At 60.1% G+C, this 114617-nt stretch carries 101 protein-coding genes and 1 pseudogene (1 of these 102 running past the window's edge); 45 read left to right on the top strand and 57 right to left on the bottom strand.

Annotated features, from left to right (window positions below):
- A protein-coding gene (ccoG, locus tag ACM6J5_RS14470; RefSeq protein WP_414928790.1) for a cytochrome c oxidase accessory protein CcoG crosses the window boundary here: on the bottom strand, window positions 1–142 show its 5' portion. The gene continues 1271 nt to the left of window position 1, outside the view; only the first 142 of its 1413 coding nucleotides appear in the window; it begins with the start codon at window positions 140–142; the stop codon falls past the left edge of the window.
- Window positions 143–337: 195 nt separating this feature from the next.
- On the bottom strand, window positions 338–571 hold the full coding sequence (locus tag ACM6J5_RS14465) for a DUF3203 family protein (RefSeq protein ID WP_414928789.1): 234 nt from the start codon (window positions 569–571) through the stop codon (window positions 338–340).
- A 121-nt stretch (window positions 572–692) separates the two neighbouring features.
- Between ACM6J5_RS14465 and ACM6J5_RS14460 the strand changes: the two genes are divergently transcribed.
- A complete protein-coding gene (locus tag ACM6J5_RS14460; RefSeq protein ID WP_095943595.1) occupies window positions 693–1190 on the top strand; it encodes an MgtC/SapB family protein in 498 nt (165 codons plus the stop codon).
- A 40-nt stretch (window positions 1191–1230) separates the two neighbouring features.
- On the opposite strand, the gene ACM6J5_RS14455 is transcribed toward ACM6J5_RS14460, so the two are convergent.
- A complete protein-coding gene (locus ACM6J5_RS14455; RefSeq protein ID WP_172435337.1) occupies window positions 1231–1398 on the bottom strand; it encodes a hypothetical protein in 168 nt (55 codons plus the stop codon).
- A gap of 213 nt (window positions 1399–1611) precedes the next feature.
- Between ACM6J5_RS14455 and ACM6J5_RS14450 the strand changes: the two genes are divergently transcribed.
- From ACM6J5_RS14450 to glgB, 3 genes are all read left to right on the top strand, one after another.
- Window positions 1612–3606: an alpha-1,4-glucan--maltose-1-phosphate maltosyltransferase gene (locus ACM6J5_RS14450; protein WP_414928788.1), complete on the top strand. Its 1995-nt coding sequence runs from the start codon at window positions 1612–1614 to the stop codon at window positions 3604–3606.
- 167 nt (window positions 3607–3773) lie between these two features.
- On the top strand, window positions 3774–7115 hold the full coding sequence (gene treS, locus ACM6J5_RS14445) for a maltose alpha-D-glucosyltransferase (RefSeq protein WP_414928787.1): 3342 nt from the start codon (window positions 3774–3776) through the stop codon (window positions 7113–7115).
- 2 nt (window positions 7116–7117) lie between these two features.
- Window positions 7118–9349, top strand: coding sequence for a 1,4-alpha-glucan branching protein GlgB (gene glgB, locus ACM6J5_RS14440; RefSeq protein WP_414928786.1), 2232 nt, complete (start codon window positions 7118–7120; stop codon window positions 9347–9349).
- Window positions 9350–9496: 147 nt separating this feature from the next.
- Here glgB and ACM6J5_RS14435 read toward each other — a convergent pair whose 3' ends face one another.
- The 8 genes from ACM6J5_RS14435 to glgA all read right to left on the bottom strand — a co-directional run bounded on the left by ACM6J5_RS14435 (window position 9497) and on the right by glgA (window position 22342).
- Window positions 9497–10297: an endonuclease/exonuclease/phosphatase family protein gene (locus ACM6J5_RS14435; protein ID WP_150672902.1), complete on the bottom strand. Its 801-nt coding sequence runs from the start codon at window positions 10295–10297 to the stop codon at window positions 9497–9499.
- A gap of 96 nt (window positions 10298–10393) precedes the next feature.
- Window positions 10394–11152, bottom strand: a complete 759-nt coding sequence (locus ACM6J5_RS14430) for a PIG-L deacetylase family protein (protein WP_095943606.1) — start codon at window positions 11150–11152, stop codon at window positions 10394–10396.
- 213 nt (window positions 11153–11365) lie between these two features.
- Window positions 11366–13525, bottom strand: a complete 2160-nt coding sequence (gene glgX / locus ACM6J5_RS14425; protein ID WP_414928785.1) for a glycogen debranching protein GlgX — start codon at window positions 13523–13525, stop codon at window positions 11366–11368.
- Window positions 13526–13725: 200 nt separating this feature from the next.
- On the bottom strand, window positions 13726–14061 hold the full coding sequence (locus ACM6J5_RS14420) for a DUF2934 domain-containing protein (RefSeq protein WP_095943589.1): 336 nt from the start codon (window positions 14059–14061) through the stop codon (window positions 13726–13728).
- A gap of 21 nt (window positions 14062–14082) precedes the next feature.
- Entirely contained in the window at window positions 14083–16878 is a 2796-nt protein-coding gene (locus ACM6J5_RS14415) for a malto-oligosyltrehalose synthase (RefSeq protein ID WP_414928784.1), read from the bottom strand.
- Window positions 16875–18953 carry a 4-alpha-glucanotransferase gene (gene malQ / locus ACM6J5_RS14410; protein ID WP_414928783.1) on the bottom strand — a complete coding sequence of 693 codons (2079 nt, stop codon included), beginning with the start codon at window positions 18951–18953 and terminating at the stop codon, window positions 16875–16877. Before malQ ends, ACM6J5_RS14415 begins: the two co-directional genes overlap by 4 nt.
- Window positions 18950–20746 (bottom strand): malto-oligosyltrehalose trehalohydrolase, encoded by a 1797-nt coding sequence (gene treZ / locus ACM6J5_RS14405; protein WP_414928782.1) that lies wholly within the window; start codon window positions 20744–20746, stop codon window positions 18950–18952. The genes malQ and treZ overlap by 4 nt, the downstream gene beginning before the upstream one ends.
- Before the next feature lie 12 nt (window positions 20747–20758).
- Window positions 20759–22342, bottom strand: a complete 1584-nt coding sequence (gene glgA / locus ACM6J5_RS14400; RefSeq protein ID WP_414928781.1) for a glycogen synthase GlgA — start codon at window positions 22340–22342, stop codon at window positions 20759–20761.
- Between the two features lie 559 nt (window positions 22343–22901).
- Here glgA and ACM6J5_RS14395 point away from each other — a divergent pair.
- Entirely contained in the window at window positions 22902–23714 is an 813-nt protein-coding gene (locus ACM6J5_RS14395) for a crotonase/enoyl-CoA hydratase family protein (protein ID WP_414928780.1), read from the top strand.
- 6 nt (window positions 23715–23720) lie between these two features.
- Entirely contained in the window at window positions 23721–24551 is an 831-nt protein-coding gene (gene nudC, locus ACM6J5_RS14390; protein WP_150672895.1) for an NAD(+) diphosphatase, read from the top strand.
- On the opposite strand, the gene ACM6J5_RS14385 is transcribed toward nudC, so the two are convergent.
- From ACM6J5_RS14385 to ACM6J5_RS14375, 3 genes are all read right to left on the bottom strand, one after another.
- Complete coding sequence (locus ACM6J5_RS14385; RefSeq protein WP_150672894.1) at window positions 24519–25298, bottom strand: TSUP family transporter; 780 nt, start codon at window positions 25296–25298, stop codon at window positions 24519–24521. The two genes, nudC and ACM6J5_RS14385, sit on opposite strands and share 33 nt — an antisense overlap.
- 190 nt (window positions 25299–25488) lie before the next feature.
- Window positions 25489–25965 carry a DUF1348 family protein gene (locus ACM6J5_RS14380; RefSeq protein ID WP_095943581.1) on the bottom strand — a complete coding sequence of 159 codons (477 nt, stop codon included), beginning with the start codon at window positions 25963–25965 and terminating at the stop codon, window positions 25489–25491.
- Window positions 25966–26021: 56 nt separating this feature from the next.
- A complete protein-coding gene (locus ACM6J5_RS14375) occupies window positions 26022–26585 on the bottom strand; it encodes a TetR/AcrR family transcriptional regulator (protein WP_095943580.1) in 564 nt (187 codons plus the stop codon).
- A gap of 232 nt (window positions 26586–26817) precedes the next feature.
- Between ACM6J5_RS14375 and pssA the strand changes: the two genes are divergently transcribed.
- Complete coding sequence (pssA, locus tag ACM6J5_RS14370) at window positions 26818–28161, top strand: CDP-diacylglycerol--serine O-phosphatidyltransferase (protein ID WP_414928779.1); 1344 nt, start codon at window positions 26818–26820, stop codon at window positions 28159–28161.
- 513 nt (window positions 28162–28674) lie between these two features.
- Entirely contained in the window at window positions 28675–29691 is a 1017-nt protein-coding gene (locus ACM6J5_RS14365) for an AraC family transcriptional regulator (RefSeq protein WP_414928944.1), read from the top strand.
- Window positions 29692–29708: 17 nt separating this feature from the next.
- On the opposite strand, the gene ACM6J5_RS14360 is transcribed toward ACM6J5_RS14365, so the two are convergent.
- The 13 genes from ACM6J5_RS14360 to arnB form a co-directional block, all read right to left on the bottom strand.
- Complete coding sequence (locus tag ACM6J5_RS14360) at window positions 29709–30197, bottom strand: LEA type 2 family protein (protein WP_150672892.1); 489 nt, start codon at window positions 30195–30197, stop codon at window positions 29709–29711.
- 57 nt (window positions 30198–30254) lie between these two features.
- The gene (locus tag ACM6J5_RS14355; RefSeq protein WP_095943576.1) at window positions 30255–31727 is read right to left on the bottom strand and encodes a nucleobase:cation symporter-2 family protein; all 1473 of its coding nucleotides are present in this window, start codon (window positions 31725–31727) and stop codon (window positions 30255–30257) included.
- Between the two features lie 97 nt (window positions 31728–31824).
- Window positions 31825–32532 (bottom strand): HPP family protein, encoded by a 708-nt coding sequence (locus ACM6J5_RS14350; RefSeq protein WP_150672891.1) that lies wholly within the window; start codon window positions 32530–32532, stop codon window positions 31825–31827.
- Window positions 32533–32691: 159 nt separating this feature from the next.
- Window positions 32692–33903 (bottom strand): MFS transporter, encoded by a 1212-nt coding sequence (locus ACM6J5_RS14345; protein ID WP_414928778.1) that lies wholly within the window; start codon window positions 33901–33903, stop codon window positions 32692–32694.
- Between the two features lie 56 nt (window positions 33904–33959).
- Window positions 33960–35543, bottom strand: coding sequence for an ArnT family glycosyltransferase (locus tag ACM6J5_RS14340; protein WP_414928777.1), 1584 nt, complete (start codon window positions 35541–35543; stop codon window positions 33960–33962).
- 5 nt (window positions 35544–35548) lie between these two features.
- Complete coding sequence (locus ACM6J5_RS14335) at window positions 35549–36928, bottom strand: UDP-glucose dehydrogenase family protein (protein WP_150672889.1); 1380 nt, start codon at window positions 36926–36928, stop codon at window positions 35549–35551.
- Window positions 36925–37326: a 4-amino-4-deoxy-L-arabinose-phosphoundecaprenol flippase subunit ArnF gene (gene arnF, locus ACM6J5_RS14330; protein WP_414928776.1), complete on the bottom strand. Its 402-nt coding sequence runs from the start codon at window positions 37324–37326 to the stop codon at window positions 36925–36927. Before arnF ends, ACM6J5_RS14335 begins: the two co-directional genes overlap by 4 nt.
- On the bottom strand, window positions 37323–37667 hold the full coding sequence (gene arnE / locus ACM6J5_RS14325; protein ID WP_150672888.1) for a 4-amino-4-deoxy-L-arabinose-phosphoundecaprenol flippase subunit ArnE: 345 nt from the start codon (window positions 37665–37667) through the stop codon (window positions 37323–37325). Before arnE ends, arnF begins: the two co-directional genes overlap by 4 nt.
- Window positions 37664–39313 (bottom strand): lipid IV(A) 4-amino-4-deoxy-L-arabinosyltransferase, encoded by a 1650-nt coding sequence (gene arnT, locus ACM6J5_RS14320; RefSeq protein ID WP_414928775.1) that lies wholly within the window; start codon window positions 39311–39313, stop codon window positions 37664–37666. Before arnT (ACM6J5_RS14320) ends, arnE begins: the two co-directional genes overlap by 4 nt.
- Complete coding sequence (gene arnD, locus ACM6J5_RS14315) at window positions 39310–40194, bottom strand: 4-deoxy-4-formamido-L-arabinose-phosphoundecaprenol deformylase (RefSeq protein ID WP_414928774.1); 885 nt, start codon at window positions 40192–40194, stop codon at window positions 39310–39312. Before arnD ends, arnT (ACM6J5_RS14320) begins: the two co-directional genes overlap by 4 nt.
- The gene (arnA, locus tag ACM6J5_RS14310; protein ID WP_150672887.1) at window positions 40194–42185 is read right to left on the bottom strand and encodes a bifunctional UDP-4-amino-4-deoxy-L-arabinose formyltransferase/UDP-glucuronic acid oxidase ArnA; all 1992 of its coding nucleotides are present in this window, start codon (window positions 42183–42185) and stop codon (window positions 40194–40196) included. The genes arnD and arnA overlap by 1 nt, the downstream gene beginning before the upstream one ends.
- A complete protein-coding gene (gene arnC / locus ACM6J5_RS14305; RefSeq protein ID WP_150672886.1) occupies window positions 42182–43201 on the bottom strand; it encodes an undecaprenyl-phosphate 4-deoxy-4-formamido-L-arabinose transferase in 1020 nt (339 codons plus the stop codon). The genes arnA and arnC overlap by 4 nt, the downstream gene beginning before the upstream one ends.
- On the bottom strand, window positions 43198–44346 hold the full coding sequence (gene arnB / locus ACM6J5_RS14300) for a UDP-4-amino-4-deoxy-L-arabinose aminotransferase (protein ID WP_150672885.1): 1149 nt from the start codon (window positions 44344–44346) through the stop codon (window positions 43198–43200). Before arnB ends, arnC begins: the two co-directional genes overlap by 4 nt.
- A 390-nt stretch (window positions 44347–44736) precedes the next feature.
- Between arnB and xerC the strand changes: the two genes are divergently transcribed.
- Entirely contained in the window at window positions 44737–45675 is a 939-nt protein-coding gene (gene xerC, locus ACM6J5_RS14295; protein WP_150672884.1) for a tyrosine recombinase XerC, read from the top strand.
- 4 nt (window positions 45676–45679) lie between these two features.
- On the opposite strand, the gene ACM6J5_RS14290 is transcribed toward xerC, so the two are convergent.
- The 8 genes from ACM6J5_RS14290 to ACM6J5_RS14255 form a co-directional block, all read right to left on the bottom strand.
- Window positions 45680–46750, bottom strand: coding sequence for an ABC transporter ATP-binding protein (locus ACM6J5_RS14290; protein WP_150672883.1), 1071 nt, complete (start codon window positions 46748–46750; stop codon window positions 45680–45682).
- Window positions 46747–48345 carry an ABC transporter permease gene (locus ACM6J5_RS14285; protein ID WP_150672882.1) on the bottom strand — a complete coding sequence of 533 codons (1599 nt, stop codon included), beginning with the start codon at window positions 48343–48345 and terminating at the stop codon, window positions 46747–46749. Before ACM6J5_RS14285 ends, ACM6J5_RS14290 begins: the two co-directional genes overlap by 4 nt.
- A gap of 4 nt (window positions 48346–48349) precedes the next feature.
- Entirely contained in the window at window positions 48350–49363 is a 1014-nt protein-coding gene (locus tag ACM6J5_RS14280; RefSeq protein ID WP_150672881.1) for an iron ABC transporter substrate-binding protein, read from the bottom strand.
- Between the two features lie 271 nt (window positions 49364–49634).
- Window positions 49635–51356 carry a lipid IV(A) 4-amino-4-deoxy-L-arabinosyltransferase gene (gene arnT / locus ACM6J5_RS14275; protein ID WP_414928773.1) on the bottom strand — a complete coding sequence of 574 codons (1722 nt, stop codon included), beginning with the start codon at window positions 51354–51356 and terminating at the stop codon, window positions 49635–49637.
- 638 nt (window positions 51357–51994) lie between these two features.
- Window positions 51995–52552, bottom strand: coding sequence for a membrane integrity-associated transporter subunit PqiC (locus tag ACM6J5_RS14270; protein WP_095943560.1), 558 nt, complete (start codon window positions 52550–52552; stop codon window positions 51995–51997).
- 17 nt (window positions 52553–52569) lie between these two features.
- The gene (locus ACM6J5_RS14265; protein WP_414928772.1) at window positions 52570–54246 is read right to left on the bottom strand and encodes an intermembrane transport protein PqiB; all 1677 of its coding nucleotides are present in this window, start codon (window positions 54244–54246) and stop codon (window positions 52570–52572) included.
- Window positions 54227–54883: a paraquat-inducible protein A gene (locus ACM6J5_RS14260; protein ID WP_150672878.1), complete on the bottom strand. Its 657-nt coding sequence runs from the start codon at window positions 54881–54883 to the stop codon at window positions 54227–54229. The genes ACM6J5_RS14265 and ACM6J5_RS14260 overlap by 20 nt, the downstream gene beginning before the upstream one ends.
- Window positions 54880–55476: a paraquat-inducible protein A gene (locus tag ACM6J5_RS14255; RefSeq protein ID WP_414928771.1), complete on the bottom strand. Its 597-nt coding sequence runs from the start codon at window positions 55474–55476 to the stop codon at window positions 54880–54882. The genes ACM6J5_RS14260 and ACM6J5_RS14255 overlap by 4 nt, the downstream gene beginning before the upstream one ends.
- A gap of 373 nt (window positions 55477–55849) precedes the next feature.
- Here ACM6J5_RS14255 and ACM6J5_RS14250 point away from each other — a divergent pair, with 373 nt between their 5' ends.
- Window positions 55850–57502 (top strand): arylsulfatase, encoded by a 1653-nt coding sequence (locus tag ACM6J5_RS14250; protein ID WP_150672877.1) that lies wholly within the window; start codon window positions 55850–55852, stop codon window positions 57500–57502.
- Window positions 57503–57596: 94 nt separating this feature from the next.
- Here the strand turns inward: ACM6J5_RS14250 and ACM6J5_RS14245 are convergent, their stop codons facing one another.
- From ACM6J5_RS14245 to ACM6J5_RS14235, 3 genes are all read right to left on the bottom strand, one after another.
- Window positions 57597–58898, bottom strand: coding sequence for an NAD(P)/FAD-dependent oxidoreductase (locus ACM6J5_RS14245; RefSeq protein WP_414928770.1), 1302 nt, complete (start codon window positions 58896–58898; stop codon window positions 57597–57599).
- Window positions 58895–59983: a polyamine ABC transporter substrate-binding protein gene (locus ACM6J5_RS14240; RefSeq protein WP_150672875.1), complete on the bottom strand. Its 1089-nt coding sequence runs from the start codon at window positions 59981–59983 to the stop codon at window positions 58895–58897. The genes ACM6J5_RS14245 and ACM6J5_RS14240 overlap by 4 nt, the downstream gene beginning before the upstream one ends.
- A 148-nt stretch (window positions 59984–60131) precedes the next feature.
- Window positions 60132–61490 (bottom strand): glutamine synthetase family protein, encoded by a 1359-nt coding sequence (locus ACM6J5_RS14235; protein WP_150672874.1) that lies wholly within the window; start codon window positions 61488–61490, stop codon window positions 60132–60134.
- A 162-nt stretch (window positions 61491–61652) separates the two neighbouring features.
- On the opposite strand from ACM6J5_RS14235, the gene ACM6J5_RS14230 reads away from it, so the two are divergent.
- Complete coding sequence (locus ACM6J5_RS14230) at window positions 61653–62585, top strand: helix-turn-helix domain-containing protein (protein WP_414928769.1); 933 nt, start codon at window positions 61653–61655, stop codon at window positions 62583–62585.
- Here the strand turns inward: ACM6J5_RS14230 and ACM6J5_RS14225 are convergent.
- Both ACM6J5_RS14225 and ACM6J5_RS14220 read right to left on the bottom strand, forming a co-directional pair.
- Complete coding sequence (locus tag ACM6J5_RS14225; RefSeq protein WP_150672872.1) at window positions 62582–63178, bottom strand: cupin domain-containing protein; 597 nt, start codon at window positions 63176–63178, stop codon at window positions 62582–62584. The two genes, ACM6J5_RS14230 and ACM6J5_RS14225, sit on opposite strands and share 4 nt — an antisense overlap.
- A 176-nt stretch (window positions 63179–63354) precedes the next feature.
- Window positions 63355–65310 carry an FAD-dependent oxidoreductase gene (locus ACM6J5_RS14220; RefSeq protein ID WP_095943550.1) on the bottom strand — a complete coding sequence of 652 codons (1956 nt, stop codon included), beginning with the start codon at window positions 65308–65310 and terminating at the stop codon, window positions 63355–63357.
- 314 nt (window positions 65311–65624) lie between these two features.
- Here ACM6J5_RS14220 and ACM6J5_RS14215 point away from each other — a divergent pair, with 314 nt between their 5' ends.
- The 16 genes from ACM6J5_RS14215 to ACM6J5_RS14140 all read left to right on the top strand — a co-directional run bounded on the left by ACM6J5_RS14215 (window position 65625) and on the right by ACM6J5_RS14140 (window position 85015).
- Window positions 65625–66674, top strand: a complete 1050-nt coding sequence (locus ACM6J5_RS14215) for an ABC transporter substrate-binding protein (protein ID WP_095943549.1) — start codon at window positions 65625–65627, stop codon at window positions 66672–66674.
- Between the two features lie 75 nt (window positions 66675–66749).
- Window positions 66750–67538 carry a class II aldolase/adducin family protein gene (locus ACM6J5_RS14210; protein WP_095943548.1) on the top strand — a complete coding sequence of 263 codons (789 nt, stop codon included), beginning with the start codon at window positions 66750–66752 and terminating at the stop codon, window positions 67536–67538.
- A 246-nt stretch (window positions 67539–67784) separates the two neighbouring features.
- The gene (locus ACM6J5_RS14205; protein ID WP_095943547.1) at window positions 67785–68432 is read left to right on the top strand and encodes a TetR family transcriptional regulator C-terminal domain-containing protein; all 648 of its coding nucleotides are present in this window, start codon (window positions 67785–67787) and stop codon (window positions 68430–68432) included.
- Window positions 68433–68525: 93 nt separating this feature from the next.
- Window positions 68526–69242: a response regulator gene (locus ACM6J5_RS14200; RefSeq protein ID WP_095943546.1), complete on the top strand. Its 717-nt coding sequence runs from the start codon at window positions 68526–68528 to the stop codon at window positions 69240–69242.
- Window positions 69243–69247: 5 nt separating this feature from the next.
- A complete protein-coding gene (locus ACM6J5_RS14195; RefSeq protein WP_414928768.1) occupies window positions 69248–70021 on the top strand; it encodes a substrate-binding periplasmic protein in 774 nt (257 codons plus the stop codon).
- Window positions 70018–72273 carry an ATP-binding protein gene (locus ACM6J5_RS14190; protein ID WP_414928767.1) on the top strand — a complete coding sequence of 752 codons (2256 nt, stop codon included), beginning with the start codon at window positions 70018–70020 and terminating at the stop codon, window positions 72271–72273. Before ACM6J5_RS14195 ends, ACM6J5_RS14190 begins: the two co-directional genes overlap by 4 nt.
- A 208-nt stretch (window positions 72274–72481) precedes the next feature.
- Window positions 72482–73894, top strand: coding sequence for an amino acid permease (locus ACM6J5_RS14185; RefSeq protein WP_414928766.1), 1413 nt, complete (start codon window positions 72482–72484; stop codon window positions 73892–73894).
- Between the two features lie 487 nt (window positions 73895–74381).
- Complete coding sequence (locus ACM6J5_RS14180; protein WP_414928765.1) at window positions 74382–75173, top strand: enoyl-CoA hydratase/isomerase family protein; 792 nt, start codon at window positions 74382–74384, stop codon at window positions 75171–75173.
- A gap of 40 nt (window positions 75174–75213) precedes the next feature.
- Complete coding sequence (locus ACM6J5_RS14175) at window positions 75214–76374, top strand: acyl-CoA dehydrogenase family protein (RefSeq protein WP_056725048.1); 1161 nt, start codon at window positions 75214–75216, stop codon at window positions 76372–76374.
- 18 nt (window positions 76375–76392) lie between these two features.
- Window positions 76393–78492: an acetate--CoA ligase family protein gene (locus tag ACM6J5_RS14170; RefSeq protein ID WP_150672867.1), complete on the top strand. Its 2100-nt coding sequence runs from the start codon at window positions 76393–76395 to the stop codon at window positions 78490–78492.
- Window positions 78493–78502: 10 nt separating this feature from the next.
- A complete protein-coding gene (locus tag ACM6J5_RS14165) occupies window positions 78503–80110 on the top strand; it encodes a 5-guanidino-2-oxopentanoate decarboxylase (RefSeq protein WP_414928943.1) in 1608 nt (535 codons plus the stop codon).
- Between the two features lie 24 nt (window positions 80111–80134).
- Window positions 80135–81325, top strand: coding sequence for a pyridoxal phosphate-dependent aminotransferase (locus ACM6J5_RS14160; RefSeq protein ID WP_414928764.1), 1191 nt, complete (start codon window positions 80135–80137; stop codon window positions 81323–81325).
- Window positions 81318–82733, top strand: coding sequence for an aldehyde dehydrogenase family protein (locus tag ACM6J5_RS14155; RefSeq protein ID WP_414928763.1), 1416 nt, complete (start codon window positions 81318–81320; stop codon window positions 82731–82733). The genes ACM6J5_RS14160 and ACM6J5_RS14155 overlap by 8 nt, the downstream gene beginning before the upstream one ends.
- Window positions 82734–82810: 77 nt before the next feature.
- Window positions 82811–83521: an NAD(P)H-dependent oxidoreductase gene (locus ACM6J5_RS14150; RefSeq protein ID WP_414928762.1), complete on the top strand. Its 711-nt coding sequence runs from the start codon at window positions 82811–82813 to the stop codon at window positions 83519–83521.
- A gap of 483 nt (window positions 83522–84004) precedes the next feature.
- Window positions 84005–84367 (top strand): DUF6124 family protein, encoded by a 363-nt coding sequence (locus ACM6J5_RS14145; RefSeq protein ID WP_095943537.1) that lies wholly within the window; start codon window positions 84005–84007, stop codon window positions 84365–84367.
- Window positions 84368–84559: 192 nt separating this feature from the next.
- Window positions 84560–85015 (top strand): hypothetical protein, encoded by a 456-nt coding sequence (locus ACM6J5_RS14140; RefSeq protein ID WP_414928942.1) that lies wholly within the window; start codon window positions 84560–84562, stop codon window positions 85013–85015.
- Between the two features lie 6 nt (window positions 85016–85021).
- On the opposite strand, the pseudogene ACM6J5_RS14135 reads toward ACM6J5_RS14140, so the two are convergent.
- Window positions 85022–85111, bottom strand: a pseudogene (locus ACM6J5_RS14135) (outer membrane lipoprotein carrier protein LolA); the annotation flags it as partial.
- Window positions 85112–85272: 161 nt separating this feature from the next.
- Between ACM6J5_RS14135 and ACM6J5_RS14130 the strand changes: the two are divergent.
- Window positions 85273–86883 (top strand): mechanosensitive ion channel family protein, encoded by a 1611-nt coding sequence (locus tag ACM6J5_RS14130; protein ID WP_414928761.1) that lies wholly within the window; start codon window positions 85273–85275, stop codon window positions 86881–86883.
- Between the two features lie 72 nt (window positions 86884–86955).
- Here ACM6J5_RS14130 and ACM6J5_RS14125 read toward each other — a convergent pair whose 3' ends face one another.
- The 7 genes from ACM6J5_RS14125 to ACM6J5_RS14095 form a co-directional block, all read right to left on the bottom strand.
- Window positions 86956–87456, bottom strand: coding sequence for an outer membrane beta-barrel protein (locus ACM6J5_RS14125; RefSeq protein WP_046037049.1), 501 nt, complete (start codon window positions 87454–87456; stop codon window positions 86956–86958).
- 70 nt (window positions 87457–87526) lie between these two features.
- Window positions 87527–88999 (bottom strand): EAL domain-containing protein, encoded by a 1473-nt coding sequence (locus tag ACM6J5_RS14120; RefSeq protein WP_414928760.1) that lies wholly within the window; start codon window positions 88997–88999, stop codon window positions 87527–87529.
- A 386-nt stretch (window positions 89000–89385) separates the two neighbouring features.
- The gene (locus ACM6J5_RS14115; RefSeq protein ID WP_150672861.1) at window positions 89386–90399 is read right to left on the bottom strand and encodes an AraC family transcriptional regulator; all 1014 of its coding nucleotides are present in this window, start codon (window positions 90397–90399) and stop codon (window positions 89386–89388) included.
- A 115-nt stretch (window positions 90400–90514) separates the two neighbouring features.
- On the bottom strand, window positions 90515–90847 hold the full coding sequence (locus tag ACM6J5_RS14110; protein ID WP_095943530.1) for a hypothetical protein: 333 nt from the start codon (window positions 90845–90847) through the stop codon (window positions 90515–90517).
- Window positions 90848–91024: 177 nt separating this feature from the next.
- On the bottom strand, window positions 91025–91315 hold the full coding sequence (locus tag ACM6J5_RS14105) for a hypothetical protein (RefSeq protein WP_095943599.1): 291 nt from the start codon (window positions 91313–91315) through the stop codon (window positions 91025–91027).
- A gap of 192 nt (window positions 91316–91507) precedes the next feature.
- Entirely contained in the window at window positions 91508–91990 is a 483-nt protein-coding gene (locus ACM6J5_RS14100; RefSeq protein WP_095943529.1) for a hypothetical protein, read from the bottom strand.
- Window positions 91987–92808 carry a transcriptional regulator gene (locus ACM6J5_RS14095; protein ID WP_095943528.1) on the bottom strand — a complete coding sequence of 274 codons (822 nt, stop codon included), beginning with the start codon at window positions 92806–92808 and terminating at the stop codon, window positions 91987–91989. Before ACM6J5_RS14095 ends, ACM6J5_RS14100 begins: the two co-directional genes overlap by 4 nt.
- Before the next feature lie 228 nt (window positions 92809–93036).
- On the opposite strand from ACM6J5_RS14095, the gene ACM6J5_RS14090 reads away from it, so the two are divergent.
- Window positions 93037–93207, top strand: coding sequence for a hypothetical protein (locus ACM6J5_RS14090; RefSeq protein WP_414928759.1), 171 nt, complete (start codon window positions 93037–93039; stop codon window positions 93205–93207).
- 284 nt (window positions 93208–93491) lie between these two features.
- Here the strand turns inward: ACM6J5_RS14090 and ACM6J5_RS14085 are convergent, their stop codons facing one another.
- Together ACM6J5_RS14085 and ACM6J5_RS14080 are read right to left on the bottom strand one after the other, a co-directional pair.
- Complete coding sequence (locus ACM6J5_RS14085; protein WP_095942072.1) at window positions 93492–93953, bottom strand: YMGG-like glycine zipper-containing protein; 462 nt, start codon at window positions 93951–93953, stop codon at window positions 93492–93494.
- Window positions 93954–94068: 115 nt separating this feature from the next.
- Window positions 94069–94749: a DUF3313 domain-containing protein gene (locus tag ACM6J5_RS14080; protein ID WP_095942073.1), complete on the bottom strand. Its 681-nt coding sequence runs from the start codon at window positions 94747–94749 to the stop codon at window positions 94069–94071.
- 306 nt (window positions 94750–95055) lie between these two features.
- Here ACM6J5_RS14080 and ACM6J5_RS14075 point away from each other — a divergent pair, with 306 nt between their 5' ends.
- Together ACM6J5_RS14075 and ACM6J5_RS14070 are read left to right on the top strand one after the other, a co-directional pair.
- Window positions 95056–95856, top strand: a complete 801-nt coding sequence (locus tag ACM6J5_RS14075) for a transporter (protein ID WP_371918210.1) — start codon at window positions 95056–95058, stop codon at window positions 95854–95856.
- 34 nt (window positions 95857–95890) lie between these two features.
- Window positions 95891–96283 carry a GFA family protein gene (locus ACM6J5_RS14070; RefSeq protein ID WP_150672555.1) on the top strand — a complete coding sequence of 131 codons (393 nt, stop codon included), beginning with the start codon at window positions 95891–95893 and terminating at the stop codon, window positions 96281–96283.
- Between the two features lie 30 nt (window positions 96284–96313).
- Here ACM6J5_RS14070 and ACM6J5_RS14065 read toward each other — a convergent pair whose 3' ends face one another.
- The gene (locus tag ACM6J5_RS14065) at window positions 96314–96985 is read right to left on the bottom strand and encodes a DUF4157 domain-containing protein (RefSeq protein ID WP_414928941.1); all 672 of its coding nucleotides are present in this window, start codon (window positions 96983–96985) and stop codon (window positions 96314–96316) included.
- A gap of 293 nt (window positions 96986–97278) precedes the next feature.
- On the opposite strand from ACM6J5_RS14065, the gene ACM6J5_RS14060 reads away from it, so the two are divergent.
- A complete protein-coding gene (locus ACM6J5_RS14060; RefSeq protein WP_414928758.1) occupies window positions 97279–97704 on the top strand; it encodes a DUF2628 domain-containing protein in 426 nt (141 codons plus the stop codon).
- Between the two features lie 122 nt (window positions 97705–97826).
- Window positions 97827–98162 (top strand): hypothetical protein, encoded by a 336-nt coding sequence (locus tag ACM6J5_RS14055; RefSeq protein WP_141249985.1) that lies wholly within the window; start codon window positions 97827–97829, stop codon window positions 98160–98162.
- 43 nt (window positions 98163–98205) lie between these two features.
- Here the strand turns inward: ACM6J5_RS14055 and ACM6J5_RS14050 are convergent, their stop codons facing one another.
- The gene (locus tag ACM6J5_RS14050) at window positions 98206–99027 is read right to left on the bottom strand and encodes a helix-turn-helix transcriptional regulator (RefSeq protein ID WP_414928940.1); all 822 of its coding nucleotides are present in this window, start codon (window positions 99025–99027) and stop codon (window positions 98206–98208) included.
- A 95-nt stretch (window positions 99028–99122) separates the two neighbouring features.
- Here ACM6J5_RS14050 and ACM6J5_RS14045 point away from each other — a divergent pair, with 95 nt between their 5' ends.
- Entirely contained in the window at window positions 99123–100079 is a 957-nt protein-coding gene (locus ACM6J5_RS14045; protein WP_095942078.1) for a threonine dehydratase, read from the top strand.
- A 109-nt stretch (window positions 100080–100188) separates the two neighbouring features.
- Window positions 100189–100884 carry a tRNA (adenine(22)-N(1))-methyltransferase gene (locus ACM6J5_RS14040; protein ID WP_414928757.1) on the top strand — a complete coding sequence of 232 codons (696 nt, stop codon included), beginning with the start codon at window positions 100189–100191 and terminating at the stop codon, window positions 100882–100884.
- Window positions 100885–100914: 30 nt separating this feature from the next.
- Here the strand turns inward: ACM6J5_RS14040 and ACM6J5_RS14035 are convergent, their stop codons facing one another.
- Window positions 100915–101904, bottom strand: coding sequence for a GlxA family transcriptional regulator (locus tag ACM6J5_RS14035; RefSeq protein WP_414928756.1), 990 nt, complete (start codon window positions 101902–101904; stop codon window positions 100915–100917).
- 161 nt (window positions 101905–102065) lie between these two features.
- Here ACM6J5_RS14035 and ACM6J5_RS14030 point away from each other — a divergent pair, with 161 nt between their 5' ends.
- A complete protein-coding gene (locus ACM6J5_RS14030; RefSeq protein ID WP_414928755.1) occupies window positions 102066–102857 on the top strand; it encodes a cysteine hydrolase in 792 nt (263 codons plus the stop codon).
- On the opposite strand, the gene ACM6J5_RS14025 is transcribed toward ACM6J5_RS14030, so the two are convergent.
- On the bottom strand, window positions 102797–103339 hold the full coding sequence (locus tag ACM6J5_RS14025; protein WP_150672552.1) for a hypothetical protein: 543 nt from the start codon (window positions 103337–103339) through the stop codon (window positions 102797–102799). The genes ACM6J5_RS14030 and ACM6J5_RS14025 overlap by 61 nt on opposite strands.
- 167 nt (window positions 103340–103506) lie before the next feature.
- On the opposite strand from ACM6J5_RS14025, the gene ACM6J5_RS14020 reads away from it, so the two are divergent.
- The 7 genes from ACM6J5_RS14020 to ACM6J5_RS13990 all read left to right on the top strand — a co-directional run bounded on the left by ACM6J5_RS14020 (window position 103507) and on the right by ACM6J5_RS13990 (window position 110156).
- Window positions 103507–104157 (top strand): hypothetical protein, encoded by a 651-nt coding sequence (locus tag ACM6J5_RS14020; RefSeq protein WP_095942082.1) that lies wholly within the window; start codon window positions 103507–103509, stop codon window positions 104155–104157.
- A gap of 532 nt (window positions 104158–104689) precedes the next feature.
- The gene (gene ltrA / locus ACM6J5_RS14015) at window positions 104690–105982 is read left to right on the top strand and encodes a group II intron reverse transcriptase/maturase (RefSeq protein ID WP_414928754.1); all 1293 of its coding nucleotides are present in this window, start codon (window positions 104690–104692) and stop codon (window positions 105980–105982) included.
- A gap of 124 nt (window positions 105983–106106) precedes the next feature.
- Window positions 106107–106280 (top strand): hypothetical protein, encoded by a 174-nt coding sequence (locus ACM6J5_RS14010; protein ID WP_414928753.1) that lies wholly within the window; start codon window positions 106107–106109, stop codon window positions 106278–106280.
- A gap of 284 nt (window positions 106281–106564) precedes the next feature.
- The gene (locus ACM6J5_RS14005; RefSeq protein ID WP_414928752.1) at window positions 106565–107005 is read left to right on the top strand and encodes an Ohr family peroxiredoxin; all 441 of its coding nucleotides are present in this window, start codon (window positions 106565–106567) and stop codon (window positions 107003–107005) included.
- Between the two features lie 127 nt (window positions 107006–107132).
- Entirely contained in the window at window positions 107133–107591 is a 459-nt protein-coding gene (locus tag ACM6J5_RS14000) for a MarR family winged helix-turn-helix transcriptional regulator (protein ID WP_414928751.1), read from the top strand.
- 405 nt (window positions 107592–107996) lie between these two features.
- Window positions 107997–109502 carry a multiheme c-type cytochrome gene (locus tag ACM6J5_RS13995; RefSeq protein ID WP_095942099.1) on the top strand — a complete coding sequence of 502 codons (1506 nt, stop codon included), beginning with the start codon at window positions 107997–107999 and terminating at the stop codon, window positions 109500–109502.
- Between the two features lie 174 nt (window positions 109503–109676).
- Window positions 109677–110156, top strand: coding sequence for a hypothetical protein (locus ACM6J5_RS13990; RefSeq protein WP_095942100.1), 480 nt, complete (start codon window positions 109677–109679; stop codon window positions 110154–110156).
- Between the two features lie 312 nt (window positions 110157–110468).
- Here ACM6J5_RS13990 and ACM6J5_RS13985 read toward each other — a convergent pair whose 3' ends face one another.
- Both ACM6J5_RS13985 and ACM6J5_RS13980 read right to left on the bottom strand, forming a co-directional pair.
- Window positions 110469–110957, bottom strand: a complete 489-nt coding sequence (locus ACM6J5_RS13985) for a hypothetical protein (protein WP_414928750.1) — start codon at window positions 110955–110957, stop codon at window positions 110469–110471.
- Between the two features lie 280 nt (window positions 110958–111237).
- Window positions 111238–111627 carry a MerR family transcriptional regulator gene (locus tag ACM6J5_RS13980; RefSeq protein ID WP_095942101.1) on the bottom strand — a complete coding sequence of 130 codons (390 nt, stop codon included), beginning with the start codon at window positions 111625–111627 and terminating at the stop codon, window positions 111238–111240.
- A gap of 74 nt (window positions 111628–111701) precedes the next feature.
- On the opposite strand from ACM6J5_RS13980, the gene ACM6J5_RS13975 reads away from it, so the two are divergent.
- A complete protein-coding gene (locus tag ACM6J5_RS13975) occupies window positions 111702–112781 on the top strand; it encodes an SDR family oxidoreductase (protein WP_414928749.1) in 1080 nt (359 codons plus the stop codon).
- Between the two features lie 169 nt (window positions 112782–112950).
- Window positions 112951–113850, top strand: a complete 900-nt coding sequence (locus ACM6J5_RS13970; protein ID WP_414928748.1) for a DMT family transporter — start codon at window positions 112951–112953, stop codon at window positions 113848–113850.
- A gap of 207 nt (window positions 113851–114057) precedes the next feature.
- Here ACM6J5_RS13970 and ACM6J5_RS13965 read toward each other — a convergent pair.
- Window positions 114058–114617: hypothetical protein (locus ACM6J5_RS13965; protein ID WP_414928747.1), on the bottom strand; the 560-nt coding region annotated here is incomplete at its 5' end.

Raw genomic sequence — 114617 nt, 5'->3', positions numbered from 1 at the left:
AACCGGCGCCGCTGATGCGCAGGTTGCGGAACAGCCCGGTGAAGCTGCGGGTGTGGATCAGGTTGTCGCTGGATTTGGCCTTTATCTTTGGACGCGAAGGCTCGAAGGTTTCTACGGTTCGGACGGGGATTCTTTCGCTCATGGTCTTTCGCTCATCAGCCTCCATCAGGCATGAGCACTATGAGCGGCGATCTGTTTGCATAACAGACTCAGGTATTGCATTAAAAAGCGGATCAGATGGTCGTGTCCGCACCACCTGCGACAACTTGAAGCACCCGTCGTTGTCGGGCCCAAGGGCCTTTCCAAAACAGTGACGGCAGGTGCGGATCAATCCCGGTCAAATCACCGAACCACTGTCGGTGGCTTTCAGGTGCCGGCGTCCATCCACCGCGCCTGCGACGGTCAAGGCGTCTGCCTCGGCTTCCGTGATGTAGATGCGCTGACCTTCGATGTCCACCGCCGACATGGCCTTGGCACCGTCGGTGATGATGGTCACGTCGGGACACAGACGAATGAGTTCGCCATTTTCAGTGGTGAAAAAGCAGGTCTGGTTCTCGATGCGCACAGTCATGGCGGGGTCCTTTTTTCAATGGAATCTAAAGTTTCAGGCCGCAGCCACCGGTCATCGTTCTGTGCAACCGATTAAAGGTCGCTGCGGTCCACCCTCCATGGCCTCTCACAAGGACAACCCCATGAATACCTGGTGGCACGAAGTCTGGCTGACCCTGCAAGCCGAGTTCACCGACATCGCCGATGCCTCGCAACTGACACGAGTGACCGTGCGCCTGTTGATGGCCGCGGTGCTGGGCGGGATTCTCGGGTTCGAGCGTGAACACCAGGGCAAGGCTGCCGGCGTGCGTACCCACATGCTGGTGGCGATGGGGGCGGCGCTGTTCGTGTTGGTGCCGCAGATGTCCGGTTCGCAGGCCGATGCCATGAGCCGGGTGGTGCAGGGCGTGATTGCCGGGATCGGCTTCCTGGGGGCCGGCACCATCCTGAAAAACCACGATGGCGATGAGGGCCACGTCAAAGGCCTGACCACCGCCGCCGGCCTGTGGATGACCGCCGCCATCGGCGTCGCGGCCGGACTGGGCCGGGAGGCGACGGCGGTGCTCAGTACGTTGTTGGCGCTGGGGGTGTTCAGTGTGATGCCGGGGATTGTGAAACTGATCGACAGGGATCACCCATGAGCTCGTTCTCCTGCCAGCACGGGGGAACGATCAACTGTCGTCATTCAGGGTTCACAATCACCGGTGGCATCGTCGGTGGCGGTTCTTCCCTTGGCGGCGGGTTCTTGTCGGGCGGATCCTGTTCGGGTATCGGCTGCGGTTCGCTCGGCGGTATCACCGGGTTGTCGATGTTGGGATCGGGGGTGTCCGCCGGGAATGGATTGTTCATTGTCAAGCCTCAGTGGCACATGGCGTGAGTCGTGCTTAAGTAGATGGACTGATCGGTTGACCGCGGCACGAAGGACTTGATTCCGGAAATTGTCGATGAAACTTTCCCGGCGGCTGTCGCTCGGAACCTAAGTGAGTGCATTCCGGGGCGGATCGCCCGGCGGGGTGGCGACCAGACACAAGCGCGTCCATGGGGCGTAAGGAGAGAGGCTCGATGACGGCTGAAAAACCGACTGAGTTGAGCTACAACCCGCACATGCCGCTGTCGCAGGCGCTGTTGCTGCCACGTATCGTCATTGAAAACATCATGCCGACCCTTGAGGGCGGACAATTCGCGGTCAAGGCCGTGGTGGGGCAGGACGTAGTGGTGACGGCCAAGGTCTTCGCCGACGGGCATGACAAGCTGGCGGTTCGCGTGCGCTGGCGGGCCGAAGACGAGGGCGCCTGGCAAAGCGCAGCCATGCACGACCTGGGTAACAACGGTTGGCAAGGGCAGTTCCGGGTCGCCAGCCAGGGCCGTTATCTGTTCTGTATCGAAGCCTGGATCGATCAGTTCGCCAGTTTTTGCTACGAGCTGGAAAAGAAACATGCGGCTGCCGTTCCAGTCAGCCTGGAATTGCAGGAAGGGCGGATTCATGTGCAACAAGCCGCCGAACGCAGCGAAGGGCATCTCAGCGAGCAACTGGCGGCGTTGCACCATGAACTGTCAGGGCTGCTTGAAACCGAGCAGATTGCACTGTTTTTGCACCCGCGTAGCGCCGACCTCATGGCCCGCGTCGATCATCGCGCCTACTTGAGCCTGAGCCCGGAGTACCCGGTGGATGTGGAGCGCGAACTGGCGCAGTTCGCCAGTTGGTATGAATTGTTCCCGCGTTCGATCACCGACAGCCCGGCGCGCCATGGCACCTTCAATGACGTGCATTCGCGGCTGGCGATGATCCAGGACATGGGCTTCGACGTGCTGTATTTTCCGCCGATCCACCCGATCGGGCGCAGCTACCGCAAGGGCCCGAACAATTCGCTGACGGCGGGCCCCGATGATCCGGGCAGCCCCTATGCGATTGGCAGCGAGGAGGGCGGTCACGAGGCGATTCACTCGCAGTTGGGCACCCGCGAAGACTTCCGCCGACTGGTGGCGGCCGCCGCGGCCCATGGCCTGGAAATCGCCCTGGATTTTGCCATCCAGTGCTCCCAGGACCATCCGTGGCTCAAGCAGCACCCGGGCTGGTTCAACTGGCGGCCGGACGGCACGATCAAGTATGCGGAGAACCCGCCGAAGAAGTACCAGGACATCGTCAACGTCGACTTCTATGCCCCGGATGCAATTCCGAGCCTGTGGGTGGAACTGCGCGACATCGTGGTCGGCTGGGTCGAGGAGGGCGTGAAGATTTTCCGCGTCGATAACCCGCACACCAAGCCGTTGCCGTTCTGGCAGTGGCTGATCGCCGATGTACGGGCGCTGTACCCCGAGGTGATCTTCCTTGCCGAAGCCTTCACCACCCCGGCAATGATGGCGCGCCTGGGCAAGGTCGGTTATTCCCAGAGCTACACCTATTTCACCTGGCGCAACACCAAGGTCGAACTGGCGACCTACTTCACTGAACTCAACGAGTCGCCCTGGCGCGAATGCTACCGGCCGAACTTTTTCGTCAATACACCGGACATCAACCCGGCGTTCCTCCACGAATCCGGGCGCCCCGGGTTTCTCATCCGCGCCGTGCTGGCGACCATGGGCTCTGGCCTGTGGGGCATGTACTCGGGTTTCGAGTTGTGCGAGTCGGCACCGGTGCCGGGCAAGGAGGAGTACCTTGACTCCGAGAAGTACGAGATCCGCCCCAGGGACTTCAACGCGCCGGACAACATCATTGCCGAGATCGCCCAACTCAACCGTATCCGTCGGCAGAACCCGGCGCTGCACACGCATCTGGGCCTGAAGGTCTACAACGCCTGGAACGACAACATCCTGTACTTCGGCAAACGCAGCGCCGATGGAGGCAATTTCATCCTGGTGGCGGTCAGCCTCGATCCGCACAACGTGCAGGAGGCGAACTTCGAGTTGCCGCTGTGGGAAATGGGCTTGCCGGACTACGCCAGCACCCACGGCGAGGACCTGATGAATGGCCATCGCTGGACCTGGCATGGCAAGCAGCAATTCATGCGGATCGACCCGGCGTATCAGCCGTTCGGGATTTGGAGGATAACTGTTTAAACGCAAAACCTGTGGGAGCGAGCTTGCTCGCGATAGCAATTTTGTGGGCAACTTTTTTGTTGAATGTTCAATTGTCATCGTGAGCAAGCTCGCTCCCACAGGCAAGTCATCGCGTTCGAGGCAGGCGAACGGTCCAGCGGCTTTATCGAATTCACCAGGAGTTTCACATGGCGAAGAAACCCAAGGCAGCCACGTTCATCAAGGACCCGCTCTGGTACAAGGACGCGGTGATCTATCAAGTCCACGTCAAATCGTATTTCGACTCCAATAACGACGGGATTGGCGACTTTCCCGGCCTCATCGCCAAGCTCGACTACATCGCCGACCTGGGCGTCAACACCATCTGGCTGTTGCCGTTCTATCCCTCGCCACGGCGCGACGACGGTTATGACATCGCCGAGTACCGCGGCGTACATACCGACTACGGCACCCTGGCCGATGCCAGGCGTTTCATTGCCGAGGCGCACAAGCGCGGCCTGCGGGTGATCACCGAACTGGTCATCAACCACACCTCCGACCAGCACGCCTGGTTCCAACGGGCGCGCAAGGCCAAACCCGGATCGGCGGCGCGGGACTTCTATGTGTGGTCCGATGACGATCATAAATACGACGGCACCCGCATCATTTTCCTCGACACCGAGAAGTCCAACTGGACCTGGGATCCGGTGGCTGGCCAGTACTTCTGGCACCGTTTCTACTCCCACCAGCCGGACCTGAACTTCGATAACCCGCAAGTCATGAAAGCGGTGCTGTCGGTGATGCGTTACTGGCTCGACATGGGCATCGACGGATTGCGCCTGGACGCCATTCCCTACCTGATCGAGCGTGACGGCACCAACAACGAGAACCTTCCGGAAACCCACGACGTCCTGAAACAGATCCGTGCCGAAATCGACGCCAACTACCCCGACCGCATGCTGCTGGCCGAGGCCAATCAATGGCCGGAGGACACACAGCTGTACTTCGGCGATACCGACAAGAAAGGCCTGAACGGCGACGAATGCCACATGGCCTTTCACTTCCCGTTGATGCCGCGCATGTACATGGCGCTGGCCCAGGAAGATCGCTTCCCGATTACCGACATTCTGCGCCAGACCCCGGACATTCCCGCCAACTGCCAGTGGGCAATCTTCCTGCGCAACCACGATGAGCTGACCCTGGAGATGGTCACCGACAAGGAACGCGACTACCTGTGGAATTACTACGCCGCCGACCGTCGCGCGCGGATCAACCTGGGGATTCGCCGTCGCCTGGCGCCACTGATGGAGCGCGACCGCCGCCGGGTCGAGCTGCTCAACAGCCTGCTGTTGTCCATGCCCGGCACGCCGACCCTGTATTACGGCGACGAAATCGGCATGGGCGACAACATCTACCTCGGCGACCGCGACGGTGTGCGTACGCCGATGCAATGGTCCATCGACCGCAACGGCGGTTTCTCCCGGGCCGACCCGGCGAGCCTGGTGCTGCCGCCGATCATGGACCCGCAATATGGCTACCTGTCGGTCAACGTCGAAACCCAGGCCGGCGATCCGCATTCTCTGCTCAACTGGACCCGGCGTCTGCTCGCCGTGCGCAAGCAATCCAAGGCCTTCGGACGCGGTACGTTGAAGATGCTGTCGCCGAGCAACCGGCGGATTCTGGCCTACACCCGTGAATACACCGGAGTGGACGGCAAGCACGAAGTCATTCTGTGCGTGGCCAACGTGTCGCGCAGTGCCCAGGCCGCCGAGCTGGATCTGTCGGCCTACGTCGGCATGGTGCCGGTGGAAATGCTCGGGGGTAACGCGTTCCCCCCCATCGGCCAGTTGAATTTCCTCCTGACGCTGGCGCCTTACGGCTTCTACTGGTTCGGCCTTGCCGCGGAAAACCAGATGCCGAGCTGGCACGTGGAGCCCGCACAAGGCCTGCCGGACTTCACCACGCTGGTGCTGAAAAAGCGCATGGAGGAACTGCTGGAGGCGCCGTCGCGCACCACGCTGGAACAAAGCATTCTGCCCAGCTGGCTGCAAAACCGTCGCTGGTTCGCTGGCAAGGACGCCGCCATCGAACAGGTCGATATGGTCTATGGCGTGCGCTTCGGTGATCCGCAGCATCCGGTGCTGTTCAGTGAGATCAATGTCACCAGTGGTGGTCAGAGCAGCCGTTACCAGTTGCCGTTTGGCTTCATCTCGGAAGATCAGGTCGGTACTCCGTTGCCGCAGCAGTTGGCATTGTCACGGGTACGGCGCGGACGCCAGGTCGGCCTGATCACCGATGCCTTCAGCCTGGACACCTTTGTGCACGCCGTATTGCAGGGCATTCAGGCCGGTACCGTGTTGGCCTCCAGCGATGGCGACATCCGCTTCGAGTCCACCGCGGAGCTGGAAAAACTCGGCCTCAATGCCGAGTCGCCGGTACGTTATCTGTCCGCCGAACAGTCCAACAGCTCGGTGGTGATCGGCAACAGCCTGGTGCTGAAGCTGATCCGCAAGGTCGCCTCCGGTGTGCACCCTGAGCTTGAAATGAGTGCGTACCTGACCGAAGCCGGGTTCAGCAATATTTCGCCGTTGCTGGGGGCCGTGGTGCGCCGGGACGGGGCGGGCGAAGACAATTTGCTGATGATCGCCCAAGGCTATCTGAACAACCAGGGTGACGCCTGGGAATGGACGCAGAATAACCTCGAGCGGGCGCTACGCGATGAACTGGCCGACGCCGTGTCCGAGCAGGAGCAACATTACAACGCGCTCGGCGAACTGAAAGATTTCGCCGCTATGCTCGGTCAGCGCCTGGGGGAAATGCATCAGGTGCTGGCGGCGCCCAGTGCCAACCCGGACTTCTTGCCCCAGGTCACCACGCAGAAAGAGGCGCTGGCCTCGGCCAGGGATGTTACGGCGCAAATCGAGCACGCGCTGAACTTGCTCAAGCAGCATAAGAATCAACTGAATTCGGCGGACCAGACCCTGGTCGGCCGTTTACTGGACAACAGGAAAGCCATCCTCGGCCATGTTCAAGCGTTGGGCAAAAAGACCGCGGGCGGCTTGCGCATTCGTGTACACGGCGACCTGCATCTGGGGCAGGTGCTGGTGATCAAGGGCGATGCCTACCTGATCGACTTCGAAGGCGAGCCGGCCCGGCCATTGCATGAACGACGGGGCAAACACAGCCCGTACAAGGATGTCAGCGGTGTGCTGCGTTCCTTCGACTATGCGGCGGCGATGGCGATCAATGTGCAGAGCGTCGACAACACCGCAGCGGCCGATGCTGCGCGCTTGCGGGTCACCGATCGCTACTTGAGCGAGGCGCGGCAAGCATTTGTCGACGCTTATCGGCTGGCGGCAGCCAGTCTTGCCCATGCATGGCAAGATCCCGAAGGCGAGGAGGCCGCGCTGGCGTTGTTCGGGCTGGAGAAGGCGGCGTATGAAGTGGCTTATGAGGCGGAAAATCGCCCCGCCTGGTTGCCCGTGCCGTTGCACGGTTTATATGGATTATTGAGTGGGCTTAAACCCTTTTCCGATCTTGGTGGAGAGTAGTCATGAGTGTCTCGAACAAGGAACAGGGTCATCACAAAGAAACGCTGCTGCCCAGCGCACGGGATATCGATGCATTGGTGCGTGCCGAGCATATCGATCCTTTCGCCATACTCGGCCCCCACGCCGATGGTGCCGGCGGGCAATTCATTCGCGCGTACCTGCCGGGCGCCCTGAGTGTCCAGGTGTTGGCCAGGGACTCCGGCGAGGAGCTGGGTCAACTTGAAACCACGCAGACGCCGGGGTTGTTCGTCGGGCATTTCCAGCATGCGCAGGCGTATCTGCTGCGTACCCATTGGGCCGGCGGCGAGCAGACCGCAGAAGATCCTTACAGCTTCGGCCCGTTGTTGGGCGAAATGGATTTGTACCTGTTTGCCGAAGGCAATCACCGCGACCTCAGCGCGTGCCTGGGCGCGCAACTCAAGACCGTGGACGGCGTCGACGGCGTGCGTTTCGCCGTGTGGGCGCCGAATGCCCGGCGGGTCTCGGTGGTCGGCGATTTCAACGTCTGGGACGGGCGCCGGCATCCGATGCGCCTACGTCATCCCACCGGCGTCTGGGAGTTGTTCATCCCGCGCCTGCAAGCCGGGGACACCTACAAATACGAAATCCTCGGCGCCCACGGCATCCTGCCGTTGAAGGCCGATCCCGTGGCGCTGGCCACCAGTCTGCCACCGGACACCGCCTCTAAAGTCGCCTCGCCGTTGAACATCGACTGGCTGGACCAGGACTGGATGATGTCCCGGGGCGACCGTCAGCGGGTGACGGCGCCGTTGTCGATCTACGAATTGCACGCCGGCTCGTGGCAATGCGAGCTGGACGACCTGGGCGAAGTGGCGCGCCAGTACACCTGGCCCGAATTGACCGAGCGGCTGATTCCCTATGTCAAAGACCTGGGCTTCACCCACATCGAACTGATGCCGATCATGGAACACCCCTTCGGCGGTTCGTGGGGTTATCAGTTGCTGTCGCAATTCGCGCCGAGTGCGCGCTATGGCACGCCGGACCAGTTCGCCGCGTTCATCAACGCCTGCCACCAGGCCGAACTCGGGGTGATTCTCGATTGGGTACCGGCGCATTTTCCCACCGATATCCACGGCCTGGCCCAGTTCGACGGCACGGCGCTGTACGAGTACGGCAACCCGCAGGAAGGGTTCCACCAGGACTGGGACACACTCATCTACAACCTGGGCCGCACCGAAGTGCACGGCTACATGCTGGCGTCGGCGCTGCACTGGCTCAAGCATTTTCATGTCGACGGCCTGCGGGTCGATGCGGTGGCCTCGATGCTGTACCGCGACTACTCGCGCAAGGCCGGCGAGTGGGTGCCGAACCGCCATGGCGGGCGAGAGAACCTTGAAGCCATCGACTTCCTGCGCCACCTCAATGACGTAGTGGCCCTCGAGGCGCCCGGGGCGCTGGTGATCGCCGAGGAATCCACCGCATGGCCGGGTGTCAGCCAGGCCACGCAACAGGGCGGCCTGGGCTTTGCCTACAAATGGAACATGGGCTGGATGCACGATTCGCTGCATTACATCCAGCAAGACCCGGTGTACCGCGCCCATCACCACAACGAGCTGAGTTTCGGCCTGGTGTATGCGTGGTCAGAGCGCTTCATCCTGCCGATCTCCCACGATGAAGTGGTGCACGGCAAACACTCATTGATCGACAAGATGCCCGGTGATCGCTGGCAGAAATTCGCCAACCTGCGGGCCTACCTGAGTTTCATGTGGGCGCATCCGGGCAAGAAGCTGTTGTTCATGGGCTGCGAGTTCGGCCAGTGGCGCGAATGGAACCATGACCAGCAACTGGACTGGTACCTGTTGCAATACCCCGAGCACAAAGGTGTGCAGAAACTGGTGGCCGACCTCAACCGCTTGTACCGCGAAGCGCCGGCGCTGCATGAGCAGGACGATGTGCCACAGGGATTCCAATGGCTGATCGGCGATGACGCGATCAACAGCGTTTATGCGTGGATGCGCTGGAGCAAGGATGGCGAACCGGTGCTGGTGGTGGCCAACTTTACGCCGGTGCCACGGGAAGCTTATCGCGTCGGGGTGCCGTTTGCCGGGCAGTGGAACGAGGTGTTCAACAGCGATTCGTCCATCTATGCCGGTTCCAACTACGGCAACAGTGGCGGGGCGGTTGCCGAGGAAGCGCCGAGCCATGGCCAGGCGTTGTCGCTGGTGCTGAATTTGCCGCCGTTGGCGGTGTTGATGTTAAGGCCGCAGGGCTGATCCGAAGTCGGCAGTGCTGCTGCTATTCGCGAGCAGGCTCGCTCCCATACGGGTTTTGAGTACGACATCAATCCAGTGTGGGAGCGAGCCTGCTCGCGAAGGGGCCGGTGCAGTCGACGCCGACACCTGGCAATGAATGGCCGTGATTCAGAGATGCACTTCCACCGCCAGCGGCAAATGGTCAGACAGGTGCGTCCAGGGCTTGTTTCCCAGTATTTTCGGCTCATGGCTGCTGGCGTTGCGCAGGTAGACGCGGTCCAGGCGCAGCAAGGGAAACCGTGCGGGGTAGGTTTTGGCCGGACGCCCAAGGTGGCGTTCGAAGGCTTCGTGCAAGTAGTGGCGGCGGGCAAGGGCGGCATTGCCCTGCATCTGCCAGTCGTTGAAGTCGCCGGCAATGATAACCGGCGCATCATCCGGCAAGGATTCGAGGAGCTGACAGAGCAACTGCAACTGCAACTGACGATGGCTTTCCAGCAGGCTGAGGTGAACGCAGATGGCATGCACTTCGCTATGCCCCGGCACATCCAGCACGCAGTGCAGCAGGCCACGGCGTTCCGGGCCGGTAATGGAAACATCGAGGTTTCGATACTCGCGGATCGGGTATTTCGACAGCAGGGCATTGCCATGGTGACCGTCGGGATAGACGGCATTGCGCCCATAGGCGAAGTCGCTCCACATGCTGTCGGCGAGGAATTCATACTGCGAGGTTTGTGGCCAATCGTTGTAGCGGGAGGAGTGGCGCTCGTGCTCGCCGACGACTTCTTGCAGAAACACCAGGTCTGCCGACGTACTGCGCACCGCTTCACGCAACTCGGGGAGGACGAAACGCCGGTTGAGTGCGGTAAACCCCTTATGGGTGTTGACCGTCAGCACCCGAAGCCGATGAATCGCCGGGGGCGTGTTCAAGGGTGTCGATTCGGCTGCCTGCCGTTTTGAATGACTGGCCACTTACACTCCTCTGACTCAGGGCTGCTTATGTATGCGACTGATGCGACGGCAGTCAGTTCAGTCCGATGGGCTGAGTCGAACCGATAATCGATGAGTTCATACCAACACGACTTCATAAGGCAAACGGATACGCTCCAGCAGCGGTCGGGGCAGCGACGGCGCGAGGCCGATGGCCGGTTCGCCGTCCAGTTGACTGGCGTAGGCATGGGTGGCGTGGCTCTTGCGGGCGACGGTCCAGGTATCGAGGCGCACCTTGCGGGCACGGTGCCAGGGAATCAGCTCCCGGTCCCGTGCCGGCCAGTGCCAGGCCCAAAACGGTACATCGTTGTAGGTGGCCCCGATAGCGGCCGCCGCCCTGGCGCTGGCGCGGCCAACGGTGTCGTGGTCGACGTTGCCGTCCTGGCGCCAGGTGCTGAACACCACATCACCGGGGCGAAGGTAGCGCATGATGAATTGGGCGATCTGATCTTCGTGTTCCACCAGGGCGTTGTCGGTAAACCCGCCACGAATCCACTTCAGGCTGTGCATCGGCAACCCGAGTCGGCGGATGGCTTCGACGCTTTCCTGGGGACGAAATACGCTGAGGCGTTTTTCCGACCACTGCCGAGAGCCCGGATGGCTGGCGCTGCCGTCGGTGATCGAGATCAATTGCAGCGGGTGGCCGAGGTTACTGAGCAACTGCAGCAGGCCGCCGCAGGTCACGACCTCATCGCCGGGGTGCGGGGCAATGAGCACCGCGCGTGCGCCGGTAGGCACCAGCGACTGGGTACTGATGACCGGAATACTGTCCAGTTGCGGGGCGCTGTTCCAGATCTGTGATGGCAGGCTGGCTTCGCTCAGGGAAACGGATTTCATGGTGGATACGTCCTTGTTCTGCGTCGCCTTCAGTCGTGCACGGGACAAGCCCGGCAGACCCGTGAGGGCTCGTTGATAGCCGTGCGACAAGCCAGACTCCGGATTGCCGCGAATCGAGTATTGCTCATGTAACGCTGTTCGTCGCGTCGCGAACCTGTCCAGAATGATTTTTCCGCTCTGCGGTGTTGCGACCATAAATGCCTGTAGGTTTTTTTACTCTTCTTCCTCATGCTGCAACTCGAACAGCAGCAACGAGCGGCCGGTGACCGAGTACTCGTGGCCAAACTCGAAGCGCTCCTGGCCGCGGATCGCCGGCTGGTTGGTGTCGATCATGCACGTCCAGAAACCGCCGTCAGGCACTTCCGGCAGCCGGAAATTGACGATGTCGTGATGCGCGTTGACCACCAGCATCAACGTCGCGTCGACGCCTTTGCGGCGAATGCCGGTTTCCTGGGCGCGGCCATCGAGCAGCATGCCCAGGCATCGATTGTGCGCATCGTGCCAATGCTCGGTGGTCATTTGCGTACCGTCCGGCGCCAGCCAGGTCACGTCCTTGACGCCGATGTCCTCGTTGTAATTGCCCACCAGGAAACGCCCGCGCCTCAGGACCGGGTAGGTCAGGCGCAACTTGATCAGGCGTTTGACGAACTTGAGCAGGGCCTTGCCGTCTTCGCTGAGGTCCCAGTTGACCCAGCCGATTTCGCTGTCCTGGCAGTACGCATTGTTGTTGCCGTCCTGGGTTCGGGCGAACTCGTCGCCGGCCACCAGCATCGGCGTGCCTTGGGCCAGCAGCAGGGTGGCGAAGAAATTGCGCATCTGCCGATGGCGCAGCGCGTTGATCTCGGGATCGTCGGTAGGGCCTTCGACGCCGTGGTTCCAGGACAGGTTGTTGTTGCTGCCGTCCTGATTGTTTTCGTCGTTGGCTTCGTTGTGCTTGCCGTTGTACGACACCAGGTCGTTGAGGGTGAAGCCGTCGTGGGCGGTGACGAAGTTGACCGATGAGTAAGGCCGCCGACCACGTTGATTGAACATCTCGCCCGAAGCGGTCAGGCGGCTGGCAAAGTCCGCCAGTTGGCCGTCGTCGCCTTTCCAGAAGGCGCGCACGGTGTCGCGGAACTTGTCGTTCCACTCGACCCAGCCCGGCGGGAAATTGCCGACCTGATAACCGCCGGGGCCGCAGTCCCAGGGTTCGGCAATCAGTTTGACCTGGCGCAGCACCGGGTCCTGGCGGCAGGCCACCAGGAAACTGTGGCGTTCGTCGAAACCGTCGTGATAACGCCCCAGAATGGTCGCCAGGTCGAAGCGGAAACCGTCCACGTGCATTTCCGAGGCCCAGTAGCGCAGGGAGTCGGTGACCATTTGCAGCACGCACGGGTGGCTCAGGTCCAGGGTGTTGCCGGTGCCGGAATCGTTGATATAGAAGCGCTTGTCGTCGGGCTTGAGGCGGTAGTAGGACGCGTTGTCGATACCGCGCATGGACAGGGTCGGGCCTTGCTCGTTGCCCTCGGCGGTGTGGTTGTAGACCACGTCGAGGATCACCTCCAGGTTGGCCTCGTGCAGGTGCGCGACCATTTCCTTGAATTCGGCGATCTTGCCGCTGGCCAGGTAGCGTGGGTCGGGGGCGAAGAACGCAATGCTGTTGTAGCCCCAGTAATTGGTCATGCCCTTGTGCAGCAAGTGCTGGTCATTGACGAACGCGTGGATCGGCAGCAACTCCACGGTCGACACGCCGAGCTTGCGGATGTGCTCCACCACATCATCGACCATCAACCCGGCAAAGGTGCCGCGCAGGTTTTCGGGAACGGCAGGGTGACGCATGCTGAAGCCGCGCACATGGGTTTCATAAATGATCGTCCTGTCCCACGGCACGCTGACCCGATGATCGTGGCCCCAGGTGTGAGCCGGGTCGATGACCTTGCATTTGGGTACGAAGGGCGCGCTGTCCCGTTCATCGAAGCTGAGATCGGCGTCGGGGTGGCCGATGGTGTAGCCGAACAGCGCTTCGGACCATTTCAGTTTGCCGACCAGTTGTTTGGCGTAGGGGTCGATCAGCAGTTTGTTGGGGTTGAAGCGATGGCCGTTGGCCGGGTCGTAGGGGCCGTAGACGCGATAGCCGTAGATCAGTCCCGGATGGGCGTCGGGCAGGTAGCCGTGGTAGATCTCGTCGGTGTATTCGGGCAGTTCGATGCGTTCGAGTTCCACCTCGCCGGCGTCGTCGAACAGGCACAGTTCAACCTTGGTGGCGTGGGCGGAAAACAGGGCGAAGTTGACTCCCAGACCATCCCAGGTGGCACCCAGCGGAAAGGGCAGGCCTTCGCGGATTCGTGTGGCTTCGGCGCGGGGGGCTGGCGCGGCTTTCTTCGGACTGGTCATAGGTACTCCCACAAATACTTGTCTGTACTGCAACCTGTGGGAGCGAGCTTGCTCGCGATAGCGGTGTGTCAGTCCACATGGGTGTTGGATGGTGGACCGATATCGCGAGCAGGCTCGCTCCCACAGTTTTTCAGGGCGAGCATTACCCAACGTGGCAAGCGGACTCGGCACCCCTTCAATCAGGTCAAACGGCGTGCGCCTCAAACCGCCGGCGGTTTTCGCGCAGCCCGGGGCTTTTTCTCGGCGGCCTTTTCTCCGGGCGGGATGACTTTCGAAGCTACCGCAGGTTTGGCCTTGGCTTTCGGCGCGGCGGTCTTGCCATTGAGGGTCTTGTCCGGGCTGAGTTTTGCGTCGCCGGTTTTCTTCGGCGCTGCCTTGCTGGCGGGGGCCTTCGTGGACTTTTTCGGGGCCAGTGCTTCGGCTTCCGCCAGTTTGCACGCCATGTCCCAGTGGCGGGCTTCCTGGCCTTCGGGTTTGCCTTCGGATTCCCAGATCTGATAGGCAAATTCGCGGATGCGTTTATCGTCGGTACTCATCGCAATGCTCCTGAACTGAACTCAAGTGTGGGCAGTTTGAAAAATGAGATTGACCGGGAAATCCCCCAGCGCGGTGCTGATCGGCAGCTCCCTGTGTTTTGTGACTGTGATGCCGGAAAAAAGTCCCTGCAGATGTTCGTCAGGGACGGTGAACGGCAGCTTGACCCGGGTATCGCCCCACAGCGGCGCGTGGACCAGTGGGTCGGCACCGTTTTCCAGCAGTTCGGCACAACGTATCGGCACAATCACGATGGCGCGATTCCCCCCCCGTTCACGGACAAAACCCAGCACTCGATGGGCCTCGCTGCCCACCACTTCCAGGGCCTTGTAAGTGCCACGCCGAAACAGCTCGGCATGCTCGGCACGCAGGCTCAGGGTGCGCGCAATCAAGGCTTGCTTGATGCGCCCGTCACGCCAGTTCAGCAACAGGTCTGGCAGGTCCACCGTTTGCTGCAATGCCTGCTGGCGGCTGGCGTAATCCACGGGGCGACGGTTGTCCGGGTCGACCAGGCTGAAGTCCCAGAAATCGTTGCCCTGATACAAATCCGGTACACCGGGCACGGTCATGCGCAGCAAGGTTTGCGCCAAACCGTTGAGTGCGCCGGGGACGGCAATCGAGCGGGCAGCCTTGGCAAGGGCCGTACGCAACAGTTCGCCTTCGGGGCTGAGCAACAGATGCTGGATGAAGTCCTCGGTCGCTTGCTCGTAGGGGTCATTGGGTGCGCTCCAGCTGCTTTGCAGTTTGGCTTCGCGCAGGGCCTTGCGTTGCCAAAGCCACAGGCGTTTTGCGTAGTCCTCGAGGGCCGGTGGATGATCGATCCCCAGCGCCAGCGGCCAGCTGCCGAGGATCGCCTGGTACAGAATCAATTCATCCCCCGTCGACGGCATTTGATCGTCGTTGCGCAAGGGCCGGGCGAGGGCGCGCCACAGGCCGATCTGGTCGGCGTACCAGTGGCTGCGCTCGCTGAGTACCGCCAGCCGCGCCCGTGAATCTTCGCCGCGTTTGTGGTCGTGGGTGGCGCTGGCCAGCAGATTGTCCGGGAAGGTGTCGAGGCGTTCGATGCAGGCCTGGTGAAAGTCGGCGAGCGGTGCGCTGAACTGTTCGGTGTTGAAACCAACGTCATTGCGCGAGAGCAGGACGGCCGAACGATAGAGTGCGGTGTCTTCCACCGCTTTCGCCGCCGTCGGCGAGGTCAGTTGCTGGAAACGTACGCAGGCGTGCTTCAGGCGTTTGCGCTCGCGACCGGCCGGGCGCTGCCGCCAGGGTTCACCGCCGAGCCAGCCGGCCAGACAGTCGAGCACCGGCCAGTCCGCTTCGCCGAGGGTTTGACGGGCACCGTCCATGGCCTGGCGGAAAAACGCCTCGTCCTGGGCCGACCGGCCAAGGGGGCCGATGTAGGTGCGGTACACCGGAAAATGCACGATCAGCGCCTGCAAGGCCCGGCGAATGGCGCCGAGGGTCAGGTCGCGGCTCATGAGGTTGTCCCGGGCCACTTGGAGTAAGGCGTGGGCAACGCTTTCGAAATCTCCGGCCAGGGAACCGTTGAGGATTTGCTGGCGGGCCAGTTGTGCTTCCTGGCAGAAGTTGGCGGGCCGCTCGCTGTGGCGGTGCCAGAGCTCGGCCAATGTCTGCGCGCCCCTTGGATCCTGTTGCAGCAGTGACACCTGGTTCATGAATTCGTAGCCGGTGGTGCCATCCACCGACCAGTCGCGATGCAGGGCTTCGCCTTCGCCGAGAATCTTTTCGACATAGATGGGCAGGTGGCGGCCCGCTGACAGGCTGTCGACCCGGCGGCGCAGTTTTCGGCAGTAGCCCCGGGGATCGGCGAGGCCGTCGATGTGGTCGATGCGCAAGCCGTCGATCAGCCCCTCAGCCACCAGTTGGAAGATTTTCGCGTGGGTGGCTTCGAACACGGCGGGACGCTCGACGCGCAGCCCGCCCAGTTCATTGATATCGAAGAAGCGCCGCCAGTTGATGTCATCGGCAGCGGTGCGCCAACTGGCGAGGCGATAGCTCTGGCGCTCCAGCAGGTTGTGCAGGCGCTGGAAGCCTTCGCCGGTCAGTGAGTCGTAGTTGCTCAGGTGTTGCTCGATGGCCTGGGCAAGGGCCGGATCACTGACCAGATCGCGAAGTTCCGCTTTAAGCGGCAGGGCCAGACTGTGGGCATCGGTCTGGTAGCGCAGGGTGCTGAAGCGATCGGCGAGGTATTTCAGTTGTTCGGCCTGTTGCGTATCGAGCGGTGCATCGGTCCTGAGTAGCTCCCCATAATCGCTTGGGCAAATGGGAAAGCGGTGTTCGTAATGCTCGACATGGAAGCTGCCGTGCCAGGCATCGAATCGCAGGGGCAGGGTGCCGTCCTGCAGCGCGACGCCGTAGTCGCTGCCCAGAAACGGCAGGAGCAACTGGCCTTCCATCAACGGATCGGGTGAGTGCCACTGGATATCGAAAAACTCGCCGTAGGGGCTCAGGCGTCCCCACTCCAGCAAATCCAGCCACCAGGGATTGTCACTGCCGCCGACCGCCATGTGGTTGGAGACAACGTCGAGGATCAAGCCCATGTTGTGCCCGTGCAGGGCAGTGACCAGGCTGCGCAGCGCCGCCTCACCGCCCAGTTCCGGGTTGACCCTGGTCGGGTCCACAACGTCGTAGCCATGCATCGACCCGGCGCGGGCACGAAGCAGCGGGGAGGCGTAGACATGGCTGATGCCGAGGCGGGCGAAATACGGCACCAGTGGCACCGCATCTTCGAGCGTGAAGCCTTTGTGAAATTGCAGGCGCAAGGTGGCGCGCAGTGGACGGGTCGGCACCTGGGTCATCGATCACGCTCGGCCGCCTGGAGTCGCGCACAGGCGAGCAACTCCAGGCGTCGTGCGGCATCCGCTCCATCGAGCAGGGCTTCGCTGTAACCGGGCAAGCGCCGCGACCAGTTGGGGTGGGTGTCGGTGGTGCCGGGCAGGTTGGCTTGCTGTTCGACGCCAAGGGCATCTTCCAGCGGTAGCAGCACCAAGGGGGCCCGGGTATGACCAAGAAAACGCACGCTGGCATCGAGCACCTGGTCGGTTTCGTGGGACTCTTCGCGAAAGTTCTGTGGGTCCTGGCTCAACGCCCGGCGCAGGCCTTCACGCTCGCGCTCGCGGTGCTGGCGCCATTCGATTTCGCCGCTGGCATCGACCATGCCGAGTCGGGCGTTCCAGTCGATATCGCGGCCATGCCACCAGCCGTTGAGGGTCGGCAGGTCATGGGTGCTGGTGGTGGCCAGGGCGTTGTCCGGCCAGTCGAGGATCGGCTTGAAGTGGGTGTTGTCCTGTTCGAACAGCAACACTCGCATGCCCAGCATCGAGCGGGCGATGAGTTTTTCCCGCAGGCCGTCCGGCACGGTGCCGAGGTCTTCGCCGAGGACGATGGCTTGATGGCGATGGGATTCCAGTGTCAGCAGACGCAGCAGATCGTCCACCGGGTAATACAGGTAGGCGCCGTCGGCCGGCGGCGAACCATTGGGGATCACCCACAAACGCTGCAAGCCCATGACGTGATCGATGCGCAAGCCACCGGAGTGGGCAAAGTTGGCCCGCAGCATTTCGATGAAGGCCCGGAAACCATTGCGCACCAGGCCTTCAGGGGAGAACGCGGAAATCCCCCAGCCCTGGCCAGTACGGTTGAGAATGTCCGGTGGTGCTCCGACGGTGAGGGAGGCGAGCAGTTCATCCTGACGGCTCCAGGCCTGGCTGCCGCCACCATCGGCGCCAACGGCCAGGTCGGCGATCAGGCCGATACTCATGCCGCTGGTGCGGGCGGCGGTCTGCGCACGCTCCAGGCAGCGTGTGATCAGCCACTGACAGAAAGCGAAAAAGCCGATGCGCCCGGCATTCTCCTCGGCAAATGCCGCCAATTCGGCGCTACGCGGATTACGCCAGGGTTCGGGCCACTGCCGCCAGTCGAGGTGTTCACCCCGGGCGGCGCGCGCTTCCTGGATGGCTTCGAAGCGGCAATGGTTTTCCAGCGCTTCGCCGGCGGCGTGACGAAAACTGCTGAAGTCTTCGTGCAACGGGTGTTCACCCTGGACGAAACCTTCGTACAGCGACTGCAGCAACCGATGCTTGGCGGCAGCGGCGGCCGGCCAGTCAATCAGCGTGCGCTCTTCCAGCGCCTTGAGTTCAGCGGCCAGACCGGTCGCATCGATGGCGGTGCGCAGCGCGCGTTCGCCGAGAATGGTGCCGGGGGCGCAGTAAAGACTGTTGAGAAACAAACGGCTGGACGGCGAGTACGGGCTGTAGCGTTGGGTGTCACTGGAAAACATCGCATGCAGCGGGCTGATCGCCAGTGCCTCGGCGCCACGCTCGCCGGCCACCCGGGCGAGGTCCTCCAGTGCCTGTGTATCACCAAATCCGCCATCGCCGGCGCGGCGCAATCCATACAACTGCACGCTCAGGCCCCAGGCACGCGGGATGGGGTTGTCCACGGCATCGGCCACGCTGTAGCAACGGGCCGGGGCCACGGCCAGGGTGAAGTTTTGTCCGTCGATGCTGACCTGTTGATAGCCGACCGGTACCAGCCCCGGCAGCACCGCCTTGGCGTCGAGTTTCAGGTTGAGCCGCGAACCGTCTTCGAGGTGGATTTCGCAAGGAGTTCCTGGCTCGAAAAAACGCGCCAGGTCCAGGCCCGCCCCGACATCGGCGGTGATCAATGGCGGTAAGTGATGAGTCTGTTGCGCCTCTTGCAGTTCCAGCAGGCTGGCATCGATTTCCTGGGCACTGCCGGCCGGATGACCAAGGCCGGTCAACACGTTGCGCAACACGGACGGCGGGACTTTTTGCGGGCGGCCGTTGGCGTCGATCCAGTCGACGGCGAGGCCGGCACGGCTGGCCAGGATTTCCAGTTGCGCATCACTCATGGACGCTCTCCAAACGAGGTAGCAAAGGGGGCTGCGGCGGCGAGGCTGACGAGCGCGCAATACGGGGCAAGGGTGTCTGGGGCCGGCAGGTCGGGGTTCTGTGGCGGGTATTCGAACAACCGCGTGGCACCGGTCTGTGAGGTGTGGACTACGGGCCTGGCGCTGAGGTTCAGGTCAATGCGCAGTTGGCTGCCATCGCCCAAACGCCAGCAAGCACTGACCGCGCCTTCGCCCAGCACATCGGTGCCCAGAGCCTGGGCGCCTGGCAGGCGCGGGAGGATGTGGCGGTGACGGATCTGCAACAGTCGGCGATACAGGTCGTGCATCTCGCACTGACCGGTCAATGGCAGGACCGGGCGGGACGCTGCAAACGTCCGCGGATCATTGGGGTCAGGAATCTGTTCGCGCAGGATCGGGTCGGCAAAAGTGCTGAACGCCGCGAACTCATTGCGCCGGCCGTCGCGAACCTGTTTGGCCAATTCACCGTGATGGCTGGTGAAATACAGGAAGGGTTGTTCGACGGCAAACTCGTCGCCCATGAACAGCAGCGGAATCATCGGCGACAACAGCAACAACACCGTAGCGGCCCGCAGCGCTTGCGGATGGGCAAGTTGATGCAGGCGCTCGCCGAAGGCCCGGTTGCCGATCTGGTCATGGTTCTGCAAAAACAGGATGAAGGCACTGGGCGGCAGATGTCCGCTGGGTTCGCCCCGCGCCACACCATGGCGATTGAGATGGCCCTGGAACACGAAGCCCTGGCTCAGGCAGCGCGCCAGTTGTTCGGTGGGGTTTTGCGCGTAGTCGGCGTAATAGGCGTCGGTTTCGCCGGTCAGCAACACATGCAGGGCGTTGTGGCCGTCATCGTTCCACTGCGCGTCGTAACCCTGTTCGAGCAGGCTGGCCTGGTTGTGTTCGTTCTCCACCATCAGCCACACGTGCCGCGTCGGTCCCGTCTGCTGGCGCACCCGTCGCGCCAGCTCCTGAAGGAAGTCCGGATCTTCGATGGCGTGCACCGCGTCCAGGCGCAAACCGTCGAAACGGTATTCGAGCAGCCACATCAAGGCGTTTTCGATGAAGAAGTCTCGTACTTCGCGACGGCGCAAGTCGATGGCCGCGCCCCACGGCGTGTGTTTGTCCTCGCGAAAAAAGCCCTTGGCATAACGATGCAGGTAATTGCCGTCGGGGCCGAAGTGGTTGTAGACCACATCGAGAATCACCGCCAGGCCGTGGCCATGGGCGGTGTCGATCAAATGCTTGAGCTGCTCGGGGGAGCCGTACGACGCCTGGGGCGCGTAGGGCAGGACGCCGTCATAACCCCAATTGCGCTCACCGGGAAACTGCGCGATGGGCATCAGTTCGATGGCGGTGACACCCAGTTCGACCAGCCGCGCCAGATGCTGCTCGACGGCGCTGAAGCCGCCGAGCGCACCGACATGCAGCTCGTAGATCACCGCTTCGTTCCACGGCCGTCCCAACCAGGCGCTGTGTTGCCAGGCATAGGCCAGCGGATCGACCACCACACTGTGCCGGTCGATATCGCCGGCCTGAGCGCGGGAGGCCGGGTCGGGCACTTCCAGTTCGCCATCGATGCTGTAGCGGTAACGCGTACCCGCCGCACATCGAGTGTTGCTCACGAACCAGCCGTCGGCCTGGGGCAGCAACGGCAAGGACTGTCCATTTTCCAGTTCGACACTGACGTAGAACGCATCTGGCGCCCACAACGCGAATCGCGTGTGCTCTGCGTCCAGCATGATTGCGCCGTGGGGCCAGGTCTCAAGGGTCCGTAACGGCATCTTGAAAGCCTCTTACTGTTTGTTCGATTTCCCCAATGCTTTAGCCACAAGCTGTTCGTAGAGCTCGGCGTAGGGTTCGACCGCCTTGCACCAGTTGAACGGTGCCGCCATGGCTCGGCAGCGCATGGCGTGCAGCAGGTCGGGAAAGGCGAACACCTTGAACGCGCGGCTCAGGGCTTCCTGGTAGCTCTGCACCGTGGATTCATCGAACAGGAAACCGGTCACGCCGTTTTCAATGGTGTCGGCCAGGCCGCCGGTGTTGCGTGCCACCGGCAACGATCCGAAGCGCTGGGCGTACATCTGGCTCAAGCCACATGGCTCGTAACGCGAAGGCATCAGCAGAAAGTCGCTGCCGGCGAACATGCGCCGGGCGTCGGTTTCGTTGAAGCCGATGCGCACGCCGATCTGCCCGGGGAAACGCAGGGCGAGTTCACGCATGGCCTGTTCTTCTTCCGGCTCGCCGCGACCGATGATCGCGATCTGCCCGCCGTTTTTGACGATGTACTCGGACACCGCTTCGGTCAGGTCCAGGCCTTTCTGGTAGACCAGTCGCGACACCACGGCGAACAGCGGCCCTTCGGAGTCTTGCAGGCCGAACAGTTCGCGGACGTGTGCGGCGTTCACGGCCTTGCCCTCCCAGTCGCCGATGTCGAACGGGCAGAACAGGTGCGGATCGGTCGCCGCATCCCAGCTTTCATCGATGCCGTTGGGAATGCCGCTGAGCAGGCCTTGCTGGGTCTTGGCGGCGAGGAAACCGTCCAGACCGCAGCCGAAATCCGGGGTAGTGATTTCCTGGGCATAGGTCGCGCTGACCGTGGTGATGTGGCTCGAATAGGCCATGCCGGCCTTGAGGAACGACATCTTGCCGTAGAACTCCATGCCTTCCTGTTGCAGCGCGTGATGGGGGATGCCCAGTTCAGGGCATGAGCCCAGGCTCGTCACGCCTTGGTAGGCCAGGTTGTGAATGGTGAAAAGCGTCGGCGTGCGCTGTCCACGCCAGTGCATATAGGCAGGAGCCAGGCCGGCGGGCCAGTCGTGGGCGTGCACCAGGTCCGGGCACCAGTGGATCTGCGCGAGGTTGGCGGCAATATCGGCAGCTGCCAGGCCGAGGCGGGCGAAACGGATATGGTTGTCCGGCCAGTCGCGGCCGTTGTTGGCGCCGTAGGGCGAACCTTCGCGCTCGTAGAGTTCGGGGCAGATCAGTACGTAAATGACCAGTCCATCGGGCATGTCCATGCGCCCGATCTTGCACGGTGGCAGCGCAGCATGACCGCCAAGCTCGCCAATGATATGGATCGGATTTTCGCTGTGCAGCACCTGCGGGTAACCGGGGATCAACACCCGTACATCGTGCAGATGGGCCATGGCCCGTGGCAGCGCCGCGGAGACGTCGCCCAAGCCACCGGTTTTCACCAGGTCGGCAATTTCCGAGGTGACGAACAGGACTTTTTTTCGGTTCGGATTCTGCTTGGCTACGGGGCTCAGCATCCTGGTGCCTGGAACACTGACGGGGTGGGTATTTGCGGCAGTAACGGCGCTCGATTCGCCGACCTGATGAGCACGCTCTCCCTGTATTTCCAAAGCCGTACTGATCATATGAATCTCCCGTGTTGTTGATCTAATTCTTAGGTCTGGCAAACGGTGTTTCATGGCCGATTTCCCGTGGCCGGCGCAAACGCGCTGCGCATCAGTGAGCAAGCGCTGCCCAATGCGTCGAAGCAAAAGGGTTGAATCAGCCGTTGCAAAGATTGCACCAGTCGCAACGCACCTTCTTGTCAGAGGACCGATCGGGATTGGAAAAAGTTTCGACTATTTTTCCACTTTGTGACCGACCGGTTTCGCTTTGAGAAAATGAGTCTAGGCCAGAACTTAGAGCGGTGAAGGCCGGATGGCAAAATTGTTCGACAATCGGTTTGTAGCGGTACGGACGTGCCTGATCGAGGTGCAAACGCCCCGACGAAGTGCATGTTTTTTTGCGATTGCGCCGCAAAAAGTCACTGGGCAGTCACATAAATGTGCGATGTGATTTATCAGGCACGCACCATTGCGGTGCGCGTTTTTGAGTCCCGCATTTGGCCGAACCGCTGCCTTACTGCCCACCTTGATGCCTTGTTATAGTTCGGGCCTCATTTTTGCCCGCAAAAGGATCACTGGCATGTCGCAGTACACAGCGTTCAACGTCGAACTGGCCGATAAAATCGCCCATGTGCAGATCAACCGCCCGGAGAAGATCAACTCGATGAACGCGGCGTTCTGGAGCGAGATCGTCGAGATCTTCCAGTGGATCGACGACACCGATGAAGTGCGCGTGGTGGTGCTCAGCGGGGCAGGCAAGCATTTCTCCTCGGGGATCGACCTGATGATGCTGGCCGGTGTGGCCAATGAACTGGGCAAGGACGTCGGGCGCAATGCGCGCCTGCTGCGACGCAAGATCCTTACCCTGCAAGCCTCGTTCAATGCCGTCGATAACTGCCGCAAACCGGTGCTTGCGGCCATTCAGGGGTACTGCCTGGGAGGCGCCATCGACCTGATTGCCGCGTGCGACATGCGTTATGCCGCCGAGGACGCACAGTTCTCGATCAAGGAAATCGACATCGGCATGGCCGCCGACGTCGGCACGCTGCAACGCTTGCCGCGGATCATCGGTGACGGCATGCTGCGCGAACTGGCTTACACTGGTCGCACCTTCGGCGCCGACGAAGCGCGGGGCATGGGCCTGGTCAATCGCGTCTACAGCGACAACGCCAGCCTGCTCGACGGCGTCATGGGCATTGCCCGGGAAATCGCCGGCAAGTCGCCGATCGCCGTCACCGGCACCAAGGAGATGATCAGTTACATGCGCGACCATCGCATCGATGACGGCCTCGAATACATCGCCACCTGGAACGCCGCCATGCTGCAATCCACCGATCTGCGCGTGGCCATGGCCGCCCATATGAGCAAACAGAAACCCGAATTTCTGGATTGATTAACCATGATTCCTCGCTGGACCACCGCAGTACTGGACACCGATCAACCCGGCGGCTGGGCCGTCGCGCGCAGCCCCGAAGGCTTTCTGTTCGATGACAATGGCGCACTGTTCCCGCGCGAATGGCTGAAACGTCAGGACCTGTCGATTCTGGCCGAGCATGGCATCGGTCATCTCGATGGCGAGCCGGTCTATCTGCTGGAGTTGCGCAGTCACAGCGAAGTGCCGGGTTGCAACTGGAAAGGCCTGCGGGCGTTCATGCTCGAAGGCGATCACACGCTCTACAAGGTGCTCGGTTACGCCGCGCAGATTGGCACCTGGGCCCGCGAGCATCGCTTTTGCGGTAACTGCGGTCAGGCCATGACCCAGGTGCCGCGCGAACGGGCGATGTATTGCCAGCCGTGCGATCTGCGCAGCTACCCACGGATTTCGCCGAGCATGATCGTACTGGTCACTCGAGGCGATGAAGTGCTGTTGGCACGCTCGCCGCGTTTCGTCAGCGGTGTCTACAGCACATTGGCGGGGTTTGCCGAGCCGGGCGAATCGGCTGAGGATTGCCTGATTCGCGAGGTTCGCGAAGAGGTGAGCATCGAGGTCAGGAACATCCAGTACATGGGCAGCCAGTGCTGGCCGTTCCCGCACTCGATGATGCTCGGTTTTCACGCCGAATATGCCGGTGGCGAGATCGTCTGTCAGGAAGACGAGATCGAGGACGCCCAGTGGTTCAACGTGCACGAGCTGCCGCCGTTGCCGGCGTCACGCTCGATTGCCCGCTACCTGATAGACGTCTACGTGGCCCGGCGTTTAGGCCACGCTGAACCAGTGCTGCCAGGCTAGGCGCACGGTCAGGCCCAGCACCACGGTGATGAACACCGGGCGAATGAATTTCGCGCCGCCGCTGATGGCGGTGCGGGCGCCGAAGAACGCGCCGACCATCAACGACGAGCCCATGCACAGGCCGATGATCCAGTCCACCTGACCGGAAAAGATGAAGATCGACAGCGCTGCCGCGTTGCTGACGAAGTTCATGCTGCGCGCCACGCCGCTGGCCTTGACCAGGTCGATGGGGTAGAGCAGCAGGCTGCTCACGGTCCAGAACGCACCCGTGCCGGGACCGGCCACGCCGTCATAGAAGCCGAGGCTGAAGCCTTGGGTCGACTGCCACTTTTTCTTGATCGGTGCCTCGCTGTCCAACGGCGCTTTCGGCGTGCCGCCAAACAACAGGTAAACGCCACAGGCGAAGACGATCACCGGCAGCATCTTGTTCAGCCATTCCGCCGGCAGGTAATGGGCGACCACGGCACCGGTCAGCGCGCCGACCAGTGTACCGACGATGGCGTGCACCCATTGCGCGGGGTGGAACAGCTTGCGCCGGTAGAAGGTGAAACTGGCAATGGCCGAGCCGAAGGTCGAGCTGAGCTTGTTGGTGCCCAGCACCAGGTGCGGCGGCAGGCCGGCGGTCAACAGGGCCGGGGTGGTCAACAGCCCACCGCCACCGGCGATGGCGTCGATGAAACCGGCAACAAAAGCGACAAGGGCCAGGATGGCCAGGGTAGAGAGGTCAACGCTGAGTTCGAAGGGCATGGGATCGGCTTATTCGGCGGGTGCAGAAAGAGGCTGCGGGGAAGGGCAGCATCTTAACCACCTGCGCAACACAACACCATTGTGGGAGCGAGCCTGCTCGCGAAAGCGGTTTGTCAGCCAACACTGATGCTGGATCTGACGACCTCTTCGCGAGCAGGCTCGCTCCCACAGGGTTTAGCGTGAAGCTGAATTACAGGCCAAGATCCGACAGCCCTGGATGATCGTCAGGCCGACGCCCCAGCGGCCAGTGGAACTTGCGCTCGCTTTCCTTGATCGGCATGTCGTTGATGCAGGCGAAGCGGCGGGCCATCAGTCCGTCCTCGTTGAACTCCCAGTTTTCGTTGCCGTAGGAGCGGAACCAGTTGCCGGAATCATCGTGCCATTCATAGGCATAACGCACGGCAATGCGGTTGCCGGTAAAGGCCCAGAGCTCCTTGATCAGCCGGTAGTTCAGCTCCTTGGCCCATTTGCGGGTCAGGAAGCCTTTGGCTTCTTCGCGGTTGTGGGCGAACTCGGCGCGGTTGCGCCATTGGGTGTCCAGGGTGTAGGCCAGGGACACGCGCTCCGGGTCCCGGGAGTTCCAGCCGTCTTCGGCCAGGCGAACTTTTTCAATGGCCGATTCACGGGTGAAAGGGGGTAATGGCGGACGAACTTCGGCATTAGACATTTCAAGTCTCCGTATCAAGTTAAAGTTGAAACATAGTGTCGAGCTTGATTGAGTTGCTACAGGTCCAATAACTTTCGCGCCATGCATTGCGCATTATCGGCGGCACTGTGATCACCCATTACAAGCGCCACGGTAATGGCACCGTCGATCAGGATCAGCAGCTGTCTGGCCAGCAGCTGCGGATCCTCGGCGCCATGTTCGGTACATAGCTCGCACAGGTAGTCGAGCAGCTTCTGTTTATGCTCTTTGGCGACCAGGCGCACCGGGTCCTGCGGGTCGCCGGTTTCGCCGCTGGTGTTGATGAAAGCGCAGCCACGGAAACCTTCGCAGGCGAACCACGACTTGAGCACGGTAAACAGGTTGAGCAGTCGCTCGGCCGGTGTTTGTGCCTGGTCGACTGCACCTCTGTACCAGTGCATCCAGCGCTGGTCGCGGCGTTGCAGGGCGGCTACCACCAGCTCGTCCTTGTTGGCGAAGTAGCGGTAGATGCTTTTTCTGGAGACGCCGGCGGTTTTCACCAGTAGATCCATGCCAGTGGCGGCTATGCCACTTTTGTAGATCAACTTTTCGGTGACATCCAGAATGATGTCGCGTGTGTCATTGCTAGTGATTTCGTTCATGCTGCTAACAGTAGAACGATCGTTCTCCATGGTCAAGTTGATATTTTTTGTTGCCTGTGAAAATGCCTTCGCGAGCAGGCTCGCTCCTACATTTGAAATGCGTTCCCATGTGGGAGCGAGCTTGTCTCCGGGCGGCGATCCGACGATGGCGTCATTACAGACAGTAACAAGACCCGAACCATTGCATGGTGTAAGCTCATGGGTTCTTCGGATTCGACCCATTGCGAGCCCTATGCCGTCGCTTTTCAAACGCTCCCTGCTGCCCAAGTTGCGCAGTTTTCCGCTGACGGCCGATGCCGTTGGCGTCCTCTCCGGCGCTGCCGAATTCCGTCGTTGCCTGCTGGAGAAAATCGCCAGCGCGACCCGGCGCATCTACATCGTTGCGCTGTACCTGCAACAGGATGAAGCCGGCCAGGAAATTCTCGATGCCTTGCACGCGGCCAAGCTGGCGCGTCCGGAACTGGACGTGGTGGTGGTCGTCGACTGGCTGCGCGCCCAGCGCGGGCTGATCGGTGCCGGCAAGCAACCGGGCAACTCCGCCTGGTATCAGGAAATGACCCGCACCCATGCCAGCGAAGTGCCGATCTACGGCGTTCCGGTTCAAACCCGGGAACTGTTCGGTGTGTTGCACCTTAAAGGCTTCGTGATCGATGACTGCGTGATCTATAGCGGCGCGAGCCTGAACAACGTCTATCTGCACAAGTTCGACAAGTACCGCTACGACCGCTATCACCTGCTGCACAATCGTGAACTGGCCGATTCGATGCAGCACCTGGTGCAGCACGGCCTGGTGGCGTCCAAGGCGGTGCACCGCCTCGATCTGCCGAACCTGCCGACCACCCGCAGCCTGCGCCATGACATCGGTGACCTGCGCAGCCGCCTCAAGCACGCGGCGTACGACACCACGCAGGGCACCACCGACAGGAGCGGTCTGTCCGTCAGCCCGCTGCTCGGTGTCGGCAAGAACAATCCGCTGAACCGGGTGATCTGTGAACTGATCGCCAGCGCCCGGCAGCAACTGACCATTTGCACCCCGTACTTCAACCTGCCGCTGGCGATCATCCGCGAGATCAACCGCGCGCTGGCCCGCGGGGTGAAGATCGACATTGTGGTCGGCGACAAGACGGCCAACGACTTCTACATTCCGCCGAGCGAACCGTTCCGGGTCATTTCGGCGCTGCCGTACCTTTACGAAATCAGTTTGCGCCGGTTTGCCAAGCGTCATCAGCGCAACATCGACAGCGGGCAGTTGAACCTGCACCTGTGGCGTGATGGTGACAATACCTATCACCTCAAGGGCATGTGGGTTGACCGGCGCTATACCTTGCTGACCGGCAACAACCTCAACCCGCGGGCGTTTCGACTCGATCTGGAAAACGCCTTGTTGATCGATGATCCCCATGGCGAACTGCTGGAGCCGCGTGGCAAAGAGCTGGCAGAGATCTTCCAGCACACCCGTCGAATCGAGCAATTCCAGAACCTGGAAACCTTGGCCGAATACCCGGCGGGCGTGGCCAAGTTCCTCAAGCGCGTGAGTCGTGTGCGGATCGAACGGTTGCTCTATCGCATTCTGTAAACCGGTGGATCTCACAAAAGTAATAGTGAGCGTACTCGCGATGACGGCCTGACAGTCGACCAGGTACATCACAGACGAACGAACCCAGCAAACAGGCCGGCCGGTAGGCCGCCTCGAGCGCTGTTGCGGTACACGCCCCCTCATGAGGCCGAGAGGAGGTTCTGCGCAGTGGGCAACCCGGCATGGATGCCGGGTTAGCCGCGTACGGCCATGGATGGCCGATCGCGGCGGGCCCACGGAGCAGGACCGGAGCGAGGGCATGCCGAGCCTGGGCGAGGCACCGAATGTCAGGGGCAAGAGCCCTTGGTTACTTGGGGCTTTTCCAAGTGACCCGCCGTAAGGGCGGAACCAATAGCAGCCGTTACCGCAGCAACGGATATGTACACCCACAAAACAATTATCGCCTGACACAAAACTATCGCGAGCAGGCTCGCTCCCACAGGGATCAGCGCCAGGCGGGTGGTTTCGGCTAATATGCCCCCACTCGAACAAGAACAGGGCTTGCCGCGATCCATGTCGGAAAAAGACACCATCTCCATTCAACTGGTGCGTGAAGCACTGTTGCAAAGCTGCGCGCCGGGCGTCGCCACGGACGAGGTGTTGAGCAAGGTCGGCATCGACCCGCAACTGTTGGGCAGCGCCGCCGCCCGTGTTCCGGCCACGGCTTATGCGCGCCTGTGGCGGTTGCTGGCACGGCGCGGCGATGATGAGTTCTTTGGCATGGACCCACGCAAACTCAAATCCGGCAGCTTTGCGTTCCTGTGTCGCAGCGCCATGCTCCAGCCCAACGTGGCGGCGGGAGTGGCCAGCGGCCTGGGGTTTCTGTCGTTGATCCTCGAACACTTGCCGGCACAGTTGGTGCGCCAGCAAAGCCTGGCGGAAATCGTCCTGCTGGAGGACGACAAGGACCCGCGCCGGGCCTTCACCTATTTCACCTACTGGATGATCGTGCACGGTGTTGCCTGCTGGCTGGCAGGGCGGAGGATTCCGATCCTGGCCATCGAACTGCGCTGTTCGAAGCCGGATTTCTGCGATGACTATCAGGTGATGTTTTCCGAGAACCTGCGCTTCGACCGCCCACGCACACGGATGATTTTCTCCGCCGATTGCCTGGACCTGCCCATCAAGCGCAGCCCTGAAGAGCTCGAGCGATTCCTGGCCCGTGCGCCGGCGAACATTCTGGTGAAGTACCGCGATCCGCAGAGCCTGGCCAGCCGCATCAAACACGACTTGCGCCACCTGCCGGCCGAACACTGGCCGGAAACCGAAGCATTGGCGCAACGCCTGTGCATGTCGGCTTCAACCTTGCGCCGCCGACTGGCCGAAGAAGGGCAAACCTATCAAGGCCTCAAGGACAGTGTGCGCAAGGAACTGGCGATTGTCTGGCTGGCCGAACCCGCGATCAGCTTCAGTGAAATCGCCGCGCGGCTGGGGTTCGCTGACGTCAGTTCGTTCTACAAGGCGTTTCGCAAATGGTCGGGGTCAAATCCGGGGCATTACCGCAGCCTGATACTCAATGACACCGAGTAAGTTCAGCGGCGCAACGGTCATTTTTTTGCAGGCGTTTTACGGCTGCCAGTGGTCGGCCCTGGCAGACTGAGGGTGCCACTGTCGACGAAACGCATCGTGTTGAACACCCCACCCGAGAGCTTGCCGCGCAGGACATAAGGCATGTTGTTGAGCGTTTTCATCTGGCTGATGCCATAGGTCTGGCGGATCACCGAAAACGCCGAAACGCTGACCGGCACGCTCACGACGGTGTCTGAAAAACGCCCGATCGTACCACTCTCATCGGTGACGCCGGAGGCGAAAGGCTGGCCGTTGATGTCCAGGTCCAGGGCGACGCCGCTGTAGGTGAGTGTGGTGTCATTGGGGTTTTGCACGCGGATTCTCACGGCAAAGCGCACTTCCATACCTTCGCCTTGCAGGGGCTCGACACCCACAACGTTGATTTTCAACGGGTCTCGATTGGGCAGCGAGGAACAGGCGCTCAGGCAGAGCAGAAGGGAAATCAGGACGGCGTGGAGGCTGCGCATGGACGTGCTCTCATCTGAAAAAGGCTGAACCGCCAGCGGCTCAGCCCTTGAGCCGGTCTAGTGGTTCGACTGTGCGACCACCGCAGCCTTTGTGGGTTCATCTCTGGCGGTCACATCGGGGTTCTGCATCACCTGAAGCACGGAGGCCTCCGGTTCGAATTCGTCCTCTTCCAGTTCGATGAATTCCTCGGGCAGGAAGATATTAAGAACGATAGCGCACAGCGCGCCGACGGTGATGGGTGATTCGAAAATGTTGTGCAGGGCCTTGGGCAGTTCACGCAGGACTTCCGGCACGGCGGCCACGCCCAGGCCCATGCCGACGGAGATCGCCACGATCAGCATGTTGCGCCGATGCAGGCCGGCCTCGGCGAGAATCTTGATCCCGGCCACCGCGACGGTGCCGAACATCACCAGTTCCGCGCCACCGAGCACCGGTTTTGGCATCAGTTGCAGTACCGCGCCGATCATCGGGAACAGACCAAGCACCACCAGCAATCCGGCAATGAAAAACGCCACGTAGCGGCTGGCCACGCCGGTGAGCTGGATCACCCCGTTGTTCTGGGCGAAGGTCACCATCGGCATGCTGTTGAACACTGCGGCCATGGCCGAGTTGAGGCCATCGGCGAGCAGGCCGGACTTGATCCGGCGAATGTACACCGGGCCTTTGACCGGTTGCCGGGAGATCATCGAGTTGGCCGTAAGGTCACCGGCGGCCTCCAGCGGCGACACGAGGAAGATCACCGCTACCGGAATGAACGCCACCCAATCGAAGGAGAACCCGTACTTGAAGGGTACCGGTACGCTCATCAACGGCACTTCGGGGAGGCTGTTGAAATCAACCTGGCCCATGAACCATGCCGCCCCGTAGCCCAGGGTCAGGCCGATGACAATCGCTCCCAGGCGCAGAAACGGCACATCCACCCGGTTCAGCACAACGATGGTGCCCAGCACCAGCGCCGCCAGGGCCAGGTGACTGGCCGCCCCCAGATCCGGAGCGCCGAAGCCGCCGGCGATGTCGGTCATCGCCACCTTGATCAGCGACAAGCCCATCAGCGTAATGATCGTTCCGGTCACCACCGGAGTGATCAGCATGCGCAATTTGCCGATGAACTGGCTCAACACCACCTCGATGAACGCGGCAAAAAAGCACACGCCGAAGATGGTCGAGAGAATCTCATCGGTGCCGCCGCCGCGGGCCTTGACCATGAAACCGGCGCTGAGGATCACACTGATGAACGAGAAACTGGTGCCTTGCAGGCACAACAGGCCGGAGCCTACCGGGCCGAAGCGCCGCGCCTGCACGAAGGTGCCCAGACCGGAGACGAACAGCGCCATGCTGATCAGGTAAGGAATTTCGCTTTGCAGGCCCAGGGCGCTGCCCATGATCAGCGTCGGGGTGATGATGCCGACGAAGCTCGCCAGCACGTGTTGCAGGGCGGCGAAGACGGTGGCGGTCAGATGCGGGCGGTCATCGAGGCCGTAGATCAGGTCGCTGTGGCGTGGAGCGGGGGCTTTTTCGGAGGCGGTCATGGTGGTTTGCGTGCCAGAAGGCGGGCCGGGTCAGAAAATGGAGGCGCAGGATGCCAGAACCACCCGGCCACGGCAAAAGAACCTCCAGAACAGCGACTTACAGTCGTGGGGCGAGCACTTCGCCCACGCTGCGGCGTTTGGCGTGCAGTTGGCTGGCCTGGATCAACTGTTCGAGGTCTTCGGGCGTGACGTCATAGAACGCTTCCATGTCGGCCAACGCCAGTTTCAGGTCTTCGGCGGTGATGGCCTGACGGTCGACCGGCGGGTGATCGGCAGGAATCCTGGCCACCGGCTCGCTGGCACTCTTGGGGTAACGAACGCGGGTCAGGTTGTTGTAGACCAGGGCGCAGAGCAGCATCGTCGCCGCGCTGAGCATCACAGGTCCCATGGCTCTCCAGTCCATGGCAATGGTCGCCGGATCGGCCAGCACCAGGGTCAGGGCCAAGGCACCGGCCGGTGGATGCAGGCACCGCAGCCAGCACATCAGGATCAACGCCATGCCCGCGGCCAGGCAAGCGCTACCCAGGGTTCGGCCCAACACATGGGCCACCAGCAAGGCAATCACCCCGGCGCTCAGGTAGCCGCCGAGAATCGACCAGGGTTGGGCGAGCGCGCCCGAAGACACGGCAAACAACAACACCGCCGAGGCCCCCAACGGGCCGATCAGGTGCTGGGCCACCTCGATGCCGAACACCTGGCTACAGAGCCACACGCTCATCAGAGTCCCCAAGGCCATGCCGATGGCAGCGCGGCTCCATTCGGTGGGGCGGGTGTTGATGGCGGCGGGCAACCAGCGAGCAAGCATTTCGAGAAGACTCCGGCAGAAAAAGTCCAGGCAAAAAAAGGGCTTAACTGGGGAACCCAGAAAGCCCTTGAAGTTGTTCCAACTGTTGGGGGAGGAACCCGCACAGTGTGCCGTTCAATCCAGCTACTGACAAATTCATATTAATGAGCTTTCAGTGCATTATATTTGCTGTAATTTGCCTCGTCGGCCGCTTGTGTAGGACAGCAAACCGCCCAGGGCCGCGAGTGCACTCAAGGCATAAAACATCGTCGGCGCTGGGGTGTGCATCAACATGAAGCCGCAAATCACCGGGCTCAGCGCACCGCCAAGGGCAGCAAGGTTTTGCGCGCCGTAGTAGCTGCCACGCAATTCTTCCGGGGCCAGGGTGTCGACGAAGAGAAACTCGGCCGGGTAAATGATGATTTCGCCGAGGGTGAAGATAAACATCGCCACGCACCAGCTCACCAGGCTGTCCGCCACGCTGAAGCCGATCAGCCCGAGGATGAACAGGCCGGTGCCGACAACGATCCATTGACGCAACTGTTCGCGCTTGAGAAAACGCCCGATCTGGTATTGCAGCAAGATCACACTGATGGCGTTGCAGGCGAGCAGGGCGGCCATGATTTCCATGGTGTGTTGGGGATTGCTGGTCACCAGCAGGTACTGCGACAGGTAAAAGGTAAATCGCCCGTGCACCACGGTGCTGAGCAGGCAGCCGGCGGTGAACAGGATCAGGGTGCGGTCGTTTTTCAGGGTGATCAGGGTCTTGAGGAAACTCTGCCCCTGGCCGCCGACAGGCGAGCGTGCCGGGTCCTTCGCGATCCCGGTCATCAGGAAAATGCTGAAAAAGGCGATGGCCGCAGCGATCAGGAAGGGTGCACTGGCAAAGACGCCGGCAATCAGCACGCCGAGCATCGGCCCGACGGCGTAGCCAATGTTGGTCAGCGTATAGCTCAGGGAAAACGCCTTGGCGCGCTGACCCACCGCAAGGTTGTCGCTGAGGATCGCTTTCGAACCGATGAGGAACAGCGATGAAGCGGTTTCGGTGACGATCAGGGTGATGGTGGTCAGGTAGAGGTTTTCAGCAAAGGTCAGCAACACCAGGCCGACAGCGCTGGACGCCATCGAGAGAATCAGCAACCGGCGTTTTTCGAAGCGATCGATGATGTAGCCGCCATACAGGGAGAGCAGGGTGGCGATGAACACCGCGATGCCGAGCAGCACGCCAACGTCCTGTTGGTTGAGGCCAAGCTTGTCGCTGACGAACAGTGTGAGCAACGGGCTGGTGATGGCGCGGCTGACGACGATGGTCAGCGAGCAGATCAGCAGGCGGTGAATGAGGGGGGAGTAGCGGGTCACGGCGCGAATATCCTTATTCGATCGGGCCGGCATCAGCCCGATCGTGAGCGCTACTCTAGCAGTCGGACACTCGGTCGTTGCAACGGGATTTAATTGAGGTGCAGCAGCACGAAATCATTCTTGTCGAACCGCCCGCTCAGCACGGGTGGCAACGCCCCTATAGCCGTGCCTTGCAGTGACGTGTAGACGTTCAGGTCCATCATCAGCCACGCCGGGCCCTTGAGGGTTTCAAGCTCCGGTGGGGTGTCGGTGAAAACCGGGTGCAGGTCCTGCGGGATGTTGACCATGAATTTGATGGCCTTCGCGTCTTTGCCCATGCCGTGGATGACCAGCGGCGCGGGGTCTTTTTGCACGAGTTCAAAAGCTTCGCGACTGAAGGTCCGGGTGTCGTAGAGCTGTTGTTGAATGGGCTCGAACTGCAGGATGTAGAACGACCAAAGTGCCAGGACCGCGCAGAGGGCCAGTGTCTGAGCTCGCCAGCGCAAGTGCTTGAGCGCTGCCAGGGCGATCACTTGCAGCACACTGAGCAGGATGAACAAGGAAGTGAAGTGAGCCTCGTCCTCGGGGAATTTTTGCCGTACCACCAGCAATGCCGCGATCAGCAGGCTCGGGATCAGCAGCCACAGCCCCTGCATCAACCCCCGCAGCCAGGCAAACCATCGACCCTGAGTCGCGTAAAACGGATACGCGGCCACGATGGCCGCCATGGGCAACATCGGCAGCAGGTAGCGGGCCTTTTTCGCCTGCGGGACGGAAAGGCCGAGCATCACGATCAGTCCGGCCGCTACGCAGTACTGCATCAGGCGCAATGCCGGCCCGGCTTCCTTCGGGCCGGTTAACGCAACGGCCACAAGCGCCAGCACGGCCAACGGCCAGGCCAGCGAGTAATTGCCCAGCGAGCTGGTGAAGTAATACAACAGACCGTTGCTTCCTTCGCTACCGTCCATGCGGCCCATGAACTGCATGCGAATCACGTCTTGCAAGAAGGCCGGGCCGCCGCTGACGTCCGCCAGCCACAACAACACCCCAATGCACACCACCAACAGCATGGACGCCAGCAATCCGAAGACAATCAGCCGTCGCCATTGGCGATTGAGCAGAAAATAGCTGCAGAGCATCCCCGTAGGGATGACCAGGCCGATGGGCCCGCGAATCCAGAAGCCCAGCATCAGCAATGCAAAGATCAAAACCTGGCGGCGCGGCGCCGAGAAGTGGTCGGCGGCATAGCCCAGGTAGAACACGCTGAACGAGACGGCCGCCAGCATCAGGTCGAGGGAAACGGCGCGGGTTTGCGTGATGAAGGTGTTGGTCAGCAGCATCAAGGCGATGCTCAGCAGCGCCCAACGCGGGGAGTAAGGCGCCAGCAGGCGGTACATCAAGGTGACGATAACCGCTGCGGCGATGGCGCTCGGCAACCACGCGGTCAGGCTGGTGACCTGGCCGAACGGCAGTGAAAGCAGCCAGATGAATACCGTTGAAAGACCCGAATAGTCGGCGTAGGGCTGACCATAGGTCGTCGGAAAAAAAGACGGCCCATTGCGCAGCATCTCCTGGGCGAACAGCACGAAGCGCGAATCGAAGCCGATGGCCGCTTGCTGGTAAGTTCCGGCGCAGAACAACAACAGCGCCAACAGACCCAGTGCGAGGGACTGTTGGCGGATGTGAGGGCGCATGGTGTTCAGGCGACCACTGACTCGGCAAACCATTGCTGGTGCGGAATCGGCAATTTGCTCGACTCGCCCCGGCCGATCGGGAAGTAGGTGAAACCGATGCGTGCCAGACGGTCTGTGTCGTACAGGTTGCGGCCGTCGAAGATCACTGGTGCGTTGAGCCGCTGGCGAATCAGTTCGAAGTCCGGCGCCTTGAACTGTTGCCATTCGGTGCAGATGATCAGTGCATCGGCGCCGGACAAGACCGACTCGGGCGTACCCATGAGCATCAGTTTCGATTCATCGGGATACAGCTTCTGGGTTTCCTGCATGGCTTCCGGATCGAACGCACGGACATTGGCCCCGGCGGCCCACAACGATTCGAGCAACACCCGACTCGGCGCATCACGCATGTCGTCGGTGTTTGGCTTGAACGCCAGGCCCCACAAGGCAAAGGTCCTGCCACGCAAGTCGCCCTTGTAGAACGCGTTGATGCGCTCGAACAGCTTGTATTTCTGCCGCTCGTTGATGGCTTCCACCGCTTGCAGCAGGTCGCTGGAGCAATGGGCCTCTTCGGCGCTGTGGATCAGGGCGCGCATGTCCTTGGGGAAACATGAGCCACCGTAGCCGCAACCGGGGTAGATGAAGTGATAGCCAATGCGCGAGTCGGCACCGATGCCCAGGCGTACCGATTCGATATCGGCACCCAGGTGTTCGGCCAGCTCGGCGATCTGGTTGATGAAGCTGATCTTGGTCGCCAGCATGCAGTTGGCGGCGTACTTGGTCAGCTCGGCGCTGCGCAGGTCCATGAACATGATGCGTTCATGATTGCGGTTGAAGGGCGAGTACAGGTCACGCATCACGTCACGCACTTCTTCGCGCTCACAACCGATGACGATACGGTCCGGGCGTCGGCAGTCGGCCACGGCCGAACCTTCTTTCAGGAATTCCGGGTTGGAGACGATATCGAACTGCAACACGCGCCCGGCGTTGAGCAGGCATTTGTCGATGTGTGCACGCAAGGCATCGCCGGTGCCGACCGGGACGGTGGATTTCTCCACCAGGATCGCCGGTTGCTCGCGATGACGGGCCACGGCGTCGCCCACCGACATCACGTAGCGCAAGTCCGCCGAGCCGTCGTCCCGGGACGGAGTACCGACCGCGATGAACAGCACCTGTCCGTGCTGGACAGCGAGTTTTTCGTCGCTGGTGAACTGCAACCGCTTGGCATCCAGGCCTTCGCGTACCAGGCTGGCCAGCCCGGGTTCGAAAATACTCACGTGGCCCTGCTGGAGCAGGTCGACTCTATTCTCGTCAACGTCCATGCAGACCACATCGTGGCCGACTTCCGCCAATACCGCTGCCTGCACCAGGCCGACATAACCGCTACCAAACACACTGATTTTCATGGAGCACTCCTTGATTCGGGCGCACGAGCAGGTCGAGAATTGATGGTGATGACGCCGAGGATGACCAATGCCACGCCAAGGCTTTTTGTAAGGCTGAACGTTTCGTTGAACAGCGGCAGGCTGGCGGCCAGCAAGTACACCAATGCGTAGCTGATGCTCAGCAACGAGTAGGCGCGACCCAGGGGCAGGTCCCTCAGGGCGGCGAGCCAGCAGAGCATCGACAGGGCGTAAGCGACGATGGCCAGGAGCACCACGGCAACTGCTGTCAGGTCGATGGGGGCGCTGAGCCATTGTTCGGGTTGCGGCAGGTGACTCATGCTCCAGCGCATGCCCAGTTGGGCGGCGCTGACCAGCAAAACACTGCCCAGTGCGAAGGTGATACCGCGACTCAGGTTCATGCGTGTTGCCCCAGCAATGCCACACCGCCAATCACCAGTGCCACACCCAACCAGTGGCGGCGGTCGATGGTTTCGTGGAACACGAAACGCGCGACCAGGGTGATCAGCACGAAGTTCAGGCTCAGCATCGGGTAGGCAATCCCGACTTCCAGGCGTTGCAGCACCAGCAGCCACACCAGCAGGCCAAGGCCCAAAGAGGCGAGGGCCAGCCAAAGCCAGGGCGAACGCAGTTTGTCCGCCCATCCGGCAGGTTGGCCGCGCCAGCTTTCTACCGCATATTTCTGGGCGATCTGGCCCAGGCAGGTCAGCAGGCAGGCCACTAACAGCAATAGCAGGCTCATGGTGCCGCCTGAGGAATAATCAAAATCACCAGATTGCCTTGTTCATACCGCTTGCCCTCTTTGGGCAACTGTTCAAGTTCGCGCAACTCTTCTTCGCCCTTGACCCGCATGACCACACCCACCGAGCCTTGCTGGCGGGCGTCGTGCATCCACTGTTGCACCTGATCGGAGTTGACGCGCTGCTTAAGCGAGTCAGGATAGGCAAGGCCATATTTCAATTCGCCTATCGTGTTGAAAAAAGCCACTTCAGGCCGTTTCACCCGCCAGGACAACGCCGACGCGGCCCCCAGATCGTTGCTTAACAATTTGGCGCTCTGGCCAAGTTCCTGGGCATGATCGAGGATGAATTGGTCAGGGGTTTTATTGGCGACGACGGAGTTGGGCAGTCCGGCGGGCAGCACGGCGGCGAGCAACAGGCTGCCAAACGCCGGGGCCGCCCAGCACTGCAACGGGCGGAAGGCCTGCAGCAGGTTGGCCATGATCCAGCCGATCAAGCCGATGAACACCAACATCAGGTTGTGCAGTTCATGATCGTAAATCGGCTTTTTCAATTGCAGGTAAACCAAAGCCAGCAGGGTGACCACACCCACTGCCAGGTTCAGCAGGCCGTTGATGCCCAGGGCGCGACCTTGTTCCAGCTTCAATCGGTCAGCCAGCGCATGGCCGAGCAACAATGCCAGGGGCAGCAGGCACGGCAGGATGTAGGCCGGCAACTTGCCCTTGCTCAGGCTGAAGAAGAACAGCGGCATCCACAGCCACAGCAGCAGGAACCCGATATTGGATTGGCGGCGGCTCTGCCAGGCTTGCTTGAACGCGGGCGGCAGCAAGGCAACCCACGGCATGCTGAAACCCACCAGCAACGGCAGGTAAAACCACCACGGCGCATCATGCTGGGCATCGTCCCCGGCAAAACGGCGAATATGCTCGTGCCAGAAGAAGAATCGCCAGTAGTCCGGCTCCTGGGCGTGTACGGCCAGTGCCCACGGCAGGCTGACGACGATGGCGACCACCACCGCCACGGGTCCGTAGACCAGCAGTTCACGCCAGCGTTTTTGCCAGATCATCCAGGGCAGGGCGATCAGCACCGGCAACAGCCAGGCCAGGAAACCCTTGGTCATGAAGCCCATGCCGCAAGCCAGGCCCAGCACCGCCCAGGCGGCCAGGCGTTGCCCACGGCTCGTGCTGTCGAGGGCGAACCATAGCGCCACCAGGCTCAGGTTGACCCAGAAGTTGAATTGCGGATCGAGGTTGGCATACCCCGCCATGGCCGCAATGATGGTGAAACTCATGAAGATCATGGCGCAGGCGAAACTCTTGCGCGGCTCGTTCCACATCCGGCGGGCGACCAGATAGCACAGCAGCACGCCCAGGCCGGTGCTCAGCGCCGAGGCGAAGCGCACCCCGAACAGGTTCTGGCCGAACAGCGCCTGCCCGAGGGCGATCATCCAGTAGCCGGCCGCGGGTTTTTCGAAATAGCGCACATCCATGAAATGCGGCGACACCCAGTTGCCACTCAGGAGCATGCCCTGGCTGATCTGGGCGTAGCGGGTTTCGTCGGGAATCCACAAGCCATGACTGCCCAGTGGCAGCAAGTACGCCAGCGCCATCATGGCCAGCAATAACGGCAAAGCCCAGCGTTTGCTCATGCGCCTTGCACTCCCAGCCAGCCTTCGCGACCTTCGAGCGCACCGCGTACCACGCGGCCGATCGGCAAACTGTCAGGGGCCTGGGGCAACAAGTCGCCCAAGGGGTGAAAACGAATGTCTCGCTGACGCGCATCGTTCAGCAGTTGACGGAAATCGTTGGCCATCAGAATCCCTTCTACCTCGGCATGGATCGTGTAGACGTTGAGTTTTTCCGGGGTGAACCGGTCCAGGATGAAACGGTTGAAATCTTTGGCTGCGACGCTCGGACCGACCACTTCGTCGAAGGTCGGCAGATCCACCGGGATTTGCGGCGTACCCAATTGCCCATTGGCCAGTCGCGGCTGGAACAGACTCTGGCCGCGGCAGTCACTGTTGTAGCGAAAAGCGAAGCCCTGCTTGGCTTCGATCACGCGCTCGTCGGCACGCCAGCCGGCGACCGCCGAGCAGTCGACTTTCTCGCCGAGAATGTCGCTGAGCGTGTCTACACCCTTGCGGATCTGTTCGATCAGTTGCGCGTCGCTCCAGGTCCCGGCATTGGCTTGCCAGCCATGGTGATCCCAGGCGTGCAAACCCACCTCATGCCCGGCATCCCGGGCCTGGCGCATCAGGTGCCCCAGGTCGCGGCCGATCGGTTTTCCGGGCCATGCGGTACCGGCCAGCAGAATGTCCCAGCCATACAGGCCGGCTGCGTTGGAACGGAGCATTTTCCAGAGAAACTGTGGACGGATGAGACGCCACAAATGGCGCCCCATGTTGTCCGGCCCGACACTGAAGAAGAACGTCGCCTTGACCTGAGCTTCATCAAGGATTTCCAGCAACCGTGGCACCCCGTCACGGGTACCCCGGTAGGTGTCGACATCAATCCGCAGTCCCGCCTGCATCAACGCTTGTCCGCGATTTCGAGCATGGCCTCGCGCAGGAAGAAGTCCAGGGTGTTGCCGATGGTTTCGCTCATCTCAACGGTTGGCGTCCAGTCCAGCAGGCGCTTGGCGTTGGCGATGCTTGGCTTGCGGTGCGACACGTCCTGGTAGCCGGTGCCGTAGAACGCCTTGCTTTCGATGTCGCGGAAACCGGCGAACGGAGGGAAGTTTGCGCGCAGCGGGTGAGCTTCGAACTGACGCAGCAGCTCTTCGCCCAACTGACGGATGCTGGCCTCGTTGTCCGGGTTGCCGATGTTGATGATCTGGCCGTTGCAGACGTCGTTATCGTTGTCGATGATCCGCGCCAGTGCTTCCACACCGTCGGCGATGTCGGTGAAGCAACGTTTTTGCTCGCCACCGTCGAACAGGCGAATCGGCGTGCCTTCCACCAGGTTCAGGATCAGTTGGGTAATCGCTCGGGAGCTACCGATACGGGCGGAATCCAGTCGGTCCAGGCGTGGGCCCATCCAGTTGAACGGACGGAACAGGGTGAAGTTCAGGCCCTTCTGGCCATAAGCCCAGATCACGCGGTCCAGCAGTTGCTTGGAGACCGAGTAGATCCAGCGTTGCTTGTTGATCGGGCCGACCACCAGGTTGGAGTTGTCCTCGTCGAAGTTGTTGTCCTGGCACATGCCATAGACTTCCGATGTCGACGGGAAGATCACACGCTTGTTGTACTTGACGCAGTAGCGAACCAGTTTCAGGTTCTCTTCGAAGTCCAGTTCGAATACCCGCAGCGGGTTGCGGGTGTATTCGATTGGCGTGGCGATGGCCACCAGCGGCAGCACCACGTCGCACTTCTTGATGTGGTACTCGATCCACTCGGAGTGGATGCTGATGTCGCCTTCGACGAAGTGGAAATTCGGGTGGCTGCGCAGGCGGTCGATGGCGTCCGAGCCAATATCAAGGCCGTAGACTTCGTAGCGGTCGTCGCTCAGCAGGCGCTCGGACAAGTGGTTGCCGATGAAACCGTTGACGCCGAGGATCAGCACGCGGGTGCGACGCGGGGCGCGACCGGATTCAGCGCCGCGCAGCACGGAACCGTCCACCAGGCCCAGTTCGTTGGCCAGTTGTGGGCCGCTCAGGTACAGACCGTTGTCGTTGCGCTGGCCGGCGTTGATGATCAGCGAGTCTTGACCGCAGGCGATGCGCAGCGGGTCGACGCTGATGACGCGGCCCGGCGCCAGGCCTTCGTTGCCCTTGGCAACATCGGCGCTCCAGACAATCAGCTTGTGCTCGCCCACCGCGCAGAAGGCGCCCGGGTACGGCTGGGTAACGGCACGGACCAGGTTGAACAGTTCTTCGGCCGGCCTGGCCCAGGCGAGTTTGCCGTCGGCCGGAGTGCGACGGCCGAATAACGTGGCCCTGGATTCGTCTTGCGGTGTTTCACTGGTCTTGCCTTGCAGCAGCGCTGGCAAGGTGTCGCGCAGCAGGTCAGCGGCCGCCGTGCGCAATTTGCCGTGCAGGCTCAGCGCCGTGTCGTTGCGCTCGATCGCAACCTTTTGCTGGGCAACGATGGCGCCCGCGTCGGCGCGCTTGACCATGCGGTGCAGGGTCACGCCGGTCTCGGTTTCGCCGTTGACCAACACCCAGTTGGCCGGTGCGCGACCACGATAGCGTGGCAGCAGCGAACCGTGCAGGTTGAACGCGCCTTTGCTCGCCGTGGCCAGCAACTGCTCGCTCAGCAGGTTGCGGTAGTAGAAGGAGAAAATGTAGTCGGGGTCGAGCTTGGCGATGCGCTCGATCCACAGCGGGTGGTTGGCATCTTCCGGTGCATGCACGGCGATGCCGTGGCGGGCGCACAGTTGCGCGACGGAGCCGTAGAACGCGTTCTCCTTCGGATCGTCGGCGTGGGTGAACACCGCCGCGATCTCGAAACCGGAGGAGAGCAGGGATTCGATGCCGGCGCAGCCAATATCGTGATAGGCGAAGACAACAGCTTTTGCGCTCATGAAGGAACCTGGTCTGAAGAAGTGGAAGTAAGGCCGTCGACGGTAACAACGCAAGCGGGCGCGGCGGGCTGGCTGCGCAGCACCTTTTCAATGAAGAAGCGCGGACGCGCGCGCACGTCGCTGTACATGCGACCCAGGTATTCACCCAGCAGGCCCATGCCGATGAATTGACCGCCGGTGAAGACGAACAGCACGGCGAACAGTACGAAGGTGCCGCCACCGGCCCAGCCGGCGCCGAACACCAGGCGCAGCACGATCAAGGCGATGGCGAACAGCATGCCCAGGGCCGCCATGCCGACGCCGACGATGCTCAGCAGCCGCAGCGGCGTGGTGGTCATGCAGGTGACCAGGTCGAACATCAGGTTGATCAGGCGCATGGGGCTGTACTTGGAATCGCCGTGTTCACGCTCGGCGTGGGTCACGGGGATTTCCGTGGTGTGGCGGGCAAAGCTGTTGGCCAGGATCGGAATGAAGGTGCTGCGTTCACGGCAGGCAAGCATGGCATCGACAATGGTGCGCCGGTAGGCGCGCAGCATGCAGCCGTAGTCGCTCATGGCCACGCCGGTGGAACGTTGCACGGCGAGGTTGATCAGCTTCGATGGCCAGCGGCGCAGGGCCGAGTCCTGGCGGTTGTTGCGCACCGTCGCGACGACGTCATAGCCAAGTTCGGCCTGCGCGATCAGTCGTGGGATTTCTTCGGGCGGGTTTTGCAGGTCGGCATCGAGGGTGATGACGACATCGCCCTTGCACTGCTCGAAACCGGCCATGATCGCCGCATGCTGGCCGTAGTTGCGGTTGAGGATCACCGCCACCACCGTGCTGCCTTCGCGGGATGCGGCATCTTCCAGGATCTGCGCGGAATCATCGCGGCTGCCGTCGTCGACCAGAACGATCTCATAGGGATGGGTCAGTTGCTGACACGCTGCTTCGGTGCGACGAAGCAACTCAGGCAGGCTTTCCTGTTCGTTGTAGACCGGAATGACGATCGAAACGAAGTTGATTGGGTAAGGTCTCAAAGGCTTCTGTCCATGCAGTTTTCAATGGCGCCGACGACGCGCTCGACATCATCGGTGGTCATGTCGGGGAACAACGGGATCGAACACAGCCGCGCCGAATTCCATTCGGTGTTGGGCAGGTACAGGTTGGGGAAACGTTGGCGATAGTAGGTGTGCAGGTGCGTTGCAATGAAGTGAATGCCGGTGCCGATATTCTGTTCCTGGAGGGCTTTCATGAACGCTTCGCGATCCAGCCCGCACAGCTCGGCGTCGATGCGCAGGATGAACAGGTGCCAGGCGTGTTTTTGCGAATGTGCGGGGACGGCCAGGGGTTGCACCGGCAAGCCTTCCAGACGCTGCAGGTAGGTCTGCGCCAATTGAGTTCGCTTGGCGTTGATCTCGTCCAGGCGTTCCAGTTGCACCAGCGCGATGGCCGCGTTGATATCGGCCAGGTTGTACTTGAAGCCTGGCTCGATCACTTGGGCCTGGGGCTTGCGGCCATGGGTCAGGCGATCGTAGGCATCAACCCCGAGCCCGTGAAACTTGAGCATGCGTACCCGCGAGGCCAGGGCTTCGTCGTCGCTGACGAACATGGCGCCTTCGGCGCAGGTCATGTTCTTGATTGCGTGGAACGAGAAGATCGCCGTGCCTTTGGAGCCGACGTGACGACCTTTGTAGTAAGTGCCAGCTGCGTGGGCGGCGTCTTCGATCACGGCAATGCCGTGTTTGTCGGCCAGGGCGTAGAGCGGGTCGAGGTCGAATGCCGCACCGGCATAATGCACCGGGATGATGGCTTTGGTGCGCGGCGTGATCGCAGCTTCGATAGCGGTCACGTCGGTCATCAGCGTGTCGCGGTCGACGTCGACGAACACCGGCGTGGCGCCCAGCAGGGTGATCATGTTGGCGGTGGAAACCCAGGTCTGCGACGGTGTAATGACTTCATCGCCGGGACCGACACCCAATGCCAGCAGGGTGATATGCATCCCGCCGGTGGCCGAGGAAAGTGCCACGGCATGTCGACAACCGACGTAGTTGGCGAAGTGTTCTTCCAGTGCCTGGTTCTTCGGCCCGGTAGTGATCCATCCGGAACGCAATACTTGCTCTACGGCTGCGATTTCTTCGTCGCCGATACCGGGACGGGAGAAAGGGAGAAACGCCTGACTCATGGGCACCTCAGGGGCTGAAACGTAAATAGCCTTTGAGGCTAAAAGGGATCCAAAAATCAGCTTAGACGCTAATTCAGAACCTGCGTCAAATCAATTAGTTACCGGTTGGCGGTAAAAAACTGCATCGGTTGACTTTTTTTGCCACGGGCGGCAGGTTGGACGTCCATTCGGGTTGCTTCGACTTTATAGAAGGTTATGCCCGATTTTGTGAAAGGAACATGAAAAAACGGTTGGGGAATCGTTTATCTGAAAGCTATTAAGCTGCTGTTCAGACTTCCGCTATTTATGGTAGTTCCTAGGAAAAATCCTACAGCGGCAATGTCTTTTACTTCATCGTTATTTCACTTCTTAGTTGTTTCATTGAACTGTTTACATTCAAGGCCGTTTCGTTTGATTGACTTACCTGTTACTGATTCTCGCTCATCCCTCACCAATCCGCTGACTCTGTATCTGGCGCGACTGGCGCCGTCCAGTCAACTGACCATGCGTTATGTGCTGCAGGACGCCGCCGACCGCCTGGGCTTCGAAGACCACGATATAGAGGAAATCCCCTGGCACAACCTGCAGCCAGAGGACGTCATTGCGTTGGTGGCCACCTTGCGTTCGGACGGCTATGCGCCGAACACGTCGTCGCTCTACGTCAACGCGGTGCGCGGGGTGATGAACGAAGCGTGGCGCATGAGCCTGATCTCTCAGGATCACTTGCTGAAGATGCGTTCGGTGAAGGGTATGGCCGGTACGCGGCTGTCCCAGGGGCGTAATCTCAGGCGCACGCTGATCCAGGAGCTGATGGCGGTCTGCGCCGCCGATCCGCGGCCGCAAGGCCTGCGGGATGCCGCGATCATCGGGATTTTGTACGGTTCGGGAATGCGCAAATCCGAATCGGTGAACCTGGAGCTGAACCAGGTCGACTTCACCGAGCGCAGCCTGCGGGTGACGGCCAAGGGCAACAAACAGTTGATCAAGTACGCCCCGGCCTGGGCCTTCGCCAAGCTTGAAGCCTGGCTTGAGCTGCGCCGTTCGCTGCTCAAGGACGGCGAGCCGGACGACCCGTTCCTGTTCAACCGCATCCGCCGCGGCAGCCACATTACTCGTGAGCGCATCACCAAGCATGCGATCTACTACATCGCCCGGCAACGGGGTGCGCAGGTCGGGGTGAAAATCATGCCCCACGACTTCCGGCGTTCATTCATCACCCGGGTGATCGAAGAGCATGACTTGTCGATTGCACAGAAACTGGCGCACCACAGCAACATCCAGACCACGGCCAACTACGATGTGCGCGACGACAACGAGCGGCGTCGGGCGGTGGATCGATTCGATCTGTAAGCGATTAAATCTCGCTCAGTACATGGGCGTGGCCAATGGTCGAGACTTGAACCGCGCTGCCGGCCGGTGGCGCATACATGCCTGAACTGCGCACCAGCAATGATCGGCCCGATTGCTCGTTGCGGGTCAATGGCTGGAGCTCCACCGTCAGCGTGCAGGTGTTGCCGCTGAAATCCCGATCGGTGACCACGGCCCGGCACCCGCTGGCTTCAGGGTCGCTGGGGAGGATGCTGGCCAGTAGCAGTTGTTCGGGGCGCAGCATGATCTGCGCCGAGCTGTTGTTGCGGTGGTTGTTGACCGGGATCCGCCCCAGGTCGCAATGGGCCCAACCGGCCTCGATGCGTGCAGGCATCACCACGGCATCCCCCAGGAACAATGCGGTCTGTTCGTCTTCGGGATAGCGGTAAAGATCCAGCGGATGCCCGGACTGTACCAGTCGGCCATGACGCATCACCGCCAACTGATCGGCGAACGACAGGGCTTCACTCTGGTCATGGGTGACCAGGATGGTGGTGACACCCGCGTCCTCCAGCAGCCGCGCAACCATCTTGCGCATGGCGGCGCGCAATCCGGTATCGAGTGCCGAGAACGGCTCGTCCAGCAGCATCAGCCGTGGCTGTTGCGCCAGGGCTCGGGCCAGGGCCACGCGCTGTTGCTGGCCACCGGACAACTCGTGGGGCCAGCGCCCGGCCATCTTCGCGTCCAGCGCCACGCTGTCCATCAGTTCGGCGACACGCTGGTGTTTTTCAGTGCCCTTGATCGCCAGGCCGAAGCCGATGTTCGCCGCCACGGTCATGTGCGGGAACAGCGCGCCGTCTTGTGGCACGTAGCCGATCAGGCGTTGATGGGCCGGCACTTCGTGGGTGCCGTCGACCAGGGTCTGGCCATTGAGCGAAAGACGCCCGGAGTCGGGGAACTCGAAGCCGGCAATCATCCGCAGCAACGTGGTCTTGCCCGAGCCGGAAGGGCCGACGATGACCGTGCGACTGCCGCTGGGCACCGACAGGCTGACGTTGTCCAGGGCGCAATGGGCGCCATAGGACTTGTAGAGGGCATTCAATTCAAGAGTGTTCATCGGCCAGCCGTTTTTTTCGATTGGTGATAAAGAAGTCCGGTCAACGGAAGCGACAGCACAACCATCAATACGGCGTAGGGCGCGGCGGCTGCGTAATCGATTTCGCTGGTCAAGGCCCAGAAACCTGTCGCCAGGGTTCGCGTGCCGTTAGGGGCCAGAAGCAGGGTGGCGGTCAATTCGTTGGTGATCGCCAGGAACACCAGCGCCGCGCCGGCGGCCGCCCCCGGGGCAGCCAGGCGCAAGGTGATCAGCCACAGTGCCCGGGCCGGTGAGCGGCCAAGGCTGCGGGCGATGTTTTCCAGTTCCACCGGGGCCTGGGCAATGCCCGCGCGCAGGCTCACCAGCGCACGGGGCAAGAACATCAACAGATACGCCAGCAGCACGGTGAAGGTGGTCTGGTAGATCGACCGGGCAAAATGGATCGTGACGGTCACCAGTGCCAGCGCGACGATAATGCCCGGCAAGGAGCTGGTGATGTAGTTGCAGCTTTCCAGCACCCGCTGCAGTCGGCCGGGGTAACGAATCGACAGCCAGGCAATCGGGATTGCCGCGCAGGTGGTCAGCGCCGCGCCCGAAATGCCAAGCAGCAGGGTTTGCTCCAGGGCGGGCAACAATTCGGCCATGTTCCAGACTTCCACGCCACCGGCAATTAGCCACTTGCCCAGGGTGATCAAGGGCACGCCCAGGGCCAGGGCGCAGGTCGCGACTTGCAGCGTCAGCGAGAGCAGGGTGGAGGCCGGTTTCAGGCGCACGACCCGTTGCTCCCGGGCGCTTCCGGAGCCGACGCGAGCGTAACGCGCGGAGCCCCGGGCGGCGGATTCGGCCGTCAACATCGCCAGGCAACACAGCGCCAGCACACTGGCCAGCATGTGTGCAGCCGCACCGTTGAAGGTCGATTTGAACTGATCGAAGATCGCGGTGGTGAAGGTGTCGAAGCGGATCATGGCGTACAGGCCATATTCGGCCAACAAGTGCAGGCCGACCAGCAAGGCACCGCCGCAGATCGCCAGGCGCAATTGCGGCAACACCACGCGGAAAAACACTTTCCAGGGTTTGAGCCCCATGGATTCGGCGACGTCTTCGATGGCCGGGTCGAGCCGGCGCAAGGTGGCCGCTACCGGCAAATACAGGAATGGGAAGTAGGCGATGACCGAGACCAGGACACCGGCAAACAAACCGTGAATCGGTGGCACCAGGCTGACCCAGGCGTAGCTGTGAACGAACGCCGGCACCGCCAGCGGCGCGGTGGCCAGCAACGACCACCAACGCCGCCCCGGCAGATTCGTGCGTTCCGTGAGCCAGGCCAGTGTCACCCCCAGCGCCACGCACAAAGGAATCGTCAGCAGCACCAGCAACACGGTGTTGACCAGCAGTTCACCGACCCGAGGGCGGAACACCAGGGCCACAACGGTTGACCAGCCTGTCTGCAGGGACACGCCAATCACGTAAGCGATCGGTAGCAGTGCCAGTAATGAAACCAGCACCGACAAACCGATCACCCATACACCGCCACGTCCCGCAAAGACTCCGCGGGATCGTCGACGCAAATGTGCGGGCGTCGCCTCAGCGACCCCCGCAGGCAGGGTTTCTGGCATCAATTTAGAGCAGTCCGGCCTGTGTCATCAGCTCCACGGCTTTTTTACTGTCGAGTTTCGAAGCATCGACAGTGGGCGCATCGAGTTGATTCAGAGGCACCAGTTTAGGGTTGGATGCAGCGCCTTTGCCCACGGCGTATTCAAACGATTTGCCGTTTTTCAGGACGGCCTGGCCATCCTTGCCGGTAATGTATTTGAGGAACGCCTGGGCTTGTTCCTGGTGTTTGCTGGAAGCGAGGACGCCGCCGCCGGAGATGCTAACAAAAGCGCCAGGGTCTTTGTGCTTGAAATAGTGCAGGGTAGTGTTCTTGCTGTTTTCGCCCGTCTTGGACTGATCCACCAGGCTGTAATAGTGGTAGATCACGCCGCTGTCGATCTGCCCGGCATTTACCGCCTTGAGTACCGAACTGTTGCCGCGGTAGTTGGCGTAGTTGGTTTTCATCCCCTTGAGCCAATCCAGCGTAGCCGCTTCACCCTTTTGTTGGAGGATGGCCGCGACGATGGCCTGGAAGTCAGCACCGCCTGGCGATGCCCCCCAGCGACCCTTCCAGCTCGGCGAAGCCAGGTCCATGATCGATTTCGGCAGGTCGGCTTCCGGCAGTTTGCTCGGGTTATAGACGAACACCGTGGAGCGCGCGGCGATCCCGACCCATTTGCCATGGGCCGGGCGGTAGGCGGAGTCAACCTGCTCCAGCGTGGCCTTGTCGACAGGCGCAAACAGCCCGGCGTTGTCGACCAGGACCATGGCCGGGGAGTTTTCGGTCAGGAACACGTCCGCCGGAGAAGCCGCGCCTTCCTGCACGATCTGGTTGCCCATCTCGGTGTCGTCGCCGTTGCGCAAGGTGACGGGAATACCGGTCTCCTGGGTAAAGCCCTCGACCCAGGCCTTGGTCAGGCCTTCGTGTTGCGCGTTGTACACCACGATGCCGACGGAGTCAGCGGCATAGACCTGGCCGGCGCTCAGCAAAGCGGTGGCCAACAGGGCTTTTTTCAAGAACGAAGGGATTTTTGGAATCATTCTGCGGGCTGCTCCTGGTGCATTTTTTTGAAAGTCATGCGCATTGAGCCGCCTGTAAACCAATGCGAATCATTTGCATGTTTTTGAAGTGCGGGAAATGTAGAGGTCCAAATGAGAAAATAACGTCAAAAAAACCGTTAATACATGTAATTTTCATTCAGATTAGCAGCACTGTGCCCACTGCGGTTCGACTCGTCCATAAAAGGATGATCGTCGATCAGGATATGACGCAGTTCCGGGTGCCTGCCGGCCCTTTTTGGCGTCTTCTCCATCAGGGCTGGATGGGCGGGAAGATCAGGACCTGCAGGTTGCCGCGCCGATAGCGCTTGCCGTCGGTGGGCAGCGCCTCGACTTCCTGAACCTCGGCGACGCTGTTGACCCTCATCACCACCCCGACCGAGCCCTTCTTGCGCGCCTCGGTCATCCATTGCCCGACGTCTTGCAGGGTCACCTTGCGCGAGGCCGCCGCCGGATCAGAGAGGCCGTATTTCATTTCACCGACCACGTTGTACAGCGCAACGTCAGGTCGCCTGGTCAGCCACGACAGGGCCGAAGCCGCCCCCAGGTCGTTGCTCAGCAGCGTGGTGGTCTGGTTCAGGCTGTCCAGGTGTTCGGAGATAAACCGGTCGGGCATCTTGCTGTCGACGATCCGGCCCGGCATGGCGGCGGGCAGCAGCGCTACCAGCAGCCATATGCCGAGGGCCGGCATCGCCCATAACGTCAATGGCCGCAGGATCTGCAGGGCGTTGGCGATGATCCAGCCCAGCAGCACGATGAACGCCAGGGACAGGCTGAACATCTCGGTATTCTCGAAAATCTCTTTGCTCAATTGCAGGTAAAGCAAAGCAGCCATGGCCGTCGTGGCAATGATCACGTTGAGCCAACCGTTGAAACGAATGGTCCGTGATTTGGATCGTTCCAAAAGGCCGGTCAGCGCGTGCCCCATCAGCAGCGCCAGCGGCAACAGGCAAGGCATGATGTAGGTCGGCAGCTTGCCGCTGCTCATGCTGAAAATCGCCAATGGCAGCAATAACCAGAGCAGGAGAAAACCGCCGGCAGGCTGACGTTTGTTGTTCCAGGCCTGGATGAATGTCGTCGGCAACAACACGGCCCAGGGCAGGACGGAAACCACCAGCATCGGCAGGTAGAACCACCACGGACGGGCGTGTTGCGCATTGTCGGCGGCAAAGCGGCGTACGTGCTCGTTCCAGAAGAAGAAATTCCAGAAATCCGGTTCCTGATGATGGATGGCCAGCGCCCAGGGCAGGCAGACGGCCGCGGCGACCACGACAGTCAGTGGCCCGTATCGCAACAACTCGCCAACGCGGCGCTGCCAGACCATGTAGGGCAGGGCGATCACCGTCGGCAGCAGCCAGGCCAGAAGGCCCTTGGTCATGAAGCCCATGCCGCAGGCAATGCCCAGCACTGCCCAGGCGCCCAGTCGGGCACGGGTGGTGCGGCTGTCAATGGCGAACCACAGGCAGATCAGGCTCAGGTTGACCCACAGGGTGAACTGCGGGTCGAGGTTGGCGTACCCGGCCTGACCGGCAATCAGCCCGAAGCTCATGTACAACAGTGCGCAGGCGAAGCTTTTGCGCGGATCGTTCCACAACCGGCGGGCAATCAGGCAGGTCAGCCACACACTCACCCCGGTAGACAGTGCAGATGCGATACGCACCCCGAGCAGATTGTCGCCAAACACCGCCTGACCGATGGCGATCATCCAGTACCCGGCAATGGGTTTTTCGAAATAGCGCAGGCCCATGAAGTGCGGCGAAATCCAGTTTCCGCCCTGCAGCATTTCCTGGCTGATCTGGGCATAACGGGTTTCATCGGGAATCCACAGGCCGTGGCTCATCAGCGGCAGCAAGTAGAACGCGATGAACGCCAGGAGCAAGGCCAATAGCATCCAGCGCTCGCTGGCAGGCGCCGTCGGGGGGTGCAGGGGGGAAGAATGGCCGGCAAATTTGGGCAATGGCTGAATTGTCGTCATGGCTCGACCTTGGCACTCGGATGGCTGATTAAAGAGTGATGGGTAACTTGCAGAGCGAAAATCGGAATGATATTGAATGGCAAGAAGTTAATTCATGCTTTTCGTTGTTTGTTCAGCTGTTATTCAGTTAGCTTTGAAATGACTTATTGCCAAAGTTTTCGATCCCTTATGGCTCAAGTTTTACTCTTGTAGCAGAGTGTTCCAGTCTTCGGTATTTACATGGCCTGGCACTTACAACTGCCCGTGGCCATCGACGCGGACAAACAGCGCGCTGTCGTGCTGCGCGTCCGTGATCGGACCCGGGTTTGCAGGCTCTCTTGGGCCAGGGTGGTCGGGGATCCTGGTCGCAGGACAAAACCGGTGACCGGCACGGCGACGGTTCTATTTAAACAAAACACGAAACAGTACAAAAATTCCACGGAGACTAAGTTCGGTGAATTAACTGCAGCGAAAGTTACATCTCTGCAAGTGTCGGCACAGTGAAAGGAATGTGAAAAAATTGCAGGGGGAGGGGCCAGCGAGTCATTAGTCGGTTACTGGGGATTGTTATCTTTTTTCTGTTGCGCAGAATTACAGCGGAACACAGAAGGGACGGATTAACGGCGAACTTGTCGCCGTTAAGCCGGAGGCGAAGGCGTTCAGGGCGCGGGGCAACTCACCTGTGGTCTGACTGCCGCCTGGCTGATCAGCGCGGCCAGGCGTTTGACGTTGTTTTGCTGGGCAAGCACCAGGTCATCGATGGTCGCGCCCGAGGGCGTTTGCAAGGTGCTGCGGCAAATCACCCGGGCCGTGTCGCCGGTGCTGGCACTGCGAAGGCGCCATTCCACGTCCATCAAGGCGTACTGGCCGGGGACCGAGTCAAAACGCTGCACATCGATCCGCACCGAATGTCGGCCTTGTACAGGACTGTTGCTCAGTTGGTCGACCAGCGCACTGCGCAATTCGTCCACGAGAGTCGAGCCCCACCATTGGGTTTCCAGGATCGCCAGGCCACTGTTGCCTTCGCGAATGACGATCTGCGCTCGATCGACCTGGGGTGGCACGCTGATCGTCTCGATCTGGATCACCCCGACAGTGGTCCTTGAGTGATCGCCCTGCTGCGCCGGGGTCAGGGTGTGGAATTGAATCGGGTCACTGCGGCAGGCGGCTAGCAGCAACATCGCGGTGACCAATGTGAACTTCAGCGGTAAAGCCATGGGTGTTGCTCCTGTGTTCAATTGCGCGGTGGCCCTTGCAGATCCATGGGGGCGGCATTGTTCGGACGGCCGCGAATCAGCGATTCCGGATGCCGTCCCAGGTAATCCGAGAGATCACGCAAGGATCTCGACGTGCGTCCCAGTTCATCCAGGGTCTGCCCCAGTTTTTCCCGTTGTGGCGAATCATCTGCCAAGGTCGAACTGGCCGATTGCAGGGTCGAATTGGCGGTTTCCAGGGTCTTGCTGACATCCGACAGGGTGGTTTGCACGCCAGGCAGGATCTTGCCGTTGAATTGCATCATGCCTTTGCGCAGTTCGACGAGGTTGCCATCGAGATTGCCGGCGATACGCTCGATCGGCAGTTTGTTGATCTTGTCGACCATGGATTCGAGTTTTTCCTGCAATTGCTCGAGGCTTCCGGGAATGGTCGGAATCATGACCGGGCGCGCGTTTGCATCGAAGGCGACTTTGTCGGCCTTGGGGTAGAAGTCCAGGGCAATGTACAACTGGCCGGTCAGGAAGTTGCCGGTGCGGGCCTGGGCACGCAGGCCGTTCTCGATGAAGGTGCCGATCAGCCGCACGCCAGCGGCTTCGTCATTGGGATCATGCTTGAGCACCCTGAGCATTTTGATGTGGGCCTGGCCCAGGCGTTGCGGGTAAATCACGATGCCGACGTTGACCGGAAAGGAGCGAGCTTTCTCGTCATAATCCAGATTGACCGCCACCACCTTGCCGATGTCCACGCCGAGGAACTCCACCGGGGCATCGACTTTGAGGCCGCGCATTGCCTGGTCGAAACGCATGGCCAGGTACTGCGGCTTGCCGTTTGGCGGGGCGAGGGCGGTTTGCTGGTCTTCGAACAGTTCGTAGGCGTACTCGGCAGCCGCAGGTTTATCGTCAGGGCTGTAGTCGGGCGCGCGGAAGGCAATGCCGCCCACCAGCAAGGAAGACAACGATTCGGTCTTGACCGCAAAACCGTTGGCGCCGACGTTCACGTCAATGCCGCTGGCGTTCCAGAAGCGGGTGTTTTCGGTGACGTATTTGTCATTGGGTGCATGGACGAACAGTTCAATGTTCACGCCCTTGCCATCAGCGTCCAGTGCGTAGGCCACCACCTGGCCCACCGGGATCTTGCGGTAGTAGACCGGAGAGCCGATATCCAGCGACCCCAGGTCCTGGGTGAACAGGGTGAAACGCTTGCCCGGCTCGCCATAGGTGATCGGCGGCGGGTTTTCCAACCCCTTGAAGTTTTTTGCCCGGCCGTTGGCCTGGCCGATATCGGCACCGATGTAGTCGCCCGACAGCAGCGTATCGATACCGGACACACCGCCCGCGCCAATGCGCGGCCGCACGACCCAGAACTGCGAATCTTCGCGGGTAAAGCTTTCGGCCTGCTTTTCCAGCTTGATGGTGGCGTTGACGCTCTTCTGGTCATTGGCCAGCTCCACATCGGAGACATGACCAATCACGACATTGCGGTATTTGACCTCGGTCTTGTTCGCGGTCAGGCCGTCCCCGGTCTTGAACGTGACAACGATGGTCGGGCCTTGTTGCAAAATGCTGTGAACCACCAGCGAAATACCCACCAGCACCGCGACGATCGGGACGATCCAGACCAGCGAAACGCTGAAGCGGCGGGTCTTGATCGGTGCCTGCCCGGGGGCTTGCGGCCCGTCAGTGGCTTGTGACTTCATCCGTGACCTCCTCATTGTGTGGGTTTTCCCGTTCTTTATCCCAAATCAAGCGTGGATCGAAACTCATTGCCGACAGCATGGTAAACACCACAACCAGACCAAAAAACAGAATGCCCGGGCGCGGCTCGATATCGGCCAGGGCCTGGAACTTGACCAGCGAAGCCACCAGGGCGACCACGATCACATCGAGCATCGACCAATAGCCGATGACCTCGACGAAACGGTACAACGTCGACCGCTCCTTGCGAGCCCACTCGCTGTCGCGTTGCACGGTGACCAGCAGCAGTGTGATGGCAACGAACTTGATGCCCGGCACCGCGATACTGGCAATGAAAATGATCAGGGCGATGTCCCAGGCCCCAGCCTCCCAGAACTCCAGCACGCCGCTCATGATCGTGCTGTCGGCGCCATTGCCGACCATTTGGGTGTTCATCACCGGCAGCAGGTTGGCCGGGATATAGAACACCAGAGCCGCGATCATGTAGGCCCAGGTGCGGGTCAGCGAATTGGTTTTGCGCCGATGCAGCGGTGCACCGCAGCGCTCGCATTCGTGGGGCTCGAAGGTCATGTCGCAGGCGAGCCCGCAGGTGTGACACAGGCACAGGTTGAGCTCGTCGGCGTAAGGAGGCGTGCTCATACAAGGTCCCATAGTTCGCGGATATCGCGCCCGGCGATGCGGATCATCATCAGGCTCAGCGCAGCCAGGGCGAACAACCCGATGCCGGGCAGCACATCGAGCAGTCCGGCGAGCTTGATCACCGCGACCATGGCACCCAGCAGACAGACTTCGAGCATGCTCCAGGGCCTCAGGGTTTCCAGCCAGCGCATGCATAACCTGAATCCGGGCGAGCGTTGACGGGCGAGGGCGAAGCCCAGCACCCAGATCAGCAGCAACAGCTGGAAAATCGGCGCGATGATCATGGCGATTGCCGCCACCATGGCGATGAAGGTGATAGGCCCCTGGGTCAGCGCCAGCACCGAGTCCCAGAGCGTCGCACTGTTCTTCACGCCTTTGAGGTTGATGCTCATCACCGGATAGAAATTGGCGAATATCCACAGCATCAACGCCGTGAAGGTCAACGCAAGACGCTGTTCCACCGTGAGGCCGTTATAGCGCTGAAGTACGCCGCCGCAGCGCGTACACAGGGTTTTTTGGTGTTTGGCGAGCGTGACTTTCTGGAAAACGCTGTCGCAGTGCTCGCAGATGATCAACTGATCAGTAGTTGCCATTGGTCAAGCTCAATAAGAGGCAGGAAGTTCAGAGCACCCCCTCAATATAGAGGTGACTTGCGATTGAGCAAATGGAAAGTCGCGAGCTTAACATTATCCGCCGCCCGGGGATGACTCGACCCAGGGTATTTCATGGGGGAAACAAGCGACGGACGATTTTTAATTCTTCTGCCGGCCATGCGCGTTTTGATAATAACCGTACTAGGCTGATTCGGGTGCCTTGAGTAGCAACAGGCTTTTCATTTTTTTGGCAGTTGAACGCTTGGAACTAATCAGAGGGCATGGTTTGGGGGTAACTCACCAGGGTCCGGTCTCGGATTACTTGAAAAAAGTCGCCGGCCGCAAGGATCCGTCCCGATAAAGGAAGGTCGCCATGAAAAGACTCTCGCATCGCTCAAGGTTCTACATTGCAGGTTCATTACTGATAGCGCTCAACGGTATGGCCCAGGCAGCACAAACAGAAAAGCCCAATATCCTGTTCATCGTGTCCGACGATACCGGCTACGGTGATCTTGGGCCATACGGTGGCGGGGTCGGTCGAGGCATGCCGACACCCAGCATCGACGAACTGGCCGCTGAGGGCACAACCTTTTATTCGTTCTACGCGCAACCGAGTTGTACGCCTGGGCGAGCCGCCATGCAGACCGGGCGCATCCCCAATCGCAGCGGCATGACCACCGTGGCCTTTCAGGGTCAGGGCGGTGGTTTGCCCGCCGCTGAATGGACCCTGGCCTCGGTGCTCAAGACCGGCGGTTACGAAACCTATTTCACCGGCAAGTGGCACCTGGGTGAAGCCGACTATGCGATGCCCAATGCCCAGGGCTATGACGTGATGAAGTACGTCGGCCTCTATCACCTCAATGCCTACACCTACGCCGACCCGACCTGGTTCCCTGACATGGACCCGGAAACCCGGGCGATGTTTGCCCAGGTGACCAAGGGCGCACTCTCGGGCAAGGCCGGAGAGAAGCCCGTCGAAGAGTTCAAGATCAACGGCCAGTATGTTGATACGCCGGTCATCGATGGCAAACCCGGTGTCGTCGGGATTCCCTACTTTGACGGCTATGTGGAAAAGGCCGCACTGGAATTCCTCGACACCGCCGCCAAATCCGACAAGCCGTTCTTCATCAACGTCAACTTCATGAAAGTGCACCAGCCGAACCTGCCGGCACCGGAGTTCGTTCACAAGTCGATCTCCAAGTCCAAATACGCCGACTCGGTGGTCGAACTGGATACGCGCATCGGCCATATCATGGACAAGCTCAAGGCGCTGGGCCTGGATAAGAACACGCTGGTGGTCTACACCACCGACAACGGCGCCTGGCAGGACGTTTACCCGGATGCCGGCTACACGCCGTTCCGTGGCACCAAGGGCACCGTGCGCGAGGGCGGCAACCGGGTGCCGGCGATCATGACCTGGCCCGGAAAAATCAAACCGAACGCCAAGAACCACGACATTCTCGGCGGGCTCGATCTGATGGCGACCTTCGCCTCGGTGGCCGGTATCAAGTTGCCGGAGAAGGATCGCGAAGGTCAGCCGATCTTTTTCGACAGCTATGACATGACCCCGGTGATTACCGGCACTGGCCCCAACCCACGCAAAGAGTGGTTCTACTTTACCGAAAACGAGTTATCGCCAGGGGCGGCCCGTGTAGGCAACTACAAAGCCGTGTTCAACCTGCGCGGCGACGATGGTGCCCAAACCGGTGGCTTGGCCGTGGACACCAACCTGGGCTGGAAAGGTGCCACCAAGTACGTGGCGACAGTGCCTCAGGTCTTCGATTTGTACCAGGACCCACAGGAGCGCTATGACATCTTCATGAGTAACGTCACCGAGCGTACCTGGACCATGGTGCCGATCAGTCAGGCGATCAACAAGCTGATGCAGACCTACATCAAGTATCCGCCACGCAAGATGCAAAGCATGACCTATGACGGGCCGATCGAGTTGTCCAAGTATCAGAAGTTCCAGTCGGTTCGGGAGGATTTGCAGAAGGAAGGCATTCACATTCCGATACCTCAATAGGCGTGTCGCAGCGGCCACTTGAGGTCGCTGCAGCCCCCGCCTGACCTGCCGGGACGCCTGAAGCGAGGGACAACTCGCCTCAGGCGCCCGGTGGTCAACCCAGCACTTCCCGCATCCGATACCAGAACATGCCAAGGGCCAGCAAGGGTGAACGCAGAGCGCGTCCGCCGGGGAAGGTCATGTGCGGCACGGCGCTGAACACGTCGAAGCCTTTGCTATGGCCGACATGGATCGCTTCGCCCAACAACTTCGCGCACCAGTGGGTCACGTTCAGTCCATGGCCGGAGTAACCCTGGGCGTAGAACACGTTCGGGTGCTGGCTCAGGCGCCCGACCTGGGGGAAGCGGTTGGCCGAGATGCCGATCTTGCCGCCCCACTGATAGTCGATGCGCACATCGGCCAGTTGCGGGAATACCTTGAGCATCTGCGGGCGCATGTAGGCGCTGATGTCCGAAGGATCGCGCCCGGAGTAATGGCAGGCACCGCCGAACAGCAAACGCCGGTCAGCCGAGAGCCGGTAGTAATCCAGGCCGACTTTCTGGTCGCACAGCGCGACGTTGTGCGGGATCAGTTTTGCCGCGGCATCTTGCGACAACGGCTCGGTGGCGATGATGTAGCTGCCCGCCGGGAGCACCTTGCCGCTGAGCTTCGGTTCCAGTTCTTCGAGGTGCGCATTGCAGGCCAGCACCAAGGTGTCTGCGCGCACCGTGCCACCGGCGCAACGGACCTGCACCGTGCTGCCATGGATCAACTCCAGCACCGGGCTCTGCTCGAAAATTTGCACCCCAAGGGACTCGGCAACTTGCGCTTCGCCAAGGACCAGGTTCAGCGGATGCAAATGCCCCGAGCCCATGTCCACCAGGCCACCGGCATACACAGCGGAATTCACCACCTGTTCACGAATTTGCTCCGGTGCCACCAATCGGGTTTCAAAGGCGTAGCCGGATTCAATGAGTTCCGTCTGCTCGGCCTTGAGTGCCTTGAACTGGGCCGGGGTATTGGCCAGCTCGCAAAAGCCCCAGCTCAGATCGCAATCGATACCGTGCTCGCGGACGCGATTGGCCACGACTTGCACCGACTCGGTCCCGGCATGCTCCAGGTATTGCACGCCATCGGCGCCGATGTGCCTGGCGAAACCACTGACGTCATGGCCGATGCCTCGAATCAACTGGCCACCGTTGCGCCCGCTGGCGCCCCAGCCAATTCGCCGGGCTTCCAGCAAGATCACCGAGAGCCCGCGCTGGGCCAGTTCGATGGCGGTGTTGATGCCGGTGAAACCCGCGCCGACCACGCAGACGTCGGCCGTAAGGTCCGAGGCCAGCGCGGGACGCTGCCTCATGCCCTTGGCGGATGCCGCGTACCAGGAGTGGGTGTGTTCCTTGGTGTACTGATTCATTTGTTGGACTTCACTTTGCTCCACGAGCGGGTCATCAGGCGCATGATCGACTGCGGCGGCGTGGTGGAGATGTAGAGTTTGTCGAGGACTTCCTGGGGCGGATAAACCTCGGGGTTGCCGACCAGCTCAGGGTCCATGTACTGCTTGGCGGCCGGGTTCGGGTTGGCGTAGCCGACCGACTCACTGACCTTGGCAATCACTTGCGGGTCCAACAGGTAGTTGATGAAGGCGTGAGCTTCTTTTGGATTGCCGGCGTCGGCGGGGATGGCCAACAAGTCGAACCACAGATTGGCGCCTTCCTTGGGAATGGCGTAGGCGATGTTCACGCCGTTCTTGGCTTCCTTGGCGCGGTTGGCGGCCTGGAACACGTCGCCCGAGTAACCGAACGCCACGCAGATGTCGCCGTTGGCCAGGTCCGAGACGTACTTGGAGGAGTGGAAGTAGGTGATGTAGGGACGGATCTGCAGCAGCCTGGCTTCGGCCTTTTTGAAGTCCTCGGGGTTTTCGCTGCGCGGGTCCATGCCCATGTAGTTGAGCATCGCCGGGAACACTTCGTCCGCCGAGTCCATCATCGACACGCCGCAGGCACTGAGCTTCTTGATGTTTTCCGGTTCGAACAGCACGGCCCAGGAATCGATCTTGTCGATGCCCAGCACCGCCTTGACCTTGTCGACGTTATAGCCGATGCCGTTGGTGCCCCACAGGTACGGCACAGAGTGTGCGTTGCCCGGATCGTTTTTCTCAAGCAAAGCCAGCAGTTTCGGGTCGAGGTTCTTGAAGTTCGGCAGTTGCTCGCGATCGAGCTTGAGGAACGCGCCGGCCTTCACCTGGCGGGCGAGGAAGTGGTTGGACGGCACCACCACGTCATACCCGGTACGACCGGCGAGCAGTTTGCCTTCCAGGGTTTCGTTGGAATCGAATACGTCGTAGATCACCTTGATCCCGGTCTTGGCCTGGAAGTCGGCGAGGGTGGTTTCGCCGATGTAGTCGGTCCAGTTGTAGACGCTGACCTGGGGCTGGGCCTGGGCAACGGCACTGAACAGAATCGCCAGCGCGGCCGGGACCACGGATTTCAAAAGACGCATATCGATACCTCTTGGAATTATTGGATTGTTCAGGTGATTCTTTGGTGTTCTGTCGGCCGTCATCGCGAGCAGGCTCGCTCCCACATTTGGAATGCGTTCCCCTGTGGGAGCGAGCCTGCTCGCGAAGGTCTTAAGGACAGCGCAAATCTCAGACGCTGAGCATCAGGAACTCACGCTCCCAGGAGCTGATCACCCGTTTGAAGTTCTCGTGCTCGGCGCGTTTGACCGCGACATAGCCGCGCACGAACTTGCTGCCCAGGTAGCGGCTGACGGTGTCGCATTCTTCCATCTGGGTCAGGGCGTCTTCGATGGTGATCGGCAGGCGCAGGTTGCGACGCTCATAGGCGCGGCCCTCTACCGCGGCGCTCGGCTCGATGCGCTCGACCATGCCCAGGTAACCACACAGCAGGCTGGCGGCGATGGCCAGGTACGGGTTGGCGTCGGCACCCGGCAAGCGGTTTTCCACGCGCATTGCATCGGGGCTGGAAGTCGGCACGCGCAGGCCGACGGTGCGGTTCTCTTCGCCCCATTCGACGTTCACCGGTGCCGAGGTGTCCGGCAGGAAGCGGCGGAACGAGTTGACGTTAGGCGCGAACATCGGCAGCACTTTCGGGATGTACTTCTGCAAACCACCGATGTGATGCAGGAACAGCTCGCTCATGTTGCCATCGGCATCGGCAAAGATCGGCTGGCCCGTGGCAATGTCCACCACGCTCTGGTGAAGGTGCATGGCGCTGCCCGGCTCGTCGCCGACCGGCTTGGCCATGAAGGTTGCCGCCACGTTGTGCTTGAGCGCCGCTTCACGCATGGTGCGCTTGAACACGGTGATCTGGTCGGCAAGGTCCAGGGCGTTGCCGTGACGGAAGTTGATTTCCATCTGCGCCGGGCCGTCCTCGTGGATCAGCGTGTCGAGGTCCAGACCTTGCAGTTCGCACCAGTCATAGACGTCTTCGAACAGCGGGTCGAATTCGTTCGCCGCGTCGATGGAGAACGACTGACGACCGCTTTCGGCGCGGCCAGAACGGCCCATCGGCGCCTTGAGCGGCAAGTCCGGGTCTTCGCAGCGCTGGGTCAGGTAGAATTCCATTTCCGGCGCGACAATCGGCCGCCAGCCCTTGTCGGTATACAACTGCAGGACTTTCTTCAGCACGTTGCGCGGCGACAGTTCGATCGGGTTGCCAAACTTGTCGAAGGTGTCGTGGATCACGATGGCGGTCGGCTCGATGGCCCATGGCACCACGTAGACGGCGTCGGCGTCGGGCTTGCAGACCATGTCGATATCGGCCGGGTCGAGCAGGTCGTAGTAGATGTCGTCGTCGACAAAGTCCCCGGTTACCGTTTGCAACAACACACTTTCCGGCAGGCGCATGCCTCGCTCATGCAGGAACTTGTTGGTGGGTGCGATTTTGCCGCGTGCAATGCCGGTCAGATCGCTGACGACGCACTCGACTTCGGTAATCTTGTGATCTTTCAGCCAAGTGAACAGCTGATCGAAAGGGACATTCATAAAGACCTCGTTATTGGTTTTATTAACGCCAGGAGAGACCGGTTTCATCCGCCGGACACTTCCCCTGTAGCGCGTTGACGACTATCTTGTGCGAGCCTTGCGGTTCCATCTATCCACTTTAAGCAGCACAAAGCGCACCAAAAGAGTGCGCAAGGTCGCCCCATGACAGGTTCCACTTCCCTTCAGGTCCAAGCGTTCAACACCGCCGATGTCGCCGAGCAAATCCGCGCCACGCCGGGTTGGGTGCAGCAATACCAGCAGATGTCGCCTGGGCATTTCGCAGGCCTGGTGCGTTATCTGGATCTGCAGGGCGTGGAAATTTACGAAGAGTCGATGAACACCCGGGTCGAGCAGAATTTCAGCGCGCCCCAGGGCTCGTTGTCGTTCTGTTTCGATCGCGGCGACAACGCGCTGTACGTGTTGAATGGCGAAAGCCGCAACATCTGGATCACCCCGGAGAACTACCAGGAAATCGCCGTGGTGTTCGGGCCGGAGTTTGTAAAGCGCCACAGCCTCGACATCGCCAGGCTCGAAGGGCTGTTCATGGCACCGCTCAACTCCCGGCAGAACGCGCTGTTTTGCCGTTGGCTCAGCGGGACCTTGACGCGGCTGTCGCAGACCTTCGATCCACCAAGTCGCGAAGCGCTGACCCAGCAACTGCTGGAAGATTGCCTGTTCATCCTCGACAACGCCTGTGTCGGCCTCGACCAGGGCGCGTTGCAGCGCCGTGCCGGGGAGCGGTCGATCATGAAGCGGGTAGGGGAATGGGCGGCGGACACCCCGGAAGAACACCTCAACCTGCTGGAGTTGTCCCAGGTCGCGGGGGTTTCACTGCGCCAGTTGCAGCATGCGTTCAAAACCTACACCGGCATGTCGCCGACCCAATGGTTGCGTCTGCGCCGCCTCAACAGCGCCCGCCGCGAATTGCTCAGCCGCACGCCGATGCAAACCACCGTGGCCGAAGTGGCGATGCATTGGTCGTTCTGGCATCTGGGGCGGTTTTCCAGCAGCTACCGCGCGTTGTTCAACGAGCTGCCGAGCGACACCCTCAAGCGTGCGAGTACCACTCAGGCAAACAGTCGCCGCCGACGTTAGAACGTCGGCGGCGTAATCACCCAGATCACCACTGCATCGACATCGCCGGGGTTGCCGTAGCGGTGCGGTTCCTGGCTGGAAAAGCTGAAGCTGTCGCCTTCATTGAGCTGGAAATGGCGCTCGCCGACCCACAACTCGAAACGCCCCGAGAGCAAGTAACCGGCTTCTTCACCGTCGTGGCTGTAGCTTTGCTGGCTGTAGGTGCCGGGCGGGAAACGCGAGTGGAGCATTTCCAGTTGACGGTTGGCCTGCGGTGTCAGCAACTGGTCGACGATGCCGTCTTCGTAGTGCACGTTCAGGCGGCTGTTCTTGCGCACCACGACGCCGTCATCCTCTGGCGCGGTGACTGCTTCACTGGCGAAGAACCACTGGATGGTAACGCCGAGGCTGCGGGCAATGTTGAACAGCGCCGGAATCGACGGGTAGGCGAGGTTGCGTTCCAGCTGGCTGATGTAGCCGGCGGTGAGTTCGCTCTGTTGCGCCAGTTCCGCCAGGGTCATGCCCCGGCGCTTGCGCAGGCCGCGAATGCGCGTGCCGAGAAAATGCGGTTCGGCGCTGCCGGTTGCGGGCTGTGACTTGCTGTTGTTGCTCATGGAAAATTCCGAACCGGGAAGGGGCCACATCCCCCTGTAGGAGCGAGCCTGCTCGCGATGGTCGTTAACGATAACGCTGGAAGCCTGACACCCAGCGGTGTTCTCGGGTTCATCGCGAGCAGGCTCGCTCCTACAGGGGCGGTGTTAGCCGTTAAAGCCCCGGAGTATAAACAGCCTTAAAGCTCCCACGCGACTTTCAGGCCTTCATAAATCGCTTCTTCGGCGGTACGCGGTGCCAGGCAGTCGCCGATTCGGCGAAACTCCACCAGCCCTTGCAACTCAGCGCCCAGGGTATCCACCGGTTGATGCCCCTGGCACAGCACCAGCGTATCGATGTTTTCCATCAACATCGGTTCGCCACTGGCGGTGTGTTGCAGGTACACCGTGTTGTCATCGCAGCCATACAGCCTCGCGTAAGGGGTGATCGGCACACCCAGCTTATGCAGCTCGCCGGCCAGTTGATCGCGCACGTACAGCGGCAGGTTTTCCCCGCAATGGGTGCCGTTGACCGCCAGTTGCACCTGGTGCCCGGCGCGCACCAGCCGTTCGGCGATACCGGGGCCGATCCAGTCGCAACGCCAGTCGACCACCACCACTGAGCGGCCGATCCGTACTTCATCGCGCAGCACTTGCCAGGCGTCCACCACCTGCAATTCACCGCCGCGCTCGAAGGGCGGCCAGTAGGGCTCGGCTCCGGTAGCGACGATCACCACGTGCGGTTTTTCCTGCTCCACCAGTGCCCGGTCGACTCGGGTATTGCGCACCACGCGCACGCCGGCCAGTTCCATTTCTCGCTGCAGGTTGGTACTCGCTCCGCCGAACTCGCTGCGCCGTGGCAGCAGTTGCGCGAGCAATACCTGACCGCCCAGTTGCGAATTGGCTTCGTACAGCGTCACCTCATGGCCGCGCTGGGCCGCGACGGTGGCGGCTTTCATCCCGGCCGGTCCACCGCCGGCGATCATGATGCGTTTGCGCTGTGGCGCTTGTCGGCGTTCGCCGAAGACCAGTTCGCGCCCGGTTTCCGGGTGCTGGATGCAGGAAATCGGCAAGCCCTTGTGGAAGTGGCCGATGCAGGCCTGATTGCAGGCAATGCAAGCCCGCACGTCTTCGACGCGGCCGGTGTCGGTCTTGTTGGGCATTTGCGGATCGCAGATCAGCGCCCGGGTCATGCCGCACACATCGGCCTGGCCGCGAGCCAGAATCAGCTCGGCTTCCTGGGGCTGGTTGATGCGCCCGGTGACGAACAGCGGAATGTCCAGACTGGCCTTGAAAGTTCCGGCTTCCCTGGCCAGGTACGCCGCTTCGATCGCCATGGGCGGCACGATATGCACCGCGCCACCAAGGGAAGCCGAGGTGCCGGCGACGATATGCACGTAATCAAGCTGCGCTTGCAGTGACTGCACGGCGGCCAGGGATTCGTCCTCGGTCAGGCCCTCAGGGTCGCGCTCGTCGGCGGAGATGCGCAGGCCGACGATGAACTGCTCGTCGGTCGCCTCGCGCACAGCGGCTATGACCTCGCGCAGAAAACGCAAACGCTGCTCCAGTTCGCCGTTGTAGCCATCGGTACGCCGGTTGACCCGCGGATTGATGAATTGCGCCGGCAGGTAACCGTGGCTGGCCACGACCTCGACGCCATCGATGCCTGCCTGGTGCAGGCGCCGGGCGGCAGCGGCATAACCGGCGACGATCTCGTCGATCATCGCCTGGTCCAGCGCGCGGGGCATCACCCGGAACCGTTCGTTGGGCACCGACGATGCAGAGTAGGCCACCGCCAGCAGGCCATCGCTGGACTCCATGATCTCCCGCCCCGGATGGAACACCTGGGACAACACCACAGTGCCGTGGGCATGGCAGGTTCGCGCCAGTTTGCGGTAGCCCTCGATGCATGCATCGTCGGTGGCCATCAGCACGTGGGAGGTGTAGCGCGCACTGTCATGCACGCCAGCCACCTGCAGCACGATCAGCCCCGCACCGCCTTCGGCACGCGCCCGGTGATAGGCGATCAATTGTTCATTGACCAGGTTGTCGGTGGGCATCGAGGTGTCGTGTCCGCTGGACATGATGCGGTTCTTCAGGCGCTTGCCACGGATCTCCAGGGGTTCGAACAGGTGCGCGAAGGCGGGTGTCGGCATGGTGCGATTACTCCAGGCAGGCTGCTCTTTGTAGGAGCGAGCCTGCTCGCGATGGTCGTCAACGATAACGCTGGGTATCTGATACCCCGCGGCGTTCTCAGGTCCCTCGCGAGCAGGCTCGCTCCTACAGAGGCATCAGGTTTCGGTTGTTATTATTGGTCTATAGAAGTTTACCTTCAGTAAAAAATCAACTTGTTTTTTTACTGTGGCGTGGAGTAGTTTCATCTCGAGCCCGCTCCCGGGCCGAACCTCACAACAATAAAAAAGGGCTGCGCGGGCCTTGGGTCCCGTGGCACCTGCAAGAGGAACCATTGATGAAATCGCACATGCTCAAGCACGGTTTTTATCCCTTGGTGTTGTCCGTGGCCATGGGCCTGGGCAGTGCTCAGGCAGCATCGGACATGGTAGTGGTCGGATACGGCGGAGCCGGACAAAAAGCCCAGGACGTGGCGTTCTTTCAACCCTTCGCCGCCGTGGATCAAAGCAAGGTGATCCAGAGCGAATACAACGGCGAGATGGCCAAGATCAAAGTGATGGTCGACACCGGCAACGTCGACTGGGACGTGGTGCAGATCGAAGGCCCGGACCTGATGCGCGGCTGCGAGGAAGGCATGTATGAGCGCCTGGACTGGACTCGCCTGGGCCACGCCGACCAGTTGATCCCCGAAGCGGCGCAGGAATGCGGTTCCGCCGCGCTGGTGTGGAGCGTGGCCATTGCCTACGACACTGACAAACTGGCCCAGGCCCCGACCTCGTGGGCAGATTTTTGGGACGTGAAGAAAACCCCCGGCAAGCGTGGGCTGCGCAAACGCGCGGTGTACAACCTGGAATTCGCCTTGCTGGCCGACGGGGTGAAAACCGAAGACGTCTACAAGGTGCTCGGCACCCCGCAGGGCGTGGACCGGGCATTCGCCAAACTCACTGAACTCAAGCCTTACATCCAGTGGTGGGAGGCGGGCGCACAGCCGCCGCAATGGCTGACCGCCGGCGATGTGGTGATGACCTCGACCTACAGCGGGCGCATCGCCGATGCCGCGCAGAAAGGCAGCCACCTCGCTCTGGTGTGGCCCGGCAGCCTGTACGGCATGGACTACTGGGCGATCATCAAAGGGTCCAGACATGTGGATCAGGCCAAGCGCTTTATTGCCTTCGCCAACCAGCCGGACGCCCAGGTCAACTACGTGCAGCAGATCCCCTACGGCCCGACCAACACCCAGGCCGCCGCGCGGCTGGACGACAAACTGGCGCAATGGGTGCCCACTGCGCCACAGAACCTCAAGGGTGCACTGTCGATGAACGTGGGTTTCTGGGTCGATCATGGTGAGGAGCTCGAAGAACGCTTCAATGCATGGGCCAGTAAATAACCGCCCGCGGCTGGACGCAGGGAAGCGTCCAGCATTACTGTCTGCCCCAGCCGATCAGTGTGGAGAACTCCAATAATGAACAATATTCAGATGGCACCGACTGCTGAACGCAGCGCCACCGAACAGCGCCTGCGTGAGGAACTGGCAGCCTGTTATCGCTTGATTGCGCACTTTCGCATGACCGATCTGATCTTCACCCACATCTCGATGCGCATTCCGGGGCCGGAGCATCACTTTCTGATCAACCCTTACGGGCTGATGTTCGATGAAATCACCGCGTCCAATCTGGTCAGGATTGACCTCAATGGCCATGCCGTGGAGCCTTCGCCGTACCCGGTCAACCCGGCCGGCTTCGTGATCCACAGCGCCATCCATGGCGCCCGTGAAGATGCGCAATGCGTGCTGCATACCCACACCAAATCCGGTTGCGCGGTGGCGGCGTTGAAGTGCGGACTATTGCCGGTGAACCAGATTTCCATGGAGTTCTATGGCCGGGTTGCCTACCACGACTACGAGGGCGTGGCGCTGGACCTGAGCGAGCAGCAACGTCTGGTGGCGGATCTGGGTGACAAGTCGGTACTGATGTTGCGCAACCATGGTTTGTTGACAGTGGGTGAGACGGTGAGCCAGGCGTTCCTGCGCATGTATTACCTGGAAAAGGCCTGTGAGATTCAGTTGGCGGCCATGGCTGCCGGTGAGTTGGTGCTGCCGCCGGCGGAGGTTTGCGCGCATACCGAGCGGCAGTTCAACGACCCCGGTCGGCCACTGGAAGAAGGCCAGCTCGCGGATCCGGATGCCATGCAACTGGCCTGGGCGGCGTTGTTGCGGTTGCTGGATCGAGTGGCGCCGGGTTACCGCGACTGATCCAGATCCTGTGTTGAATGGACTAACGCCATCGCGAGCAAGCTCGCTCCCACAGGGGATTTGCGTCGTACACCAAATATGTGGTCACCCGGATCAAAGGTGGGAGCGAGCCTGCTCGCGATGGGCGCGCCACGGTCCATCTGGCTTACACCCGACTGGAGACTTGGCCCGCTCTTGCTGTACAGTCGTTCAGCCCGCCGCTAACCCGCACAGGCCTGAACGATTGAACCAAGGAGCGTGTCGCCCATGAATCAGGAAGCCCGTTTTTCCCGCATGGAACCGGAGTTGCGCAAAGCCAACCTGATCGAGGCGACGCTGGTGTGCCTCAAGCGTCATGGTTTCCAGGGCGCGTCGATCCGCAAGATATCTGCCGAGGCCGGGGTTTCGGTGGGGCTGATCAGCCATCACTATTCCGGTAAGGACGAACTGGTGGCCGAGGCCTACATGGCGATCACCGGACGGGTCATGACCTTGCTGCGCGATGCCATGGAGCAAGCCGCGCCGAATGCCCGAGAGCGCTTGTCGGCGTTTTTCCGCGGGTCGTTTTCCGCCGAGCTGCTCGATCCGCAACTGATCGATGCCTGGCTGGCGTTCTGGGGCGCGGTGAAAACCGCCGAGGCCATTAACCAGGTCCACGATCATTCCTATGGCGAGTATCGCGGCATCCTCGGCAGGGTGCTGGCGGAACTGGCTCGGGAGGAGGGTTGGGAAAACTTCGACGCCGACCTCGCGGCTATCAGCCTCAGTGCCTTGCTCGACGGCTTGTGGCTGGAGTTCGGGCTGAACTCGGGTACCTTCACGCCGCAGCAGGGCATCCAGATTTGCGAGGCCTGGGTCGACGGGTTACAGGCCGGCGGACGCCAGCGTTTTTGCGTGCGGACGAGCGACTGTTGATCAGTTGTTCAGTACTGGATACTCTCTGGCGCCGATGCAGGAAAACACTCCAATAAGAAACGGGCCCTCAGGGCCTATGCCGGACACCAAGCGATGACTCCTCGGGTATTGATCGTCGATGACGATCCGCTGATTCGCGATCTGCTGCACGCCTACCTGTCCCAGGAAGGCTACGACGTCCACTGCGCCGCCACGGCGGAACTGGCGGAAACCTTCCTCGCCAGCCAGAGCGTCGACCTGGTGATGCTCGACATCCGCCTGCCGGGCAAGGACGGCCTGACCCTGACCCGCGAGCTGCGGGTGCGCTCGGAAGTCGGGATCATCCTGATCACCGGGCGCAACGACGAAATCGACCGCATCGTCGGCCTCGAATGCGGCGCCGATGACTACGTGATCAAACCCCTCAACCCAAGGGAACTGGTGTCCCGGGCGAAAAACCTGATCCGCCGGGTACGTCATGCGCAAACGCCTGCGCCGGTCGTCGCTGCGGCCAAACCGGTCAAGCAATTCGCCGACTGGTCGCTGGACACCGACCGCCGTCGCCTGATCGATCCTTCGGGCAGCGAAACCCTGCTGACCCACGGCGAGTACCAGTTGCTCAGCGTGTTCCTGCGCAACAGCGGCCACACCCTCAGCCGCGATCAGTTGATGGACCAGATCCGCAACCGCGAGTGGGTGCCCAACGACCGCTCCATCGACGTGCTGGTCGGGCGCCTGCGCCGCAAGTTGCACGACGATCCGGCCGAACCCCAATTGATCATCACCATTCACGGCGCCGGTTACCTGTTCACCGCCAGCGTGGCGGCCTGAAGCTGATGGCGCGATGGCTTTGCCTGCTGGTGATGCTGGTGGCCGGCCATGCCGTCGCGGCGGACAAGGTTCGCTATTGCGATTACCCGGTGTACCCGCCGGTCTCATGGAGTGATGGCAAACAGGTGCGCGGCCTGGCGCCGAGCGTGGTGAAGAACCTGTTTGGCCGGTTGGGTTACGAGGTCGAGATAGTCGTGCTGGGTAACTGGAAACGCTGTCTGCTGGACGCCGCCGAAGGCCGGGTCGATGTGGTGCTGGCCTACAGCACCGCGCAACGGGAGCAAAGCATGCTGTTCTCGACGGTGCCGGTATTGCGCGAAGAAGTGGCGCTGTTCATCAACCGCCGGCATCCGGTGAAATTCGAACAGCTGGACGACCTGGCCCGTTACCGTGGCGGCCTGTTGTTCGGCGAGAGCTATGGTGTGGAGTTCGATCGCATGGTTGCGCGCAACAACAATATCGAATGGGTGTCCGACAGCCGCCAGAACTTCGGCAAGCTGATTCGCGGGCGTATCGATTTCATCACCCAGGAGCGACGCACCGGCCAGCTGTACGTGGAAAACCTGCCAGGCGGCCAGGACATCGTTGCCTTGCCCAAGGCATTGAACGTGGACTATCTGCGGGTCGCCGTGTCGCGGCACTCGCCCTTGGCCGCTCGCATGCCCGAGATCAATGCGCAGTTGCAGCGGATGGTCGATGCCGGTGACATCGAGCGCTGGCTCAACGAAAGCGAAGTGACCTACCGCGACATGATCAACCTGCCGGCGGATGCGCAATGATTCGCGCCCGTCCCGGTGGACTGCTGCGGCGCCTGTTGCTGTTCATTCTGTTGTTCAGCCTGTGCTTCACCGTGCTGGCCAGCAGCGTGCAACTGTACATCGAGTATCGACGGGAAATGCGCGACATCGATTCGCGCATGGAGCTGATCCGCGCCGGCTACCTGGCCAGCCTGGAACGCAGCCTCTGGGATTTGAATCAGGAGCAATTGAACGTGCAGTTGCGCGGGCTGGTGGACTTCTCCGACGTCGCCCGGGTGCACTTGACCAGCGCCGATTTCGATCTGATTCAGGGCAATCCACACCCCACGGGGCCGATGCGCATCGAGCGCTTTGTCTTGGACTATCAGCCGCCGTCCGGCCCTTTGCGCAATCTTGGCGAGCTGGAAGTGAGCACGGATCTGGGGGCGGTGTACCAGCGTCTCTACGCCACCGGTTTGACCAGTCTGTTGTGGATGGCGGTGTTTCTCTGCGGCCTGGCCGTGGCGTTGTCGGGTTTGTTTTATCGACTGGTGACCCGGCACCTGAAAGTCATGGCCGAGTTTGCCCGGCGCATCGCCGCCGGTGAATGGCACGAGCCCCTGCACCTGGACAAGCGTCACGGCAGCGACGAAATCGATACCGTGGCCCATGCGCTGGACGATATGCGCCGGGCGATCCTGCGGGACATCGAGCGCCGGGAAACCGATCGTCTGGCCTTGCAGGACAACCGTGACGAATTGCTGAAAATGGTCGAGCGCCGTACCGCCAGCCTGATGCGTGCCAAAGACGAAGCGGAAGCGGCCAACCTTGCCAAGTCGCGGTTCCTGGCGACCATGAGCCACGAACTGCGCACGCCCCTCAATGGCATCCTCGGCATGGCCGAATTGTTGCGCGGCGCGCGTCTGGACGCCCAGGACGGCAAACGCCTGGATGCCTTGCACAAGGCTGGCGAAGGCTTGCTGACGATCCTCAACGAAGTGCTGTATTTCGCCAAGCTGGAGGAGGGCGTCAGCCATCCCGAACCGGTGGATTTCTCATTGCGCCAGTTGCTCGACGAGGTACTCACGCTGTTGGAACCGCGAGCGCTGAACAACGACACGATCCTCAGTTGCCGCATCGATCAGCGCATTGCCGAGCATCACCACGGCGCCGAGCAGTTCCTGCGTCAGGTACTGAGCAACCTGCTGGCCAACGCGATCAAGTTCACCGAAGGCGGCGAAGTCAGCGTCGAGGTAGCACTTCTCAGCGAAACCGGCGAGCAGACGGGGCAGCGGCTGCGGGTCAGTGTCACGGACGACGGCATCGGCATTGCCCCTTTGATGCAGGCGAAGATTTTCGAGCGTTTCACCCAGGCCAGCGAAGAAGTTGCGCAACGTTTTGGTGGCACCGGGCTGGGGTTGGCCATCTGCAAACATCTGGTGGAGCAGATGGGCGGCCGTATCGGCGTGGACAGTGAAGAGGGGCGCGGCAGTTGTTTCTGGTTCGAGCTGTCCCTGCAGCCGGCCAGCGGCGTGGCTCAGGCCCCGCCTGTGCGGGCGGCGGGGCCGGCACTGAACATCCTGGTGGTCGAAGACGTGGCACTCAACCGCGAAGTGGCCAAGGGCTTGCTGCAACGGGACGGCCACCGGGTGTGGCTCGCCGAAGAAGCGGATCAGGCACTGCAACACTGCGCGGCGCGGGTGTTCGATCTGATGCTGCTGGACGTGCACCTGCCGGGTATCAGCGGCGTCGAGTTATGCCGGCAGATCCGCCACAGCGACGGGCCGAACCGCCATACGCGCATTTTCGCCCTGACCGCCAGCGTGCAACCGGCACTGGTGCGCGGTTATCTGGAGGCCGGCATGGACGGTGTCCTGGCCAAGCCCTTGAAGCTGGAAAACCTGCGCCAGGTGCTGGAAGGGCAGGCGCCCGTGGCCGAGTCGCTGCCGAGCGATGAGGCAATGGACTGGCCGCTGTTGCAGACTCATCGCAGTCTGCTCGGCGAGCAAAAAGTCCAGAGTTTGCTGGCGGTACTGCGTGACTCGATTCTTCAGCACCGCGATGCGCTGCATGAAGCCATTGCCGCCGACGACTGCACCGAGGTCGCGCAACTGGCGCACCGTCTGGCCGGCAGTTGCGACTCGCTGGGGTTTCGCTCACTGGCCACGATGCTCAGGGCGCTGGAGACGTTGGCCTTGGGCAGCGATGAATCGGCGATCCGCCACATGAGCCTCGCGCTGGATGAACAAATGCAGCAGGCACTGACCACCCTGAAAGGCCTGTTGCAGAGCTGACGTACAAGTTTGTTACGACTTTGTACAACTTCGATCTTTACGGTCAACGCGAACTTACATGGCTTTCCAATAATCGACGCAACCGCCGCAGCGCGGTCTTCGAAGCTTATTGGAGATAATAATAATGACTTGCCGTAAAGCTGATCCCTCCCTGCGCCGTGACGTCCTGTCGCGCGCTGCACACCTCACCGACTGCTGAGGTGCCGACATGAACGAAAACACTGATCGTAAAGGCATACAGCTGACCCGCGCCCTCAAGAGCCGGCACATCTTCATGCTGTCGTTGGGCGGTGTCATCGGCACCGGGTTGTTCATGGGCTCTGGCGTGACCATCAATCAGGGCGGCCCGGTGGGGGCGATCCTGGCTTACCTGGTCGCGGGTTTCCTGATGTACCTGGTGATGGTCTGCCTGGGCGAACTGTCGGTGCAGATGCCGGTGTCCGGTTCGTTCCAGACCCACGCCACAAAATACATCGGCCCGGCCACCGGGTTCATGATCGGCTGGGTGTACTGGATGAGCTGGGCCACCACCGTGGGCCTGGAGTTCACCGCCGCCGGTATGCTGATGACCCGCTGGTTTCCGGCGGTGCCGATCTGGTATTGGTCAGCGCTGTTCGTGGTGGTGCTGTTCGGTATCAATGCCATGGCGACCCGCGCCTTTGGTGAAGCCGAATACTGGTTCTCGGGGATCAAGGTCGCGGCGATTCTCGGTTTCATCGTGGTCGGCGTGCTGGTGATTTTCGGCGTGATCCCCCTGAGCAGTGGCGCACCGGCACCGATGGCGACCAACCTGATCGGCGATTCGTTGTTCCCCAACGGCCTGTCGGCGGTGTTCGCGGTGATGATGACCGTGGTCTACGCGTTCCAGGGTTGCGAAATCATGGGCGTGGCCGCCGGTGAAACCGATCAACCGGAAAAAAGCATTCCTCGTGCCGTGCGCAACGTGGTGTTCCGTGTACTGATCTTCTACGTGCTGGCGATCATCGTGCTGTCGGCCATCGTGCCGTGGCAGCAGGCGGGCCTGATGGAAAGCCCGTTCGTGCAGGTGTTCGACATGGTCGGCATTCCCTACGCCGCCGACCTGATGAACTTCGTGATCCTCACTGCGATCCTGTCGGTGGGCAACTCCGGCCTGTATGCCTCGACGCGCATCCTGTGGGCGATGTCGAAAACCGGCATGGCGCCGAAAAGCCTGTCGCCATTGAGCAAGCGTGGCGTGCCGCTGCGCGCCTTGAGCATCACCCTGTGCTTCGCGCTGGTGTCGCTGATGACCAGCTTCGTCGCCGCCGACACCTTGTTCATGGTGCTGATGGCGGTGAGCGGCATGTCCGGCACCGTGACCTGGATTGTCATCGCGCTGGCGCAGTACAAGTTCCGCAAGGCGTACTTGCGTGAGGGCGGCAAACTCAGCGACCTGAAATACCGCGCACCCTGGTTCCCGGTACTGCCGCTGATGTGCATCACGCTGTGCTGCTCGCTGTTCGTGTTCCTGGCCCTGGATGAAACCCAGCGTCCGTCGCTGTATTGGGGCTTTGGCTTCATTGCGCTGTGCTATGGCGCGTACTTCCTGATCCATCGCAAACGCCAGGGCGTGCTGGCGCCGAGCTTGCCGACTACTTGATGCCCTGAAGTAACACCATCCCCTGTGGGAGCCAGCCTGCTGGCGATAGCGGTGTATCAGTCAACAGAGATGTTGAATGTGATGCCGCCTTCGCGGGCAAGCCCGCTCCCACAGTGTTTTGTGACATCCCCAGCTTCTATGCACACCGCCGATTCCCTGTAGGAGCGAGCCTGCTCGCGATGGTCGTCAACGATAACGCGGGCTGTCTGGTTTCCCGCGGTGGTCTTACGTCCCTCGCGAGCAGGCTCGCTCCTACAGGGGGTTGTGGGGGAGGGAAAGACCGTGTGTCGCCAGTTGTTCGAAGTTGTAACAGCGCCTACGGCCTACGCTCGCCAATCTTGAAATAATTCAATAAAACCAATGTGTTATCGAATTATTGAGCTTGTTACAGCCCATTTCTCCCCCAATTGCCGCCTTACTGAACACTCGTTTAGTATGGCCTCAAGTCGCATCACCTCAGACCCATCACAATAATTCGAGGACTCCCATGACCACTCAATCGTCGCTGCTCAGCCAGGTCGAAGCAGGCGTTGCCTGGATCACCCTCAATCGCACTGCCCAGCGCAATGCGCTGGACATTCCGACGCTGAAAAACCTGCATGGCTTGCTCGACGCTTACAACGCCGATCCAGCGGTGCGCGTGGTGGTGCTCACCGGTAGCGGCCGCAGTTTCTGCGCCGGCGCCGACCTCGATGAATGGGCCGATGCCGAAGCCCGGGGCGCTCTGGAAACCTACGGCTGGACCGAAACCGCCCACGCCCTGATGACTCGCCTGCACAGCCTGGAAAAACCCACCATCGCCGCCATCAACGGCACCGCCGTCGGCGCCGGGATGGACCTGACCCTGTGCTGCGACCTGCGCATCGCCGGGCAATCGGCGCGCTTCAAGGCCGGCTACACCAGCATGGCGTACTCGCCGGACGCCGGCGCCAGTTGGCACCTGCCGCGTTTGATCGGCAGTGAACAGGCCAAGCGCCTGCTGTTCCTCGACGAATTGTGGGGTGCCGACCGTGCTCTCGATGCCGGACTGGTTAGCGATGTCTGTGCCGACGATCAACTGCTGACGGTCACCAGCGAACTCGCCGCACGCCTGGCTGCCGGCCCGACCTTCGCTTTCGCCCAGACCAAAAAACTCATGCGTGAAGGCGCCGAACGCAGCCTGCCGGAACAGCTGCAAGCCGAGCTCGCCGCCGGCCTGCGTTGCGGCCGCAGCGAAGACGGCAACGAAGCCCTGCGCGCCGCCATGGAAAAACGCCCGGCACGCTTCATCGGTCGTTGATTCCTCTCCATCTCCCAGAACATGAACAACAGGTAGCCGCATGAATTTCCAACTGACCCAAGAACAAGAAATGTTGGTGGACTCGGTACGCAGCTTCGTCGAGAAGGAACTGCTGCCCTATGAAGAGCAAGTCGACCGCGCCGACGAGGTGTCCCCGGAACTGGCGGCACAGATTCGCGGCAAGGCGATTGCCGCCGGTTTCTACGCTTTCAACATGCCCGAAGAAGTGGGTGGTGGTGGCCTGGACTACCTGTCCCAGGCGCTGATCGAACGTGAGCTGTCCAAGGTGTCCTGGGCGCTGCACGTGTTTGTCGCGCGGCCGTCGAAAATCCTCATGGCCTGCACTGGCGACCAGATCAACGACTACCTGTTGCCGTGCATCCAGGGCGAGAAAATCGATTGCTTCGCCCTGACCGAGCCGGGTGCCGGTTCCGATGCCAATGCAATCAAGACCCGTGCCGTGCGTGAAGGCGACGACTTCATTCTCAACGGCAGCAAGCATTTCATCAGCCACGCCGGCCATGCCGATTTCGCCATTGTCTTCGCCGTGACCGACACCTACGAACACAACGGCAAAAAGCGTAACGCCGTGACCTCGTTCCTGGTCGACCGCAACACCCCGGGCATGACCATTCGCCGTGGACCCAAGTGCGTGAGCAACCGGGGTTACCACACCTTCGAAATGTTCTTCGACGACTGCCGCGTGCCGGCCAGCAAAGTGCTGGGCGAAGTCGGCAAGGGTTGGGAGGTGGCCAACGCCTGGCTGACCGCCGGGCGCGTGATGGTCGCGGCCAACTGCGTCGGTCAGGCCCAGCGCGCACTGGACGTGTCGTTGCAATGGGCGGCGGACCGCAAGCAATTCGGCCAGCCCATCGGCACTTACCAGGGCGTTTCGTTCAAGCTCGCGGACATGGCCACGCAAATCCGCGCCGCCGAACTGTTGACCCTGCACACCGCCTGGAAAATGGACCAGGGCACCATGACCGATGGCGAGGCCGGGATGGCCAAGCTGTTCGCCAGTGAAGTGCTCGGGCGTACCGCCGACGAAGCGGTGCAGATCTTCGGCGGCATGGGCCTGATGGACGAAGGTCCGGTGGAGCGCATCTGGCGCAACGCGCGGATCGAACGGATCTGGGAAGGCACTTCGGAAATCCAGCGCCACATCATTTCCCGCGAGTTGCTGCGGCCGCTGCTGCGCTGATCGGCCCGGAGAATTCCCATGTCCCAAACCATTCGTGACAACCTCAAACGCATGCTCGCGCCGCAACACGTGGCGTTCGTCGGCGGCCGCAGTATGGCCCGCGCCCTCAAGCGCTGTGCCGAAGGCGGCTACCAAGGGCAAATGTGGCTGGTCAACCCGCAACACGACAGCCTTGAAGGGGTGCCGTGCGTGCGCAGCGTTGCCGAGTTGCCCTGCGGCCCGGACGCGGTATTCATTGCCACCAACCGCGAACTGACCCTGACCTGCGTGGCCGAGCTGGCCGCCATCAACGCGGGCGGGGCGATCTGCTACGCCTCCGGCTTCGCCGAAACCGGCGCCGAAGGCCAGGCCCTGCAACAGCAATTGCTCAAGGCCGCTGGCGACATGGCCTTGCTCGGCCCCAACTGCTACGGCCTGCTCGACTACCTGCACAGTTCCGCGTTGTGGCCGGTGGCCCATGGCGGCAAAGCGGTGGAGAAGGGCGTGGCGGTACTGACCCAGAGCGGCAACTTCGCCTACAACCTGTCCATGAGCGACCGCTCGCTGCCGGTGGCCTACATGGCCTCGGTGGGCAATCAGGCGCAACTGGGCGTGGCCGAATTGATGGATGTGTTGCTCGACGAGCCGCGCGTCACCGCCATCGGCCTGCACCTGGAAGGCCTGAAGAACGTGCCGGGTTTTGCCCGCGCCGCGCACAAGGCGCTGGAGAAGGGCATCCCGATCATCGCGCTGAAAACCGGCGTGTCGCAGATTGGCGCCGAACTGGCGTTGAGTCACACCAGTTCTTTGTCGGGTTCCGATGCGCTGTACGACGCACTGTTCGACCGCCTCGGGGTGATTCGCGTCAGCGGTCCGGTGAGTTTTGTCGAAACCCTGAAAGCCGCGGCCTGCGGCAACCTGCCGGCGGGCAACAGCCTGATCGCGCTGGCATGCTCCGGCGGCGACGCCGGGCTGATTGCCGACTACGCCGAACGCAACGACCTGGGCCTGCCGAAACTCGATCAAGGGCAGGTCGGCGAACTCGCGCAAGTGCTGCCGACCTACGCTAACCTGGTCAACCCGCTGGACTTCACTACGGCGATCTGGGGCGATGGCGAAGCCTTGAACCGCATGCTCGACAGCGCGCTGCGCACCGAAGCCGACGCGGCGATGCTGGTGCTCGACTACCCATCGGAATTCACCGGCGAGCGCAAGGAATGCGACCTGCTGCTGGCGTTGTACTGCGCGGCGCTGCAACGACACGGCAAGACCGGTTTTGTCACCTCGGCCTTCCCCGAGTTGCTGCCGGCCCATGCCCGTGAGCGTTTGCACGAGCAAGGCGTTGCGGCCTTGCAGGGCGTTGAAGACGGCTTGGCTGCGTGGGGTCGCATCGCCGGTTATCAGCGCAATCGTCAGGCGTTGCTGGCGCTGGGTGAGTCGGCACTGGTTCCGCTGTGCCCGCACGCGCTGGAAGGCGAGGGGCGTTTGCTCAATGAATGGGATTCCAAACAGGCATTAAAAGCCTTTGGCCTACCGACGCCCAACGGCGTTCTGAGTACGGCGGTCAATGCGCTGAAAGACGCAGAATCGCTGGGCTATCCGCTGGTGTTGAAGGCTGTCAGCGCACAGTTGCCACACAAGACCGAGGCCGGTGCGGTGGCGCTGAACCTCAAGGACGGCACGGGATTGAGCGCTGCACTGCAAAAGATGCACGCCAGCATCGCGGCATACGCGCCGGGCGTGCCGTTCGATCAAGTGTTACTCGAACCCATGGCCAAGCCGCCACTGGCCGAACTGATCGTCGGCATCAAACGCGAAAACGATTTTTGCCTGGCATTGGTGATGGGTGCCGGCGGCATTCTGGTGGAGTTGCTCAAGGACAGTCGCAGCCTGTTGCTGCCGACCACCGACGGCGCGATCCGCAACGCCTTGCTCAGCCTGCGCAGTGCCCCGTTGCTGCAAGGTTTCCGTGGTCGCGAGTCTGCTGACCTGGACGCCCTGGTGACCGCCATCCGCGCCGTGGCCGACTACGCCTGCGAAAACGCCGCACACCTGCTGGAACTCGATGTGAACCCATTGTTGGTCGGTGCCCAAGGCACGATTGCGGTCGATGCGTTGATTCGCCTCGGCCACGAGTGAGGACATGAACATGCAAAGCAAAACCTTGACCGGTGGCCAGGCCCTGGTGCGTCTGTTAGCCAACTACGGCGTCGATACCGTGTTCGGCATCCCCGGCGTACATACCCTGGAGCTGTATCGCGGCTTGCCCGGCAGCGGCATTCGCCACGTGCTGACACGCCATGAGCAGGGCGCCAGCTTCATGGCCGACGGTTATGCCCGGGTCAGCGGCAAGCCCGGCGTGTGCTTCGTCATCACCGGCCCCGGCGTGACCAACGCCGCCACCGGCATCGGCCAGGCCTACGCCGACTCGATTCCGATGCTGGTGATTTCCAGCGTCAACCACAGCGCGAGCCTGGGCAAGGGCTGGGGCAGCCTGCACGAGTGTCAGGATCAACGGGCGATGACCGCGCCGATCACCGCGTTTTCCGCCGTGGCGCTGACCGCCGAAGACCTGCCGGAACTGATCGCCCGTGCCTACGCGGTGTTCGACAGTGAACGGCCACGGCCGGTGCACATCTCGGTGCCGCTGGACGTGCTGTCGGCACCGATTGCCCGTGACTGGAGCAATGAGGTGGTGCGTCGCCCGGGTCGCGGCCCGGCATCTGCGAGCGCCATCGATGAAGCCGTGGCCAAACTCAAGGCTGCCAAACGCCCGATGATCATCGCCGGTGGCGGTGCGTTGAATGCCACGGCTGAACTGCAAGAAATCAGCACCCGACTCGCCGCGCCACTGTTCACCAGCGTCGCCGGCAAGGGCCTGTTGCCGCCGGGTGCGCCGCTCAATGCCGGATCGTCCTTGTGTGTGGAACCGGGCTGGAACCTGATCGCCGAGGCCGACGTGTTGCTGGCGGTCGGCACCGAGATGGCCGATACCGACTACTGGCGTGAACGCCTGCCGCTGAACGCCGAACTGCTGCGTGTCGACATCGACCCGCGCAAGTTCAACGACTTCTACCCGTGCGCCGTGGCATTGCATGGCGACGCGCAACAAACCCTCAGCGGCATGCTTGAGCGCCTTCCATCCGATGTGCGCGATGCCAGCGCTGCAGTTGCCTCGGTCGCCGCATTGCGCGAAGCGGTCAAGGCCAGCCATGGCCCGTTGCAGTCCATCCATCAATCGATTCTCGAGCGCATCGCCGCGGAGCTGCCGGAGAACGCGTTCATCAGCACCGACATGACCCAACTGGCCTACACCGGCAACTACGCCTTCGACAGCCTGGCCATTCGCAGCTGGCTGCACCCGACCGGCTACGGCACCTTGGGATACGGCCTGCCGGCGGGTATCGGCGCCAAGTTCGGCGCGCCGCAACGGCCGGGCCTTGTGCTGGTGGGCGACGGTGGTTTCCTCTACACCGCCCAGGAACTGGCGACCGCCGTCGAAGAGCTCGACAGCCCGCTGGTGGTGCTGCTGTGGAACAACGATGCGCTGGGGCAGATCCGCGACGACATGATCGGCCTGGATATCGAACCCATCGGCGTATTGCCACGTAACCCGGATTTCGCCGCCCTCGCTCGTGCCTTTGGCTGCACCGTGACCCAGCCGCAAAGCCTGGCCGAGTTGCAGACCGACTTGCGCCACGGCTTCAAGCGCAACGGCGTGACCCTGATCGAACTCAAACATGCCTGTGCGCATTGATCTGCATTTTAAGGGGATGAAGCCATGCGCTTTTCCGATCTGACTCAACGAATCGCCGGCGACGGCGCCGCCGCCTGGGATATTCACTACCGCGCCCTGGCACTGCGCGAGCAGGGTGAAGACATTCTGCTGTTGTCCGTGGGCGATCCGGATTTCGACACGCCCCAGCCCATCGTGCAGGGCGCCATCGACAGTTTGCTCAACGGCAACACTCACTACGCCGAGGTGCGCGGCAAGCGTGCCCTGCGTGAAGCCATTGCCAAACGTCATCAGCAGCGCAGCGGCCAAACCGTCTCGGCGGATCAGGTCACTGTGTTGGCCGGGGCGCAATGTGCGCTGTTCAGCGTGGCCCAATGCGTGCTGAACCCGGGTGACGAAGTGATCGTCGCCGAACCGATGTACGTCACCTATGAAGCGGTGTTCGGCGCCTGCGGTGCCGTGGTGGTGCCGGTGCCCGTGCGCTCGGAAAACGGTTTTCGCGTGTTGCCCGAAGATGTCGCCGCGCGTATCACTCCGCGCACCCGGGCACTGGCGCTGAACAGCCCGCACAACCCGTCCGGCGCGAGTCTGCCGCGCAGCACTTGGGCGGCCTTGGCTGAACTGTGCATCGGCTACGACCTGTGGCTGATTTCCGATGAGGTCTACAGCGAATTGCTGTTCGAAGGTGAGCATGTCAGCCCGGCGAGCCTGCCGGGCATGGCCGAGCGCACCGCGACCCTCAACAGCCTGTCGAAATCCCACGCCATGACCGGCTGGCGCGTCGGCTGGGTGGTGGCGCCGCCATCCCTGGCCGCGCACCTGGAAAACCTCGCGTTGTGCATGCTCTACGGCTCGCCGGATTTCATTCAGGACGCCGCCGTGGTGGCCCTGGAAAGCAACCTGCCGGAACTCGAAGCCATGCGCGAAGCCTATCGCCAGCGTCGTGATCTGGTGTGCGACAGCCTGGCCGATTGCCCGGGCGTACGGGCACTGAAACCCGATGGCGGTATGTTCGTGATGCTCGATATCCGCCAGACCGGGCTCAGCGCCCAAGCGTTTGCCGACCGCCTGCTGGATCGCCACGGCGTGTCGGTCCTGGCGGGCGAGGCCTTTGGTCCGAGCGCGGCGGGGCATATTCGCCTCGGTCTGGTGGTCGGCGCCGAACCGCTGCGCGATGCCTGCCAGCGCATTGCCCGTTGTGCTCAAGAGTTGATGGAGGCCCAGGTTCATGCTTAATCACAAGACACTGTTTATTGATGGTCGCTGGCGAACCCCGTCAGGGCAGGGCATCGCCGAGGTGATCAACCCGGCCACAGAAGAAGTCGCCGGTAGCGTGCCGCTGGGCGATGAGCGCGACGTTAACAACGCGGTTGCCGCAGCGCGCAAGGCCTTCGAATCATGGTCGCGCACCCCCGCCAGCGTGCGCGCCGGCTACATCCGCGCACTGGCCGATCAACTGCGCGATCGTGCCGATGAGATGGCTTCTGTCATCACCACTGAATTGGGCATGCCGGTGCAGTGGTGCCGTTCGGTGCAGGTCGATGGACCGATCGCTGGCCTTGAGCAGTACATCGAACTGGCTCATCTCATGGACGAAGTGCGCGAAGTCGGCAATTCGCTGGTGATCCGCGAGGCCGTGGGTGTCTGCGCGTTCATCAACCCGTGGAATTACCCGCTGCACCAGTTGATCGGCAAACTCGCCCCGGCCCTGGCCGCCGGTTGCACGGTGGTGGTCAAGCCGAGCCAGGAAACCCCGCTGCATGCCTTCCTGCTGGCACAGATGATCGAGGACATCGGCTTGCCGGCCGGGGTGTTCAACCTGGTCAGTGGTCCGGGCTCGAAAGTCGGCGAAGCGTTGGCCAAACACCCGGACGTGGACATGGTGTCGTTTACCGGCTCCACCGGCGCTGGCGTTCGCGTCGCGCAGGCGGCGGCACCTTCGGTCAAGCGCGTGTGCCTGGAACTGGGCGGCAAGTCGCCGTTGCTGATCGCCGAGGATGCGGATCTGGCATCGGCCGTGCGCTATGGCGTGCAGGACGTGATGATCAACTCCGGCCAGACCTGCACCGCGTTGACCCGCATGCTGCTGCCGGCCAGCCGCTACGCCGAGGCCGTGGAACTGGCGCTCGCCGAAACCCTGAGCCTGCGCATGGGCGATCCCCTCGACCCGCAAAGCTTCCTCGGCCCGATGTGTTCGGTCGGGCAGAAACGCACTGTGCTCGACTACATCAAGGTCGGTCAGCAGGAAGGCGCACGGCTGCTGTGCGGCGGTGACTCGCCATCAACGTTCGAGCGTGGCTTCTATGTCACCCCGACGCTGTTCGCCGATGTCGACAACCGCATGCGCATCGCCCAGGAAGAAATCTTCGGCCCGGTGCTGTGCCTGATTCCCTACACCGACGAAGCACAGGCGATCCAGATCGCGAATGACTCGCCGTTCGGTCTGTCCAGCGGCGTCTGGGCCGGCAGTGCCAAGCGCGCCTTGCATTTGGGGCGGCAGATGCGCGCTGGTCAGTGCTTCCTCAATGGCGCGGCATTCAACTATCAGGCGCCGTTCGGTGGCTACAAACAGTCGGGCAATGGTCGAGAATGGGGTGAGGAGGGGCTCAACGAGTTCGTCGAAGTGAAGGCGATCCAGGTGTGACGGTTGGCGACTCGAACTGTCCATCACCCACTGCTCCACCTCCAATCGATACGCTGGGAAAAGTCTAAGGAATCACCATGAAAGTACTGATCGTCCACGCCCACCCGGAACCGCAATCCTTCACCGCCGCCCTGCGCGACCAGGCCGTCGCCACCCTCGAAGCCCAGGGCCACGAAGTGCAGGTCAGCGACCTGTACAAAATGAACTGGAACCCGGTGGCCAGCGACGCGGACTTCTCGAATCGGGAAAACCCCGAGTACCTGGTCTACGCCCTGGAACAACGCCTGGGCGTGAAGAGCCAGTCGCTGGCGCCGGACATCCAGGCGGAACTCGACAAACTGCTGTGGGCCGACCTGCTGATCCTCAACTTCCCGATCTTCTGGTTCTCCGCCCCGGCCATGCTCAAGGGCTGGATCGACCGGGTGCTGGTGTCCGGCATCTGCTATGGTGGCAAGCGCTTCTACGATCAGGGTGGTCTGGCTGGGAAGAAGGCGCTGGTGACCGTGACCCTGGGCGGGCGAGAGCATATGTTTGGCGACGGCGCGATCCATGGCCCGTTGGAGGACATGCTGCGGCCGATCCTGCGCGGCACGCTGGCGTATGTCGGTTTTGACGTGCTGGAGCCGTTCGTGGCCTGGCATGTGCCGTACATCAGCGACGAAGCGCGCCAGCAGTTTCTGGTTGATTACGGACAGCGGCTGCAGCATCTGAGTGATGATCAGCCGTTGGTGTTTCCGAAGTTGGCGCAGTTCGATGACAAGCTCTATCCGCTGACCACCAATGCCTGATTAACACCACATACCCTGTAGGAGCGAGCCTGCTCGCGATAGCGATGGGTCAGTAAGCAAGATGTTGACTGACACGCCCTCATCGCGAGCAGGCTCGCTCCTACAGTTCTTTGTGTTGGCTGTCCTATTTGGGGGTGTTTAAGAGGTTGTTTAGCGGGTGTCAGCGTTACGTCTGGCAAGCTACATCGGCTTGCGTCATTGCCTACAGCTACGCCAGAATCCGCCGGCTTGTGTGTCTTGGGGGCGGGTTCTATCGTTGGCCGGTCGCTGCAAAACAGCAGCGATCGGGTTTGGTAGCCCGGTTATCCAGGCGCAGAGCACCACGTTTTGCAGAGTTTTATTCTCTGCTTGATGGTGGCCATGCGTAGGGCGTCTTCGGATGCGCCGGGTTCCTGGGCCGGTCTACCAACCTGCGTATGGCCGCCACCCATCGTTTGGTAGCGAAGGTTGATGGCTCCTCGTCTACATCCAGGAGTTGCATCCATGTTCAAAGTCACACCCAACCCGCCGGACACCGATCCTACATCCCCGTACGAAAGCCTCGACTCCCAAAAACTCCACGAAGCCGCCGAGCGCGCCCTCGATCATTACCTCAACCCCGGCCCCGGCATCATGGCCACACCGCGCAAACCCGGCAGCATGTTCATCGTCAATCCCGAGCTCTGTACCGAGACCCTGCTGGTGCACGCCTGCGAGTCGCTGGCTTCGGCCCATGTCATGGCCAACGATCTGGTGGATCATCTGCAAGGCACCAGCCGCAATGCGCTGCTGGGTATTGCGCAGGTGATCATGCTCGGAGAACTGGCGGTGAATCGGGCGCTGGATCAACTCGATCCGCCTGAGTAACCGCGCATCCGCAGATTACACATAGAGTTGTGGGAGCAACTCCCACCGCTTGTTCGGAAGTCCTTCTCTGCGGTGCCGTTGAACTACACTTTTCAGTTGCTCCATCCGATCGGCAGGCGACGCACGACGTCGCTTGCCGCCCGCCAGTCGCCCCAAGGCCTGCCCATTGTGGCAAGCCTGTCGGAGGTCATCATGAAAAGGTTTTCACCGGTCAGCCTGTGCATCGTATTGTCGGTTTTGAGTGCCCCGGGATGGGCCCAATCGGTGGTGCCGATGAAAGGGCAAAGCTCGCAACAAACCCAGGCCGACATCAACGAATGCAATAGCATTGCCGCAAGCCAGAGTGCCTCGACGTCTTCCACGTCTTCTGGCGGGAGGGTCAAGGGTGCCGCTGTGGGGGCGGTCGCTGGCGCGACGGCGGCCCAGGTGCGCGGCAATCAGCACGACGATGCTTATGATCGTGTCGACGATGACAGAAAACAGGACTATCGCCAGGACCGGGCCAAATCGACGGCAGCGGCCGGGATGGTGGTCGGTGGCTCGCGCCAGCGCCAGGAACGCCGGGCGGACGAGAAAACCACACAGGCGAATACCGCGTCGGCTTATAGCAGCTGTCTGCAGGGCAAGGGTTATCAGGTCAATCCTTGAATCAGGTACGCAACAAACTGTAGGAGCGAGCTTGCTCGCGAAAAACCTGAGGGCGCCGCGGACTGTCAGGTGCCCAGTGTCATCGTTAACGACCATCGCGAGCAAGCTCGCTCCTACAAGGACAAGGACAAGGACAAGGACAAGGAAGCAGACGGATAAGGAAACGGCCTTTAGTTCAAATCTGACAACCGTTCATCGGTGAACTACGCTGCGGTACGTACTCTCGATTTGAATTTCGTGACGTAAGGATCCGACACATGCGGAGCAGGCTGCTCGCTGTAATGTTTACTGTTTTCGGGATGTTCTGGTCGGTGCAATTGTGGGCTGATGACGCACCGAAAGCGGTTGATGCTCCCGTTGAATTGAAAGTGGCCAACCGCAGCATCATGGTGTTTCGCGCGACCCTCCTCGGTGAAGCCCCGGCCTCGCGGGTCAAACGGGCGAAAGCGGTGATCGGTGAGGCGCTGGATGACGCCGACGACCTCAATGTCTCTATCGATCCGATCATGAAGAGCTACATGGTGCTGCTGGGTAGCCGGCGCGCCTTTATCGTTTCGCCCAAGGACTTCGATGAGACCGAGTACGACTCGGTACAGCAGGCCGCCGAAGCCGCCGCCGACAAGCTGCGCCAGGTCGTCGCCGAAACCCGGGAAGCTCGAAGCCTGCAGTTGATCCTGCGCTCCATAGTCGCCGCGTTGCTCGCCACCGGCATTTACATTGCGCTGCTGTTTGGCATGTCGTACCTGCGGCGCAGAGTGCTGAAGAAACTGCCCGAGCTGATGCATCGGCACACCCAGGCCCTGAAAGTCGGAAGGGTGCCGCTGCTCGACGCCAATTACCTGTATCCGTTGGCTAGCCGCCTGCTGGAACTGGTGCGCTGGATCGTCGTGTTGCTGCTTACCTACGAATGGCTGGGCTTTGTCCTGTCGCGCTTTCCCTATACCCGTCCCTGGGGCGAAAGCCTCAACAACTATCTGCTGGAGCTCGGCGGCTATCTGTTGCAAGGGATCGTCGGCGCCATACCCGGGCTGGGCGTGGCGCTGGCGATCTTCTTCATCGCCCGCGGCGCAACCGCGTTCACGCGGCGGATACTGCGGCGCATGGCTGCACCGGGAACCCTCAGCTGGTTGAACCACGAAACCCTGCAACCGACCCAACGCCTCACGTCCCTGGCGATCTGGCTATTTGCCCTGGCCATGGCCTATCCGTACCTGCCGGGTGCCGGCACCGATGCCTTCAAAGGCTTGTCGGTATTGATCGGCCTGATGATTTCCCTGGGCGCCACCAGCGTGGTGGGCCAGGCGGCGGCGGGGCTGATCCTGACCTACACCCGAACCCTGCGCCCCGGCGAATTTGTGCGCATCGGCGACTACGAAGGCACGGTGACCGAACTGGGCATGTTCACCACCAGCATTCGCACTGGCCTGGGCGAGGTGCTGACCCTGCCCAACTCGATGATCACCGGTACCGTCACCAAGAACTACTCGCGGGTGGTACAAGGCCCCGGCTACGTGGTCGACACCATCGTGACCATCGGCTACGACACGCCGTGGCGGCAGGTGGAGGCGATGTTGCTGGAGGCCGCGAAACGCACGCCGGGGGTTCTCGAAGTACCGCCGGCCCAGGTGTTCCAGACGGCATTGTCGGACTTCTACCCGGAATACCGGCTGGTGGCCCAGGCCATTCCCAGCCAGCCGCGGCCGCGCGCCGTGCTGTTGAGCATGTTGCACGCCAATATCCAGGATGTGTTCAACGAGTACGGCGTGCAGATCATGTCGCCGCACTACCTGGGCGATCCACAACAAGAGAAATGGGTGCCCAGGGACAAGTGGTACCCGGCCCCGGCAGAAGAACCGAAGGAATCCTGATTTTGCCTGAACGGGAGTTCGCACCATGATCGAGTGTTGAGCGACCCGCAAGGTCGCTCAGTTGTAGCGTTGTCAGAAAAGCATATAGGCGGATGCAGTCGTCTGATTCAGGTCGATCTCTCCGACCTCCAGCACTTCGTATTCGGCACGCAGGCCGATGTTGCGAAAGACATCGACCTCCAGGCCGACACCGTAGGTCAGATCAACCCCGGTATCATCGTCGGTGGCATTGCCGTCGGCGTCCCAGGCGTGAGCACCGACACTGCCGAACACCCGCATCCGATCGCCCAGTGGAAAGCCCACATGGGCGGCAGCCTGGGCCGACTTGCCTTCGAAATCGACATTCTTGTCCTTGAATTGACCCAGGTCGACGTAGGCACCCTCGAAGGCCAGGTAGCTATTGACGCGATACCCGGCATAAACCTTGTAGCTGGTGTCGTCGTCGTCCAGTCTGGATTCGTCGGTCTGTATGCTGCTTACGCCAGCTCCAAGATATAAACCTTTGTCATCAGCGAGCGCCTGAAAAGACAGCAGCGATAGCAGTGAAGCGAAGCCAAGGTTTCGAAGTAGCATGTGTGGTGGAGTCCTTGTACAAGGTTGTCTGGTGTTAGGGTTCGGCGAGCATTTGAGGGGCCATGAGGGGTTAATAGAAATCATTGATTGATATTTTTGGGTCGTGGGGCGGCACGTTTTCCGGGCATTGAAAGTAGCGTCTGGCCAACGCCTGGATTGGCAGTGCTTTGGAGAACAACCAGCCTTGCGCCAGTAGAACCCCTTCCGAAACCAGATGCGGCAGTTGTTCCTGACTCTCCACACCTTCGGCCACGACCTTGAGCCTTAGCGACCTGGCCAACTGGGCAATGTGGCGCCACAAGGCGTCCTTGGCTGCGATCTTGTCGTCTGCGATGAACGAGCGATCTATTTTCAGAATGTCGAAAGGCACTGAATCGAGGAGCGAGAGGTTGGAATAACCGGTGCCGAAATCGTCCACGGCAATGCGATGCCCGCAGGCACGAAGCCGTCGCAATTGCAGGGCGGCAGGTTTGTGATCGAGCAGGGTCCTTTCGGTGATTTCAAAGGCCATGGCGGACGCAGGCATGTTGTAGGTTGCCAGCACGCTGGCCACATAGTCCGGGAAGCTCGGGTCCTGAATATCCTGAGCGCAAAGATTGACCATAATGTAGAAGTCCTGGCAGGCCCATAGGTAGGTGCTGTAATCCTCCGCCACTTGCCGAATCACCGAACGCGTCAGTTTGCGGATCAAGTCGGACTTCTCGGCCACCGCAATGAAAACATCCGCAGGCACTTGAGTGCCGTTGTCGTTCCATCGGGAAAGTGATTCGGCGCCCACCAGATAGCCCGTCGTCAAATTGACGATAGGCTGATAGTGAACCCCCAGCGCGTTGGCTTTAAGGGCATTGCGCAGCCGTACGGCGGTAGAGGTGTAATGTCGTTGAATACACCTTGCGAGCAAGAGCAGCGCTGCGAACACGCTCGCAAGGCCAATGAATAATTTGAATTTGAGACTTGTCAGGTAGCTCAACGGAAGAGAAACGACAGAGATCAGTTCATTTCGGTTGCCTGCAAAGGCGATCAGGACCTTGTCTGCCGAGATAACCAGTTCCTCCAGGTGGAAGGGCTTGCGCATCGTCAGCGGCGTGGGGCCCGTGGAAGCAATGGGTACTGCGCCGCCGGGGCCGATGAGGTCCAGTTGCAGGTCCTCGGGAAACTTCAAGTTGTCGAGCAGGATCTTCTTGTTTGCCCAGACGTAGGTTGACTGTTCCGACACAACGATAAAGTCGGTGTCCGCAGAAACCGTATGGCCGGAATCGACCCAGTAGGTTCGCTTGCCAACGGAGAATTTGCGTTTGTCGTTACCGGGTAGTATCGACGAGAGTTCCTGTCCGTAGGAGGAGCAGATCTTGCCATTGGGCAACTGAATTGCCGCTTGGTCAACGAATCGCAGGTTCTTGACCTGGTTAGCCAGTTGCGAGTATTGCTCGGCGGAGCACTCTTGACCCGAGCGATCAAGATCGCCGAGGGTTTCCAGTACTTTGTCGATCTGCGCATTGGGCTCCACTTGAGCAGCACGCAGATCGGCATAAACGTTATTCAACTTCCGTGCAATGAATGGCTCCGCCAATCCTCCAGCGCAGAGCCAAGCGGCCCAACCCGCTGCAGCAATCAGACAGACAGTGACTGCGTGCCTTCCAAGTAACGCTTTATATGCGGCAACCATCGACAAACCCCGAGCTATCATTATTTCACTGTGCATCCTGTCGTCGTGGATTAAACGACTTCAGTACCAGTCAATTACCCAGGCCAATAAGATGCCGCTTGCATAGACGGCTATGCACAGTGCGATTTTCTGCTTGAGTGGCAGCGTGTTTATTCGATGTTGCATGCTTATCTCCTTGAGTAGGCAAATAAGCAATTTTGGATGCCCGTGGTTAATCAAGGAAAATCATTAATCATCATTTACAGGGCTTTGATAAATGCCTGTTAACGATGATTTCTATCGCCGGCGGCCTGATTGTAAACGGGTGTGGTCGTGTTCCTGGGCCTGGCTGAGTTGCGCCTGGCCGTTTCCGACGGCGTTTCTCCGTAAGCGATCTGATACGCCTTGGAAAACCGGCCCAGATGGTGAAAGTTCCAGAACATCGCGGTTTCTGTGACGGTGGGCCACGTTTTATTGATCAGGTCGCGACGGGCACTGGCGAGCCTCAAGTTTCTGATATAAGCGATTGGCGATATCCCGAAGGTTTCAATAAAGCCAAAGTGCAGGGTGCGAGTGGTGGTTTCAAGCTGCCTTACGAGCGACTTTATAGTGAGGGTTTTTTTTGTGTTTTCATGGATGTACTGTATGGCTTCTATCGCCACTTTTCTTCTTGTCGGGACTTTGCGGCTGACACCGCCTGCGGGCGTCAACGACTGCAACAGAGAAGCGAGTACTGCACTTTCAATCGCCGAACCCTCTGCTTCGCTGCGTTGTGCTGAAGCCGCGTCATTGATGTCGTCACAGCAAGCGCTGATGGCTTGAATGGCCGATTGTATGAATTGAAAGTTTTCAGCCTGGAAGCTGTGTTGTGTCCGGTTTGCAAGAATATCCATGACAGGGTGGTGTTGGCGGCACCGGTTATAGTTTTCCAGTGTCGTGGTGATGGTGAACAGTGTTTCATTCGGTTCGCAAGTGTAATGCACCGATTCATCGCTGTGCAGTACGATGACTTCGTCAGGCCGTAGTTTGTGATTATTTACGACGGGGCGCCCAATCGGGGCCTGGGAGATGGCGAATGTCACGCATCCGGCAGGGACAGAACTGACCAGCGTCACGGAAGAGTCGAACTCAAGGCGACTGCACTGCAGTTGCGGACTGTGAAAGAGTTTGTGTTGCCGAATGCGCGCTTCATGCTCGGTCGGAATAAGGCTCATTTCCCATTTGCCTATTGTTCTATTCAGTTGGCTCGGCAAGGCAGAAGACAAATGAAAGATCTCGTCGGGCGGTGCGATACTCATGAAATTGAAGGCTCATCTGTTAAATGATTAGGGTCAAGCCTGACAGGCAGACATGGAGTAGATACGCGATTGGGCGTCCTTGCTGTCGGTGAGATCGACCCACTTCGAACGGGAGTCAGAGTCCCCGGATCAGTTCCAGCTCTGCCGAAAATGCGTACTTGCTGTTCAACGGTGAGTCGTCCATGTGTTGAACGTTGCGCGGATCGATTTTCGAACTGAAAATCTGCGATTGGGGTTTCATCGGGTCAATGGCTGCTGCTGTAAAGGAGTAAAAGTCGTCAATACGATAACCGGTTTTTACCTGATAGCCAGTTTTCACGGTACTTGGGGCCTTCTTGTTGGTTTCGATACTCGTCAATTTGGCACTGTAGACGCCCTTGTCGTCGGCCATGGCCTTGAGGGAAAGCAATAAACCAAACGACACGGTGACGAAGTTTTTCAGTAGCATCGAGGCGATTCCTTATTAACAGTTTATTCAGGCAGTGCAGAATGTCAGCTGCATCTCTGCCACGACTTGGGCTGCAAATAATCTCACTTCGATGGCACCTGCCAAAGTCAATAACTCATATTTTTCAGGTCGCCGGAAGTGGCCAGTCAGCGCTTGCCCCTGCGAATCCAACGCGCCTCAAAGTAGTATGAGCCAGTTGGCGTAGCTCATGCCGGCATCACTTTGTGGTGGGGCAGGGAGAGCAGAATCATTGTTCTGCTCGTCCGTATGATACTCATTCTCACTTTGAATCTTCAGATGCGACAGTTTCTGGCTGTCATCCGGGCTTGTTTCAATTTCATAATATTCAATGGTCGTGCTTTCGACGGAACGCTCGTCGTGCGCCAACGAGTAGAGTGGCATGGCAGACAAAAAAAAGACCGCCATGAATCCGAAAGTCGTCGATTTGCGGGTTCGCAGGAAATGCATGGTTTTCACTTGATTCTCCTGTATAGGGCATTGTCCCGGGCGAGAATCAAGCTGGCTCGATTCCAAGGATGATCGGCGAGGGATTTTTGACAGGAGAGACGTTTGATTCAAATCAATAAGTGTTATTTTTGTTTGAGAATTATTTGATTTGAATCTGTGCCAGGCGGGTGTCGAGTCGCTGCGGGAGACCGATCAATGGTTCATGCAGCGCAGGCGGCCAAGTTCATGGATGTAAAAACACACGGCGTTTTTATCCTGGGTCGGAATCAACTCATAGTTTAGAATGGCGCCTTCTTGCAAGACATATTGACGCCTGAAGAACAGGTCGGGGGTCTTTTCAATGGCAAAAAGTTCATTGTCCTGGCTGAGTTTGATATTGCTGACCTTGATCTCGACGTGTGTATTGTTTTCTCCGATTATATTTGCCGAGATGGTCGCGTTGCGGATTTTTCCATTCAGGCTTTCCAGTGTGGTCCCCGTGAGTCGACCATGCCCGATAGTGAGGTACTCTTCCGTGTTGAGTTGGTTGAGATCCTCCAGCCATTGTCGGGATTTCGTCTGGTAACTGGTATTTTCCATGTAGTGCGAAGGTGAATAGACAAAAGAAAAAACGCACAGTGCATTGATCAAGACTATAAGAGGCCAGTGAAGGGCTTGTGGAATTCCGAACTTCATAAGGTGACTTCCAGACATTGACGAATCATCAAGGCGAGGTCTCTTTCGCTGCTGTTCAATTGCAGATTTGCAGTGCTTTGATCCTGGCGGATACACGAAACGGAATAATTGGCTTTATAGAGGTTGATCCAGACCTGGCCCTTCAGGTTTGGCGGTAGCTGTTCAGTTTGTTTGACCGAAAGATCCATCAGCGCTTGGGCCTCGGCAAGATCGCTGCCCACGGCGTGTATGACCAGTCCATTCTTGTCGATACTGGAAATTTCAATTTTTGGCGCGTCGAAGTCGAATTGAAAAATAGTAAAGGCAACGACTGCCAGCGTAACGACATAAGCGATCAGCTGGGCCTTTGTAATGCGGGTGGATCTACTGGTTTTACCTGAAGGTACCAGTCGTTCACCGCCACCCGGTGGCGGTAGTTGCTCAGTGATGGGCGCGGGTGGCTGCGCTGTTTCCTCTCGGGGTGCCGGTACGTCTGCCTCGGCATCGACTACGCATTGCCGGTTGAAGCAATATCCTCGTCGAGGAACAGTCATCAAGATCTCGTGATCCCGACTGTCATTGAGAATATTGCGTAGTGAGAAAACCGTTTGATTCAAACTGCCGGAGGCAACCACGCGGTCATTCCAGGTGTAGTCGATGATTTCATCGCGGCTTTTAGTGACACCTGGCTCCATGAGCAGCAGGTCCAACAGACGCGACTCAGCTCTACCTAGCGTGGAATTCTGTACATCTCCATGGGGTGTTGTAATGGAAAGCATGGCGTTGTCGGGGTCGAATACCGCCATGGCGCCATTTTTCAACTTGAAGGTGTAGCTCATAGAAATCTTCCGTTCAGGCGGTGCTGGCCTGAGTATAGGGGCCGGATTTGGCTCGGTACATTCTGGTCTGGGAAGTGAACGAAGATGAGGGCCAGGCGGAGGGTGCACGGTGTGTTGCATTTACAAAGCCGGACGGGCTCGTTTCAGAGGCGTGCGGTTCGGCAAGCAGCCCGGCCTGTCAGAGGTATCAGTTCAATCAAACAAAGAAAAAGCATTACCGGATGACCCATGGTTTTCGATTTTGACACCATGAATAATGCTTGGAATGGATTAGCTGCGCTATCCGAAAACTGCAAGCCGGGGCAGGTGGGTTTGCGCGCAGCCACGCCTGAATCAACTAACCTCGTTGTTCCGACAGGCTTCAGTTTCAGCCTGAACTATCAGGATACAAATCAATGATTGTATTTTTGTGCACCTGGCTTGCTAAAGATTATTTTTGATTCTTATTAGCTTTGAAGCAGGGGCGTTACCGATTTAAATGGATCTCGAGGAGCGTTGACGCACATCGCGTCGATGGTTTGTTTGTCGCGGCGTAAACGATCCTCACCTCTCGTTCTACGGCTTTGCCCCGAGTCCTTTCATGAAGGGCCCGGGGCTTTTTTTAAGCGGGCGCAGGTGGCCGGAAGCCAGGACGCGAGCATGACGGCGGGGGCACAAACACTTCACGCCATTGTCGTCGGCGATCAAGGCAAGACATCGTAGCCACGTTGTTGCAGGCAGCTGCTGTAGACGGAGTTGTTGGCGGTGATGCTTTGTTCGCTCTCATTCATATTCTGCCGGCGCTCCTGGCGTTGCCTGGAGCCCCCCACGACGGCGCCGGCAACCGCGGCACTGTGTGCGCGGTTCTGGCGATAGTCTTGCCTGGTATCGTCGTCGATCTGGTCATAGAGGTTTTCATGTTGGCGGCCGCGAACTTCTGCCGCGGTCGCACCGGCTACCGCAGCGGTAGCGGCGCCCTTGACCCGACCACCGGAGGGTACGGTGCTTTGCACCGGATGTTGCGCGTTGGCCTGGGATTGGCAGGCACTGGTGTCCTGCTGGATGGTCTGAGAGGTTTGACCTTTGAGGGGAACCACGGTCGCAGCCAGGGCGCTGGTGCTCAGGGACAGCATCAGGATCGCCAGGGTATGGGCCAGAATTTTCATCATTGAGTCTCGCGTCAGGCGTTGGTACGGCTAACGGTTTGTCAGAGGGAAAACGCGGCGGGGTATCACATTGAAACCCCATGCCGGTCTGCTTGCGATGGGGTTTTCCTCAACGTCAACGCTTGAGGAGGAGGGCCTGCATATCGTCCGTCATGCCTTTGAGTGCAACCTTGAAGTCATTGGCAACAATCGGCTGTTCGGCATTCTTGATGGTCTCGCCGAATACCTTGCGCACGATCTTCGCGACCGGCATACCGGTTTTGGCGTCGATCAGGTTGGCTTCGATGTACATCTCGGCGGTCTGGTCCCGATGCCCGGTGGCTGCTTGTGTCGCCCCGACAATGGCGCCGATTGGAACAGCCTCGTACCAGTGCATGCCTTCATTGTTGGCGCTGACGTGAGTGATCGCCGCCTGCAGGATCAGCGACCGCGAATCGGTTGGCGCCAGCTGCGGATAAGGGACGATCGCATAGCGGCGGGCAAAGGCGGTCTTGACGCTGTTGCTGGCCATCAGTTGCAGGTCTTGCAGGGTCTTCAGGCTGACGCGCGCGGTCGGCTGCGGGGATGGATACAGTTCCATCTGCCGGAACACCACAGTGGAATACGCGCGTGGATCGAACCCTGGCGATACCCAGCGCAATACTTTCTGCTCACTCGGCGTAGTTTGCTCCTCCAGGCCCTGGTAATTGCCCAGGAAGCCCGAGTATTGCTCTTGCTGCGCGACTTTCGAGACACAGCCGACCTGAAATACACAGCTCAAAGCAATACCCGCAATCCATTTATTCGACATGCCCATGTTTTTGGTTCTCAAGTGATGAAAGTTGTCATTCGGGTTCCGACCTGGCCCCGGGCATTGGTCCGCGCGCCTTGTATTCAGGCACGGGTACTCGCCGCACGGTTACGCAAAGCAGGTGCTTGCACGCCGGTCAATGCGGGCCGAATGCTGCCTGTAGCAGCGGGATAATCCGAATCAATAACTCTCAAAAACTGTTAAACACGGGGCGGGGGAAATTGCACTTCGATCACAGTTGCCTACGCTAACCCTTTGCAGCGCCGGTTTTGGCGTCTAAAGGTGAGTGAGATGGATTTGAAAGAACAATGGATGGGTACCGCGTCGACACTCGTCGTTGCGTTGGGCTTCATCCCGATGGTTCAGGCCGACGATTCGGCAGAGTTGGCGAAGAAAGCCCTCAACCCGGTCGCGGCGATGTACAGCCTGCCGGTGCAGTACAACTGGGACCAGAAGATGGGACCGACCGGGGAGGGCATGCACAGTGTCACCAATATCCAGCCTGTACTGCCGTTTGCCTTGAACGAAGACTGGAACCTCATCTCCCGAACCATTCTTCCGATTATCGACCAGCACGGCCTGGCCCCCAATGGCGCGGCGGACAAATCCGGCACCGGGGATATCACCCAGAGTTTTTTCTTCTCACCGACCAAGCCCACGGAAAGTGGCTGGATACTCGGTGGCGGCCCGGCGTTGCTGATACCGACCGGCAGTGATGAATTGCTCGGCAGCGAGCAATGGGGCCTCGGCCCGACGGCGGTGGCGTTGAAGCAATCCAATGGCTGGACCCGAGGCATTCTGGCCAACCATATCTGGGGCCTGGACGACAGCCCGCCGGACGACAAGGAAAAGGTCAACCAGACCTTCCTGCAACCCTTCCTCTCGTACACCACTCATACATACACGACCTACGGGGTAAACACCGAGTCGACCTACAATTGGCAATCGCGCGAATGGGCGGTACCGGTCAACCTGACGGTGACTCAATTGTTGAAGATCGGCGGTCAACCGTTGACGGTGCAAGCCGGCCCGCGCTACTGGCTTGACAGTCCGGAAGACGGGCCGCAAGGCTGGGGCTTTCGCGCCGCCGTGACGCTCCTGTTTCCACGCTGATACGCCGTTTCGAGCGGCCTGGAGGAGACATCGCATGGACCGATTCACCGGCGGTTGTTTGTGCGGCAAGGTGCGCCTTGTCGCGTCGGGGCGCCCGTTCCGGGTTGGCGTTTGTCACTGCCTCGACTGCCGCAAGCATCATGGGGCGCTGTTCCACGCGTCCGCGATATTTCATCAGGATGCAGTGACGATCGAAGGTGAAACCCGTGACTACGCCGGGCGGCATTTCTGTCCGCAGTGCGGTTCGTCGGTGTTTTCACGCAGCGCAGACGAAGTCGAGGTAAACCTCGGATCCCTGGATGCCCCTGATCAGTTGACGCCAACCTACGAGAGCTGGACGGTGCGCCGTGAGGCCTGGTTGCCGGCGTTCGCGCTCACCCGACGCTATGAACGCGATCGAGAGAGCGCGGGGCGTTTTGAGGACTAGCGGGCACATATAAGACATGCCCCTTTGAACTCAAGGAAATCGAGTCGATTCTGCCCGAGCCTGGCTGGCCCGCAGCGCTCTGGAGACCTGTGCTTGAATCTCGTAGGCAGGCGCCTCGACGGCTTCGTAATCACGGGTATAACGAGTGGCAAACTCGCGATCGCCCCATTGTTGGTACTGCTGCACGTGCTTCAACTCATGCGCCCACAACGCGACATCGTTAAGTGCATCGTCGGGATTTCGAAAGACGATAATGTCTATCAGGGTGACCGCACGTACATCGGGATTCTGCAGCATGGTGTGTGCGGCGTTCAGCTCCACATCATCGCCGACCTTGTAGCGCGCCGAATCGAGCACTTGAATGTCATAGAAGGGTTCGAGCTGGGCCCGGATATTCAGCGGGATTGGCCGGATATCGCCCGTTGCCGCGGAGTTGCGCGATTGCACGATCCAGCTCTGCAATCCGGAGGCCGCCATCTGGTTCATGTCGTCGAAGATCGATCCAGCTTCCTCTTCGGAACCTGGAGCACAAAAACAAGCGACCATGCAGACCTGGGACTGCCCTGCCGGGCAGGCGAGTACCGAGGACGAGGTGCCTGCGCAAAAGAGCACGATCGCGAACCGGAAAACTTGACGCAAAAATACAGCTGACAATGGGTTCTCCCATGGGCAATGGCGGTCGGCAGGCGATACGTTGGGCATCTCGCGCCCATTGTCCTGCCGCGTGTTGGACCGCCGCGGCACCGTTCGATTCCCTGGGTTGCACAGTATTTTCAACCTTGTCTGAAAGGCCGTGCCAGGCCGAAAGCAGCACGTTTGCGCCGCAACCAGTAACGGGTGTTTAAAAAAATCGCTTTGGCGTGGGAACTTTAGTTCGAAAATCGCTTCCATAGGCTGTCCTGGTGGCCACTCGACATGCCTGCCAGGCCAGGCATGGAGCAACACCAGGGATATCTGGAAGCAACACACCATTCAGGGACTAAAGGACTTATCGAATGAACTCTACAGATCAAGTGCAAGGCAGCAGCAAGTACAGCGCAAAATGGCAGGCGCGTTTTGCGTTCTTCGATGCTCACGGTGCGCCCAATGCACCGGGTTACAAACCGGCACTGCAGCAACTTCCCCTGAAACAGAAGATGAGCATCAACGCAAACATCATTGCGTTCTTCTTCGGGCCGATTTACCTGTTTGTGCTGGGACTTTGGAAAAAGAACCTGACGCTGATTGCGATCATGGTCGCAATTTCCTTCGCTCTGGACGCTGTATTCGCACTGGTCGACTTTGGCTTCACCAAGCAGGTCAACTTTGCCGTGGGCTTCGCTTTCAATCTGTTTTATGCCCTTTCGACCAACTACGCCTACTACCTCAAGGAACAAAAGGGCGAACAGGGATGGAACCCGTTTAAAGGCATGCGCTGGTAAACAATTCTGCAAACACAACTACAGGGTCATGACAAAACATGGCCCTGTAGCTGAGTCGGGATCGAGCGCGTTTTCCTTATGCGCGCTTTCACCTACTTGATTGGCCCCTCATGACACTGACAATGTTCGTCTTTTTCTTTCAGTCCATTGTCGGGGGCATTGGTACTTGTATCGTGATGCCCAGCCCCGGCGTTATCCCGCCATCTACCAAGAACATCGACCATCCCTCCAGGCCATGGCGAATCTTTTACCGGGTCATGGCCATCTGCATGTGCAACCTGGGAGCGGTTGTGATGATCATGATTCCATTGGCCGAACTCGACAATAATTTCGGTAGCAATGACCTGTCGAACGTTACTCGCGCATTGCTGCTGTTGGTCCTGCCAATACCCTTGCTCCTCGTCCTCTACTGGCTGTTTGCCAAGGCCGCGCGCAAGCGGGCCAGGGATTCCAGGTAAGGCTGTCCCATGAAACAGCAAAAAAACGGTTGATAACCAGGCGCTAACGGAACCCAAAAGACTGACGCAACTGCACCGGACTCACACCAAGGCGTTGCTTGAAGGTGGTCGCCATGTGCGCCTGGGAGTTGAAACCGCAGGTGTAGGCGATCTCCGTCAGAGTGGCGGTCGAATCGCGCATCAGCGCGCGGGCCTTGGCCAGGCGTCGGTCGATCAGGTAACTGTGCGGGCTTTTGCCGGTGGCGCTCTTGAAGGCCCGCATGAAATACCCTTCGGACAATCCCAGCAGGCCCGCCATCGCCGGTACGCTCAACGGGCCTTCGAGGCCTGCATCAATGAACTCATCGAGCAAGCGCATGCGGCTGCCGGTTATCGAGCCATGGGGGGCTGTCAACACCGCTTCGCTACCCGTCGCCCGCTCGGACAATGCCAGTGCCCAGACTTCCCAATCATCCTCCACGGAGGGCTGCAACAGCGCGGCGCGCATTCGCCACGCGAGGGCAGTGGCCTGCTGGTCGATGCGATTGTTGAAGGCACGATCCCCGTCCAATGCAACACCATCGGTGCGCATCACCCGCAGGTACTCACCGCCCTGGGGTGATTCGGACAACACGTCACACCCGACGGGAACGAACGCCAGGCCGTTGGGCACGGCCTCGAAGGGGCGTATGCGGTCGCTGCCGATGGCGTGCAGGCCGCGCTGGCTGTCGAAGGCAAAGCCGATTCCCGCCTGGGTCGCGACATATCGGGTCGCGTAAGCGCAGCCGGGGAGCAATTCGATCGCCCAGGGGCCGGCCTCGATACGACGGACCGGTTCGGACAGGGGCTTTGGCGACAGGGGATTTCGAGCACTCATGAACACCATAGTAGTGAAGAGCGGGGACAAAAGTCAGGTCGGTTTTTTGAAAGCCGCAATACGGCATCGTTGTTCAGACTGGGCAAAACCTCAGGGGGACACTCATGCACACACTGACTCGCGAAGATATCGAACAGGCCGCTCGCCACGTTTACCAGGTCATGCCCGCCACCGCCCAGTACCCTTGGCCCTTGCTGGCTCAGCGGTTGGGTTGCACGGTGTGGGTCAAGCACGAAAATCACACGCCTACCGGTGCCTTCAAAGTACGTGGCGGTATCACGTTCATGCATTGGCTCAAACGCGAGCACCCAGGCGCGAAGGGCATTGTCAGCGCTACCCGCGGCAACCATGGCCAGAGCCTGGCACTGGCGGCTCGCACACAGGGTTTGCAGGCGTTGATCGTCGTGCCGCAAGGTAACTCGGTAGAAAAGAACAACGCCATGCGCGGCTTTGGCGCAGAAGTGGTCGAGTATGGCCGGGATTTCGATGATGCCCGTGAAGAGGCTGCACGCCTGGCACAGGCCCATGATCTGTTCCTGGTTCCGCCGTTTCACACCGAACTGGTCAAAGGCGTTGCCACTTATGCGCTGGAGCTGTTCAACGCCGCGCCGGACCTGGACACCGTTTATGTACCGATTGGCTGTGGATCGGGGATTTGCGGGGTGATCGCCGCTCGCGACGCGCTGGGTCTGCGAACAGAGGTGGTTGGCGTGGTTTCCACGGAGGCGGCGGCCGCACAGTTGTCGTTCGATGCTGGCGCAATTCGCGAAACCGCCTCGGCCAACACCTTTGCCGACGGCCTTGCCGTGCGCAAGCCGATTCCCGAAGCCTTTGCCGTCTACGCGGCAGGTGCGGCGCGGATCGTATCGGTCAGCGATGACCAGATCGCCGAAGCCATGCGTGTGTATTACACCGATACCCATAACCTTGCCGAAGGGGCCGGTGCGTCGGCGCTGGCAGCGCTCATCTCGGAGCGTGAAGCCATGTCGGGAAAAAGGGTGGGGGTGATTCTGTCCGGTGGCAACGTCGACAGATCGGTGTATGCACGGGTGATTGCGTGAAGGGGGCATGACCCCGGTCACATAAATTTGAAATGCGCGGCATTGCTCGACAGAATCACGCCCCGATCCGGCCAAAGGCGCCGGACGTTCGTGGTGAAAGGGGCCGCAGTTGAACGAACAGACATTGTCCATGCGCCTGGAGCGCGTGGCGGCACATGTGCCAGCCGGTGCGCGGCTGGCCGATATCGGCTCGGATCACGGCTACCTGCCGGTGGCGTTGATGCGCCGTGGCGCCATCGTGGCCGCCGTGGCCGGCGAGGTCGCGTTGACGCCGTTCCACGCGGCCAACCGCACCGTGCGCGAGAACGGCCTGGACTCGCAGGTCAGCGTGCGCCTGGCTAACGGCCTGGCGGCAATCGAGCCGGGAGACGGGATTACGGCGGTCAGCCTCTGCGGCATGGGCGGCGAAACCATCCGCGATATCCTCGACAGCGGTAAGGCTCACCTGAGCGGTCAGGAGCGCTTGATCCTGCAACCCAACGGCGGCGAGCAGCCATTGCGCCAATGGCTGATGGACAACGGCTACCGCATCCTCTGCGAGGAAGTGCTGCGGGAAAATCGTTTCGACTACGAAATCATCGTCGCCGAGCGTGCCGGATCGGTGATCTACACCGCCCAAGAGCTGTACTTCGGCCCGTTGCTGATGCAGGCCCGCAGTCCGGCGTTCCTGGTCAAGTGGCAGCGCAAGTTGCGCCAGAAACAGAAGACCCTGAGCCACTTTGCCCGGGCGCAGCAGGCCGTACCCGAAGAGACGGTGCAGGACATCGCGCGGCAGGCTCGGTGGATCACCCAATTGCTGGCTTGAGCCAGGCCCGGGAGTTGTACGTGTCTGCGCTTACGCGGGTGATGGATCGACCTTTTTCCCGGTCCCATTACCTTTGGCCTGACGGGCGCTGCGACGCAGTTCCTGTGGCGTGCGCCCCACGACTCGCACGAAGCTGCGGAGCATGTGATCGGCATCACCGAATCCGAAGCACCTGGCGATCTCCTCGAATGTCTGCTGCCCGTCCTCGACCAGTGGCCGCGCCGACTCGATACGCAGGCGCTCGATAGCTTTTGCCGGCGTCACCCCGACCGATGCCGCGAACACGCGGCCAAACTGGCGCACACTCATATGTGCGACGTCTGCCAGGCGTTCGACTGACAGATCGTCACGCAGATGATCGCGCACATAGCTCAACACCGTGCGGATCCGGTCCGAGCCAGGGTCGAAATCCAGCAACGAAGAAAACTGATACTGACCACCGGGTCGCCGATAGTAGACAACCAGCATGCGTGCGACGGAGCGTGACACGTCCTTGCCCAGGTCCTGCTCGATCATCGCCAGGGCCATGTCGATGCCCGCCGACATGCCGGCGGATGTCCAGACATTTCCGTCTTCGGTCCAGATTCGATCTCCATCCACGCGCAGTGACGGATAGCGTGCCTGCAATTGCGGCGCGTAGTTCCAGTGCGTGGTCGCGACACGACCGTCGAGCAGGCCGCTCTCCGCCAGCAGGAAGGCGCCAGTGCAGACGCTGGCTGTACGGCGAGCACGCGGGGACATCTGCCGTATCGCTGCTGCCATCGGCAACATCCTGTCATCGATCGGCGCGGTGGGGGCGCCGACGATGATCAGCGTGTCGAGGTGTTCGACCACCTGCAAGGCGTCGGTCGCGACTTGCAGTCCGCTCGAAGCGCTGATCAATCCGCCTTCAAGGGAAGCGACAGTGAACCGATAGCCGGGAGGGCGTGCACGATTGGCGTTGGAGAAGGCTTCGAGCGGGCCACTCAGATCGAGCAATACGAAGCCCGGGTAGACCAGGAAGCATATGTGACGTTGCATGCACGGAACATCCACAGTCTGAATGGGGCCATGGTACGCGCTTGCTGTCGGGAAGGTCACGGGGCCGGGCATGTCGGCCGAAATCCAGGGATAAATGTCCATTTCGTGCCGTCTTCTCGCCGTACCGTAAATGCATCACCCCCACATTGCGGACATGCAAAATGACCTTCAAGCGAATTCAACCAGCCAGACTCATCTCCTGCGCCACCTTGCTGGGGGCGATCCTGATGGCGCCCGGCATCGGTTTCGCCGCCGAGAACCCCTACGCCGATCCAGCCAAACCCGCGCTCCCGGCTTCCACCTTTCAATGGGATTCCAGTCGAACCGCACTGGTCGTGATTGACCCACAGATCGACTTCATGAGCCCGGAGGGTGCGGGCTGGTCAATCTTCGGCCAGAGCGTTAGCGAGCAGAACCTGGTGCCGAATCTGACCCGGCTGTTCACGGCGTTCAAGCAGGCCGGAGCGACCGTCGCCATCTCGCCGCATTACTACTATCCCCACGATCATCAGTGGGAGTTTGAAGCGCCGGCGGAGACCGTTCAGCACAAGCTGGGCATGTTCGACCGCAAGGGTGCCCTGACGCTGGATGGATTCCGCAATTCGGGTGCCGACTTCATGAAGACGTTCAAGCCCTTCATCGAAGACGGCAAGACTCTCGTCGCCTCACCGCACAAGCTGTATGGCCCGCAAAGCAACGACCTGATGCTGCAGTTGCGCAAACAGCGGGTCGACAAAATCATCCTGGCCGGCATGGCGTCCAATCTCTGCGTCGAATCGCACCTTCGCGAGTTTCTGGAGCGTGGTTTCGAGGTGGTAGTCGTACGTGATGCGGTCGCTGGCCCGAAGCTGCCTGACGGCGACGGCTACGGGAGCGCGCTGGTCAATTTCCGCTACATCGCCAACGGCCTGATGACCACCGAGGAGGTCGTGAAAAAGCTGGAAGGGCGCTGATCATTGATCCTCCCTGATTTTTCAGCAGCTATCAGCGCGGCATGATCTTTCGCATTTTGATTGGCATCGGCGATGGAGAACTCGCCGACAGCCTGGTCGAAAGAGTCCAGTTGGCCCATTTTCGAAAACTTGCACAGGCCTTCGCGGGAAGCCATTTTCGCCGTTGGTCGGGTCTGGCGACGAAAGTTCAGCGAAATAGCGGTATTTTTTTCGGCATATGACAAGAAACGATTCAGCCGCTTAACGCCGCGGGTTTCAGCCAAAGAGGCAGAGATCCCCAGGTGCTGGAAACAGTACCGTTTGTCGATGTTTTTGTTCAAAAATTGAACGATCGGGATATGCTGGGCTCTGATTTCCAGCAGGCGGATCCTTGGGGACGCGCTGCACTCACTAGAAAAATGGACGTATACCTCATCTGCATTGAATGGAATGCACATGGGGATTTTTTTTACCTGAGACCTGGAGTGATAGTATGCCGTCATCACTGACTCGCTGGGCGAGTCGCTCTCTCTTGTAATACCAAATTATTTAGTTGCTTCAATCTTTGCCAACTTGACCTTGCAGATGCGAATAAATAATTCGCATGCCTGGGGCATGGTCATTTTGCACTGCTGCTATAAGTGGAGATGTAAACTTGGATATTAATACAATGATCGGCCTTATCGGCCAGAAAGAATCCATGGAGCTGTTGCGTTTAGGCGTTGTGTACGTTCATCTGTTGGCTTGCTGCGTAGCTATCGGCCTGGTGTTTGCGAGCGATGCCGCCATGGTCAAGGATTTATTGAAAGGTCGTGTTTCGTCGGGACACGATAATGACCATATGGCCAGTCTGCAGAAGTCTGTTGCCAATGCGTTGATATTCTTGTGGGTCACCGGAGCTGCGGTAATAGGCATTGATTACCTTGAAAAAGGCATGACCTATTTTGCCAATCCGAAACTTCAAGCCAAAGTTATTATTGTATTGTTGCTGACGTTCAACGGCATGTTATTGCACCGCTATGTATTGCCTGCAATGTTGAAGGCCGGTTCGTTGCTTGATCTTCAGGTCAATGTACGGATGTTTGCCCTGTTCTCTGGCGCACTGTCGGGCGTGTCCTGGCTGTATGCCGCCATGCTGGGCGTCGGTCGACCGCTGGCCTGGAAGTATTCGCTCACCGAGTTGCTGATGGCCTATCCGGTGTTGATCGTGCTCGGCTTTGCGATGATGGTGGCGCTGACTCAGTGGGCGCGTAAGCGCAACGAAGCAACGCCGGTCCAGGAATCTACCTGGATGTTTGCAGGAATTCCTGCGCTGCGCTGAGCTGACGAGAGTTCGGGAAAGGACGGTTGAAACTGTCTGAACCGTTCAAACATCAAACCCCTCCTTGTGAGGGGTTTTTTGTGTGCGCCCAGCATGGGCGCAATCTTGCGGGTGAAAGTCCCGTCGTAAGCTGACCACAGCGAACGAAGTGAAGCGCAACTGCATGAGGGCGACCGAGTGTGGGGAGGAAGCGTGAATCGAAGCCATGAGCCGATGTACAAGAACCGGATACAAGGCGAAGCCGATCAGGGCGAGCGGGCACAAAACCGCGAAGCTCTTGTGGTCAAGGGTCAGGTGGCGTAAATCCGGCGGTTGTGTGGTGAAGGATTGCGTTCTTACCTGGGGAGATCTCGCTTTGTGCCTGAAAGGGCGACGGCGCTAGCCGGAGCGAGAAGTCAGCAGAGGCCGTAGTAGTCTTTTTTTGACGAAGGGCCGAACGAGAGAAAGCGTTATAGGCCATGTTGATGCGAACGTCCGGAAGTCAGATGCCTGCCAAACGCGGGGCGGATGGAGATAACCGAACGGTGAAGCCGTGAGCAGTCCCGTCAGCGACGAGGTCAATCGCCCGCAAGATGAATCCGACAACGCAGGGCAAGGGCTGCTGGAGCGGGCCTTTGCGAGAGGAAACCTGAAACGGGCGTGGAAACGGGTCAAAGCCAATAAAGGAGCAGCAGGAGTCGACGGTCTGGACATTGACCAGACGGCCGAACATCTGCTGATCCAGTGGGCGGCGATTCGTGAGCAGCTTATGTCAGGAGTCTATCGGCCTAGTCCGGTACGACGTGTAGTCATTCCCAAGCCAGACGGCGGTGAACGCGAGTTGGGTATTCCGACGGTCACTGACCGTTTGATCCAACAAGCGTTGCTGCAAGTCTTGCAGCCGTTACTCGATCCCACTTTCAGTGAACACAGCTACGGCTTCCGCCCGGGACGCTGTGCGCAGGGCGCTGTTTTGGCGGCTCAGCGCTACGTGTCCTCGGGACGCAAAGTGGTGGTGGATGTTGATCTGGAGAAGTTCTTCGACCGGGTCGACCACGATATTTTGATTGATCGTTTAGGCAAACGGATTACGGATCGGGCGGTTATCCGACTGATTCGGGCGTATCTGGATGCAGGAACGCTGATCAATGGCGTGGTCGAGAAAAGTCGCTGCGGGGCGCCGCAAGGCGGCCCGCTGTCGCCGTTGTTGGCGAATGTGCTGCTGGACGAAGTGGATCGGGAGCTTGAGCGTCGAGGCCATTATTTTGTGCGCTATGCCGACGATGCGAACGTTTATGTTCGCAGCCAGAAGGCAGGCGAGCGAGTCATGGTCTTGCTGAAATGCCTTTATGAAAAGCTGCACTTGAGCATCAACGAAAGCAAGAGTGCAGTGACGAGTGCGTTTGGCCGCAAGTTTCTGGGCTACGAATTGTGGTCAGCCCGCGGCGATGTCAAACGCGCTGCATCCTACAAAGCGCAGAAGCAGTTCAAGCAGCGAATACGCTGGTACACCCGACGCTCGTGTGGCCGTAGCTTGCAGCAGATCGTCGATGAACTGCGACCTTACATTTTGGGCTGGAAAGCTTATTTCGGGTTGTCGCAAACCCCAGCCGTCTGGCGTGCGCTGGACGAATGGATACGACATCGATTGCGAGCTATCCAGCTTAAACAATGGAAGCGCGGAACGACGACGTATCGTGAGCTGCGAGCACTTGGCGCGAGTCACCAAGTGGCGCAGAACGTGGCAGCAAACACCTGTCGCTGGTGGCATAACAGTCGTCTGGATCTAAATCGCGTGCTTAATATTGCGTGGTTCGACAGGCTGGGATTGGTACGTCTCTCATAACCTCAATCTCTCGAACCGCCCGGTGCGGACCCGCATGCCGGGTGGTGTGGCAGGGGAGCGGTCTGTGAAGGCCGTCCCCTATGCCGATGTGTGGGTATCAGCCAGTCAAGGAAAACCGGCTCGAATGGCTAATGCCAGTCAGTTAAGGCGCAAGATCTGTGGGAGCGAGCTTGCTCGCGATGGCGGCGTATCAGCCAACGGTGATGTTGAAGCCGATGGCCTCATCGCGAGCAGGCTCGAATGGCCGTGTTTTTTTGCCGGGTTGATTGCGCGTCTACCGCTCATCGCCAAGGCATAAAATAGGCTTTGACATCATTGGGGCGTTGGTTGAATATTCAACGCATCGCATGCGATCTAATCGAAAGCGATATTAGTCAACGACAACCCAGGCCGTTTGGAGACTCAACCATGAACACCGGAAGCCGCCGCACAATGTTTATCTCGACCGCTCACGCTTCCCTTGGCCAAAACGGCAACAACTGGATCATTGCACACGCCAATTGATGAACGTTGTCTTTTTAGACGGCACAAATATCGCATGCGATGTAATCGCACGAAATATTAAATTCTGAGGAAGTCCCCATGAGCAAAATCGAAAAAGTACTGGCAACCGGCAAAACCCACACCACTCACAGCGGTGTCGGCGGTCACAACGGCAACCTCGATATCGAACTGTCGTCTCCTGGTTCCACCCAGCCGGCCCATGTCTTTGCCGCCACGCAGCCGCACCCGAAAGCCGAGCAACTGTTCGCCGGGGCCTGGTCTGCCTGCTACACAGCGGCAGTGGGGCTGGTGGCCCAGGAGCGCAATATCGTGTTGCCGGCGGATATGGCCGTCGACATTGAAGTGGATCTGGGCCAGACCGGCGCGGCTTACTTCCTGCAGGCTCGACTGACCTTGCGCGTGCCGGGGCTGGACCAAGGGGTGGCGACCGAGTTGGCCCACACCGCCGATGCAATCTGCCCTTACTCCAAGGCCACACGCGGCAATATTGATGTCGATATCAACGTACTGACGGCATAACCCACTGCATGGCCGGCTCAGCGGGGATTTTCCCGGTGGGCCGGCCGTCGGTGTTTATACGCACTTCCGATATCATCGCGTACGACGTATAGTTTCAGCCTCGCCAGATTGACCCAAGAGAACGTCCATGAAAAACACCGCCAAGACATCCGCCCTGGATCTCAAACTCTCCGAGTTCCTGTGTTTTGCGGTCTATTCAACTAACCTGGCCTTCGGCAAGGCCTACAAGCCGATGCTCGAACGGCTCGGCCTGACCTATACGCAATACATCACCCTGGTTGCGCTGTGGGAGGAAGACAACCAGACCGTTGGCAGCCTCGGCGAAAAGCTGTTTCTCGAATCCAATACCCTCACGCCGATCCTGAAGAAACTGGAAGCGATGGGTTATCTGCTGCGCCAGCGCGACCCGGAAGACGAACGCCAGGTGCGGATCAGTCTTACCAAAGAGGGCCGAAAACTGCGCGAAGGCCTAACCGAAGATGGCTTCCCGCAAACCGGACTTGATCCCGACGACTTCGTGCAGATGCAGAAGGCGATCGTGAAGTTACGGGGCAGTCTCATTCGGTCGACCAAGGACAGAGAGTAAGTCGTATCGAGTAAAGTGATTGGGCCGGGTTTTCCGAGGGGTACCCCGCAGAGAAGCCCTGGCCCTCCCGTCTGACACCCCCCCGATTTCGGAGTGAGCCCCCCCACTAATGGGTTCTATTGCTCCGCGTTATTCACATCTTCATTAGCCAGTTACTTCAGTCGCTGGCCTATGTCTGCGGGTCTTTCAGGTCTCCGCGCACATTTTATGCAACGCTGGCAGAGTAATTGCTGAGTGAGCTTGCCCCGTTCATGCAAGGTGCAGGGTCGGGATGCTGTGGGACTGTCAGTACGCCATTGAGTGATTGCCTGTAACCATCGGTTTGCATCACGAAGTAGCTCTGGCGACTCGAGACTTGGGCTACTCAATAAAAGTACCGCGGGCAACCACCCAGGGGAAATGCTCATGAGCCACTCCAGACATACGTGTGCGCAGGTTGTGCTGCACCGGTTGTGCTTTCTAACCTGCCTGCTCGCGGTAACACTGGTGGCGGCGGACGAGCCTCAGGGCAATGACAATCAAAGCAATGAGAAGTGGCTGGAGCCGGCACGCTCCAGGCTCATGCATGTGATTGGCGGGATGCCGTTCTTTCCCCATCGGGCCAATACCACCGGCAATCTGGTCTTGAATGTGAAGGACTTCGACAATGCCCAGGTCTGTGGCGCTTGCCATACGGAGATCTACAAACAGTGGCGTTCATCGATGATGTCCCAGGCCTGGGATGAACCCATCTATCGGGCCTTGCTCAAGCGTGCGAGTACGGCCACCGAGGGTAAGGTCGATAACTTCTGCACCGGCTGTCATACCCCGATCGGTCTCACGACCGGGCAGATCACTTCGCAAGTCAACCGCTCCTCGATTGAAGACAGTGCCAGGAATCATCCGATGCCCGGGGTCGATTGCGAGACCTGCCACAACATCAGTGCCCGCACGGGCCTCGATAATGGCGCCTATGTCCTGAGTCCGCGAGCGAACGGTAAACCGACCAAGTTCGGCCCGCGCAAGGATGCGGTTTCGCCTTATCACGACACTGTGTATTCCGCTCTGCACACCCGCTCGGACTTTTGCGGCACCTGCCACAACGTCACGCACCCCTTCAGCAGCGTGGCGGTGGAGCGCACCTATGACGAATGGCAGGAGAGCAGCTACAGCCTCAACAATGTGACTTGCCAGAGTTGCCACATGCCGGGTTTTGCGGGCAAGGCCGCGATCATGGGGCCAGATCGCGAAGAGGTTGCCTCGCATTGGTTCAGCGGTGCCAACGCGATGATGCTCAAGCATCTCGGTCAGGAGGAGGGCGCGCAACGCGCACGCGACATGCTTGCGCGTGCCGGGGACATCAAGTTCGAGCAAGTGCCGGCAGCCATGACGCCTGGGCAATACACCTCGGTAGCCGTCAAAGTGACGAACGTCGGCGCCGGGCACAAACTGCCGACCGGCTTTCCCGAGGGCCGGGAAATGTGGATCGATTTCCGGGTGCAGGATGCCAATGGTCGTCAGATCTATCGTCTGGGGTCGATCAAGGATGGCAAGACCGAGGTCAACACGCGAAACTTCAAGGTGCACATCGGCGACAAGGACGGCAATCCGTTGGACGTCGAGGTCTGGAATGCCACGCAGATTCTCTCGGACAACCGCATTCTGCCCAAGGGCTACGATATCGGAGAGTTTTCCTTCCTGGTGCCGGCCGACGCCGTCGGACCGCTGACCCTGACAGCCGATCTGAACTACTGGCCGTTTTCCCAGAAACTCGCCGACTACCTGCTCGGCAAGGATAAAGTGCAGGTGGAAATCACCCGGATGGCCAACGTCACGCAGAGCGTACCCCTGTCGACCGGATCCGAGACGGCGAAGCAGGCGGTACCCTCGAAGTTGAAACTCGACGACGCCAGCGCTTACTACAGGGAATGAACATGTCGTCGTAATGCCTAAAAATCCGGCGTGATTCAAGTTTCCTCAACCAGGATATTCACAGTCTCGCCGTGTTCAAACCGCCTGCCACAGCAGTGGTCATTAAGTGGCACAACCTTCGGGATGAAACTACGCTGATGAAACACTTATTTCCCCCCCCTGTGGAGCTGGAAAATGAAAAGGATTTCTGCTGCCACTATCGTGCTCACAGTGCTCGTCGCGCTTTCAAATACAGTGTCTGCTGAAACACCCTCTCATAAGGATGCTCGCACATTCGTTGCCCAGGCACAGATAGGCAGAAACCTCTCTATCCTTGCACTTTCGGCAGCGAAAAGAACGAATACCTACGTGATGATCGCCACGAAGCTGGGAAGTGCAGATGCAAACCGTGCCGTGTCTAGTGAAATCAAAGCATTGCTGCCGCAGTATCAGCCTGAGTGGGATGAGAACCTTGCAGCAGCCTATGAGAAGTCATTCTCTCAAGAAGAGTTGTCATCACTCGTTTCTGAAGGCCGTGCATCAAAATACGCGGTAAAAGTGATAGAACAGCAATCCGAAATTGGTAGAGATATGCAGTCGAGCTCCGAGCCAATTCTGATTGCTCTTGTTACCGAGGCACTTAAGGCGACCCTGTCCAAATACGTCCCAAAATAGATTGTAAAACAGGGCGGCCGGCATCGCGGCCTCTATGCTTTTGGGGTATGGGTTTGCGCTGTTTTATTGGTGCTTGGCTAACTTTTCAAGAGTTTTTTCTGTGGGGAGAGAAAATGAATAGCCAGGAAGTTAGTTGTTCTGATTTTGAGACTCATGGATCTATTACAGTCGACGGTTTTCAAGAACATCTCTTTTTGGCCAATTGTCGCCTGTTGTGAGGAGCAGCACTGGACTCAAAATTGGCAGATAGCGACCAAGTGGGTCAACATAATTTAATGGAGTGTCTTTGACATAGAAACTATCCCGCAAATGTTATCGTCGCATCCGTTCGGATTCCATCAAGGCATTTGCAGCACGCTGCCGAATAACCCTGCAAAGTTTTTCCATGGCTGTATTATTAATGCATGTATTGGAATTTAATATAATCCTATTCAGATCATCATCTGAGACAGTCGCGTCGATATGTCGTATTGCCCAGCTTTTAAAGTCGGGGTGTGTTTTTGCAAGTGCGACAAATGTACTAAACTGATCCCATTTTTGGGCGAAGAGGTTCGCCACGGCTTCAGAGTAGCCCTCGCCAAGCTCACCATCATCACAAGAAGCGAAGACGCTCTGATGCTTAAAAAGGGAAGACCAATCTCCGCGTACATCAACTAACAAAGCCCCTGCTCGGCTATTCATCTCGGGAGGGCAGTTTTCGTACGCCGAAGCCTGAGAGAATGGCACACATCCCAATCCAAGCCCGAACAACAAGACCAGGAAGGTCAGGGGGCGAGCACATACAAATCTGATGAAAGTCATGATTTTAGCCCTATCGATCACACTGCTGTTGCGTACCAAACCAATGTCTCCTCATGGCGGTTTTCCACCACCCTGATATCCAGGCTATCTGGCCGTATGGCAGTTACCTTGGTAAGGCACGATACGGTCAGCGGCATCGACGTCGAAAATAGAGCGTCAGGGCTCGATGTCTGTATAGGTGACCAGTTTGCCCATATTAACGGGATCGGCTCGGCTAGGACCTGCGATTGGCTTGAAACTGGAAGCAGGCTGCAGCTTCCGTTTCCCGGATGCTGACAGTTCAGTTGGAAGAGTTGTTCAGCCGCTGAAGCTCAAGTTGCTTGGCAGCACTGGCTTCGAGGTTTGTACGCTCTTCATCCAGATACTGATAAATGCTTTGGAGGTTGGCGATTTTCTGTTTGATTTCTGCCATCTTCTTTTCAATTAGCTTAGCGCCGTCAGCACAATCGATCAGCTTGTTCCGCTGCGCATCCAGAATCTCGCCTATTTCCCCCAGGGAAAACCCCATGCTTTGCGCGCGCTGGATAAAGTCCAGATCCTGCAGAGTTTGCACTGTGTAAACGCGATAGTTGTTATTTTGCCGCAGCGGTGAGATCAGGCCGATTTGCTCGTAGTAACGCAACGTATGGCGGCTGGCGCCGCTTCGGGCCTCGAGTTCGCCGATTTTCATGAAAACACCGCTTGACTGTAGAGCTGGGTCGATAGTTTACGCTTGATTTCTCACCTTAAACAAGGAACAGGGAAATGAGCGTGGAGTGCTTTGTCACGGGGGGTACCGGCTTCGTCGGTCAACATTTGGTGGCGAACCTGAGTGCAAAAGGTCACACCATTCGGGTGTTGATGCGTCGCCCGGAGCGACTGGCTGCACTGCGGGAGCAAGTCGATAATTTGGGAGGGTGCGCAACCCGGGTATTTGCCGTAGCTGGCGATCTGGAACGGGACAACCTGGGGCTGAGTCTTGCTGACCGAGAAGTGCTAAGGCGCGCCAGAGTCATATTCCACCTGGGCGCCCACTTCGCATGGGGGCTTTCAGTGGAGCATTCTCGTGCGGTGAATGTAGAAGGGGCAAAGCGCGTGGCGTTGTTGGCGGCTGAGCAAAAAAGCCGTTTGGTGATGATCGGCGGCTACATGCTGAAAAATCATGAACATCTGCAACGCATCGGGATTGATCCTCGTTATCCGGAGCTGACGAATTGGCCTGCCGTCTACCGGCATGTCGGTGGTTACGAGGGGAGCAAGCTGGAGGCGCATTTTGCGACCCTGGAGGTCATGTCCGCCAAGGGCGGGGAGATTACCGTTGTCCACCCCGCGACGGTTTGCGGCCACAGCCGCACGGGGCATATCCTTGACGGTCAGCCACTGGTGGAGCTGATACGCAACCTTGTACAGGGAAAGCTGACTGCGGTGCCCGGTACCGCCGAGCACTGGCTGCCACTGGTCACCGTGGATTATCTGGTTGAGCTGGTGGCAGTTTGTGCTTTTGATCCTGCCATGGTGGGCCAGGAACTGCTGGCGCTTGATGATCAGACTCCCAACTTGCGAGAACTCCTGATACAGGTGGCACAACCTTTGGGCTTAAAGTCTCCCAAGCATCACATTTCACTCCGATTGCTGAAATTACTACTGAGTATTCCTCCCGTCGCGTGGTTTTTGAATACAAAACCCGAAGCCTTGGACTTTATCCAGACCACTCGTTTTGATACAGCAGCGGTCGAGCAATTTGCCAACAGGCATGGAATAGCCAAACCGGATATACGCCAGTCTTTGCAGCACACCGCAGCGTTCGTCAACTCATATTGCATAGCCAAGGGCAAGGCCCGCTGACTTCTCCCTTGGCGGCGACAAGAAAGCGAATAGCGGACTACTGGGCGATCCAGCGCTTATGCCAGAATAAATACCGGGGTTGGTGGGATCTTCGTATCCTCGAACTTTGCGCCGTCGATGTGGGGCGGCATTCTATCGAACGACAAATCAGCGACAGGGATCGTCATCCATGCAATCTACTTTCAGCAAAGGCGTCATATTTGCACTCTCCGCTGCGGCACTGAACGCAACGATCGGTGTACTCAGCAAAGTACTCATGAGTAATGGTTTCACCGCTAGCAGTGTCGCCGTCATCAAGACCGTACTGGGTTGCGTGCTTCTCTCGATCTTACTGTTTTTCCTCAAGCGCCCGGCGGCGTCGACCAAGTGGACTCAGGCGGCTATCTGCGCATTCCTTGGCATCTTTGTGCTGTTCCATTTCGAAACGTCCGCCTATCGACACTACGCTGCAGCAGGTGTGGTGGTGGTGCTGATGGCCAGTGCCTCAATTTCCTCGATCGTTCTGGGGCGCATTTTCCTCAAGGATGCCATCACCGCGAACGCTACCGTGGGCGCCGCACTGGCTATCGCTGGGATCTCGGTGATCTTCGGCGGCGACCTGCAGCAGGGCTTTACCCTGCAAGGTGCTGCGCTCGCCTCCATGGCCGGCTGCGGCTATGGGGCCTTTTCGGTTGCCATGAAGCGTATGGGGGTGTCGGGGGGGCTGCACTTCACCCGACAATTGTTATTCTTTGGCAGCCTGTACCTGCTGATGCCGGCTGCGGCCGATGGTTTCGCGATGGGCGAGCTGTCGCCGCTGGCGATCGCCGCACTGCTGGCGCTGGCCACGCTGCCGACAATCCTCGGCTTCTTCTGCACCACCAAGGCCATCGAGTATCTCAAGCCATCCCAAGTGCAGGCGCTGGAGCTGACCGAGCCACTGTTCGCCGCGCTGCTGGCGTTTGTGGCGCTCAATGAAGTACCGCGCGAAAGCCTGTACGCGGGAGCGGCACTGATCATCGTCGGCCTGTGTTTCTCCAATGAACTGATCCGCTTGGGCAGCAAAGCATCCGTCCCTTCGACCGAGTGAGCTATTTTCGGATCCTGATTACTTTAGCAATCAGTGGTTTTTAAGTGTTTTGAGCGACTGACCGCTACTGACCGGTTTTTGCCTGTCGCGACCGGCTAAAAACGACCCATTGCAGTCATTCATGGAGATCAGCAACCGATCCGAAGCGGGCGGTGCATCAGTCGGAACCAGCGTGAAAACACCTCCCCCTGAGCATCGGTATTGCCATCAAACCAGGGCGGCGAAGAAGTCACTTATGCTGGTCCAAACCGAGACAACGAGCGGGCTCCACAGCGTGACGAGGAGCGCCAGAAAAGCGAAGCACATCGGGAAAATATATTCCGTAAAAAATGGAGTCAGCAATCCGCCCTTGATGAGTGCGCTTAACCTGGCCCGCCGCTTGACCCACGTGGAAACGGGGAAATCGATAAAGTCATCGATGGGGTCATCGATCATCCCACAGCGAAACGAATAACCGAATCGAACATAGTTCACATCGATAGCTTTGAATAGCTCAAAACCAGTCACTTTCCCCATGGTGGCCCCTTCACTAACGGGGGCATAGCGCTCGGGAACGCTGGCATACGCGGAGGCTTCAAACTTTTCCCGGCATTTAGCGAGCACCTGCTCACGATTGGACCGATAAGTCAGTCGAACCAAATCGTTCGCATAGAATTCGCACATTTTGCCATCCAGCACTCTCCAATTCTCTGGCAAATGCTGGACATATCGACCGAATAGATAGAGCAAGATGATCGCCCACACGACCCATAGGTGCGCTACGTTAT

This window comes from Pseudomonas sp. IT-P74 (assembly GCF_949768175.1).
Taxonomy (GTDB): domain Bacteria; phylum Pseudomonadota; class Gammaproteobacteria; order Pseudomonadales; family Pseudomonadaceae; genus Aquipseudomonas.
This window is presented reverse-complemented; position numbering and strand designations above follow the sequence as displayed.

What these genes read in the sequence shown, in the direction of transcription:
- ACM6J5_RS14465 (WP_414928789.1), bottom strand. Translation starts at nt 571, where the DNA reads ATGACTGTGCGCATCGAGAACCAGACCTGCTTTTTCACCACTGAAAAT.
- ACM6J5_RS14460 (WP_095943595.1), top strand. Translation starts at nt 693, where the DNA reads ATGAATACCTGGTGGCACGAAGTCTGGCTGACCCTGCAAGCCGAGTTC.
- ACM6J5_RS14455 (WP_172435337.1), bottom strand. Translation starts at nt 1,398, where the DNA reads ATGAACAATCCATTCCCGGCGGACACCCCCGATCCCAACATCGACAAC.
- ACM6J5_RS14450 (WP_414928788.1), top strand. Translation starts at nt 1,612, where the DNA reads ATGACGGCTGAAAAACCGACTGAGTTGAGCTACAACCCGCACATGCCG.
- treS (WP_414928787.1), top strand. Translation starts at nt 3,774, where the DNA reads ATGGCGAAGAAACCCAAGGCAGCCACGTTCATCAAGGACCCGCTCTGG.
- glgB (WP_414928786.1), top strand. Translation starts at nt 7,118, where the DNA reads ATGAGTGTCTCGAACAAGGAACAGGGTCATCACAAAGAAACGCTGCTG.
- ACM6J5_RS14430 (WP_095943606.1), bottom strand. Translation starts at nt 11,152, where the DNA reads ATGAAATCCGTTTCCCTGAGCGAAGCCAGCCTGCCATCACAGATCTGG.
- glgX (WP_414928785.1), bottom strand. Translation starts at nt 13,525, where the DNA reads ATGACCAGTCCGAAGAAAGCCGCGCCAGCCCCCCGCGCCGAAGCCACA.
- ACM6J5_RS14420 (WP_095943589.1), bottom strand. Translation starts at nt 14,061, where the DNA reads ATGAGTACCGACGATAAACGCATCCGCGAATTTGCCTATCAGATCTGG.
- ACM6J5_RS14415 (WP_414928784.1), bottom strand. Translation starts at nt 16,878, where the DNA reads ATGACCCAGGTGCCGACCCGTCCACTGCGCGCCACCTTGCGCCTGCAA.
- malQ (WP_414928783.1), bottom strand. Translation starts at nt 18,953, where the DNA reads ATGAGTGATGCGCAACTGGAAATCCTGGCCAGCCGTGCCGGCCTCGCC.
- treZ (WP_414928782.1), bottom strand. Translation starts at nt 20,746, where the DNA reads ATGCCGTTACGGACCCTTGAGACCTGGCCCCACGGCGCAATCATGCTG.
- glgA (WP_414928781.1), bottom strand. Translation starts at nt 22,342, where the DNA reads ATGATCAGTACGGCTTTGGAAATACAGGGAGAGCGTGCTCATCAGGTC.
- ACM6J5_RS14395 (WP_414928780.1), top strand. Translation starts at nt 22,902, where the DNA reads ATGTCGCAGTACACAGCGTTCAACGTCGAACTGGCCGATAAAATCGCC.
- nudC (WP_150672895.1), top strand. Translation starts at nt 23,721, where the DNA reads ATGATTCCTCGCTGGACCACCGCAGTACTGGACACCGATCAACCCGGC.
- ACM6J5_RS14385 (WP_150672894.1), bottom strand. Translation starts at nt 25,298, where the DNA reads ATGCCCTTCGAACTCAGCGTTGACCTCTCTACCCTGGCCATCCTGGCC.
- ACM6J5_RS14380 (WP_095943581.1), bottom strand. Translation starts at nt 25,965, where the DNA reads ATGTCTAATGCCGAAGTTCGTCCGCCATTACCCCCTTTCACCCGTGAA.
- ACM6J5_RS14375 (WP_095943580.1), bottom strand. Translation starts at nt 26,585, where the DNA reads ATGAACGAAATCACTAGCAATGACACACGCGACATCATTCTGGATGTC.
- pssA (WP_414928779.1), top strand. Translation starts at nt 26,818, where the DNA reads ATGCCGTCGCTTTTCAAACGCTCCCTGCTGCCCAAGTTGCGCAGTTTT.
- ACM6J5_RS14365 (WP_414928944.1), top strand. Translation starts at nt 28,675, where the DNA reads ATGTCGGAAAAAGACACCATCTCCATTCAACTGGTGCGTGAAGCACTG.
- ACM6J5_RS14360 (WP_150672892.1), bottom strand. Translation starts at nt 30,197, where the DNA reads ATGCGCAGCCTCCACGCCGTCCTGATTTCCCTTCTGCTCTGCCTGAGC.
- ACM6J5_RS14355 (WP_095943576.1), bottom strand. Translation starts at nt 31,727, where the DNA reads ATGACCGCCTCCGAAAAAGCCCCCGCTCCACGCCACAGCGACCTGATC.
- ACM6J5_RS14350 (WP_150672891.1), bottom strand. Translation starts at nt 32,532, where the DNA reads ATGCTTGCTCGCTGGTTGCCCGCCGCCATCAACACCCGCCCCACCGAA.
- ACM6J5_RS14345 (WP_414928778.1), bottom strand. Translation starts at nt 33,903, where the DNA reads ATGCCGGCCCGATCGAATAAGGATATTCGCGCCGTGACCCGCTACTCC.
- ACM6J5_RS14340 (WP_414928777.1), bottom strand. Translation starts at nt 35,543, where the DNA reads ATGCGCCCTCACATCCGCCAACAGTCCCTCGCACTGGGTCTGTTGGCG.
- ACM6J5_RS14335 (WP_150672889.1), bottom strand. Translation starts at nt 36,928, where the DNA reads ATGAAAATCAGTGTGTTTGGTAGCGGTTATGTCGGCCTGGTGCAGGCA.
- arnF (WP_414928776.1), bottom strand. Translation starts at nt 37,326, where the DNA reads ATGAACCTGAGTCGCGGTATCACCTTCGCACTGGGCAGTGTTTTGCTG.
- arnE (WP_150672888.1), bottom strand. Translation starts at nt 37,667, where the DNA reads ATGAGCCTGCTATTGCTGTTAGTGGCCTGCCTGCTGACCTGCCTGGGC.
- arnT (WP_414928775.1), bottom strand. Translation starts at nt 39,313, where the DNA reads ATGAGCAAACGCTGGGCTTTGCCGTTATTGCTGGCCATGATGGCGCTG.
- arnD (WP_414928774.1), bottom strand. Translation starts at nt 40,194, where the DNA reads ATGCAGGCGGGACTGCGGATTGATGTCGACACCTACCGGGGTACCCGT.
- arnA (WP_150672887.1), bottom strand. Translation starts at nt 42,185, where the DNA reads ATGAGCGCAAAAGCTGTTGTCTTCGCCTATCACGATATTGGCTGCGCC.
- arnB (WP_150672885.1), bottom strand. Translation starts at nt 44,346, where the DNA reads ATGAGTCAGGCGTTTCTCCCTTTCTCCCGTCCCGGTATCGGCGACGAA.
- ACM6J5_RS14290 (WP_150672883.1), bottom strand. Translation starts at nt 46,750, where the DNA reads ATGAACACTCTTGAATTGAATGCCCTCTACAAGTCCTATGGCGCCCAT.
- ACM6J5_RS14285 (WP_150672882.1), bottom strand. Translation starts at nt 48,345, where the DNA reads ATGCCAGAAACCCTGCCTGCGGGGGTCGCTGAGGCGACGCCCGCACAT.
- ACM6J5_RS14280 (WP_150672881.1), bottom strand. Translation starts at nt 49,363, where the DNA reads ATGATTCCAAAAATCCCTTCGTTCTTGAAAAAAGCCCTGTTGGCCACC.
- arnT (WP_414928773.1), bottom strand. Translation starts at nt 51,356, where the DNA reads ATGACGACAATTCAGCCATTGCCCAAATTTGCCGGCCATTCTTCCCCC.
- ACM6J5_RS14270 (WP_095943560.1), bottom strand. Translation starts at nt 52,552, where the DNA reads ATGGCTTTACCGCTGAAGTTCACATTGGTCACCGCGATGTTGCTGCTA.
- ACM6J5_RS14265 (WP_414928772.1), bottom strand. Translation starts at nt 54,246, where the DNA reads ATGAAGTCACAAGCCACTGACGGGCCGCAAGCCCCCGGGCAGGCACCG.
- ACM6J5_RS14260 (WP_150672878.1), bottom strand. Translation starts at nt 54,883, where the DNA reads ATGAGCACGCCTCCTTACGCCGACGAGCTCAACCTGTGCCTGTGTCAC.
- ACM6J5_RS14255 (WP_414928771.1), bottom strand. Translation starts at nt 55,476, where the DNA reads ATGGCAACTACTGATCAGTTGATCATCTGCGAGCACTGCGACAGCGTT.
- ACM6J5_RS14250 (WP_150672877.1), top strand. Translation starts at nt 55,850, where the DNA reads ATGAAAAGACTCTCGCATCGCTCAAGGTTCTACATTGCAGGTTCATTA.
- ACM6J5_RS14245 (WP_414928770.1), bottom strand. Translation starts at nt 58,898, where the DNA reads ATGAATCAGTACACCAAGGAACACACCCACTCCTGGTACGCGGCATCC.
- ACM6J5_RS14240 (WP_150672875.1), bottom strand. Translation starts at nt 59,983, where the DNA reads ATGCGTCTTTTGAAATCCGTGGTCCCGGCCGCGCTGGCGATTCTGTTC.
- ACM6J5_RS14235 (WP_150672874.1), bottom strand. Translation starts at nt 61,490, where the DNA reads ATGAATGTCCCTTTCGATCAGCTGTTCACTTGGCTGAAAGATCACAAG.
- ACM6J5_RS14230 (WP_414928769.1), top strand. Translation starts at nt 61,653, where the DNA reads ATGACAGGTTCCACTTCCCTTCAGGTCCAAGCGTTCAACACCGCCGAT.
- ACM6J5_RS14225 (WP_150672872.1), bottom strand. Translation starts at nt 63,178, where the DNA reads ATGAGCAACAACAGCAAGTCACAGCCCGCAACCGGCAGCGCCGAACCG.
- ACM6J5_RS14220 (WP_095943550.1), bottom strand. Translation starts at nt 65,310, where the DNA reads ATGCCGACACCCGCCTTCGCGCACCTGTTCGAACCCCTGGAGATCCGT.
- ACM6J5_RS14215 (WP_095943549.1), top strand. Translation starts at nt 65,625, where the DNA reads ATGAAATCGCACATGCTCAAGCACGGTTTTTATCCCTTGGTGTTGTCC.
- ACM6J5_RS14210 (WP_095943548.1), top strand. Translation starts at nt 66,750, where the DNA reads ATGAACAATATTCAGATGGCACCGACTGCTGAACGCAGCGCCACCGAA.
- ACM6J5_RS14205 (WP_095943547.1), top strand. Translation starts at nt 67,785, where the DNA reads ATGAATCAGGAAGCCCGTTTTTCCCGCATGGAACCGGAGTTGCGCAAA.
- ACM6J5_RS14200 (WP_095943546.1), top strand. Translation starts at nt 68,526, where the DNA reads ATGACTCCTCGGGTATTGATCGTCGATGACGATCCGCTGATTCGCGAT.
- ACM6J5_RS14195 (WP_414928768.1), top strand. Translation starts at nt 69,248, where the DNA reads ATGGCGCGATGGCTTTGCCTGCTGGTGATGCTGGTGGCCGGCCATGCC.
- ACM6J5_RS14190 (WP_414928767.1), top strand. Translation starts at nt 70,018, where the DNA reads ATGATTCGCGCCCGTCCCGGTGGACTGCTGCGGCGCCTGTTGCTGTTC.
- ACM6J5_RS14185 (WP_414928766.1), top strand. Translation starts at nt 72,482, where the DNA reads ATGAACGAAAACACTGATCGTAAAGGCATACAGCTGACCCGCGCCCTC.
- ACM6J5_RS14180 (WP_414928765.1), top strand. Translation starts at nt 74,382, where the DNA reads ATGACCACTCAATCGTCGCTGCTCAGCCAGGTCGAAGCAGGCGTTGCC.
- ACM6J5_RS14175 (WP_056725048.1), top strand. Translation starts at nt 75,214, where the DNA reads ATGAATTTCCAACTGACCCAAGAACAAGAAATGTTGGTGGACTCGGTA.
- ACM6J5_RS14170 (WP_150672867.1), top strand. Translation starts at nt 76,393, where the DNA reads ATGTCCCAAACCATTCGTGACAACCTCAAACGCATGCTCGCGCCGCAA.
- ACM6J5_RS14165 (WP_414928943.1), top strand. Translation starts at nt 78,503, where the DNA reads ATGCAAAGCAAAACCTTGACCGGTGGCCAGGCCCTGGTGCGTCTGTTA.
- ACM6J5_RS14160 (WP_414928764.1), top strand. Translation starts at nt 80,135, where the DNA reads ATGCGCTTTTCCGATCTGACTCAACGAATCGCCGGCGACGGCGCCGCC.
- ACM6J5_RS14155 (WP_414928763.1), top strand. Translation starts at nt 81,318, where the DNA reads ATGCTTAATCACAAGACACTGTTTATTGATGGTCGCTGGCGAACCCCG.
- ACM6J5_RS14150 (WP_414928762.1), top strand. Translation starts at nt 82,811, where the DNA reads ATGAAAGTACTGATCGTCCACGCCCACCCGGAACCGCAATCCTTCACC.
- ACM6J5_RS14145 (WP_095943537.1), top strand. Translation starts at nt 84,005, where the DNA reads ATGTTCAAAGTCACACCCAACCCGCCGGACACCGATCCTACATCCCCG.
- ACM6J5_RS14140 (WP_414928942.1), top strand. Translation starts at nt 84,560, where the DNA reads ATGAAAAGGTTTTCACCGGTCAGCCTGTGCATCGTATTGTCGGTTTTG.
- ACM6J5_RS14130 (WP_414928761.1), top strand. Translation starts at nt 85,273, where the DNA reads ATGCGGAGCAGGCTGCTCGCTGTAATGTTTACTGTTTTCGGGATGTTC.
- ACM6J5_RS14125 (WP_046037049.1), bottom strand. Translation starts at nt 87,456, where the DNA reads ATGCTACTTCGAAACCTTGGCTTCGCTTCACTGCTATCGCTGCTGTCT.
- ACM6J5_RS14115 (WP_150672861.1), bottom strand. Translation starts at nt 90,399, where the DNA reads ATGAGTATCGCACCGCCCGACGAGATCTTTCATTTGTCTTCTGCCTTG.
- ACM6J5_RS14110 (WP_095943530.1), bottom strand. Translation starts at nt 90,847, where the DNA reads ATGCTACTGAAAAACTTCGTCACCGTGTCGTTTGGTTTATTGCTTTCC.
- ACM6J5_RS14105 (WP_095943599.1), bottom strand. Translation starts at nt 91,315, where the DNA reads ATGCATTTCCTGCGAACCCGCAAATCGACGACTTTCGGATTCATGGCG.
- ACM6J5_RS14100 (WP_095943529.1), bottom strand. Translation starts at nt 91,990, where the DNA reads ATGAAGTTCGGAATTCCACAAGCCCTTCACTGGCCTCTTATAGTCTTG.
- ACM6J5_RS14095 (WP_095943528.1), bottom strand. Translation starts at nt 92,808, where the DNA reads ATGAGCTACACCTTCAAGTTGAAAAATGGCGCCATGGCGGTATTCGAC.
- ACM6J5_RS14090 (WP_414928759.1), top strand. Translation starts at nt 93,037, where the DNA reads ATGGTTTTCGATTTTGACACCATGAATAATGCTTGGAATGGATTAGCT.
- ACM6J5_RS14085 (WP_095942072.1), bottom strand. Translation starts at nt 93,953, where the DNA reads ATGAAAATTCTGGCCCATACCCTGGCGATCCTGATGCTGTCCCTGAGC.
- ACM6J5_RS14080 (WP_095942073.1), bottom strand. Translation starts at nt 94,749, where the DNA reads ATGGGCATGTCGAATAAATGGATTGCGGGTATTGCTTTGAGCTGTGTA.
- ACM6J5_RS14075 (WP_371918210.1), top strand. Translation starts at nt 95,056, where the DNA reads ATGGGTACCGCGTCGACACTCGTCGTTGCGTTGGGCTTCATCCCGATG.
- ACM6J5_RS14070 (WP_150672555.1), top strand. Translation starts at nt 95,891, where the DNA reads ATGGACCGATTCACCGGCGGTTGTTTGTGCGGCAAGGTGCGCCTTGTC.
- ACM6J5_RS14065 (WP_414928941.1), bottom strand. Translation starts at nt 96,985, where the DNA reads ATGCCCAACGTATCGCCTGCCGACCGCCATTGCCCATGGGAGAACCCA.
- ACM6J5_RS14060 (WP_414928758.1), top strand. Translation starts at nt 97,279, where the DNA reads ATGAACTCTACAGATCAAGTGCAAGGCAGCAGCAAGTACAGCGCAAAA.
- ACM6J5_RS14055 (WP_141249985.1), top strand. Translation starts at nt 97,827, where the DNA reads ATGTTCGTCTTTTTCTTTCAGTCCATTGTCGGGGGCATTGGTACTTGT.
- ACM6J5_RS14050 (WP_414928940.1), bottom strand. Translation starts at nt 99,027, where the DNA reads ATGGTGTTCATGAGTGCTCGAAATCCCCTGTCGCCAAAGCCCCTGTCC.
- ACM6J5_RS14045 (WP_095942078.1), top strand. Translation starts at nt 99,123, where the DNA reads ATGCACACACTGACTCGCGAAGATATCGAACAGGCCGCTCGCCACGTT.
- ACM6J5_RS14035 (WP_414928756.1), bottom strand. Translation starts at nt 101,904, where the DNA reads ATGCAACGTCACATATGCTTCCTGGTCTACCCGGGCTTCGTATTGCTC.
- ACM6J5_RS14030 (WP_414928755.1), top strand. Translation starts at nt 102,066, where the DNA reads ATGACCTTCAAGCGAATTCAACCAGCCAGACTCATCTCCTGCGCCACC.
- ACM6J5_RS14025 (WP_150672552.1), bottom strand. Translation starts at nt 103,339, where the DNA reads ATGACGGCATACTATCACTCCAGGTCTCAGGTAAAAAAAATCCCCATG.
- ACM6J5_RS14020 (WP_095942082.1), top strand. Translation starts at nt 103,507, where the DNA reads ATGATCGGCCTTATCGGCCAGAAAGAATCCATGGAGCTGTTGCGTTTA.
- ACM6J5_RS14010 (WP_414928753.1), top strand. Translation starts at nt 106,107, where the DNA reads ATGGCTAATGCCAGTCAGTTAAGGCGCAAGATCTGTGGGAGCGAGCTT.
- ACM6J5_RS14005 (WP_414928752.1), top strand. Translation starts at nt 106,565, where the DNA reads ATGAGCAAAATCGAAAAAGTACTGGCAACCGGCAAAACCCACACCACT.
- ACM6J5_RS14000 (WP_414928751.1), top strand. Translation starts at nt 107,133, where the DNA reads ATGAAAAACACCGCCAAGACATCCGCCCTGGATCTCAAACTCTCCGAG.
- ACM6J5_RS13995 (WP_095942099.1), top strand. Translation starts at nt 107,997, where the DNA reads ATGAGCCACTCCAGACATACGTGTGCGCAGGTTGTGCTGCACCGGTTG.
- ACM6J5_RS13990 (WP_095942100.1), top strand. Translation starts at nt 109,677, where the DNA reads ATGAAAAGGATTTCTGCTGCCACTATCGTGCTCACAGTGCTCGTCGCG.
- ACM6J5_RS13985 (WP_414928750.1), bottom strand. Translation starts at nt 110,957, where the DNA reads ATGACTTTCATCAGATTTGTATGTGCTCGCCCCCTGACCTTCCTGGTC.
- ACM6J5_RS13980 (WP_095942101.1), bottom strand. Translation starts at nt 111,627, where the DNA reads ATGAAAATCGGCGAACTCGAGGCCCGAAGCGGCGCCAGCCGCCATACG.
- ACM6J5_RS13975 (WP_414928749.1), top strand. Translation starts at nt 111,702, where the DNA reads ATGAGCGTGGAGTGCTTTGTCACGGGGGGTACCGGCTTCGTCGGTCAA.
- ACM6J5_RS13970 (WP_414928748.1), top strand. Translation starts at nt 112,951, where the DNA reads ATGCAATCTACTTTCAGCAAAGGCGTCATATTTGCACTCTCCGCTGCG.